This window comes from Paenibacillus sp. GCM10027626 (genome assembly GCF_042676285.1).
GTDB lineage: Bacteria > Bacillota > Bacilli > Paenibacillales > Paenibacillaceae > Paenibacillus_Z.
In genome coordinates this window covers 57,672-173,014 of the sequence record NZ_JBHTHC010000016.1, presented here as the reverse complement: position 1 = coordinate 173,014, position 115,343 = coordinate 57,672, and the positions used below count along the sequence as shown (strand labels likewise).

Annotated in this window: 65 protein-coding genes and 1 riboswitch (2 of these 66 cut by a window edge); of the genes, 49 read left to right on the top strand and 16 right to left on the bottom strand. The window is 49.1% G+C overall.

Annotated elements, in window-relative coordinates; genetic code table 11:
- Nucleotides 1-1,771, top strand: the 3' portion of a protein-coding gene (locus ACFQ0N_RS26565; RefSeq protein WP_379332047.1) for a fibronectin type III domain-containing protein. 197 nt of this gene lie to the left of the window's left edge; 1,771 of the gene's 1,968 nt are visible here — the last part of the coding sequence; the start codon falls outside the window, past its left edge; the stop codon is at nucleotides 1,769-1,771.
- 626 nt (nucleotides 1,772-2,397) lie between these two features.
- Nucleotides 2,398-6,147 (top strand): leucine-rich repeat domain-containing protein, encoded by a 3,750-nt coding sequence (locus tag ACFQ0N_RS26560; RefSeq protein ID WP_379332045.1) that lies wholly within the window; start codon nucleotides 2,398-2,400, stop codon nucleotides 6,145-6,147.
- Between the two features lie 1,989 nt (nucleotides 6,148-8,136).
- Here ACFQ0N_RS26560 and ACFQ0N_RS26555 read toward each other — a convergent pair.
- From ACFQ0N_RS26555 to ACFQ0N_RS26545, 3 genes are all read right to left on the bottom strand, one after another.
- Entirely contained in the window at nucleotides 8,137-8,667 is a 531-nt protein-coding gene (locus ACFQ0N_RS26555) for a toxin-antitoxin system TumE family protein (RefSeq protein WP_379332043.1), read from the bottom strand.
- 1 nt (nucleotide 8,668) lies between these two features.
- A complete protein-coding gene (locus ACFQ0N_RS26550; RefSeq protein ID WP_379332041.1) occupies nucleotides 8,669-9,421 on the bottom strand; it encodes a MerR family transcriptional regulator in 753 nt (250 codons plus the stop codon).
- Nucleotides 9,422-9,887: 466 nt separating this feature from the next.
- The gene (locus ACFQ0N_RS26545; protein ID WP_379332039.1) at nucleotides 9,888-11,312 is read right to left on the bottom strand and encodes an extracellular solute-binding protein; all 1,425 of its coding nucleotides are present in this window, start codon (nucleotides 11,310-11,312) and stop codon (nucleotides 9,888-9,890) included.
- 357 nt (nucleotides 11,313-11,669) lie between these two features.
- On the opposite strand from ACFQ0N_RS26545, the gene ACFQ0N_RS26540 reads away from it, so the two are divergent.
- The 13 genes from ACFQ0N_RS26540 to ACFQ0N_RS26480 all read left to right on the top strand — a co-directional run bounded on the left by ACFQ0N_RS26540 (nucleotide 11,670) and on the right by ACFQ0N_RS26480 (nucleotide 31,903).
- On the top strand, nucleotides 11,670-13,286 hold the full coding sequence (locus ACFQ0N_RS26540) for a type 2 periplasmic-binding domain-containing protein (RefSeq protein WP_379332037.1): 1,617 nt from the start codon (nucleotides 11,670-11,672) through the stop codon (nucleotides 13,284-13,286).
- Nucleotides 13,287-13,314: 28 nt separating this feature from the next.
- Entirely contained in the window at nucleotides 13,315-14,265 is a 951-nt protein-coding gene (locus tag ACFQ0N_RS26535) for an ABC transporter permease (RefSeq protein ID WP_379332035.1), read from the top strand.
- Between the two features lie 11 nt (nucleotides 14,266-14,276).
- Nucleotides 14,277-15,173 carry a carbohydrate ABC transporter permease gene (locus tag ACFQ0N_RS26530; RefSeq protein ID WP_379332033.1) on the top strand — a complete coding sequence of 299 codons (897 nt, stop codon included), beginning with the start codon at nucleotides 14,277-14,279 and terminating at the stop codon, nucleotides 15,171-15,173.
- Between the two features lie 12 nt (nucleotides 15,174-15,185).
- A complete protein-coding gene (locus ACFQ0N_RS26525; RefSeq protein WP_379332031.1) occupies nucleotides 15,186-18,242 on the top strand; it encodes a heparinase II/III domain-containing protein in 3,057 nt (1,018 codons plus the stop codon).
- 41 nt (nucleotides 18,243-18,283) lie between these two features.
- Nucleotides 18,284-21,019: a DUF4855 domain-containing protein gene (locus ACFQ0N_RS26520; RefSeq protein ID WP_379332029.1), complete on the top strand. Its 2,736-nt coding sequence runs from the start codon at nucleotides 18,284-18,286 to the stop codon at nucleotides 21,017-21,019.
- A 21-nt stretch (nucleotides 21,020-21,040) separates the two neighbouring features.
- Entirely contained in the window at nucleotides 21,041-22,567 is a 1,527-nt protein-coding gene (locus ACFQ0N_RS26515) for an S-layer homology domain-containing protein (RefSeq protein WP_379332086.1), read from the top strand.
- A gap of 49 nt (nucleotides 22,568-22,616) precedes the next feature.
- Nucleotides 22,617-23,630 (top strand): zinc-dependent alcohol dehydrogenase, encoded by a 1,014-nt coding sequence (locus ACFQ0N_RS26510; RefSeq protein WP_379332027.1) that lies wholly within the window; start codon nucleotides 22,617-22,619, stop codon nucleotides 23,628-23,630.
- A gap of 861 nt (nucleotides 23,631-24,491) precedes the next feature.
- Nucleotides 24,492-25,814: an ABC transporter substrate-binding protein gene (locus tag ACFQ0N_RS26505; protein WP_379332025.1), complete on the top strand. Its 1,323-nt coding sequence runs from the start codon at nucleotides 24,492-24,494 to the stop codon at nucleotides 25,812-25,814.
- Between the two features lie 26 nt (nucleotides 25,815-25,840).
- Nucleotides 25,841-26,893: a serine hydrolase domain-containing protein gene (locus ACFQ0N_RS26500; protein WP_379332023.1), complete on the top strand. Its 1,053-nt coding sequence runs from the start codon at nucleotides 25,841-25,843 to the stop codon at nucleotides 26,891-26,893.
- A gap of 37 nt (nucleotides 26,894-26,930) precedes the next feature.
- Nucleotides 26,931-27,866 (top strand): carbohydrate ABC transporter permease, encoded by a 936-nt coding sequence (locus tag ACFQ0N_RS26495; protein ID WP_379332021.1) that lies wholly within the window; start codon nucleotides 26,931-26,933, stop codon nucleotides 27,864-27,866.
- Nucleotides 27,867-27,874: 8 nt separating this feature from the next.
- Nucleotides 27,875-28,705, top strand: a complete 831-nt coding sequence (locus ACFQ0N_RS26490; RefSeq protein ID WP_379332019.1) for a carbohydrate ABC transporter permease — start codon at nucleotides 27,875-27,877, stop codon at nucleotides 28,703-28,705.
- A gap of 67 nt (nucleotides 28,706-28,772) precedes the next feature.
- Complete coding sequence (locus tag ACFQ0N_RS26485; RefSeq protein ID WP_379332017.1) at nucleotides 28,773-29,921, top strand: hypothetical protein; 1,149 nt, start codon at nucleotides 28,773-28,775, stop codon at nucleotides 29,919-29,921.
- Between the two features lie 35 nt (nucleotides 29,922-29,956).
- Entirely contained in the window at nucleotides 29,957-31,903 is a 1,947-nt protein-coding gene (locus ACFQ0N_RS26480; protein ID WP_379332015.1) for a lamin tail domain-containing protein, read from the top strand.
- A gap of 528 nt (nucleotides 31,904-32,431) precedes the next feature.
- On the opposite strand, the gene ACFQ0N_RS26475 is transcribed toward ACFQ0N_RS26480, so the two are convergent.
- Nucleotides 32,432-33,817 (bottom strand): extracellular solute-binding protein, encoded by a 1,386-nt coding sequence (locus ACFQ0N_RS26475; protein ID WP_379332013.1) that lies wholly within the window; start codon nucleotides 33,815-33,817, stop codon nucleotides 32,432-32,434.
- A 205-nt stretch (nucleotides 33,818-34,022) separates the two neighbouring features.
- On the opposite strand from ACFQ0N_RS26475, the gene ACFQ0N_RS26470 reads away from it, so the two are divergent.
- From ACFQ0N_RS26470 to ACFQ0N_RS26410, 13 genes are all read left to right on the top strand, one after another.
- A complete protein-coding gene (locus ACFQ0N_RS26470; RefSeq protein WP_379332011.1) occupies nucleotides 34,023-35,996 on the top strand; it encodes a hypothetical protein in 1,974 nt (657 codons plus the stop codon).
- Between the two features lie 511 nt (nucleotides 35,997-36,507).
- Nucleotides 36,508-37,497, top strand: a complete 990-nt coding sequence (locus ACFQ0N_RS26465; RefSeq protein ID WP_379332009.1) for a hydroxyacid dehydrogenase — start codon at nucleotides 36,508-36,510, stop codon at nucleotides 37,495-37,497.
- A gap of 189 nt (nucleotides 37,498-37,686) precedes the next feature.
- Complete coding sequence (locus ACFQ0N_RS26460) at nucleotides 37,687-41,322, top strand: glycosyl hydrolase family 18 protein (RefSeq protein ID WP_379332007.1); 3,636 nt, start codon at nucleotides 37,687-37,689, stop codon at nucleotides 41,320-41,322.
- A gap of 333 nt (nucleotides 41,323-41,655) precedes the next feature.
- Nucleotides 41,656-44,490, top strand: a complete 2,835-nt coding sequence (locus ACFQ0N_RS26455; protein ID WP_379332084.1) for an alpha-galactosidase — start codon at nucleotides 41,656-41,658, stop codon at nucleotides 44,488-44,490.
- A 129-nt stretch (nucleotides 44,491-44,619) separates the two neighbouring features.
- Nucleotides 44,620-46,350, top strand: a complete 1,731-nt coding sequence (locus ACFQ0N_RS26450; protein ID WP_379332005.1) for a sensor histidine kinase — start codon at nucleotides 44,620-44,622, stop codon at nucleotides 46,348-46,350.
- 14 nt (nucleotides 46,351-46,364) lie between these two features.
- A complete protein-coding gene (locus ACFQ0N_RS26445; RefSeq protein ID WP_379332082.1) occupies nucleotides 46,365-48,005 on the top strand; it encodes a response regulator in 1,641 nt (546 codons plus the stop codon).
- A 95-nt stretch (nucleotides 48,006-48,100) separates the two neighbouring features.
- Nucleotides 48,101-49,816, top strand: a complete 1,716-nt coding sequence (locus tag ACFQ0N_RS26440; RefSeq protein ID WP_379332003.1) for an extracellular solute-binding protein — start codon at nucleotides 48,101-48,103, stop codon at nucleotides 49,814-49,816.
- Between the two features lie 29 nt (nucleotides 49,817-49,845).
- The gene (locus tag ACFQ0N_RS26435; RefSeq protein WP_379332001.1) at nucleotides 49,846-50,745 is read left to right on the top strand and encodes an ABC transporter permease; all 900 of its coding nucleotides are present in this window, start codon (nucleotides 49,846-49,848) and stop codon (nucleotides 50,743-50,745) included.
- Nucleotides 50,746-50,759: 14 nt separating this feature from the next.
- Nucleotides 50,760-51,644, top strand: a complete 885-nt coding sequence (locus tag ACFQ0N_RS26430; protein ID WP_379331999.1) for a carbohydrate ABC transporter permease — start codon at nucleotides 50,760-50,762, stop codon at nucleotides 51,642-51,644.
- 119 nt (nucleotides 51,645-51,763) lie between these two features.
- Nucleotides 51,764-52,630 carry an AraC family transcriptional regulator gene (locus ACFQ0N_RS26425; protein WP_379331997.1) on the top strand — a complete coding sequence of 289 codons (867 nt, stop codon included), beginning with the start codon at nucleotides 51,764-51,766 and terminating at the stop codon, nucleotides 52,628-52,630.
- Between the two features lie 165 nt (nucleotides 52,631-52,795).
- The gene (locus tag ACFQ0N_RS26420; RefSeq protein WP_379331995.1) at nucleotides 52,796-54,706 is read left to right on the top strand and encodes an ADP-ribosylglycohydrolase family protein; all 1,911 of its coding nucleotides are present in this window, start codon (nucleotides 52,796-52,798) and stop codon (nucleotides 54,704-54,706) included.
- An 886-nt stretch (nucleotides 54,707-55,592) separates the two neighbouring features.
- Nucleotides 55,593-58,466: a hypothetical protein gene (locus ACFQ0N_RS26415; RefSeq protein ID WP_379331993.1), complete on the top strand. Its 2,874-nt coding sequence runs from the start codon at nucleotides 55,593-55,595 to the stop codon at nucleotides 58,464-58,466.
- 38 nt (nucleotides 58,467-58,504) lie between these two features.
- Nucleotides 58,505-58,801, top strand: a complete 297-nt coding sequence (locus tag ACFQ0N_RS26410) for a HesB/YadR/YfhF family protein (protein ID WP_379331991.1) — start codon at nucleotides 58,505-58,507, stop codon at nucleotides 58,799-58,801.
- Here ACFQ0N_RS26410 and ACFQ0N_RS26405 read toward each other — a convergent pair.
- Nucleotides 58,759-59,691, bottom strand: a complete 933-nt coding sequence (locus ACFQ0N_RS26405) for an AraC family transcriptional regulator (RefSeq protein ID WP_379331989.1) — start codon at nucleotides 59,689-59,691, stop codon at nucleotides 58,759-58,761. The genes ACFQ0N_RS26410 and ACFQ0N_RS26405 overlap by 43 nt on opposite strands.
- A 136-nt stretch (nucleotides 59,692-59,827) precedes the next feature.
- Between ACFQ0N_RS26405 and ACFQ0N_RS26400 the strand changes: the two genes are divergently transcribed.
- The 4 genes from ACFQ0N_RS26400 (at nucleotide 59,828) to ACFQ0N_RS26385 (ending at nucleotide 66,822) form a co-directional block, all read left to right on the top strand.
- On the top strand, nucleotides 59,828-63,115 hold the full coding sequence (locus ACFQ0N_RS26400; RefSeq protein ID WP_379331987.1) for a glycosyl hydrolase: 3,288 nt from the start codon (nucleotides 59,828-59,830) through the stop codon (nucleotides 63,113-63,115).
- Between the two features lie 98 nt (nucleotides 63,116-63,213).
- Nucleotides 63,214-64,695, top strand: a complete 1,482-nt coding sequence (locus ACFQ0N_RS26395) for an aminotransferase-like domain-containing protein (RefSeq protein WP_379331984.1) — start codon at nucleotides 63,214-63,216, stop codon at nucleotides 64,693-64,695.
- Nucleotides 64,696-64,709: 14 nt separating this feature from the next.
- Complete coding sequence (locus tag ACFQ0N_RS26390) at nucleotides 64,710-65,663, top strand: D-alanine--D-alanine ligase (RefSeq protein WP_379332080.1); 954 nt, start codon at nucleotides 64,710-64,712, stop codon at nucleotides 65,661-65,663.
- Nucleotides 65,647-66,822: an aminotransferase class I/II-fold pyridoxal phosphate-dependent enzyme gene (locus ACFQ0N_RS26385; protein WP_379332078.1), complete on the top strand. Its 1,176-nt coding sequence runs from the start codon at nucleotides 65,647-65,649 to the stop codon at nucleotides 66,820-66,822. Before ACFQ0N_RS26390 ends, ACFQ0N_RS26385 begins: the two co-directional genes overlap by 17 nt.
- A 459-nt stretch (nucleotides 66,823-67,281) precedes the next feature.
- Here ACFQ0N_RS26385 and ACFQ0N_RS26380 read toward each other — a convergent pair whose 3' ends face one another.
- Together ACFQ0N_RS26380 and ACFQ0N_RS26375 are read right to left on the bottom strand one after the other, a co-directional pair.
- On the bottom strand, nucleotides 67,282-68,043 hold the full coding sequence (locus ACFQ0N_RS26380; protein WP_379331982.1) for a ThiF family adenylyltransferase: 762 nt from the start codon (nucleotides 68,041-68,043) through the stop codon (nucleotides 67,282-67,284).
- Nucleotides 68,037-68,645: an N-acyl amino acid synthase FeeM domain-containing protein gene (locus ACFQ0N_RS26375; RefSeq protein WP_379331980.1), complete on the bottom strand. Its 609-nt coding sequence runs from the start codon at nucleotides 68,643-68,645 to the stop codon at nucleotides 68,037-68,039. Before ACFQ0N_RS26375 ends, ACFQ0N_RS26380 begins: the two co-directional genes overlap by 7 nt.
- A 203-nt stretch (nucleotides 68,646-68,848) precedes the next feature.
- Here ACFQ0N_RS26375 and ACFQ0N_RS26370 point away from each other — a divergent pair, with 203 nt between their 5' ends.
- Nucleotides 68,849-70,051 carry an HD-GYP domain-containing protein gene (locus tag ACFQ0N_RS26370; RefSeq protein ID WP_379331978.1) on the top strand — a complete coding sequence of 401 codons (1,203 nt, stop codon included), beginning with the start codon at nucleotides 68,849-68,851 and terminating at the stop codon, nucleotides 70,049-70,051.
- A gap of 74 nt (nucleotides 70,052-70,125) precedes the next feature.
- On the opposite strand, the gene ACFQ0N_RS26365 is transcribed toward ACFQ0N_RS26370, so the two are convergent.
- Genes ACFQ0N_RS26365 through ACFQ0N_RS26335 form a run of 7 tightly spaced genes read right to left on the bottom strand, consistent with a single transcriptional unit; the run spans nucleotide 70,126 to nucleotide 81,042 of the window.
- Nucleotides 70,126-70,812 carry a DUF4956 domain-containing protein gene (locus tag ACFQ0N_RS26365; protein WP_379331976.1) on the bottom strand — a complete coding sequence of 229 codons (687 nt, stop codon included), beginning with the start codon at nucleotides 70,810-70,812 and terminating at the stop codon, nucleotides 70,126-70,128.
- A gap of 29 nt (nucleotides 70,813-70,841) precedes the next feature.
- Entirely contained in the window at nucleotides 70,842-71,552 is a 711-nt protein-coding gene (locus ACFQ0N_RS26360) for a polyphosphate polymerase domain-containing protein (protein ID WP_379331974.1), read from the bottom strand.
- Between the two features lie 2 nt (nucleotides 71,553-71,554).
- Complete coding sequence (gene pelG, locus ACFQ0N_RS26355; RefSeq protein ID WP_379331972.1) at nucleotides 71,555-74,698, bottom strand: exopolysaccharide Pel transporter PelG; 3,144 nt, start codon at nucleotides 74,696-74,698, stop codon at nucleotides 71,555-71,557.
- Entirely contained in the window at nucleotides 74,674-76,122 is a 1,449-nt protein-coding gene (pelF, locus tag ACFQ0N_RS26350) for a GT4 family glycosyltransferase PelF (protein ID WP_379331970.1), read from the bottom strand. The genes pelG and pelF overlap by 25 nt, the downstream gene beginning before the upstream one ends.
- Before the next feature lie 7 nt (nucleotides 76,123-76,129).
- Nucleotides 76,130-77,962 carry a DUF2194 domain-containing protein gene (locus ACFQ0N_RS26345; RefSeq protein ID WP_379331968.1) on the bottom strand — a complete coding sequence of 611 codons (1,833 nt, stop codon included), beginning with the start codon at nucleotides 77,960-77,962 and terminating at the stop codon, nucleotides 76,130-76,132.
- 1 nt (nucleotide 77,963) lies between these two features.
- Complete coding sequence (locus tag ACFQ0N_RS26340; RefSeq protein ID WP_379331966.1) at nucleotides 77,964-78,857, bottom strand: hypothetical protein; 894 nt, start codon at nucleotides 78,855-78,857, stop codon at nucleotides 77,964-77,966.
- On the bottom strand, nucleotides 78,850-81,042 hold the full coding sequence (locus ACFQ0N_RS26335) for an NAD-dependent epimerase/dehydratase family protein (RefSeq protein WP_379331964.1): 2,193 nt from the start codon (nucleotides 81,040-81,042) through the stop codon (nucleotides 78,850-78,852). The genes ACFQ0N_RS26340 and ACFQ0N_RS26335 overlap by 8 nt, the downstream gene beginning before the upstream one ends.
- A gap of 156 nt (nucleotides 81,043-81,198) precedes the next feature.
- Between ACFQ0N_RS26335 and ACFQ0N_RS26330 the strand changes: the two genes are divergently transcribed.
- The 3 genes from ACFQ0N_RS26330 to ACFQ0N_RS26320 all read left to right on the top strand — a co-directional run bounded on the left by ACFQ0N_RS26330 (nucleotide 81,199) and on the right by ACFQ0N_RS26320 (nucleotide 85,758).
- The gene (locus tag ACFQ0N_RS26330) at nucleotides 81,199-82,614 is read left to right on the top strand and encodes a DUF4832 domain-containing protein (protein ID WP_379331962.1); all 1,416 of its coding nucleotides are present in this window, start codon (nucleotides 81,199-81,201) and stop codon (nucleotides 82,612-82,614) included.
- Nucleotides 82,615-82,748: 134 nt separating this feature from the next.
- A riboswitch (cyclic di-GMP riboswitch) is annotated at nucleotides 82,749-82,836 on the top strand.
- A gap of 137 nt (nucleotides 82,837-82,973) precedes the next feature.
- Nucleotides 82,974-85,031 (top strand): SpaA isopeptide-forming pilin-related protein, encoded by a 2,058-nt coding sequence (locus ACFQ0N_RS26325; protein ID WP_379331960.1) that lies wholly within the window; start codon nucleotides 82,974-82,976, stop codon nucleotides 85,029-85,031.
- A gap of 70 nt (nucleotides 85,032-85,101) precedes the next feature.
- Entirely contained in the window at nucleotides 85,102-85,758 is a 657-nt protein-coding gene (locus ACFQ0N_RS26320) for a class D sortase (protein WP_379331958.1), read from the top strand.
- A 138-nt stretch (nucleotides 85,759-85,896) separates the two neighbouring features.
- Here the strand turns inward: ACFQ0N_RS26320 and ACFQ0N_RS26315 are convergent, their stop codons facing one another.
- Nucleotides 85,897-86,622, bottom strand: a complete 726-nt coding sequence (locus ACFQ0N_RS26315; RefSeq protein ID WP_379331956.1) for an SMI1/KNR4 family protein — start codon at nucleotides 86,620-86,622, stop codon at nucleotides 85,897-85,899.
- Nucleotides 86,623-86,870: 248 nt separating this feature from the next.
- On the opposite strand from ACFQ0N_RS26315, the gene ACFQ0N_RS26310 reads away from it, so the two are divergent.
- The 12 genes from ACFQ0N_RS26310 to ACFQ0N_RS26255 all read left to right on the top strand — a co-directional run bounded on the left by ACFQ0N_RS26310 (nucleotide 86,871) and on the right by ACFQ0N_RS26255 (nucleotide 112,425).
- Entirely contained in the window at nucleotides 86,871-88,226 is a 1,356-nt protein-coding gene (locus ACFQ0N_RS26310) for a dipeptidase (protein WP_379331954.1), read from the top strand.
- Nucleotides 88,227-88,565: 339 nt separating this feature from the next.
- Nucleotides 88,566-94,154, top strand: coding sequence for a SpaA isopeptide-forming pilin-related protein (locus tag ACFQ0N_RS26305; RefSeq protein WP_379331952.1), 5,589 nt, complete (start codon nucleotides 88,566-88,568; stop codon nucleotides 94,152-94,154).
- Nucleotides 94,155-94,448: 294 nt separating this feature from the next.
- Entirely contained in the window at nucleotides 94,449-99,176 is a 4,728-nt protein-coding gene (locus tag ACFQ0N_RS26300; protein WP_379331950.1) for a SpaA isopeptide-forming pilin-related protein, read from the top strand.
- 268 nt (nucleotides 99,177-99,444) lie between these two features.
- Complete coding sequence (locus ACFQ0N_RS26295) at nucleotides 99,445-100,674, top strand: hypothetical protein (protein WP_379331948.1); 1,230 nt, start codon at nucleotides 99,445-99,447, stop codon at nucleotides 100,672-100,674.
- Between the two features lie 374 nt (nucleotides 100,675-101,048).
- Nucleotides 101,049-101,759, top strand: coding sequence for a GntR family transcriptional regulator (locus tag ACFQ0N_RS26290; RefSeq protein WP_379331946.1), 711 nt, complete (start codon nucleotides 101,049-101,051; stop codon nucleotides 101,757-101,759).
- 15 nt (nucleotides 101,760-101,774) lie between these two features.
- Nucleotides 101,775-102,860, top strand: a complete 1,086-nt coding sequence (gene uxuA / locus ACFQ0N_RS26285; protein ID WP_379331944.1) for a mannonate dehydratase — start codon at nucleotides 101,775-101,777, stop codon at nucleotides 102,858-102,860.
- Nucleotides 102,857-103,705: an SDR family oxidoreductase gene (locus ACFQ0N_RS26280; RefSeq protein ID WP_379331942.1), complete on the top strand. Its 849-nt coding sequence runs from the start codon at nucleotides 102,857-102,859 to the stop codon at nucleotides 103,703-103,705. The genes uxuA and ACFQ0N_RS26280 overlap by 4 nt, the downstream gene beginning before the upstream one ends.
- 135 nt (nucleotides 103,706-103,840) lie before the next feature.
- Nucleotides 103,841-106,168 carry a helix-turn-helix domain-containing protein gene (locus ACFQ0N_RS26275; protein ID WP_379331940.1) on the top strand — a complete coding sequence of 776 codons (2,328 nt, stop codon included), beginning with the start codon at nucleotides 103,841-103,843 and terminating at the stop codon, nucleotides 106,166-106,168.
- Nucleotides 106,169-106,385: 217 nt separating this feature from the next.
- A complete protein-coding gene (locus ACFQ0N_RS26270; RefSeq protein WP_379331938.1) occupies nucleotides 106,386-107,300 on the top strand; it encodes an ABC transporter permease in 915 nt (304 codons plus the stop codon).
- A gap of 13 nt (nucleotides 107,301-107,313) precedes the next feature.
- Nucleotides 107,314-108,195, top strand: coding sequence for a carbohydrate ABC transporter permease (locus ACFQ0N_RS26265; protein ID WP_379331936.1), 882 nt, complete (start codon nucleotides 107,314-107,316; stop codon nucleotides 108,193-108,195).
- 24 nt (nucleotides 108,196-108,219) lie between these two features.
- Entirely contained in the window at nucleotides 108,220-109,875 is a 1,656-nt protein-coding gene (locus tag ACFQ0N_RS26260; protein WP_379331934.1) for a type 2 periplasmic-binding domain-containing protein, read from the top strand.
- Nucleotides 109,876-109,950: 75 nt separating this feature from the next.
- Nucleotides 109,951-112,425 carry a glycoside hydrolase family 95 protein gene (locus ACFQ0N_RS26255; protein WP_379331932.1) on the top strand — a complete coding sequence of 825 codons (2,475 nt, stop codon included), beginning with the start codon at nucleotides 109,951-109,953 and terminating at the stop codon, nucleotides 112,423-112,425.
- Nucleotides 112,426-112,754: 329 nt separating this feature from the next.
- Here ACFQ0N_RS26255 and ACFQ0N_RS26250 read toward each other — a convergent pair whose 3' ends face one another.
- Nucleotides 112,755-113,648, bottom strand: coding sequence for a helix-turn-helix transcriptional regulator (locus ACFQ0N_RS26250; protein WP_379331930.1), 894 nt, complete (start codon nucleotides 113,646-113,648; stop codon nucleotides 112,755-112,757).
- A gap of 176 nt (nucleotides 113,649-113,824) precedes the next feature.
- On the opposite strand from ACFQ0N_RS26250, the gene ACFQ0N_RS26245 reads away from it, so the two are divergent.
- A protein-coding gene (locus tag ACFQ0N_RS26245; protein ID WP_379331928.1) for a glycoside hydrolase family 38 N-terminal domain-containing protein crosses the window boundary here: on the top strand, nucleotides 113,825-115,343 show its 5' portion. 953 nt of this gene lie beyond the right edge of the window; the window shows 1,519 of its 2,472 coding nt (coding positions 1-1,519); it begins with the start codon at nucleotides 113,825-113,827; the stop codon falls past the right edge of the window.

The following is a 115,343-nucleotide window of genomic DNA, read 5'->3' as shown; positions in this document are numbered from 1 at the left end:
TATTCAAATGGAGGGCGGCTATTACCCGCCTACAGCACGCGGCTCACAAATCGTAGCGGATGGGGATATGCTGCGGTTTGACTTGCATAATGATGATACAAATAATACCGATCGCGTTAGATTGCAAGCGGTTTCACCCTCCATAATAAATGATGGCGATGAGGTGTGGATCGTAAATGAGATTATGATCGGGGACAATTTTCCAACGGTTGATCCGCCGAACTGGCTGACGGTTTCGGGGATGTACGGTCCTCCTTATAATGGTACCGGGCCGCTCGGATTATCGATCCGGAATATGGGGGCGGGCAATGTTCTGGCCTGGGGCAGCAATACGCATATGAATCATGGCGATGCAGGGCGGGTTATGTGGCATTCACCGGTTCTGGAAGCCAACAAGCGTTACACGATTGCCAGAAGGATTAAAGCGTCGCATGATGCTTCCGAAGGATTTCTGGAAATATGGTTTGCGGAACGCGGACATGAGCTGGAGCAGCAGTTGCTGTTGCAAAATGGAGTAGAGGAAGCAGTCGGCAGAAGATACTTTGCCACATTGGATGCCAGCAATGGCGGTTATTTGAATGATTCGCGCATTAATTTTTACCATAACCCGGATGCTCCCGGCTTCGAAGGAAAGATTACATCGATTTACCACGCCGAGCACAGAATTTGGGATGCCACCAAGGTTGAAATCGAAGATATAGATCCGGCCAAAAGGGAGGATCCCGAGCCGCCGACAGTGCCGGCCAATTTGCTTGTTCTATCCAAAACAGATACGGCAGTGACGCTGCAGTGGACCGCTTCGACGGATAACGTCGGCGTAGCGAAATACGACATTTTTGTTAATGGCAGCTATGCTGCCAGTACGACTGCCACGACGGCCACCGTTACTGGGCTGACGCCAGAAACAGCTTATAAGTTTTATGTGCAGGCAAGAGATATCGCCGGCAATCGTTCGGAGGCAAGCTTGTCTGTCGAAGTTACAACGCTGGAGCAGGAAAACGATTTGGAGCAAGAGAAGGAGAAGCGTCCCGATAAGCCCAAAAAACTGAAGGCGGCAGCAAAAACGGATACGAGCGTAGACGTTGTCTGGGAAGTGCCCAAAAAGAACTCTGATATATTGGAATACGCGCTTTATATCGATGGCCGTTTCTACGGCGTGACGACAAGTTCCAGGTACACCATATCGGATTTATCTCCTTCTACCCATTATCGTTTTACAGTAAAGGCGAGAAATGCCGAAGGAAAGGAATCCAAGGCGAGCAACACTTTAAATGTAAAAACCTCACCGCAATCCACGCCGTTTGGCGAAATTCAACAGTTAAGCGGCAGCAGCTGGAACGATGTCAACGGCTGGCTGGGGATGAAAATTACGATTGGAAGCTCGCCGCTCGTCATTGAACAGCTGGGACGTTGGGTAGTTACCGGTAATTCTGGCGCGCATACCGTTAAAATTGTCGAAGCTGCGACCGGAGCTGATGTTGCCGGTGCAGCCGTGTCGGTCGACACATCGTCTGTAGCTCCCAATCAATTCAAATATGTAGAGCTAACGTCTCCAATTATACTCCAAGCTAATACTTCATATTATGTGGTGAGCGATGAACAAGTTGGAGGCGATCGTTGGCGCGGCTACGGTACCGTCATCAATCCGGCTCCGGACTTCGGCATAGATCATGCTGCCAAGCTACTGGATGGCGGGACATGGGTATTGGATGGCAGCAGCAACAATAGCTACGTACCTGTAGGATTCAAGTACAAGCTCGTTGCGGAATAATGTGGCTGCTGGGCCAATAGATAAAAGAAAGAGGGCGGTCCAAGTCGCATGTTGACAAGGGCCGCCTTCGCTTTTTCACTTATAATTCTGGCCGGAAACCACTAGCTATTTCAGTTCAAATGTAACCGGCGTTCCCTAGAAAGACAAGATAGCCTTCATAATTTGGGTTTCCGGGTACGCACTCATTCGGATCAATGCCACGTAACATAATGAGATCGTTCGTAAGCTGGGTGCATAAGTGAAATGTTTAAAACGGTCGTAGAGTGTGGTTTCCATCATTACTCCTAACTATAGTTTTTTTAGCATGCTTGCTTCTTACCAGCTCTATTGCAACAACAATGTAAATTTGACTTCCGGCCGGTTATTGTTTCAATGGCTTCTCCAAATGTTCTTCCAGCCAGTAGTCGTATATGCGACTATTTTCTGATTTTTGGAGGTTGAATTATCGAAAAGGAGTTGTGCTTATACTAAAATCTCCTGAAATTCAACAAATAATCTATCCGCATTGTTGACGATGCATATTTTTCCATGTAAGGTGAATCTAGTGCTTCCTCTCTATATCTTTCAGCAGCCATGAATCGGGCGGCACATATAGACACCATATATTACTCAACAGGAGGAGAACAATGAAGGGGCTAACAAAGTATGTGGCGGTCATACTCAGTCTATCGCTAGTATTTTGCTATTCCAGTACGACTGCTGTATTTGCAGCCGATGCAGAAGAACATTTGCTTGACCAGGCAGGGGAAGAGCCTGCAGGAGAAAGTCCGCTTGAACAGCAGGAAGCTGATCAAGAAGTTGTGCCAAGCGCAGCCACCGCGGCAGCAGGTGCGATTCAAATTGCTGACGAGAGCTTGACCGGGAAAGATATTGCTGTGCCTATAAGTAATGATGATCAGGTGATTAGTTTCCCGGATCTCTATTTTGAACAAGAGGTGCGGAAGGCAATCCATAAACCAACAGGAGACATCTTAGTTCGTGATGTAAGTGGGTTGACGGATTTACATTTATTTAGTAAGGAAACGAGAAATATAGAAGGGATTGAGCATTTTACAAGCCTCAAGGATCTGGGAATATATGCAGGAAACCTTGAGGATATTACTCCAATAAAAGAACTAAAGCAACTAAACAATCTAATAATCACATACACTCCAGTTAAGAACATCCAAGCGCTAAGTCACTTGGAGAACTTGTGGTCCTTGTCTCTGAATAATAATAAAATCGAGGATCTATCTCCAATATCACAATTAAGAAATCTCACATCTTTAAACATAAAAGGGAATAATATTAGAGATATCACTCCATTGAGTGATCTAACAAAGCTTTCCTTTCTTTATTTAGCAGGCAATCAAATAACGGATTTTACACCAACAGCAGCCTATTACAATGATATAACGTATAAAGACTTCTCATTGGATAAAAGGAGCGATAAGGTAATTTTCCCGGATCCGTATTTTGAACAAGAGGTGCGGAAGGCAATCTATAAACCAACAGGAGACATCTTAGTTCGTGATGTAAGTGGGTTGACGGATTTACATTTATTTAGTAAGGAAACGAGAAATATAGAAGGGATTGAGCATTTTATAAGCCTCAAGGATCTGGGAATATATGCAGGAAATCTTGAGGATATCACTCCAATAAAAGAACTAAAGCAACTAGACAATCTAATAATCACATACACTTCAGTTAAGAACATCCAAGCGCTAAGTCACTTGGAGAACTTGAGGTCCTTGTCCCTGAATAATAATAAAATCAAGGATCTATCTCCAATATCACAATTAAGAAATCTCACATCTTTAAACTTAAAAGGGAATAATATTAGTGACATCACTCCGTTGAGTGACCTAACAAAGCTTTCCTATCTTTATTTAGCAGGCAATCAAATAACGGATTTTACACCAACAGCAGCCTATTACAATGATATAACGTATAAAGACTTCTCATTGGATAAAAGGAGCGATAAGGTAATTTTCCCGGATCCGTATTTTGAACAAGAGGTGCGGAAGGCAATCTATAAACCAACAGGAGACATCTTAGTTCGTGATGTAAGTGGGTTGACGGAGTTACATTTATTTAGCAAGGAAACAAGAAATATAGAAGGGATTGAGCATTTTACAAGCCTCAAGGATCTGGGAATATATGTAGGAAATCTTGAGGATATTACTCCAATAAAAGAACTAAAGCAACTAGACAATCTAATAATCACATACACTCCAGTTAAGGATATCCAAGCGCTAAGTCACTTGGAGAACTTGAGGTCCTTGTCCCTGAATAATAATAAAATCAAGGATCTATCTCCAATATCACAATTAAGAAATCTCACATCTTTAAACTTAAAAGGGAATAATATTAGTGACATCACTCCATTGAGTGACCTAACAAAGCTCTCCTATCTTTATTTAGCAGGCAATCTAATTACTGATTTCAAACCAACAGCAGCCTATTACAACAATTTATCAAACAAGGACTTCTTGCTTTCAAAAACCGATCTCATCCCAATCACCTCCGTGACTGTTAACCCGGAACAGCTCGTTCTTACCGTTGGCGATCAGCCGGCCAAGCTGCGAGCAACGATTGTGCCGACGAACGCTACCTTCAATACGTTGCTCTGGTCAAGCAGCAATGAGAAAGTGGCAGAGGTTAGCCGGGAAGGCGAGGTCAGAGCGGTAGGGGCAGGAACGGCGACAATTACCGTCCGTTCGCTCGATCAAAAAGAGTGGGCCAAGATACCGGTCACTGTGTACGATAAAAAAGTAGAGGTTAATAATCCAAACCAAACGATACCGGTTGGGGAGAATGGATTTACCGTAGCGGTGGCTGCACAAGCGGACAATGCCAAGCTTCAATATAACGCTCTACAAGTAAATGAAAGCCTGAAAGTCGCAACATCGCCGTTAATTAAGGCGGAAATGCAGACATCTGTCGGTCTAGTAGAGCTGCTGATTCCGCAAGGGACGTTAATTAGAGGGGCGGCGAAATGGGATGGAAGCTTGCCGCTGCCTGTAGTCAAACCGAACAATAGTGTGTCGGTCGATGGTGCAACATCCATTCTTACTGTCATCGAGGTTGGGTTCAACGATCAGGAGCTTCTCTTTGATCAGCCGGTAAGACTTGTCATCCCGGGGCAAGCTGGCCGAAAAGCAGGATATATCAAACAGGGGCAATTCCACCCGATTGAAAAGGCACTTTCCGCTGATACTTTAGAAGCAGCCAAAAAAGAAATTGCCGCATTTGGAGAAGCAAAAATCGATGTCGGCAAAGACCTTGTTATTTGGACGAAGCATTTTACCACCTTTGTCGCTTATGATGACCAAAAAGGAAATCCGCCAGGCCCAGGCCCAGGATCGGGTGGTCCGGTGATAGGTGGCGGAGGAGGAGTTCCTGTACCTCCGACGACTACAGACAAAGCAACCGCTGAGCAAAAAATAACAAAAGCGGATGGCGGAACAGTGACGGTGGGAACGATAACGGTTAAAGTGCAGCCAGATACAGTCTCTGAAGAAGTGACGCTAACGATAGAAAAAATAACCGGCACTGACTTGCCGACCTATCCTTCCAGTTTGCAATTTTTGAAGGAAGCGTACAAGCTGAGCGCGGATAAAAACATTACATGGAACAAAGCGCAGCAGATTACGATGAAGGTTGGCTCCACGCTGTTAGCCAAAGAATGGTCGCAGCTTGTCCTTTACCAGTGGTCTTCGAAGGAAGGCAAGTGGAAAGAACTGAGCAACCAGGCCGTCAATCAAGCCGAAAAAACAATTTCGGGCGAGCTTGCTGAACCGGCGATTGTGGCGCTTTTCCTGGATACAAGCCGCACTGCTCCTGAACAGGGAGGGGAAGTTGCAGAAATCAAGCTGCCGACCGACATTAAAGGACATTGGGCGGAGAGCGCTATAACTCAACTGGTGAAGCAGGGAATCGTTCAAGGCTTGCCGGATGGCACATTTGCTCCAAATCAAAAAGTGACCCGAGCAGAGTTTACAACCTTCCTCGTACGCGCGCTCGGACTGGAGCCGCTTGAGGGCGGGAAAGTATTTGCCGATACAGCTAACCATTGGGCCCGTAAAAACATTGCCGCGGCGCATGCCAAAGGGATCGCAAGCGGCTATACCGATAAGCAGTTCGGAGCAAACGATCGCATTTCGCGCGAGCAGATGGCCGTAATGCTTGTAAAGGCATTGGAGTTAAAGCCTGCGACGGCAAAAATGACGTTCAAAGATGCAGCATCCATTTCGAAATGGGCACAAAAAGAAATGAATACGGCCATTGCCAATGGAATTTTGACAGGCGTAACGGCCGATAAGATTCAACCGCAGGGAGAAGCAACACGGGCAGAAGCTGCCGCGATGATTGTAAGAGCATTAGCAAAGCGTTAGCAGCATGTAGGTGTGACAAGACGGAGGGCCGGAGGGCATCTCCGTCTTGTCATAGGTTGATAAAAAAACTGGGGGGATTGTTAACTTGCCAATTCGGCGGAAATCTATTTTTATAGGAGGTGCTGCCGCAGGCAAAAATCACTGCTTCTATTTCAAATGGCAAAAAAAGCTGAGTCAATATGGTAAGATCATCATGGAAAGGCGCCGCGGCGAATGCATAAGGCCTTTGTATTTGGAGTATACAAAATGAGGGAAACCTTGATTAGATTCAAATGTTAATGGGCTGTGGAAGGTGATAGGTGGAGATATGGGAATCCTTACACTACTTTCAGCATTACTTTTTATTCATGGACTAATTCAAATCTTTTATTTGTACCAAGCGCCGCTGACCAATATAACCGCTAAAAGAACGTTGCCAACCGCGCGGCGGACCGCTCCTCTTTTACCCGACACCTAAAATTGCATCCTCGAGTAAGAGTTCAAAGGAGGTTATTTTTAATGAACAGTATGGACTGTTTGAGTTTAAAGAACATTTCATTCAACTGCAGGCCCACCATGTTTAACTTTAGCTCTCATAATGAGGAGCTTAAAAAGTTTTCATATGATTTTATGCCGGTAAATTTATGCTGTTGTAAGCAAGTTGTCTCCCACTCGACTTGATAGGCAGATGAGGTATATTAGCAATGAACGCTGGAATCTCTCTGCCGCGATTAGACAAGCGCATGATAGAAAAATCTTCTGTTTTCCTTGGGTAGATAACATGTGGAAGGACGCAATCAAAGGAAGATTGGGGCCTTGTTCGGAGATTTTAAAACAACATAGCTGCATCGTAATCATTCCTTCAGTGGATGCTAAATTAATGGATACTTTTGTCGATGAAGTGATTTATTTGAGCGGGTAGGATATATAACCAAGCGTGAAGGATATGAAAATATAGACTTATGGATTATTTGCTATGTTTATAGAAAGGATATGTTAATGTGAATCTATGCCCAGTATGTGGTTATGATTGTTTAGAGGAAGTCCCATATCTAGGTAATGATTTCTTGTCTGGAAGTTTTGAGATCTGTAGTTGTTGCGGCTATCAATTTGGAGTAGATGATTTAGATAGAGGGATTACTCATGAAGCACACCGAAGGCAGTGGCTGAGAGAAGGAGCCCCATGGTTTAGCAGATATGTTAGAAAACCGCCTGGCTGGAATCCGAAGACTCAACTTCTAAGGATCGGTATAGAATTAATTTAAAAATGGTCTTGCTAGGGTTAAATTTGAAATAGATAAATACTGTTTTATTAATACTTTAGTGAAGTTGTAATTAATCTTCAACCTGGCTAGGGTGACTGACAATTATATTCTTGGTTTACCGGATGTAGGAGAGGTAAGGACGATGGCTTATAGAGAATAAAATACTGGTGAGATAGAGCACATGGTAATGGAGACAAATAGCCATAACGTACTGAAGTGGAAGCGTACATGGAAATGGAAGTTATCTAAATGAGAAAAATAAATCATAAACATGCTAAGTATGTTGTTTACACGACTATTTTCATATTTATTGCATTTTTCTTTTTTGTAAACAACAATTGGATGAAACGAATATATTTAATGGCTTTAGCAGGCGTGCTTCTCATAATTATGAAATTTGTACCAAAAAAATATGCTGGTTTTGCCTTAATAAGTACCTTTATTGTATTTAAGGTTATAGATGAGTTCATCATCACACAAGAATAATTGCTGCAAACCACACCATGAGAGATTACTCCATGTGGTTTTCTTGTCACAAGCACCCAAACAGCAAAGAGACCGCCTATTTATTTTAAACATCCTTCAAATCAATAACCCTCAATTTCTAAAGCCTTAGATATGCGGCTTACAATTGGCCAATTCACTAAGCGCTGCATGAGGCGTATACAATTGGAAATGATTGTAGCCGCGCCTGTACGTCATGAAGATGACAAGAGGAGCGGCTTCGCTTGGTTAAGAAAGTTTTTCATAACTGCTTTTTAAGAGGACTTAAATCTCTTTTGAACTCTTCACCTGTGTACTCTCTTCCTTCTAGTATATAGGGTTCAATGAACTTAAAGGCATCTCGGAGGGTTCTGACGTCATAATTGTTGGTACGATTCTTTCTATTATTTGGGTCATAATGATGGTGATGAGGTTCTGTTTCGACTTTGTACCTCTCAGGTGTGTCAGGAGAATCGTGAGGATCATTACCCCAAGATGTAATGTGACTGAATTGAATTCCTGCTTTAGGGACAATTTGTTTCCATTGATAATCATATCTGACGACATAACCCGCATCGTCATATTTTTCATACACCCGCAGGCCTGTAATTCCATGAATCGGATGCTCCCGTAAGGGGAAAACGACTTCTAATCTTTTTACGTTCTGTATATAGCTAGAGAATATAGACTCGCGATCTTTAAATTTATCGTAGGTTGCTAACAAATGTCCAAACTCGTCGAGGATATCCTGAATGTCAGCAGGGTATAGAGGGGGATTATTATTTTCACTCAAATTATTTGATCCCCCCGGCTATTCTCAAAATTTCTTCCATTTCTTTTTCTAAATCTGTCCACCGATAATAATCGGTTGGATCGTCCATCTCATCCCCATTAAACTCAGAAAAAGCCTCTTTACTGGTTCTCTTTTGATATTTTAATTGCAACTCCGCGATCTCTTGATAAATTTCAGCTAGTCGCTCTGAAGGAGTTTGACGAAGACGTTTTTTCTTTTGCGCGATCATTTGCATCAGTATGCCATAGATAGGATCACGCAGCAATTCAACAGCGTGCTTAGGGATTTTGTGTTGGGATCCGTTTTCTAAGCATTCGAGTCCTTGTTTAACATATTTATTTAATGTTACAGTTGAAATCCCTAGGGCATCGGCTGCTTCACTTGGCTTAAGTAAATAAGATTTGGGATAATTGAATTCTATATGCTCGCCGCCAAGCTCGTAGTACCAAATCTCAAAGTCAGTTTTTAATTTACCGAAGTCAATATCACTGGCGGGAAGCTCCATTGAACGTAGGCGTTCAAGCCATTTAAATAGATTTTTTTTGTGTTTAGGCGAGAAAAGATAATCAGTAGTGAACGTAAATTCATCATTTGAAATCGTGATGCCCGTTAGTTTATCAGGAAACAAGGTTGAAATAGCGGCGAGAAGTTTATTAAAAATATAATCTGTTTCTTTTTCGATAACGATTTGATTGCGATGCTCGAAAGCACGTTCGATTTGTTCATGTGAGTAATCATAAATTGCTTTACTCATTTTTATCATCTCCTTCATTACCCCCATTCTATATAAAAGTTAACGTTTTTTCAATATCGATAATTAATATTATATGAAAATCGTTAACGTAATATACGTGAAAAATTGGGTTAACATCTTTAATGTGGGCATTGCGGCGTGGCGAAGAGGACCTGAGCGGACCCTAGATCCGTTATCTGTGAACAAAAGTGCCAAAACGGAGGGTCGCGGACCTTAGTTCCGTTATTGGCCTTAAATCGCCGCGAAAACCCGGCAAAACCTGCATATAACGGATCGTGTGTCCGCGAAGCTCCGAATGAGCCGGCTTTCGACAAAATAGTGGATCGTATGTCCGCATGCCTCAAATCAGCCGCTTGATGCAAGCAGAATCGCGCGCGGCGGAGCGGGCTGAACATATGCCAAAAAAAAGGAGCAGAACCATGAGTTCCGCTCCATTTTTGTACCTCGATAAGCTTGCCGCAAACAATTACTGCAAAACATAGCCGTGCAATTGTTGGCGAACTTCCCGGCAGAGTGTTTCTTCGTCGATCATGTCGGACCAATATTTTTTGAGCAGGCTGCGCAGCGTGTAGAAATGCACATCGGATAGCCCGAGATCCCGCTGTACCCGGGAGGGCCGGAGATGCTCCCGGAACATGGCAAAATGCGGCGGACGGTTGAGAGATTTGTTGTCCTGTCCGGCCTGCTCGGCGATCGGCTTGCAGGCCGGAATGCTCAGCGTAAGCTCCCGGATTTTCTGCTGCGCCCTGCGGGATGCGAAATAGCGCAGCAGCAAATTTGCCGCGTGCTTGTTTTGGGAATTGGCGTTCACAGCCAAGCCTACGATAATCATAAGCGTTGCCGGGCAATCCGAGTAGGGGATCGGAGCGACGTCAAATTGAATATTCGTATGCTTGAATTCGCTCATGTTCATATAGCTTGAAAAAATAATAGAGACGCGGTCCTCGAGAAACAATTGATTGACATCGTCATTGCTTTCCACCAAATAGCCGGGAAAAATTCGCCGGTTGTTCACCAACTGCTTGACCCGTCTTATATTATCCAGCAGCTTGGTTCCCTCCAGCTCGCACTCCTCACCCTCGCCGTCGTTTGCGGCCCGAAAAGACATGCCGCTCTGCAGCATGAACAGGGGCCAGCGGTTCTCGGACAACAGGTGGAAATAAAGCCCGTGGCGGCGGCCAGGGATGGCTAGCTCCTCCGCCGAGCGGACGACGTCATCCCATTCCCAGCTGCTGTCGGGCTCCGGAAGTCCCGTTTTCCGGAAATGCTCCTTGTTGTAGCAAAGCACCAACGGCGAGAAGACAATCGGCTGCACATACAGGTTGTCCTGATAAGTGAAAGCCCTGTTCAAGAACGGATAAAATTCCGGCTGCGGACTTAGCGGATCGAGCAGCTCCAGGCAATTGCTATCGACAAATTCCCCGAAATACATCGGGTTTAGCGTCAATACGTCTACAATCCCGTTCTCCAGATAGTTTTTGAAGGTATTAATAAAATGTTTCCCGGCTGTCGGATGTCCAGGCGACAAGGTGACGGTATTGACTTGAATCGTCGGAAACTGGGCATGAAAGTCGGCGAGCAGCTGTTGAAGCGCAAAATCGCGTTCGATAGACGGGCTGCAGCCCAACGTCAGCACGATTTTTTCTTTCGAGCCGGTACCCGTTACTTTATTCCCGACGCGGTTAATTTTGACAATCAGCCCTTCGTCTACAAGCGTATCAAGGCCTTTTCGCACGGACTTGTTGCTTAATTGATGCTGCTCGGCGAGCTTGATTTCCGGCGGTAAGAAAGAGCCCGGCGGATACAGGCCGTTCAGGATGTCTTCACGCAGCTTGTGGACGAAGATATCCAACCGTTCCTGGAACGACTTCCTTTGAGGAGTTGTTGACATCGTATATTTCCCCTCTTCTTCGTACATCAATTTAAAATTGTGATGCACGAGCAGTATAAATTAAATGACTTGAAAGTGCCATATCTGATGTATTTTAACTGAGTGTACGTAGTGTACATTAAAAGATTGACACCCAAACGAACTTGTTTGTATGATGGAATTGTTTGACGGTACATCAATTAACATTTGTGATGTACAATCTGATTTCTATTGTACACTACCAATGTATGGATTAACAAGGGGGGGTGTCCACTTCGAAACAGAGAACATTTTCGCAAAGCATACTTAGCTTTACAAATCTATCTTTTGGCGAAGTATTGTCAACGCTTACATTGAAACCAACGGGGAGGTTATGGAATGAGAAGGAATAAAGGTGTTGTTTACACGGGACTGCTGGCTGCCGTAGTGGCGGCGTCAAGTTTGGCGGGGTGCTCGGGCAAAGGGGAGGAAAAGGGTCAAAATACACCGCCTCCCGCTCCGAAAGATACTTCACAATCGACTTCATCGGAAACGCCGGAAACGAAACCGATTACATTGAATTGGCTCACCTATCAGTATGGGCCGGTTGATGAGAATGCAGAAAGCAAAAAGCTGCTCGAGGAAAAATTCAACGTAAAGTTTAACATCTGGTACCTGGACGTTACGAAACGGGAAGAGTTGCTCGGAACGAAGATGGCCGGCGGTGAATTCCCCGATTTTATGACCGTATACAACGGAGCCGATCTGGCCAAGTTTATCGATCAGGAGATCGCCGTCACGTATACCGAAGAGGAACTGAACCAATATATGCCCAATTACAAAGCGCTTGTAGACAAGTACAATCCGGAATCCTGGACCTATGCAAAACGAAACGGGGAGTATATGGGCATTCCGAGCTTGAATACGGACGGGGTATACGGTTGGGCCGTTGCATGGAGAAAGGATTGGCTCGATAAAGTCGGCATAACGAAAGTTCCGGAAACGTTGGATGAACTGATCGAGGCCATGAGGAAGTTCCGCAACGACGATCCGGACGGCAATGGCAAGAAGGATACTTATGGCATGTCCAAAACAGGCATGCAGCAAGTGTACGGCGCATTTGGAATTTATCCGGAATACTGGACGGAGCGCGACGGCCAGATCGTATGGAGCGGCATTACGCCGGAGGCGAAAAAAGCGCTCGAGGTGCTGCGCCAGATGAAGAAGGACGATCTGATCAGTCCGGAGTGGGTGCTCCCGGACGGCGAGAATCAAGGCGGATATTGGGCGATTTCTCATGACTTTGTGAACGGCAAAATCGGTCTTTCCAGCCACGGCGCTTATTACCACTGGGCTCCTGCAGATCAGGCCAAAAATTTCCCGGGCGGCGATAACACGAAGATGCTTGCGGAGACGAATCCGAATGCGGTTATCGCTTATGGCAAGCCGGTGAAAGGCCCCGACGGCAAAGCCGGCGTTCCGGCTCCCGGTATGACCGGATCCACTTACATGGCATTCGGCCAGGGGGCGAAGGATCCGGAAGTGAAGCACCGCATCATGCAAATCTGGGACACGGTTTATAGCGATTACGATCTGTTTATGAAGGTGAAATTCGGTACGCTCGACCAAACCTATGTCATGAACGGCCTGATGCCGAAGATGAAGGACGAATACAGCAAAAATGAGGATCAGGCAAAGCTTGGCTTGCATATCACCTTCTCGCCTTTCGCCAACCCGGATTTTATAGCCAAGTGGCAGGATCCCGAAGAGCAGGCCAAAACAAAAGAGCTGTTCCTGTATCCGGAGGGGTCGATTTCGAACGCGGTCAAAGCCCCGCTTCCATCCGAGTCCAAATACTACAACAATTTGGTCAAGTTCCAGCAAGATACGTTTACGGCAATTATTAATGGCGATAAACCGCTTGATGAATTCGACAAGTTCGTTGAGCAGTGGAAGCAAGACGGCGGCGATCAGTTGACGAAGGAAGCGAACGAGTGGCTGCAATCCTTGAAATAAGCCGAGGTTGAGGAGGAGATGTGGGAGCATGTACGCAACAGAGATAAAGAGAACGCCTCCGCAGACGTCAAGAATGAAAAATTGGTTAAAGTCCTACTGGAGAAACCGTTACCTTTTTTATATGTTGTTTCCCTGTTTACTGTTCTTTTTTATCTTTAAATATTTGCCTATGTATGGGATCGTGCTGGCCTTCAAGGATTACAAGATCGTCCATGGCATTTTCGGCAGTCCCTGGAACGGAACCGATAATTTCCATGAGTTGTTCGCGGGCCGGGACTTTCCCAGGGCGTTCCGCAATACGCTCATCATTGGCTTCTATAAGCTGATTTTCGGTTTCCCGGCACCGATTCTGCTGGCGATTTTGTTGAACGAGCTGCGGCTGTTATTTTTCAAAAGAATCGTTCAGACTTTAAGTTATTTGCCGTATTTTTTATCATGGGTTGTGCTGGCCGGCGTATTTATGGAAATTTTCTCTCCCACTCGCGGGGTAGTGAACTATTTGATTTCCAGTTTGGGGGCCGATCCGATCTTTTTCTTCGGCGACAGGGACTGGTTCCGGACGCTGCTCGTCAGCACCGAAGTATGGAAAAACGTAGGCTGGGGCTCGATTATATATTTGGCCGCCCTCACGGGCATCGATCCGTCGATGTACGAGGCAGCCGTTGTGGACGGCGCGAGCCGGTGGAAGCAGATGATCCATGTGACGCTGCCGTCCCTTCTCCCAGTCATTACGATCATGTTTATCCTTGCGGTAGGCGGCATCATAACGGACGATTTCGACCAAATATTCAACTTCTACAACTCATCTGTGTACGAAGTCGGCGACGTTCTCAGCACCTACACTTACCGGATCGGCATCGGCGAGATGGAATATGGATTGGCGACAGCTGCAGGATTGTTCACTACAGTTATTGCCTTGACTTTAATTCTCGTGACCAACTTCATAGTCAAGCGGTTCAATGATTACGGAATCTGGTAAGGAGTAAAATTATGTCCACGACAATCGGAAGAAAATCGGCCGGAGAGAGAATATTTGACATCTGTAATGTTGTATTTCTTTCTGTATTCGCATTTACGGCGCTATACCCGTTCATTAACATTATCGTCGTTTCGTTCAGTACGCCGGCTGCCGCCAACCAGTACGGACTGAAGCTGTGGCCGCAGGAAACGACGCTGGAGGCTTATAAGATTGTTTTCTCGAACAAACTGATCTGGACCGGCTATTACAATACGATCTTTCGGGCGGTAGTCGGGACGGCTCTGAACGTTCTGTTCAGCGTGCTTTGCGCTTACCCGCTGTCGAAAAAATATTTGCCGAACCGGAATTTTTATACGTCCATTATCGTTTTTACGATGTTTTTCAGCGGCGGTCTCATTCCGAACTACTTGCTGATCAAGGAGCTGGGGCTGCTCGATAATCGCTTCGCCCTCATATTGCCGGGCCTGATCGCCGGGTTCACGATGATTATCGTGCGGAACTTCTTCATGGCTTTGCCGGAAGAGATTGAGGAATCGGCCAAATTGGATGGCGCTACGGATATCCGCATCTTGTTCAGCATCGTTCTTCCGGTTTCAATGCCCATTATCGCTACGATTTCCCTGTGGTATGCGGTCGCCCATTGGAATGCCTGGTTCGATTCGCTGCTGTATATCAGCAGTCCGGAGAAGACGGTACTTGGCAACGTGCTGCGAAAAATAATTATCGAAGGCTCGCCGCAGTTTCAGCAGTATGATACGTACGATCCGTCAAAAGCAACTACGCTGGTCACTCCGGATATTATCCGGGCGGCAACGATTATGGTGGCGACGACGCCGATTCTGCTTGTGTATCCTTTCATCCAGAAATATTTTGTCAAAGGCGTCATGATCGGCTCCCTAAAGGGATAGGAGGATTGTTGAATGGAAGTAAAACCGCAGCGTGGCCTGTATTTCACGGAAAGCCATATTCGTCTTGCGCGAAGGAATATGGAGCTGTTCCCTTGGGCGCTCCGAACGTATGAGACGTGGAAGGAACAGTGCGACCGGTTTCTGGAAGAGCTGAGCGAGCAGCAGGTGCGCGAATGCGTGCTGGGGATGAAGGGAGAGGCGTTCGCTTACGGCATCTCCGGATGCCCGGCCTGCGGCACCGCGTTCCCGCTGGACCCGGAAAAGCAGCGCGGCATGTTCTCGGCCATCGGGGAGCTCCCCGCCAAGAAGCTGACATGCCCGGCCTGCAGCATGACGATGCCGAACGAGTTATTTCCCGATGCCGGCCAAGGGCTGGAAATCGGCCCGAAAGCTTATTATTTGATCGGGATGTGGAACTTCTATTACGGGGGCGAGCTGCTCGGCGGCGTAAGAAATCATGAGGGGCTTGTGACGAAACTTACCTACCTTTATATGCTGGACGGCGATATTCGCTATGCTCGAAGGGCGATCGTCATTCTTGACGCCTTTGCCGCCGTTAATCCGGGTTCGATCGGGCCGAGGGATTTTACGGCATTCGGCAGCGGCTTCGAAATCGGCCGTTTGCATTTGCTGACCAGCATCGTTCACCGGATCAAAGTGTTTCTGGCTCACGACTACGATTGGCTGGGCGGGCTGAATGAGCTTCTGGACGTTCCTTCACCGGCGCTCGCGCGTTTGGGGGCGCCCGGGACGGTTCGGGAAAATCTCGAAGCGATGCTGAACGACTACATGCTGACCGAGCCGGGAGGCCCGTATTACGATTTGCGGGACGGCAACCTGACCAATCTGCAAAATCACGAATCCGACGGCGTGCGCGCGATGCTGGCGGTCGGGCTGGCGCTCGGCAACGAAGATTACTGCAAATGGGGGCGCGAAGCGGTAGAAGCTTATTTCTACAATGCGATCGGCCGGGACGGCAAGTATTATGAAGGCTCGTACGGCTATTCCCTGTTTACCGGAACGGTGTTTCTCGATGTTGCCCTGCTGGCGATGCGGGCCTCGACGAAGGAGCAGCTGGAAGCTTTTCACCCATTCGGATGCGACCGGTTTTTCCGGTTTGCGGTGGAAAATCCGCTGGAAATGTTGTGTCATGGGCATTTGCCCTCTTATGGCGATTGGGGAAGGGACAGCGCGGTTGGAACGTCCGCCGATCCCGGACTGTTGTCGGAGGCGTACAGAGCGGCGCTCTATTTCTATCAATTTGCCCCGTCGGAGCAATTGCGCGAGAAGGCACGTGCCAGCATGGTCAAGCTTTATCCGGCGGTGAAGGATCGTCTCGGAAACCGGGGAGTCGATTTGTTCTTCCGGCATCCGGAAGAAGCCGCCGGCTTGGAAGCTGGCGCTTACGATCTCCCGAAGCACAACACGGTCATGGGGCAAGCCGGTATCGGCATTCTCCGCGGAACGGATGATGCGACGGTGCTCATGCGTCTGGGAGCCAATCTGACCCATGCCCACGACGATGTGCTCGCCTGCCAGTTTTACGATTGCGGCAAGGAGATTTCAGCGGATATCGGCTATGGAATATACGGTACGAATTCACACTACGGCTGGGGCACCAAAGCGATCGCCCATAATACGGTGACGGTCAATTTCGATTCCGGCCTGAAAGCGGGGCAGCTCTTCAAGCCGTTTGCCGGCGGCGAGTTCACCTTCATCCGTCAGGAGGCTCTTGTCAGAGCGATGGAAGGCCGCACGCCCAAGCTTTACGGCATTGAAGATTACCGGCGCATGCTGGCCATTGCTTCATTAAACAGCGGCCGGTCATACACGGTCGATTTCTTCCATGTGCAGGGAGCGGAAACGGCGGATTATGCGTTTCATGCTTTTCATGAGCCGAGTGAGCTTCGGCTTACGGGAGCGGAAGCGGCAGACGCAAACCATTGGACGCTGGCGGGAGTCGATTCGCAGCAGAAGCTTTACTACGACGAGCCGGGTCTAAGCTTCGGCGAGCGGCTGACAACGGGAGAGACGTTCTCCGAGCTTCTTGAAGATGAAGAACCGAGGCTGTGGACGCCGGAATGCAACAACGGATACGGCTATGTGTACGGCGTAAAGGAGTTCGCGCCCAGCGGGCGATTCGTGGAAGCGCGATGGACGGCGGAAAGCGGAACCGAACTGACCTGGTTCGGGCTCAGCGCCGAGGGCGACCGCTTTTTTACAGGGCTTTGCCCGAGTCTAGACGGGGCGGAGAAGCATCCGATGCTCGTGCAGCGAAGCAGGCAAGGGACGAAGACGTATGCCGCCGTGTGGTATGCCGCGGAAGCCGGCGCTGCAGAAGACGCGCGACGCGTTATCCGGGTCAGTGAAATTGCGGCAGCAGGAGAGGCAGTCATTGCACTCGCAGTAGAGCTGGCCGACGGCTGCACGGATTATTGGGTGTACAGCCCGATCCAACAAACGATCACCGCCAGCGTGCGCGGCCAGGAATGGAAGATCCGCGGCCGGTGCGCGTGGATGCGGCTGGATGCCGGCGGCAATGTCGCGGAAAGCTCCTGTTTATGCGCCGAGACGATGCAGTACGGGCAGACGGAAATCATCGGGAACTCCAAGTGTTGGGAGAATATTGTTGCAGTCGACGAAAGCGCCCCTGCGGTCTGGGTTCGGGACGGCGGGGAAACTCCGGATGCCGGGAGCGGGTACGCGAGAGTGCGGTGCCCCGGCGGGGACAATTCTTCCTTGTATCCGGTTCAGCAAGTTTCGCGGGAGGGCAGCTTGCTGAAGGTTGTATTGCGGGACTCCATCGTTCTCTCCAAAGGGGTTGTCTGTGATATTGCCGGTGATCTCATTCATACATCGTATCCGCTGCCGCTTGGAGCCGAGGCGATGGATGGCGCCGAATCGCCGTTTTGCGGGAAATGGATCAAGGGGGAGCGGGGCGGACGGGCTGAAATCATCGCTATTCCGGAACTGAAGCGGATTCGGGCGAAAATAACGGCGCCTTTTGCGAAGGGAGAGCCGTTTGACATTCTGGACATTCAGCCGGGGTGCGAGCTTGCATTCGTGTAAAAAGTGATCCCAATCTTTTTTATCGAAGGAGGATGATAGAAATGAAAGCAATGGATCGACGGCTCAAGGTGCTTGTTCTTTGTCTGCTCACCGCTATTTTCAGCAGCATTCTCTCGGCTGGCGCTTACGCGAACGAGGATGAAGGGGGGCGCGCGGTGAGCGGAGATTTGGACGGTTTGGTGAATTTGGCGCTAAATAAGCCGGTAACGATTGCCCAGCCAGATGAAGTGTTCGACAAAATCGCAGGGATCGGTGCATATGCAAAAGAAACGACCGATTTAACGAAAGGATGGATGCTGACGGACGGCAAATACGGCAACCTGGACAATTGGGAAGATACGGCCGATTGGTTTGTCTTCTACCGTAAATTGCAGCGCGAGGTTGTTGTGGATCTTGAAGAGATCGATACGGTCAACAGCGTGCAAATCGGTTTCGGTCAAACGAACGGCGTCGGGATCGTGCCGCCGCTCAATGTCAGATATTATGTATCGAACGACGGAACGGATTACCGGTATATCGGTGTGGCCGAGCCGGATACACCGCTGTTTTTTGCCGATACGGCCGGCAACTCCATGCATCGTAAAGTCTATAAGCTGGATAAGTATTTGGACGGTTCAAGCCTGAATGTGCAAGCGAGATTCGTCAAGCTTGTTTTTGTCATCAATACGTTCGGTTGGGCGGATGAAATTGAAGTAATGGGGCAAAAAGGAATTGCCGAAGGAGCGGTTATTCCGCCGGCCGTTCATGACGGCCTCCATTACGACGGGCTGCCGGCCCCGGGAACGCCCGAATCGGCTAATATCGAAGACCAGTTCCTCTGGTATTCAGGGCCGATGAGCGAAGCCAACAAAGCGTTCACGGACTGGACGAAAGAAAAAGCGCTGGCCATGTTGGGTTATCTTGACGTGCAAGGCAATATTAAGGACTGGTTTTTTGACGATCTGCTGGCCCTTCCGGTCATGGCAATGATCACGCCTTCCGGCCTGGACGGCAACGGCGCTGCAAAATTCGTAACCAAGCAGGATTTGCTTGCTTATCTCGATTTTATTTTCCAGGATGAGACGCAGTTCGGAGCGATCGACTGGGCTGCCGGGGAGATCAATGCCAAGCTTGGCACGAATAAAAAAGTCAGAATCAACATGTCGATTCCATGGATCATCAGCAGTTCCGATTTTGGCGATATTGTTGGCGACGGGAGCAAGCTGAGCACCAACTTCGCCGATTTTGCCGATCAGGTGGCCGATCCTCAATCGAGAGAAGGCAAATTCGAGATGCATCGCCTCGCGCTTGAGAACAAGAAACTCGCCTTCAAATGGTATATCGATGAAGTCATTAAGCGCTTTGAGCAAGCGGGCTATAAAAATTTAACCTTGGACAGCTTCTACTGGATGCATGAGCGAATTCTTGAAGCAGAAGGGGAAGTCGATGCGATTAGGTCCACGGCCGAATACTTGAAGAGCAAGAACTACTTTTTCACCTGGATTCCTTATATCGGACCAAGCTCGCCTTACGTATGGAGGGATCTTGGATTTACCGCGGCTTCGATTCAGCCCAGTTTCGCTTTCAACGCGAGTAAAAAGGCTATTTTCCCCGAAATGGCCAAGCTGGCGAAAAAAGTCGGGGCGTCTATTGAAATTGAATACGACGACTACCGGACGTTGGCGCAATATTTGAATTACGGTTTATCTTTGGGCTATATGAATACTTCCAATACTTATTATATGGCCGCGATGCCAATCGTCGATGGCGCCTATGCATACAGCCCGCTCGACCCGAAGAAGGTTCCGGATTCGGTGGCGGCAATTCGGCGCAACGTGTACGATCGGGTGTACGAGTACAAGAAAGGCGAATACCAGCGCAGGTTTACGGCCAGTCTCGTTATGGATATTGCAGATAAGAGCAAAATCGCCGCGACTGTGAAGCTGCCTTTGGCCGATCGCTATGTCGATGGCGCGCTTGAAGTCGTCTACGACGCCGCCAAGGTGGACTATTCAGGTTTTACGGTGCCGTCCGCTTCCAAAGCGGCAGTAACCGTAGATACGGCAACGCCGGGGGTTGCCAAAATCCGGTTCTCGGTTGCCGATCCGAAGGATGCATTTTTTGCCGATCTTATGGAGAAACGCAACCCGCTGTTGGGCGCTCCCGAGCTGGTTACGCTCAATTTTGCGAAAAAGACCGGCATCGAGGACAGCGCGGTCACAGGCAGAGATTTTGTCATTAACGCAAACGGCTCGATGACGGATGCAGACGGGAATGTCTACCTGAACTTTACCTCCAGCGATATCGTACCGGGTACGGAAGCGGAGCGGTACGCATCGGCAAGCGCCGCCGTCGTGAAGGCGGAAGCGACCTTCTTGCCTGCCGATGTGCAAGCGGCAAGGGCTTTGGTGAACGCCCTCCCGGACGGCATGAATAAGGCGCTGCTCCTGAAAAGGCTCGGGGCGCTTGCTTTGCCGATCGAACTGGTGAAAACGAGCCCGGAAACGTCGTTCAACTTGGGCGAAGAGGCGAAAGTGACGGTCAAAGCGACGGCGAAAAGCGCTTCCTCGGCCCAGATGACGCTCATTATGGGGCTATACGACAAAGCAGCCGATAAGCTGGTTTCTTTCAATGCGATTACCCAAGCGATAGAGAGCGGGAAATCCGTTGAGGTTACCGGCATGATCAAGCTGCCCGAATCCGGCCAATATGAAGTGAGATGTTTCGTTTGGGACAGTATGGAGGGAATGAACCCGCTTGCGGAGCCGATTCTAATCGCAGTAAAAGATAAAAAATAACAAGGAGGCAAAGGCAAAGTGATGAGAAAACTCATTCCGATCCTGATTTGCTGCTTGTTATTCGGGATGGCGGCCGCTCCAGCTTACGGGGAGGAGCAGCGGCCGACGATTCGCGTCGAAGTATCCGGCCAACAAGTAAAGGTAGCGGGCTCGGTCTTAGCGCCTGGCAAGCAAGTGACGCTATTGGTGAAAAATGCCGAGGGCAGAGTCGAGCATATCGATCAGAAGGCAAGCGATGCCGAAGCGGCCTACAGCTTCCAATTCAAAATTGCCGACCCGCTGGCGGGAAACTACACCGCCTATGTAGGGGGCGATGGGTTTGCGGCTCCGATCAGCTCGACATTTACAGTATCCAGGGAAGAAGGACCGCCGACACCGTCGACGCCAACGCCAATACCAATACCAATACCGGTGCCATCGCCGCAGCTTGATCCGGATTTAATGATCGTTAACGAGATCGCGCTGGGTACAGGGAAGGACGGCATCGTCACGATCGAAGTTCAAAAGGGCAAGAAAGGCGTGCTGCTGATGGCGAAAGCCGCTGCGGCGGTCGGCAGCAATCGGCTGGACGTTGTGTTCGGCCACGCGACGATCAGCATCACGCCGGAAGCTCTGCAAGCGGTATTGCTGCAGCTTCCAGAGGGGAATGCGGCGAATATGGGGATTGCCATAACTGCGGCCCCCTTACCCGCTAGCGAGACGCCTGCTCTTTTGGAAAAAGTCTCGAAATCGGCGTTTGCCGCTATTACGCCTGCCGGAGAAGTGATCCGGCTTGAGCTTGCCCTTGTCGATGTGAGTACAGGTAAGGAAACGAAGGTCGCCTCGTTCGAGAAGCCGCTGCAAGTTACGTTCAAGCTTGATCCGAATGCGGACTTGGCGCTGGTTGGCATTTATTATATTTCCGATAGCGGGGAACTAGAGTACCTGCAAGGTACGATAAGCGAAGACGGGCATACGATATCGGTCAACGTTTACCGCCCCGGCAAGTATGCGGTACTGGAATACAACAAATCTTATGTTGACCTTCCTGTATCCCATTGGGCGCACCGGGCGGTAAAGGAGCTCTCTGCCAAGCATATCGTCAACGGTGTCAGCAGCACTAAATTCGCTCCGGAGCTGAAGGTCACGCGCGCCGAATTCGCTGCGTTATTGACGCGGCTGCTCGGTCTTGCCGCCCAGCACAAAGCCGGCTTTGCCGACGTCGAACCGGCCGCCTGGTATGCTGAGGCGATTGCAGCGGCGGCGGAAGCGGGTATTATCCGGGGCGTCTCGGACTCGGCTTTCGCACCTGACAGGCCGGTAACCCGCGAGGAAATGGCGACGATGCTGGTTAGAGCTTATTCTGTTAAACACGGCGAAACCGGTGTTGATGCAGCGGAACCCGCCTTTAAAGATCAAAAGCTCATTTCGGCATGGGCGGCCGAATCCGTTTCTGCCGCTTACCGGCTCGGCCTGGTGAAAGGCAACGAAGCGAAGCTGTTTCATCCGCAAAACTTCGCTACACGCGCCGAAGCGGACCAAATGATTTACAATTTGCTAAAAAAATAAGGATGCGCATGAATGAGATAAAAGTGGAATGGGAGATGGAGACAGCATCATGAAAAAAATAGTAGTTAGTGACGGCAGCCCGTTAATCGCTTACGGGGATGAACCGGATTGCGATCGGGCAAACCGCGTTCTGATCCGGGTGCGTTATTCGGCTATCAGTCCTGGGACCGAGCTCAAGCTGTTAAGCAATCCTTCGGTGCCTAACGGCTTTGAGCTGGGGTACAGCGCTTCCGGGCAAGTGATGGAGGTCGGCAGCGAAGTCACCACACTGAAGAAAGGTGACTGGGTAGCTTGCTATGGCGGTCCCTACGTCTATCATGCAGAAAGGCTCTCCGTTCCTGAAACGTTGTGCGTACGTCTGTCATCGGAAAACTTGTTAAGGCCGGCGGCTTTCATCGGGCCGGGAGCCGTTGCGATCCACAGCTTGCGGCGGCTTGCGCTGCAATTTGGGGAGACCGTCTGGGTTATCGGGCAGGGAGTGCTGGGACAATTGATTGCCCGGCTGGCTCTGAACGCCAATTATCGGGTGTTCGCAACGGACCAAAACCCCGGGCGGTGCGAGCTGGCGAGATCGATTGGCATCGACTGCGTTTACAACGCGGGGGAGACATTACCCGTCGCTGCAAAAATTGAACAGCTGACCGAAGGGCACGGGTTTGACGCGATCTTGCTGTGCGCACATTCCGAAAATCCGGGAATTGTCGACTATGCTTTGGAAAGATCGGCATTCCGCGGCAAAATCGCCGTCGTGGGCAATATCCCCATGGCGTTTTCCCGCGAGTTGTTTTTCCAGAAGGAGGCCGACCTGGTCATCGCCCGAGCAGCCGGGCCGGGGAGGTACGATAAGCAATACGAGGATGAGGGCATCGATTATCCGAAGTCGTATGTCCGGTGGACGGAAGGGAGAAATATGCGGGAGTTCGTTCGCCAACTGGAAGCCGGACTGCTGCCGCTGAATGCGCTCATCACCCACGAATACTCGCTTGCGGAAGCGCATTACGGTTATACGAAGCTGGTGGCGGAGCAGGGCACTTCTCTCGGTGTCCTTATCCGCTACGATTAGGAGCAGCGCACCTGCCTGCCGATACACTAGCCGCATGGATGATAACTCCATGCGGTTTTTTGTATTATTGAACGCTAACGGAAGTCACGGCCGCTATTTTCGAAAATTCGACCGATTTGAAATTGTAACGGAACTGTGCGCCGCTATTTGATGTTCAGGAGCGCGATTTCGCAAGAAAACGTCCTATTAAGGTCGCTCTCATCCGTTAGATTTCAAAAAGGAAGCTAATTGGCGAATTAACGTCTGTAGCTTCCGTTAGAAAAAAGATGCATGCACCGCTTCTATGGACCGACAAGGACAACATACCCGATTCCGTCATGTCCTATATCATGTCGGTGGAACCAAAGTACCAGACAGAACCGACAGAAGGGCCGTATAATCATGCTTGGCTGACCGGCGGGGAGGATGCATCATGAAGCATTAATAGGTGTCATTTTGCTTAAAAGGGGGAGCAGAGAACTAGTTCTGCTTACCCTTTTTATGATCCTTTATTGCAAAATTATACCACATATATTTGGAGTTTTTTGTATAATATATTAGCAATCCAATGGCCGTACGGATAAATAATTATGCATTTTGGATTTATTTTCTTGACAACTTTATTACAGTATGATTAACTTGATTTGAAAGCGTTTCATGAATTTCTGGATTGAATAGTGGTTTGGGTGGAGATGACGAGAACCCGAGAATGCCGCTTATGCTATACAGAACTATGTTCTATAGTTCCGTTAGCTTTGCGTGTTCTGGGTTTTTTTATTGCCTTTTTCGGAAAAAAGGCGGAGTTATTGTTCCAAACGCTATCATTCAGAACAGCTCGCAATATCTCGATCACTATTTTTCAATATGAGGGGAGTTAACAAAATGGGATTTAAAAAATGGATGACGACAATGACAGCGCTAACAGCAATCCTGACTCTAGCTGCAGGCTGCGGATCGAATTCAGGCACAAACAATAAGCCTGCCGGGGAAACGGGCAACCAGGGAGGCGCCGACGAGAAGAAGCCGGTTAAAATTCAATACTGGCATTCCCATTCCGATTCACAGGTTGAAGGCTTGAACTACATGATTGAAGAGTTTAAAAAAGTAGCGCCGCATATTACAGTAGAGCCAGTATTTCAGGGCGGTTACGATGATCTTCATCAGAAGCTGCTTGCTGCGGTATCTGCTAATGACGTGCCGGCAGTAACGAATGTTGAGGTTTCGTCGTTGCCAACATTTGCTAATGATGGTATATTTAAGGATTTAACGGAATACATTGAGCGCGACAAAGTGGATCTTACAGACTTCTCGGGAGGTATGCTGCAAGCGTATGCATATCAAGGAAAGCAATTCGGTTTCCCGTTAATCGTAAGTACAAGCGTGATGATTTATAACAAGACCTTGTTTGATTCTTTGGGCGCGACAGCCCCGCAAACGTGGAACGACATGGATGAGTTTATTAAAAAAGTGGCTGTTGTCAATAACGGCAAAACAGAGCGTTATGCGTTTGCTGTTCCTGGCTGGGACGTATGGTATTACGATCCTTGGCTGATTAATGGCGGCGGTTCCATTTTGAACGAGGATATGACCAAGGCGGCAATTGATACGGAAGACAGCCTGCGTTACATCAAAAACTTTGAAAAATGGTTCAAAGACGGCGCTATGCAGATCGGTTATGGCAAAGGCGCTTCCGATACGATGCGTCAAATGTTCCTGGAAGGCAGCATCGGCATGGTTCAGCACTCTTCGGCCATTATTAAAACTTATGTTGAAAATGCAGATTTTGAAGTCGGCGTTTCATTCGTTCCGGGAGACAAAACCCGCATATCCAATATTGGCGGCGCAGGCATCGTTATGATGGAGAAAGCAAAACCGGAAGAAAAAGACGCTGCTTGGGAGTTTATCAAGTTTATGACGAGCGCGGAGCAAAACCTGCAGTGGGCTGAAAAGGTTGGCTATCTGCCGACGCATAAGTCTGTAATTGACACCGAAGAAGGCCGTGCTTATCAGGAAAGATGGCCGCAATATAAAGCTGTGCTTGAAAACTTTGACAACGTTACACCGCGTTTGCAGCACCCGACATATCCGGAATTCAGAAACCGTTACAAAGAAGCTGTGGGTGAAATGGTGCTGAACGGCCAGGATGCTGTGGCAATGATGCAAAAGGCCGCCAAAGAAATCAACGAAATTCTTGATGACTTGTAAGCATCAAGGGAACGGGAGCGAGGCAAATGGACAATACAGGGCAATTCAAATATCCTTTTGATAGTCTGATCGAAAATTGGGTCGAAGAGAAGAAAATTCCGGCGGCTGTTCTTGATGTGAGTGTCGGGAATCGCTTCCGTTTTCAAAAGGCCTACGGTTCATGGGGAAATTCGCAGGGCAAGCATGCAGCATCCCTTGATACTTTATTCGATCTCGCATCGCTCACCAAGGTTGCTGTAACGCTTCCGGCAGCGCTTGTTCTCATCAGTGAGGGCAAGCTGCAGCTCGAAGACAAGGTGACGATGCACTTGCCCCGTTTCCGCCATCGCGAGGTGACGATCCGCCATTTGCTTATGCATGCTTCCGGCTTGCCTGACGATCTGGGGCCTCGCCCCTGGTCGGCAGTCGGCCGTGATGTGATCGGGGAAGCTTACGGGGAAGAGCTGCTGTTTACGCCGGGCAGCCGGACGCTGTACAGCGATCTGGGCATGATTTTGCTGGCGGAAATTATAAGCCGGCTGTCTGGGGAACCGCTCGATCGCTTGGCGCGCCGTCTCGTCTTTGATCCGCTCGGCATGGAAACGGCCCGTTTTCGGCCGGAGGGAGCTTGGAAGGAACGGGCGGCGGCGACAGAAATGGTGGAGGGACAATTCATCAGCGGCGAGGTTCACGATGAGAAAACGCATCAAATGGGCGGCGTATCCGGCAGTGCAGGCTTGTTCTCTGCAGCAGAGGACATGTACAAGTACGCGAAATACTGGCTGAATCCTGAGCAAGGACGGCTGGCAATCGCTCCCGAGCTGCTAAAGGAATGCGTGGCACATCCTTTGCAGACGCGCGGCATAGGCTGGGAAATGTGGAACGGCACAGATCCTGTCAGCTGCGGGCAATACTTTTCTCCCGGAAGTTTCGGGCATAATGGCAGCACCGGGACTAGTTTATGGATCGATCCCGAGCGCGAGCTGACGGTCGTTTTTCTGACCAATATTGTTCATAACGGGCAAAGCGGCCTGCTGCGAACGGTGCGGCCGATGCTGCATGATGCGGTCTATACCTCGCTCTTCGGGGGTAAATGTTAAATAAAGTTCTATGTTTAAAAGAAACGAGGTTTTTCTCATGAATACGCAGAGCAGCTCTCAGCAAGCTTCGCCTGGCAAAAAGACCAAACGCTCCCGTTTGATTTTACTGGAGAAATGGAAGGACTTCGGTTTTGCGGCACCGGCTCTTGTCTTGCTGTCAACGTTTGTGTTTTATCCGCTCCTGTATTCTGTATACTTGAGCTTGACGAACTGGAACATGATCAAGCCGAACAAAGAGTATATAGGTTTTGAAAATTATTCGAAGATTTTTACCGGCGACATGTTCGCTAAAGTGATGAAGGTAACCTTAACATTTACCTTTATTGATGTGTTTTTTACGCTCTTTTTTGGATTATGCTTAGCTTTACTATTCAATGTGTCTTCACGTCTGTTCAACTTTTTGCGGATGATTGTGTTCATGCCATACTACATTTCGATGGTTATCGCGGCGATGATCTTTCTATGGATCTACAATGACCGGTACGGCCTGGCTAACAGCATCGTGAATTGGCTCGGCTTTGATTCCATCAACTGGCTGACCAATACGGGTACGGCGCTCGGCGCTGTTGTAACCGTTTCGTTATGGAAAAGCGTCGGTTTTGCCATGATTATTTTCATCGGAGGCTTGCGCGGTATTCCCCAGGAATACTATGAAGCGTCCAATATTGACGGCGCGAGCAAGTTCAAACAATTCCGGCACATTACATTGCCGCTGCTTTCGCCCATTACGCTGTTCCTGGTAGTAACAAACTTTATTTCTTCCATGCAGGTCTTCCAATCGATCAAGATTATGACCGCGGGCGGACCGCTCAACTCTACGAAGGCAATCGTCTACTGGATTTACGAGATGGCTTTCGAAGATTATAGAACGGGCAGAGCATCAGCGCTTGTTGTCGTTTTCTTTATCATCATCATCTTGTTGACGATTTTGCAATTTGTCGTCTCCAAGAAAAAGGTTCATTACGAAGGGTAGGGTAATAAATGGGGAAAACGATATTTAAGAGCACCCGCATTGCAGGTGCTATTGTAGTAACAGCGATTATGTTTTTCCCGGTGTATTGGCTTTTAATCACATCGTTCAAATCACCATACGAGCTGAGAATGGCGACGCCGTCCTTTTGGCCTGACAAGTTTCTATGGAAAAACTATATCGAAGCATGGAACTCGGCGCCATTCGGCCGTTATTTGCTCAATACGATTACGAAGACATCGGGTATTTTGATTCTCCAAATGAATGTGACGCTATGGGCGGCATTTGCCTTTGCTAAGGGAAAGTTTTGGGGCAGAGATAAGTTGTTCCTGCTTGTTTTGGCAGCGCTGATCGTTCCGACTCAAGTCACATTTGTACCGATTTATGTTATGCTTTCCAAGGTTGGCTGGATCAACACCTTCTATGCGCTAATCATTCCTCACGGTGCGTCGGCGTATGCGATTTTCTTGTTGAGACAGGCGTTCAAATCGATTAACGACAATGTGCTGGAAGCTGCGCGAGTGGATGGTGCAGGCCGCTTTACAATCTTGTACCGCATTTTGTCTCCGATGGCGTATCCTACAATTGCAACGCTGATCGTGCTTACCTTTATTAGCAGCTGGAACGAATATTTCTGGCCGCTTGTCATGACGAACTCCGATCAAATGCGCGTATTGACCGTAGGCATTGCCTCGATGCGGGAAGCGATTGCGGGAAATGAGGCTCTATCTTTCCATTTGTTGAGCGCTGCAAGTATTATGGTCATTATTCCAATTGTACTGGTGTTCTTCTTTGCACAGAAGCATATTGTATCGGCGATGTCTAATTCCACCTTTAAATAGGATTATTACTGATTTTCCTGCCGTATTGAAAAGATTGCTGGATCAAATTCAATAGGAGGGACAGCAATTGCTACGTAAATTGATGACGGTTGCCGGCTCTGCGCTGCTGATCTCAAGCTTGGTTGCTTGCGGTTCAGCGGCTCTGGATAAGGAGACGGGCTCTTTGCCTGAAGTGGAAGTAAAGCCGGTAGCTGATGAGGTGAATCAGCAGCAGCAGCAGAGCGATAAAGCCGGCGATGTGATTACGCAGGAAGAGGCAAAAATTAAATTTCAGCTGGAGAAGCCGGAATTTAAGCAGCTTCTGGAGATGATGAAGCCTGGCCCAATCGTGCCCGGTCTTGCCCAAGACTTGATTCCGCAGGGGCTGGACTACATTGCGGAAAAGGACTGGTTTATCATTTCGCATTATCGTGCGGGAGGCGGGCCTTCCGTCCTTTCCTTTGTCGACGCCAAGACGGGCGAGATGGTGGAATATTTTCATCTTTATGATGAAAAGGGAGAGGCTTACAAAGGGCATGCCGGCGGCGTAGCGGTGAGCAAGAAGCATGCCTGGATTTCTTCTGAAAGCTGTCTCTATCAAATCAAGCTAGATGACATCTATGCAGGCGATTCCGGTTCAAAGCTTCGTTTTAGCGGCCGAATTGAAACGGATACGCGCGCTTCCTTCGATGCTTTTGCGGACGGGGTGCTATGGGTAGGGGAGTTCGCTCATGGTATGGATTATCCGGTTAGCAAGGAGCATCGTATGACGAATCGGGACGGTGTGGAACATAACGCTTGGATTGCAGGTTACAAGCTGGAAGAAGAGACGGATATGCTTGTCGGAGAGCGCCAGAAGAAAAAGCCGGCAAGACCTGACTATATATTGTCTGTAACGGATCGCATCCAGGGGATTGAACTGCTGGAGGATCGGATCATATTAAGCCAATCCTTTGGACGCAACAATGGCAGCGAAATCTATTTGCATAAAAACATCCTTCGGGATAAGCCGCATGCGCAAGTCGTGATTGATGGCGCGGAGGTGCCTGTCTGGTTTTTGGATGAGCAAAATTTGATAAGCAAGCTGGAAGGGCCGCCGATGTCAGAAAGCGCTATTGTCGTAGATAATGCGATGTACATTCTATTTGAGTCTGCTGCTGATAAATATCGCGATTCCGGAAGCTATCCGCTGGACCGGATTCAAATCGTGGAGCTGGACAAACTGCCTGCCAAATAAAAAAACGGATCGTTTGGTGAAAGGAGAGGCATGCGATGTTGAAGTTGAAAAAGGCATTTCGCGTTGCGCTTATCGTTTGTTTGTGCACCATTTATTTACAGGGTATGGCGGCGATGAAAGTGGAGGCTAACGCTTCCGCCGGCGAAAACGGCAATCTGCCAGTTATGGGGGCGGATGCTGTGCCGGCTGCAGCGCCGGAGCTGCTAATTACGGAGCTTGTACAGGACACAGACAACTATGCCGGCTATGATGCGTTTGAGTTTGTGGAGCTTTATAACACTACTGATCAGCCTATCTCCTTGCAGGGGTACAAGCTTAGCCTGATCGCCGGTGCGGCAACAAACAAATGGGAGCAGGCGATTGACCGCAAGGCAGTAATTGAGCCCTTCAGCACTTTTGTTATTTGGACGCATCTGACGGAGATTGATCCGGTCGTTACAGAAGGATTTAATAGTTATTATTACGATTCTTATCAGCTTAAATGGCTGTCTGATAAGCAGCTTTACCGTATGCGCGGAGTAGGCGGTTTAGTGAACAGCAACAAGCATACAGTTGTTGTTTCTGACCCACAAGGCGAGGAGATTGTACGCGCCTCCTATAACGACACGGCGAAGGACGTTTCGCTGGGGACCTCAACTGTATACAGCTATCCGCTTGACGGTTCGAAGCTAATGAGAAAAACAGCGATTCAACAAACGCCAACGCCGGGCTGGGTTTATGATGAACAAGTTCCTGCGAGAGAGAAGCGGCATACAACGCCGCCGGCAGCTCCGCAAGGCCTGCAAGCTAAGGCAGGAGATGGATTTGTTAAGCTGACTTGGCTGGCAAATGGCGAGACAGATATAGACAGCTATCGCATCTATAAAAATGGCGTACTCGAATGGAGCGTGGCAGCGGATAAGCACAAAGCTGTCATTTCGCAGCTTTGGGGAAATGTGACTGTAAACCTTGCGGTAACTGCAGTAGATACGTCAGGGAATGAATCGCAGCAGGCTATTGTATCCGCAACTCCCGGCCATCAAATCTTAAAGCAAAAGAAAGTGGGTTCGAGTGCGCCCAATCCAGCTTTTGACGCATTTTGGCGCGTAAGTGAAAAGGGCGCGAAAATTCCGGGCTTGCATCAGGACGTTGTGCCGCAGGGCATAGCCTATGATGCGGAGAATGACTGGCTGATTATGTCGGCTTATATGAGAGATAAACGGCCAAGCAGCTTGTCTGTTATTGATGCAAACAGTGGAAAGCTGATTAAATCAGTTGTGCTTAAAAATGACGATGGAACGCCATATGTAGGCCACGCTGGAGGTGTAACGGTTTCCAAGGCGAATATCTGGGTGTCGTCAGGTGAATATTTGCATCGTCTTCCTAAAGAAGCGTTGGAGCTTGCGGCCGATAATGACGAGCTGCAATTTGCCGACAAGTTTTTAACGCCGACGCGCGGTTCCTCTGCAGCCTATCATAACGGCGTTTTGTGGGCAGGGGACTATTATGACAGCGGCAGCCCGACCGATCCGAGCCATGCTATGGTCAACCGGGACGGTGATACGTTCCATGCCTGGCTGGCAGGCTATGAGCTTGATCCGGTAACGGACCTTCCGGTCGATGCGTCTGTTCCAAGTTATATTTTATCGATTGCAGATAGTGTACAGGGCGCAACGTTTACCGATGATTACGTCATTACCAGCCAATCCTACAATCGTTATGCGGACAGCCATTTGACACGTTTTATGAATCCATTGCAGGATACGCCACATGCAACGGTTACATACAATGGCGCTTCTGTTCCAGTGTGGTTTCTTGACAATCAAGCTAAGAAGACAGATAACAATTTGCTGACATTGCCGGCTATGTCGGAGGGGCTAATTGCGGTTGGCAATGAATTGTTTGTATTGTTTGAGTCAGGTGCAACGCGCTATCGATACACAACTACTTTTGTATCTGACCATATCCGCAAAGTGAAGTTTGATTTGTGGGATGCGGAATAGCGCGGGTAAATCCAAATTATAGGGAAATATGGATCGAAATATATGTAAAATTATTCCTTATTTGGCGCGTTGTTTTTCGCGGTGCAAGGGAAGCGGCTTGAGGGGACTGAGATCGATCACAATGAAAAAGGGCGGGCAGAGGCTAAATTCTGCTCACCCTTTTTTTGATTTTTCATAGCGGAGCGAATAACATGGCGCGGTCGAAGTGGGCCTAAGCGGACCTAAGCGGACTGTAGACCCGTTATCTGTGAACAAAACGGCTCAAACGGCAGGCTCGCGGACCGTGGTTCCGTTATTGGCCTCAAATCGCCGAAAAAACCCGACAAATGGCGTAAATAATGGATCGTATGTCCGCGAAACCACGAATGAGCCGGGTTTCGACAAAATAACGGATCCTATGTCCGCGTGACTCACAGTTGCCCGCTTCTGCGACAAACAATCGTTGTCCTCATTAGCTCGGCAGCAGCTCAGGAGCCGCCGAGGCCCGCCCCCGCCGTGCCGCACCATCAAGCGGCGCAAATGCATGTCTCATTCCTTAAACAAGGAGCGGGACAACTCGCATAGCTCTGTCTCGCCGATCAGCCCTGACCAGTATTTTTTCAGCAGCTGCCGGAACGTGGCGAAGGCATGGCGGGAAAGATTAAGCTCTTTGTGCAGCCGGTAGGAGAACATCGTTTCCCGAAACAGGAAGAAGCGGGAAGGCCGATTCAAGCTCTCATTTGACGAAAGGGGTGCTTCGGCGGCTTCCTTCACTGCAGGCAGGCTGAGGCTATGTCGCCGAATGAGCTGCTGTGCCCGCAGTGAGCCAAAATATTCCGCTACGCGCAGCGCGCCTTCCTTTTCTTTCCCGCTGCGGTTGACGGCTACACCGATTACATTGATCAGGGAGCGCGGCTCAAACAGGTAAGGCAGAGGCGAGATGTCGTAGCGAATATCGGAGTGCTTCAATTCGTTGAGCATCATGTAGTTGCTAATGATCATCGATACTTTTCCTTGCAAAAACAGTTCGTTGACATCCTTGTTGTTTTCCGACATGTAGTTAGGGAATACGTCCGTTGTTGTAATAATCTCCTTACACAGCCTAATGCAATCGAGCAGCCGGGTTCCGGCCAGCTGGAATTCGCCGCCCACATCCGGCTCGAAGCGCATGCCGCTTTGCAGCAAAAAAGCCGGCCAGCGATTGTCTGACAAGAGGTGGAAATAAAGTCCGTACCGCTTGCCGGGCACTGTCAGCGCTGCCGCATGCTGAATCGCTTCGCGCCAAGTCCAGCTGCCATCCGGTTCCGGCACGCCGGCCTCGGCAAAGTGGTCGCGATTGTACGCTAACAGAATAGGCGAATAGATGAGAGGCTTGGCAAACTGCACTCCTTCATACATAAATGCTTCGTTAGTGAAGGAATACGCACCGGGATCGGGCGCCAGCGGCTCGAGAAGATGGGTTGTATTCATGTCGATGCTGTCGGTAAAGTGTTTGTTATTGATGGTGAAGATGTCGACGAGTCCATTTTCCAAATAGTCCCGCACCGTATCATGCTCGGACGAGCGCAGCATGGAGGTTTTGATGCGGATTTTCGGATTGAGGGAGTGAAAATCATCGATTAACGCACTCAAGATGAAATCTCGCTCAACAGAAGGATGATAGCCTAGCGATACGAGTACCTCTGCCCCGGCACCTTCGGCCACTCTGCTCCCTATCCGATTTTCTTTGACAATCAAGCCCTCGGCGACAAGCTGCTCCAGTCCTTTGCGTACAGATTTATTGCTCAATTGGAACTGCTTGACCAATTCCGCTTCGGCGGGGAGATATTCCCCTGCTTTATAATTGCCGCCGCGTATTTCCTCGCGCAGCGTTGCTACCATATGATCGAGCCGCTCGCGAAAGGTTTTGCGGCTTACCGGTTTGGGCGGATACACTGCAGGCGGCCTCCTTTATATTTTTAAACCCATCATAGCGAATATAGCTCTGATTGTACAGCAGATGAACTGTACAATGTTAAGATCCGATGGCCTGCATAGGCAATTAGACTCTTGTATTTTTTTGTATGGTACTTATGGAGGGAATATTATACAATAATAAAGAACTATGCAATTTATAATTAACAAACCGGGGGAATGATTTTTGAAACCAGCAAGAAAAGTAGTTGTGTTCGCACTATTAGTCTTGTCGTTGATTGTCGGTGCCACAAGCATGGACATGCCGGTAAACGCGGCGTCATCGTCCTGGCAGTGGAAGCAGCAAAGCGGGAAGGAGAGCTCCGAGCTCAAGGATATCGCCGTGCTCAACAATGGGACACGCCTGGCGGTCGGGGATGACTCGACCGTGTTAAGAAGCGTGAAGGGCGGAAGATGGAGTCCGGCGGTTATTCCGGGCAAAGGGAATTTGACTGCGATGGCGACGGACGGAAAAGCGGCAGTCGTTGTTGGCGAAGGCGGCATCGCTGTACGTTCTACAGACGGAATCAAGTGGACGAAAGGTACTGTAAAGAATACGATCAGGCTGGATCAATTCAACGCCTATTATAAAAACAAACCCGAAGGCAAGCTGGAGCTGAAACAAGACGGCATTCGCTGGATGGACATCATTTGGGACGGCAAGCAGTATGTGGCGGTCGGCGAGGGAGAAATACCGGGTGACGGCTACAGCTACTCCAATCTGTTAGTTGGCGTATCTGCAAATGGAGCAGAGTGGAAGCTGACGCCTCTCGTTTCAAAGGAAAGTATAAGGCTGTATAACCGGTCGCTGCAGCTTGTCAAGTTCAAAAGCAATTGGATTGCGATCGCAAGCGAAGGCGTATTTTATTCGCGTGATTTGAAAACATGGAGCTTCAAAAAAGTGGACATCGGCGCAGATATTCACGCAGTTGCTGCCAGTGGCGACGTTCTGGTAGCTGTCGGTTGGGACGGTCGTGCTGGTACGGGCAGAGCGCTGGGCGGCGCCGTATTTACTTCCGAAGATGGCTTGTCCTTCAAACGGCAGCCTGGCGGCTCTTTTTACAACATATCGCTGAATGCAATCATTTGGGCGGATGGCCGGTTCGTGGCAGCCGGTCATTACGGGACGTTGTTTGAGTCTGCGGACGGCAAGAAGTGGAAGGAGAAAACAAAGGAGCACGGCGAGCTGATGCATGCGCTCTACTATGTGAAATATAGCGGATTGAAAGGCAATATTTATGGAATTGCCAAAACGGAAGATGGATTTACAGCTGTTGGGGCGGTGGGGGCTATACGCTCTACTAAAGGGCTCGACGAGGAATGGACACTGGAGGCGTCGGGCGATAAGGGCGATCTTTACGGTATCGCCTATTCCGGGGGACGATATGCGATCGCCGGCACAGGAACGTTCAAAATTTCGCAAGACGGAAGCAAGTGGGAGGATGCGGACGCCGGGCAGGTGAACGATATGACGTCGCTTTATAATCTTTATGGCGTATCAGGCGCATTTTTTGCTGCCGGCTTCCAGTTGACGACAGAGAAGCTGAGCAAAGCGGATCTGCTTTATTCGGCTGGCGCCGTTAAGAACATTCAATCTGCATTGGCCGAGCCGATCGATGACGTGTCCATGGCAGGCGGCGAGCTGCGGGTATTCGGCGAGAAACTGGCCGCGTCCAGCAAGGATGGCACTAAGTGGACTCCGTTAAAGGGTGTGCAGGCCATACCGATTGCGACGAGCGGCAAGCTGTGGCTGGGCTACCAGGAACACGATCTTTACCTGTCAAAAGACGGGAAAACCTGGTCGAAGAATAAGGCGACGCTGGATGGCTATACGATTGATTACCCGATGAAGCAGGCGGTCTGGACAGGCTCAAAATTTGTTGCCAATAATGGAGAAGAGTTAATCGAGTCGGTGAACGGCAAGGAATGGAAGAGGGCGTTGAAGCTTCGTTTCGAGTACTTTAACGGGCTTGCAGTGAACGGCGCGGGAACGGTTGTCGCGGTCGGAGATAAAGGGATGATCTATATGTCGGAGAAAGGAAAAGCCTGGATCAAGGTGCCTTCTCCAACAGTGAAAACGCTGCGGAGTGTTGTTTGGGACGGCAAACGATTCATGGCGGTCGGCGACGGCGGTGTCGTGGTTGTGGGCGAGCAAAAATAAAGGATTTTCCAGCAAGATAAAGAGAGCTGCGCTTTTTGCGCCGCTCTTTTTTTAATATAAGTATAAGTTTTACCTTATAGAAACTTGGTAAAAGCGTCAAGGACGGCGCAGCCGATTCTTCTCAGCCTATGACAAGGTCAAATTGTTGCACAAAACGCAACATTTGAAGCGCATATCACTGGATCTCTCGAAAATGCTGCACGTTCTGCAACAATCACCCCTCTTCGCCCGCCATGAGGAGTAGATTATTGCATTTCATACAACAATTTGACTCATTGATAGTCGCTGCTCCTTGATTTATTGTATTTTGTGCAACATTAGAGGGTGAGGCATTTGCTGCAAACCTATTGACAGGAACAAGAGCGAGACGTAAACTAAACCCATCGATGTACATTAAAATATACATTAATAATTCGTTTTTCTAAGAATCATTCACTAATTGTACAGTAAAATTTCTGTCCCAATTCACAGAAAGCATGTTTCTCAAACCTACGAAAGGCAGGAAAAACAAATGAAAATCGCTATTTTACAGGGCAAGGATGGGATTGACCGCTGCTTTACATCCCGGCATTTGCAACAGCTGGAGCAATACGGGGAGATCGTGTTGAATCTGGTACCGGGGTCTCCGTCTGTTGAGCGGGTGAAGGAGCTGATCGCCAGAGCTGATGTGGCCATCACCTCATGGGGATGCCCGCCTTTGTCGGCAGAGATACTGGAGCAGGCTCCGAATTTGCAGCTTGTTCTTCACGCCGCAGGTACAGTGAAGCCGATTGTTACGCCGGAGCTGTGGGAGCGCGGCATTCGGGTGACGAACGGTACGGAGCCGCTGGGTAAAGGCGTGGCGGAGACAGCATTAGGCTTTTTAATTAGCGCGCTTAAAGATATGTGGCGTCTGGCGGCGCGCACTCGGTCGGGGGAATGGGGCGGCATTACCGGGCAAGTGAGAGAGCTGTATGATCTTAAAGTCGGTGTCGTCAGCGCAGGACGGGCAGGCAGACATTTGGTGTCCCTGCTGCAAGCCTTTGATGTTGAAGTGCTCGTCTACGACCCGATGCTGTCAGCGGAGGAGGTTAGCAAGCTGGGGGCGACAAAGGTTGCACTGGAGCAGCTGCTGCAGGAGGCTGATGCGATTTCGATCCACGCGCCAATGCTGCCAGAGACGGAGCGTATGTTCAATAAGGAGCGTTTTGCGCTGATGAAGGACGATTGTATTTTGATTAATACCGCCCGCGGGACGCTTATTGATGAGGATGATTTGGCGGCGGAGCTGCGCAAGGGGAGATTTTTCGCATGTGTTGATGTGACAAATCCGGAACCGCCTGCAGCCGATCATCCCTTACGCCAATTGCCTAATGTGGTGTTGACGCCGCATATTGCCGGAGCGGTCAACAACGGGCTGCAGCGGATCGGGCAATATATGGTTGAGGAACTGAAGCTTTACTTGGAAGGAAAGCCGATGCGCGGAGAAGTGCGTGCAGAGCAGATGGGGATTTTGGCATAGAATCGTATGCGGAGAAGAGCTTGCTGAGCACCAGCAGGTTCTTTTTTTCATGCAGGCTGCGGATAGGGCGAAAGTCATCATTTTTATCCCTTTTCGCGGAAATCTATCCCTTCCCAAATGTCCCCTTTCACTTCATGATGGAAGAGTATGGAACTCTTGCAAATCATGATTAGAGAGGTGGGACATGGAATGCGTACAAGTTTACGCAGAAAAGCTTCCAGCATGATGATGTGGATGTGCTGCGCAATGCTAGTCATCGGATTGGCATTGCCGGCAGCAGCCAGTGCCGCGCAAACGGCAGAAGAGCCCGATGCGGGGGCGGCGGCAGCTGCTGGCCCGCGGAATTTGAAAGTAACCGAAGTGACGCACAATACGGTGTCATTGGAGTGGGAGCCGGCACCGGGAATTAATGATTACTGGATCTGGGATACCGATAACAAGTACATTTTTTGGGCAAATGGCAACAAACAGAAGGTAGGCGGTCTGCAACCGGATACGTCATATTCCTTCTACATGGGACCAGACGGTGTTCAAGTAGCTGATCTGAAGCCGGAACAAAAAAGCAATGTCGTCACTTTTACAACGCTGCCGGATACGAGTGAATATCCTGATCCGCCGCTAACGCCGCCGAGCTTTTTGAAGGCGACGGGGATGACGGACAACTCCGTCACCTTGAGCTGGGGAGCCAGCCCGGGGGCAACGGGCTATGATCTGTATGTCAACGGAGAGTGGAAGGGCGGAACATGGAGCAATGATGCGACGACGATAACCTTTGCACCCGAAAAGGGGCTGGTCAAAGGGAAGACCTACATATTCGAGGTAGGGGCGCAAAATCCGCCAAACCCTGTATCGGCCAACAGCAACAAGGTTGAGCTGGTGTGGGGAGAGCTGGCTGTTCCGAAGGACTTGCAAGCGGTTACGACTACTCGCACGACAGCAGTGCTTGGATGGGCGCCCGTCCCGGGAGCGACGGGCTATGACATTTATCAGGACGGGAAGCAGGTTGCGACCAGCGATAGTAATCATTATGTAGCGGAAGGGCTGACGGAAGGACAGAGCTATTCCTTTGCTGTGGCCGCTGTCAATCCGCTCGCAAAGTCCGCGCTAAGCGAAGCTGCCAAGACAACACCCGGCAGCGATTATACGCTGGTCACTTATTACATCTCCTGGGCTGCCGGCGAGGGAGGGCGCAATTATAAACCGGAGGATATGGATGTATCGCAGGTGACTCATATCAACTATGCTTTTGCCGATCTCTGTTGGAAAGGCTATGGCACCGGGGCGGCGGAATGCCGCAATGAGGATATCCCGCTGCAAAAGGATTATGTGTTCGATGGCGAAATTATCGTTGGCGATCAGGAGGTGGATCTTGACCATTTCCGCCGGCTGGCCAAAATTAGAGAGCAAAATCCGCATTTGAAAATTTTAGCTTCGGTCGGCGGCTGGTCATGGTCGAAAAATTTCTCCAATATGGCCGCGACAGAGGAAACCCGGCGGGCTTTTGCCAACTCGGTCGTCAAGTTTCTGCGCGAATATGAATTGGACGGCATCGATCTCGACTGGGAGTATCCGGTTGAGGGCGGAGAGGAGCACAATTCAAGAAGTCCGGAGGACAGGGAGAACTTCCCGCTCATGACGAAGGCAGTCCGCGACGCTTTGGACGCTGCGGGCTCCGAGGATGGCAAATACTATTTGCAGACGATTGCTTCCGGACAGGGCGACAATTTTGTCATTAATGCCGATCTGGCCAAAGCTTCAGCCGATTTGGACTTTATCAACATTATGACGTACGACTACAGCGGCAGCTGGGAGACGCTCGCTCATCACAATGCGCCGCTTTATTACGATCCGGCCCATCCCCGCGACAATGCTCCGCGCAACAATGTGTTAGGCGGCCTTATCGGTCATCTGAAAGGCGGGGTTCCAACGTATAAGCTAGTTGCTGGCGTGCCGTTTTACGGCAAAGGGTGGCAAAATTGCCCGTCCGAAGGAGACGGACAGTATCAGACCTGCAGCGGCGGAACCAGCTTCGGCTCATGGGAAAGCGGTATTTTCGATTTTTCTGAGCTGGAGAAAGACTATATTAACAAAAACGGGTACGTCCGCCATTGGAATGAAGCGGCGAAGGTAGCCTACTTGTACAATAGCGATAAAAAGATATTTATTACTTACAACGATAAGCAAACGATGATGTACACCGCTTCTATGGTGAGAACATTAGATTTGGCCGGCGCGATGAACTGGGAAATATCCGGCGACCGCAATAAGACGTTGATGACGCAGCTGCTGCATGATCTGCCGATCAACGGCAAGCCGGCTGCCGATGCGCTGGCGGCGCCAAAGCAGCTGGAGCTGGCGGCCAGCGGGGAAGATTCCCTTCAAGTGAAATGGCAGGCTGTGCCAAAGGCAAGCGGCTATGAGCTGTTCCTGAACAATCAATGGAAAGGCTATACGGCGAATACGGAGTTTACGTTTACCGGATTGAATTCCAGCACGAACTATACGATTCAAGTATTGGCCGTAGATCGCACAGATCAAGAGATCCGGGCGGTATCCGCAGCAAGCAATGCCTTAGAAGCTGCGACTCGTGCACCGGCGGTCTATTATCCGCCATTCATCGGCGTCCCTTCGAATAAGCCGGCGCTGGCAGAAGGGCAGCTTGAGACGGAACCAGTGAAAACAGGCGACGAATCTGCAGTAATGATTAAAGAAGCGTCTGCCATCGCGGCAATCGAAAAAGCTAAGCTCAACACATTCACGGTTATTCTGCCTGACGATGCACAGCAGGCCAAGGTGATCATACCGCAAAAGGTGCTTGCGGCGATCGGCGCCAAGGGAGAACAGGCAGCCTTGAAGGTGAGGCTGCATCAAGTCGATTACCTCTTGCCGATTGGGGCATGGCTGTTTACGACAGATGTAAGATTGTCGATTGCAGCACCTTCGCAAACCGCGCTTGATGAGATTCAGCAGGCTGCCCAGCGCCAGAAGCTTGATCTGGTGTCGGCTCCGCTGGCATTCAAGCTGGAAACGGCTAATGTCGACGGAAGCTGGAAGGCGTTTCAGGCGGAAGCGAGTAAATACGTAAGCCGCTACATGACATTCGCCAAGGGCAAGCTTGATGTAAGCCGGGCGGCCGGAGTCGTGTACGATCCGCTGACAAAGCAGCTTCGCTCAGTGCCTGCGATTTTCCGTGAGGGCAAGGATGGAGAAGTGACGGCAGAGCTGAAAAGGAAGGGCAACGGCATCTATGCCGTTGTAGAATCCGATCAATCGTTCAATGATCGGCAGAAAGCTTGGGCGCGGGAGGATGTCGCGCAAGCAGCGGCCAAACTGCTGCTCGATCGCGATGAAGCCGGCAATTTCGGCGGCGGCAGCGTTGTTACACGCGCGGAGCTCGCAGCAATACTGGTTAAAGCGTTGGGAATTGTGCCGCCAGCAGATTCAGCGTCCTTCATGGATGTAACTTCGCAGGTGAAGTATGCAGGAGAGATTGAGGCGGCAAAGCAGGCGGGGCTCATCAAAGGGAAAAGCGATCATCGCTTTGACCCGAATGGCTCAGTTACCCGTCAGGATATGGCAGTTATGATCAGCAATGCGCTGGCATATGCCGGTAAGCATCCGACAGCCGGCGATCAAGGCTTGGCGGTTTATGCCGACCGGAACGAGATTGCCGCTTATGCGCGGACGGCAATGGGGCAGATGGTTGACTCGCGGATTATGCTTGGCGTTTCCAGCACGAAGCTGGGGCCTCGTGCCGAGGTGACGCGGGCAGAGGCGGCCGTCACTGTCATGCGCATGCTGCGTGCGGCGGAATTGGCCAATTAAGAAGTCCTGGAGCAAGGGTGGCGGCGGCAGCGCCGCCATTCTTGTGCCAGGGCTTTTCGCGCTGTACGGCACCTCATGCTGTGTGGAAATCAACAAGTAAACGAAGGTACAAAAAAGTAAACGGTTTCATATATTGCAGCTTACGATCAACATTTACAATGGGAAGCAAGGGGGCACGACGCTCCAAGCCAGTTATAGGGGAGGTGGAGAATAATTCAGTCTTGGCTTACGACAACGCGATATTACATCTTCTGAAAGAAGGGCTGAACAATGCATGTAGCGGCAAACGGGCGAATGATCATAAAAACGGGAGTGTTGATCCTATTGGCAGCAGTGTTATTTGGTTTCTCGGGCGGGCCGTCCGCCCGTGCGGAAACGTCGGGTGACGGCTATATCGATTACGATGCAGGAACAAGGACGTGGACGCTGGGAACGGCGGCTGTGGAGAAAAAAATTCAGCTCAACAGCAGCGGGCAGTTCCAGATGACGAGCTTTCGAAACAAGCTGACGAACCGGGAATATGTGCAGGGCGCACAGTATGCCGACGAATTTCAGGTGAAAGCTGGAACGGTGACATACAGCGGCTCGTCCGCAGGCTGGGTATACGATTCGCATGCAGTAACCGGACTCGCGCAGGGCGAGCTGGAACTGGCCGTTACGTTCCGTAACAGCGCGCTCAAAGTAACGCGGCATTACATCGTTTTTCCATATACAGGCGCCATTCAGGAATGGTCGGTCTTTCAAAATGTGTCGGGCGGCGGGCTCAGCTTCTCCTCCCCTTCGATCTTCAACCATCGCCTTATGCAAAATGATTTGGACAACGTCGATTTTCAATATATGACGGGCGGGGGCAATTTTAGCGGCTCGGGCATTTTGAAGACGGTTCCGCTAACCGCCGACTACGCCCGTACATTTGATTCTTACGATTCGCCGGAAGTCATCGCGGTCGATGGACAAAACCACAACGGCATCGGCACGTACGAGCAGGGGACATCGGTGTATGACGCCTTTTTCGTCCTACGCAACCGCGCGCTGTCGGAAGGCATCTGGCTATCGTTTGACTATAACGGCCACTGGCGGGCCAACGTCGGAAACTTCGGGACCCGCATCAATTTGAGCGGCTATGTAAGCATGACGGATTATCAGGTGGAGCATAACGGAACGATTACGGGTCCGCGAAGCATTATGGGCGTCTATCAGGGCGATCTGGACGATATGGGCAATACGATTCTGGACTATACGTACCGCTATCTGTGGGATTACACCCGCGGGGGCGGCGGGGGTACATGGCAGTGGCGGGTAAGTCCGCAGGCGCCGTTTGCGTTCGAATCGGTCAATTACAACCGCTATACTGGCGGAGACATCATTCATATTGACGACAATTGGTATGACCGGAAAGGCGACTGGAACGAGGCTGTGGCCAGCGACAATTTTGCCGATCTCAACGCTTACGTCAAGAAAAACGGCATGACGCTGAAAGTATGGTCCCCGTTCTGGCAAGCCGATTACGGCTCCGAGGTTGTAACGAACCACCCGGATTGGCTGGTTGGCGGCGCACAATCGCAATTTTACGGGCTGAACCTCAATATGGCGAATGAGGCCGCTTATGCATGGATGCTGAACAAGGCCAATGCCAAGCAGGCGGAATGGGGGACTTACCAGTGGCGGTATGACGGGATGCCGGCATCCAAATCGGATGGCAGCGACAATGATATGCTGGCGCAGTCGAACAACTTTTTCCGGCTGCTGAAGGCGTTCAAAGATGCGAACCCCGAGGCCTTGATCGACGGCTGTTCCTCCGGCGGCGAGACGCTGTTCATGGGCTCGGTGCGCTTTAGCGATACACATCAGCTCACTGACGGGCTGGCGGGACACTATGCGGGCTACTACCAGTCGTTGAAGCTGCCGCTTGATAAAGTTGGCCATTCCTTCTATTCTGAGCCGAATACTCATTCCAATTTCAATTCATTGGAGCCTCCTTCTCCTGAAGTGAAGGAAAACACCCGCAAATTCGTCGATCTGAACCGTTATTTGGGTGCACAGGGCTTGGCAGGCCGCTGGATCAAGGTGTATCGCCCGACGATGGATCATGGCGATCAGACGTATATGATACAAAAAATGAATGCCGATCAAACAAAAGGGATCATCATGTTCAGCGCCTATACGCCATTTTTCAATACGAATGTGACCGTATATCCCAAGGGGCTGCTGGATGATACCTCTTACACGGTCCGCTGTCCCAAAGGAAGCTGTGCGCCGCAAACGGAAAGCGGCGCCTACTGGAAAGCGAACGGGATCAGCCTGACAAGCCTGAAGGCGGGAGAACTGGTGCTGTTCAACGTAACGGGTTATCCGGGTTCCGGCACAGACCATATCGCACCGGCGGCGCCACCCTCAGCCGTGAAAAAGACAGCGGTCTATATGGATCGCTTTGGCGTGGAGTTAACCTGGAACGAAGGAACGGACAACAACTGGGTTTCCTACTACGAAATTGAACGCAACGGCGTTGCCATTGACAAAGTATCCAAAGGCACATTTTATTTTTTACCGGATGGCGACATCGGCGATTCGTACCGGATCCGCACGGTTGACGGAGACGGGAACGTCTCCTCCTACGTGGGGGCCTCGCTTGTACCCGGCGGACCGGCTGCTCCGCCAGCGGTGGAAATCCCGAACTACTATCAGGCTTCCCATGATTTTGGCAGTGTGCAAGGGGAGAAAGGCTGGTCTTATCTTCAGCAATATGCGCCTTCTGCCAGCTGGACAAACATGAAGTGGGATGGGGCGAACGGATTATGGCAGGGCAATGAGACATATGCGCGCATTAGCGGCAACTGGATGCACCCGGGAAATGATTATCATGCTGTGCGCAAATGGGCTGCACCGAAGGACGGCAAAATTCTCGTCAAAGGATCGGTATCGCTGGCCCAGGCGAATCAAGGCGGCGACGGCGTCGTCGTCCGCATCAGGAAGGGCGGGGAATATCCTTATCTGAGCAGCGACATTTGGGGGCCCTTTACGATTCCCGGTACAGATACAGCAGGCTTAAGCCATCATCTTACGCTCGACGTCAAGCAAGGAGATGTGCTTTATTTTACGGTTGAGAAAAACGGGAACAACTACTTCGATTCCACGCTATGGGACCCGCAAATCTTTTTCTATTTATAATAGAGAAGTCTCCGGTTGCAATGCGCGATCCGGAGGCTTCTTTCTATGCTTCTCAGGCGGTCTGGAGGAGTCGGGGTTCGGTCTGTTGAATAAACAAAGAAAAACATCAGTGCGATTGGAGACCTGCAGATGAAAGCCAGCCTCAATCCTGTGCATATGCCGATTGTCGTCAAGCTGCTGGCGACATTGCTGTTTGTCATTCTGTCGTTGTTTGTGATCAGCCTGCTCGTAAACCGTTCGGGGGAAAATCTTGTGAAAGCGGAAATTGTCAAGTCCATGGAATCCAAGGTTGACTTCTACCTGGACTTGCTGGAATCGGATTTGTCCCGGACCGTTGGCCTGCAGCAGGCGCTTACGAATGACGACGATTTGAACCGCCTTAGTCTTATGAGCCAAATTATGACGGTGAACCAGAAGCGGGAAGCGATGATCCGGGTGCAAAAATATTTGTCGATCCTGCGGAACTCCAGTAAATTTGTGCAAAGCGCTACCGCCTTTATTCCGGTGCTGGAGCGCTCGATCTCGTCGGCCGATTTTGTCGCGCCGATCCGCGGAGGCGAATACGAGGCGATGAAAGCGATGCGCAATCCTTATGAATACCCGTTTATTTATTGGGACGGCCGCCTGTTCATCAGCCAGGCTTCAGCCCCGATCCGGCAAAACGGTGATCCCCCGTATTTGCTCAGCGTCGAAATTTCCAAGGCGCAATTGCACAATATGCTGCAGGAGCTATCGGGGCTTTATGGGGGCGGCGCGCTGCTGGTCAGCAATTACGAAGAGTGGGTGCTCGAGCAGGGAGAAGGCGGTATGGCGGCTTACGCCAGGCAATGGCTGGTCGACTCGACGCACAGAACCGGGGCCTCCGGGCCGGTATCCATCTCCGGACAACAGTATTTGGCCACTTATGCAAAATCGCAAGCGCTTGGCGTGTCACTGCTTGTCTATGCGCCGCAATCCGCGGTGATGGGGTCGCTCACTCGTTTCAATACGTGGCTGTGGATACTGCTGGGTTTCTTTATTGTTATTGCCGCCGCCGTCTCCTTTTTAATTATTAAAATGATTCATCGGCCGCTGATCGGGCTTATTCGCGCATTCCGCCAGCTGGAAATGGGGAATTTGCAGGTGGCCGTATCTTACCGGCCGCAGGATGAATTCGGCTATTTCTACAACCAATTCAATCGGATGGTAAACCGGCTCAACGGCTTGATTGACGAAGTATTTGAGCAGCGCTACCGCACGGAGCGGGCCGAGCTGAAGCAGCTCCAGTCGCAGATTGACCCGCATTTTCTGTACAACGGCCTATTCATTTTGCATCGGCTTGCCAAGGTGCACGATACAGACAATATCGTCCGGTTTACCGGGCATCTGCGCGACTATTTCCAGTACATTACGCGGAATGCGAATAATGATGTTTCCTTGCAAGAAGAAGTGCGGCACGCGTGGAATTATGCGGAGGTGCAGGGGATGCGCTTCGGCAGCAAGGTTGAAATCTCTTTCGGTGAATTGCCTGAAGAGGCGTACGGTATAAAGGTACCGCGGCTGTTTCTCCAGCCGCTCATAGAGAACAGCTTCCGGCATGCATTGGAGAGGCGTTTGACCGGCGGCATTTTGCAAGTTGCATTCGAGCTGAGAGACACGGAGCTGATTATCGTCATCGAGGACAACGGAGGCATAACGGATGAGGAGGCCGGCTCGCTGCGAAAGTGGCTGGAAAGCGAGCAGTCCGAAGGCGAGACGACAGGAATGATCAACGTTCATAAGCGCCTTATTTTGCATTTCGGGAAAGAAGCGGGGCTGCGGCTGACAGTCGGCCAATTTGAAGGTTTGCGGATTGAAATTCATCTTCCAGTCAGGAGGTAGCAGCAGTGTATCGCATGATGATCGTGGACGACGAGCCTTTCATTGTGGACAGTCTGAAGGAACTGGTTGAAGAGGAGAGCGGGCTTGATATCGAGGTTCACAAGGCTTACTCGGGCGTAGAGGCGCTGGCGGTGATGGAACAATTGAAAATGGACATTGTGCTGACAGATATCCGCATGCCGGTATTGGACGGTCTGGAGCTGCAGATGAAAATATTAGCCCGCTGGCCGCGCTGCAAAATCATTTTTTTGACCGGTCATGAGCATTTTGACTATGTGCAGACCGTGATCCGCAGGGGAGGCTTCGATTATATTCTGAAAACCGAAGCAGACAGCCGCATTATCGAAGCCTTGTCGAAAGCGGTCGCCGTTTTGCAGGAGGAATTCGAATATCACAGCGTACTCGAACAGGCGAAGCGGAAATACCGGGAGGCTATGCCGCTTATGCAGCATCAGTTTTTTCGCGATTTGCTGGAGGGAGAATTGCATCACCATGCAACGTTTCGGCAGCGCTGCGGCGAGCTTGGCATTTTGCTCGATCCGGATAAGCCCGTATGGTTTGTGACCGGCAGGGTGGATGCATGGCAGCCGGAGCATACGCCGCATGATAAATTGCTGTTTCTGTATAGTATTCAAAACGTGGCAGCAGAGTATTTTGCACCGCAGGCCGTGTTTTACGCTTATGAGGACCGCCATTATTTTTATTGGCTGCTTGTGCTGTGCGAAGGAGGAGAGACCAAGCAAGAGCAGGCGATTATCCAGGGGCTGCTGGAGTCGATCCAGCACACTTGCGGCAAGCTTTTGCCGCTCACGCTGTCGTTTGCAATCAGCGCCGAGCCGGCAAGCTTTGACAAGCTGGCGGAGGCTAAGGAAAGGGGCGCGCAATTGCTTCGCCAAGGGCTTGGGCGCCAACGGGAAACGATGCTGTGGGAAGAGGCGCCGGTCATCCGGCAGCGCATAAAAGCGGGCGGTATCCATCATCCGGCCTTCGGCCAGCGTTCCGGATTTGTACGCGAATTGCGCATGTGCCTCGATGCGGGAGATCTGGCGTCCATTCGCACGATGTGCGAGCAATGGGCGCAGGCCATGTCCGACTACGGGGATGAATTTGCTGTCCATATGGAGCATTATTATTCGGTTGCGCTCGTTTTTCTTGCGTATATAAACGACACCAGGCTGCAGCAAGTTCCTGAGCTGCGCCATTTGCCCCACGAACTGATGCAAATCGATAATCACGGGACATGGGAGGAAGTGTGCCGCTATTTTATTTCCTGCAGCGAGCTGCTCATACAATTCCGGGAGGAGGAGCAGTCCGAGCTGACAAACGAATGGATCGCGAACATTCATCGGCATATCGACAACCGGCTGGGAGAAGATTTGACGTTAAGCGGCATTGCGGACCTTGTCTACTTGAATCCCTCTTACTTGTCCCGCCTGTATAAGCAAATGACGGGACGCGGTTTATTTGAATATATCAAAGAGAGGCGGCTTCAGGAAGCCAAATATTTATTGCGGGAAACGCCAATCAAAATCCATGAAATCGGCAAAAAAATCGGGATGGCGGCTCCAGCGTATTTCTCCCGTTTTTTCCGTAAAGAGACCGGTCTGACCCCTCAGGAGTACAGAGACGGCAAAGAGGTAAACCGAAGTAAATAAACGTAAACCGTTTCATATATAACCGTCCCTGCGCTTCCGATATAATTGTAATTAAGAGCACGTCATTCATAATTACAAGGAGGCTCACAACGCGTATGAATCAACGAAAGACACGGCATTTGATGACGGCAGCACTAGCCTTTATAGTTGTTGCGATGACAGCCTGCTCATCCTCAGAAACCGGCAATGGGAAGGGAGATGGCACCTCGCCGCCTGAACCGTCCACAGGATCTTCGACGCAGCCAACTTCCGATAACGCTTCTTCGGATCCGTTTGCCAAATATGATCCGCCGATCGCACTGACGACGGTAAGAATATTCGATGAAGTCGACAAGTTTGCTCCAGGCTCGACCGAGAAAAATATTTGGCTGGACGGCTATTTGAATGAACTAGGCATCAAGGTGACCTACGACTGGACGGTTATCGGCTCCCAGCCGGGCGGCCCGGGAGAGCAGAAAATGAATGTATCGATCGCTTCCGGCAGCTTGCCTGATATTATTCCGGTAAATGCCAAGCAGCTGAAGCAGCTCGTCGATTCTGATCTCGTAGAAGATCTGAGCGATTATTATCCGAGGCTCGCTTCACCGCAGTTGAAGCAATTTCTTGGCGAAGACAGCATTGCGCTCAAATCGGGGACATTCGGCGGCAAGCTGATGGGGCTGCCGACCGTTACTGGTAGCATTGACAGCGCTTCCATGATCTGGGTGCGCAAAGATTGGCTGGACAAATTGGGTCTGCCGGAGCCGAAGACGATGAAGGATGTACTGGCGATTTCCAAAGCGTTTACCAACAACGATCCCGACGGGAACAATAAAAACGATACGTTTGGTATCGGTTTGACCAAAGAAGTGTACAACAACGGCGTATTTGATATCGTTGCGCTGCTTGAAGGCTATCACGGCTACCATAATCAATGGATCAAGGACGAGAGCGGAAAGCTTGTCTATGGCGGCATCCAGCCGGAAATCAAGGAAGGGCTCGCAGTTTTGCAGGAGATGTTCAAAAATAAAGAGATCGATCCCGAGTTTGGCGTCAAAGATACCGGCAAGGTGATCGAATCGCTGGTATCCGGCAAAATCGGCATGTTCTTTGGCCAGCATTGGAATGCCTTCTGGCCGCTTGGCGACGCCATGACGAAGGATCCGAAAGCGGATTGGCGGCCGTATCCGATCGTTTCGGCTGACGATAAGCCGGCGAAGCCGATTATCGGCAGCGGAGTTACGGGTTATTTTGCGGTCAAGAAGGGCTTTGCTCATCCGGAAGCGATCATCAAGCTTGCCAATATGTACATCGACAAGAAGTACGGGTATGAAACCGGCGGGTACGATGCGGAATACAATGGCACTAATGAAGATGTCCGCTGGAAGCTGGGCGCTGTCATTCAGACGGACCCGATGCAAAATATCGATATTCACCGGCTGGTGAAAAAAGCGATCGAAACCGGCGATCCGTCCGTTATGGGCAAAAATGCGGGCGCGATTGAAAATTATGAGGGCTACCAGAAGTTCAAGAAGGGCGAGATGTCACTGAAGCCGGGCGTGCTCTGGAGCGGGCCGGATAACTCGGCGCTAAGCGTACTCGACTATTACTTAACGAACAATCTGGCGATCAACGACGAGTTTTTCGGCGCGAGTACCGAAACGATGGTGCAGAAGCAGTCCACGCTCGATAAGCTCAAGCAGGAAGTGTACACCCGAATTATTCTCGGCGATTTGCCGATCGATGAATTTGATAAATTTGTAAGCGACTGGAAAAAGCTTGGCGGCGATGAAATTACCGCTGAAGTGAATGAATGGGCGTCATCCTTATAATTGGCTCTATTTTATGAAAGGAGAGCGCCATGCGAAAAAAACAGCTTTTGCGGCAAATTCCGCTTCACGCCATGCTGCTTCCGGCAATTATTCTGGTGGCCGTCTACAGCTACGGGCCGATGGCCGGAGCGATCATCGCCTTCGAAAAGTTCAATCCCGCCAAAGGGATCTTTGGCTCGCCCTTCGTCGGCTGGGATAACTTTACTTATTTATTTGCGCTGCCTGATACCGGGCAGGTGATATGGAATACGATTGTCATCGCGCTGCTCAAAATTATAACCGGTCTCATGGTGCCCATCATCGTCGCGCTGCTGCTCAATGAAATCCGCGCTAAGCTGATCAAGCGCGGCATTCAGACGCTGATCTATTTGCCCCATTTTTTGTCGTGGGTTATACTCGGCGGCATTTTGATAGATATTTTGTCGCCTTCGGAAGGCATCGTGAATCAAATCATTGTTTTTTTTGGCGGCGATCCGATCTTTTTTCTCGGCAATCCGGAGTGGTTCCGTTTTACGCTCATCGTCTCGGATATTTGGAAGGAGTTCGGATTCAGCACGATCGTCTTTCTCGCTGCGATATCCGGCGTCGATCTCGCCCTGTATGAGGCGGCGATCATTGATGGAGCGGGCCGCTTCAAGCAAACGCTGCACGTCACGCTTCCCGGCATGCTGCCGATTATCGTGCTCGTGGCTACCCTTAGTTTGGGCAACGTGCTCAACGCCGGCTTCGATCAAGTGTTCAATTTGTACAGCCCGCAGGTCTATAAGACCGGTGATATCCTGGATACGTTCGTCTACCGGATCGGGCTCGTGGAGACGCAATACGGAGTGGCGACTGCGGTAGGCCTGTTCAAATCTGTCGTCTCGTGCGGTTTTATCGCCGTTTCCTATTATATGGCTTACCGGCTGGCCAATTACCGGATTTTTTAAGGGAGGAGGATCAAATGCCCATGCAACAATCGGTAATGGGAAGAGGCTTTACCATACTGAATTACAGCTTTCTGATCGTACTGTCGCTCGTGTGCGTCCTTCCTCTTATCCATGTATTTGCCATTTCGCTAAGCAGCAGCGAATTGGCGGCCGCCGGCGCTGTAAAGCTTTGGCCGCAAGGCTTCAACTGGCATTCGTATGAATTTGTTTTGCAAAAAGGGGAGTTTTTCAGCGCTTTTTTCGTTTCGGTTCAGCGCGTGCTGCTCGGCACGTTCGTTAATATGCTGTTGACCATACTTGTTGCCTATCCGTTGTCGAAGGAGAGCAGCGCTTTTTTCGGCCGGACGGCGTATGCCTGGTTTTTCGTGTTTACCATTCTGTTTTCCGGCGGTCTGATTCCGTGGTATATGACGATTAAAGGCACAGGCATTATGGACTCGCTGTGGGCGCTTGTTTTGCCCGGAGCGCTGCCGGTGTTTAATGCGATTTTGCTGCTTAACTTTTTCCGAGGCATTCCGAAGGCGCTGGAGGAGGCGGCATTTGTCGACGGGGCCGGCCACCAGACGACGCTGTGGCGCATCTTTATCCCGCTGTCCAAGCCGGCGCTGGCCACGATTACGTTGTTTGCAGTCGTCGGCCACTGGAACGCCTGGTTCGACGGTCTTATTCTGATGAATTCACCGCGGCATTATCCGCTGCAAAGCTATCTGCAAACGGTTATGGTCACCTTTAATCCGATGAATATGAATATTGAGGATATTAAAAAGCTGTCGCAAATTTCCAATCGGACGCTCAAGGCGGCGCAAATTTTTCTTGCCGCATTGCCCATCCTGCTGGTCTATCCGTTTTTGCAAAAATATTTTGTGAAGGGGATTGTGCTTGGCAGCGTCAAAGGCTGAACGCAGGAGATGTAAATGCAGTCTGGAGATTTCTTTTTTGAACCGCTACAATGAGAATAGAACATCGGTGAGAGGAAGCAGCAATATGCCGATCATATTTGAGGAGCGGTGAGTGTGTATTGATAGCTGAAAACATTTGGGTGCCCGATATTGTACACGCTGGTTGGGAGATGCAGGACTGGCCCTGGACTTTTCCGACCGTTAAGCATCTGCGTACAGTTCCAGCCGTTACGTTTGATCCGGGTGAGAACAAATATATGCGATCCCTGCCTTTTCATTGGATGATCCTTGTTGTGAAAGGAGCCGTTGATATTTCGGCATTCGGAAAGCAAATAAAAGCGGAACAAGGGGCATGTGCATACATCGGTCCCCATGTGCCGCATCATCTTAGCATATCCCGGTCAGCCCAATATCTTTGGGTTCACTTTCACCTCTACGGTATAGACCCGGCCCGGCAGGAGGCGCATCCGGTAAATCCGGGTATCCCCAATTTGTGGGTCCCATCGGATGTACTTTCCGTACGTAAGCATCTGCTTGCTATATTGGAAGAGCTTTCGCTTCAGCAGGCCGGTTATCAGATGTCGGCAAGAGCGCGGTTCATGATGGTGTTGACCGGACTGCTCAGAGATATTCATGACAAAGATAATGTGCACCATTCCTGGCAGGTAACAGATGAGCTGATCGCCGGCGCGATTGAATATATCCACAAGAATTACCTGAAGAAATTGTCCGTTGAGCAGGTGGCGCAGTTTGCGAGTTTAAGCCCAAACCATTTTATTACCCGGTTCGGACAAGTTACGGGGCTTTCTCCCGGAAAGTATATTGTGCTGGTACGGATTGGGCATGCGAGACATTTGCTTCGTTCAACGGACAAATCACTTACAGAGGTGGCGGAACAAAGCGGGTTTGAGAGTCTGCCTCATTTCAGCCGTACGTTCAAACAATATGAAGGGGTTACGCCCAGCCAGTTCCGTCTTCAGTCGTAGATGTCAACAAACACCGATCCGCCCGGAGCCGGCGACGGGTCATCCACTGCAGTCGGCTATGGACGGGTGAATCATAGGATTGTGCAAAAAAACCGGAGAAAATCCGGTTTTTTTCATGGTTTTGTACTTTTATACTGAGGGTACAATCCGCAAAGGGGGATGAGCATGAGAACAATCAGCTATGAAATGTACTTGAACAAAGTTTACGGGGCCTGGATCGGTAAAAGCATTGCCGGGACGATCGGGGCTCCCTATGAGGGACGTAAGGAATTATTTGAATACGAATATGACCCAAAGGCGATTCAGGAAATGTTCCCGAATGATGATTTGGATCTTCAAGTATTATGGCTTGACGTGATGGAGAGAAAGGGGATCTATATCGATTCGGAAGATTTGGCTGAGGCATTTTACGAAAAGGTACCGTATGCGCCGGGCGAGTATGCAGTTTTTAAGAAAAATTATGCCAGGGGCATTCATCCCCCGTTGTCTGGGGCGTTTAACAATCGCTATTACGTCAACGGTATGGGATGTCCGATTCGCTCGGAGTTTTGGGCCTGCGTCTCCCCGGGAAATCCGGCACTTGCCGCCGAGTATGCTGCAAAAGACGGCATTCTCGATCATGAAGGCGATTCGGTATATATGGAGCAATTCTGGTCGGCAGTCGAGGCCGAAGCGTTTTTTGAAACCGATCTGAATCGGCTCTTTGGATTGGGGCTTAAGTGGCTGCCGGAAGGTACAAAGATCCGCCGACTTGTGGAAGATACAATCCGTTGGTCGAAAGGCGAATCGGACTGGATACGCGTGCGGGAGTGGATTATCCGTGATTATGGGCATCCGGACTGTACAAATTTGTATCAAAACACCGGATTCACACTGCTTTCCCTCATTCATGGCGAGAAAGAATTCATTCGCTCCACGATGATTGCCCTCAATTGCGGCTACGATACCGATTGCACTTGCGCAACAGCCGGAGCCCTGCTGGGCATTATTCATGGGGCGGAATATCTTATTGAGACGTACCAATTTTGCGACACCAGTTACAAATTAAGCATTGATCTGACCCGGCCTTCTCTCGACCTGTACAGCCTTGCTGTGGACACGTGCAGGGCAGGTTTAACCGTCGCTGCGGAGTTAAACAAAGAAGTCATCATTACAGCCGCTCCTGAATGGGAGCCGCTTCCTACCAATCTGCCCCGGATGCTTCATGTTGACGTGGATTACGGCGGAGTGCCGGCTATTGGGCTTGGCGAGAAGCGCCGGCTGACGCTCCGGGTAAGCAAATATGCACCGCAAGTACCAGATATGGAATGGCAATTGACGCTGAAAGGACCGAAAGGCTGGATAATCGCTTTAGATGCGAGAAGGATCGAGCTGGGAGCGGGTTCGGCTGAACTGGAAATATCCGTCGAGGTGCCGCCATCCCTTCCGATTTTAATGGAACAGAATTTATTTGAGTTGACGTTATCCAGCGGGAGAAAGTCTCAAGTCTATACATTTGGATTGGCAGGAGCCGCGATTTGGAGTGTGCATGGCCCGTTCTGGGAAAATGTCCGGACGCCGATCCCGACTGAGCTGGGGGAATGGTACTTTAAAGAACTGGAGGAAGCCATTCCGGATCCGGATGAGCGAACGGACATTACCCGGCAATTTCACCTGAATGCCGTAGTAGACATGGAGAAAGCGTATCTGGTAGGAGCCGCGGATGAACCGGTCATCCGGCAAACGTATGAGGATCTGATCTCGGTGTCCGATTTCGTCGGCTATCAAGGCCCATGTGTGGTTTATGCCGAGAGACAGCTCTATTGCCCGGAAGAGCGTGTCCTTCATGTCATGATCGGGCATACAGATGCTTATGAGTTATGGTTAAACGGGACTTGCATCAGCAAATCTGAACAAATGGACTGGTGGACAGCCGAAAATAAGCACTGCTCAAACATAAAGTTAAATGCGGGCCGCAATGTGCTTCTTTTAAAATGCATTCGTCGCGGGGCACACGCCGAGTACAGCCTCAACTTCTCGGAAAAAGGCTCATGCCAGCCTTTGACGTTCGATCTTGGCTCGTACAATGTTCAATAATACAGCCAGTTAACGCTGCGGCATGCTTGGCTCAAAGGGCAGGCGTATTTGAAAAGGAGATGGAGGGGACTGCGGTCTCCTCCTTTTTTGATTTTATAGAATTTATAAGTTTCACTCGGCAAATTCTATAAAATTTCAGGGGAAGAAACTTGCCTCGCGCCAAGGACGGCGTCAGCCGTTTCTTCTTATGACATAGAGCTCGGCCTTAAAAAGCTGCGCTTGACTTCCATTACCCCAAAACTAACTGGATTTTATGTAGGTATATACGCCAAAAACAGACGATTTTGCAGTCTAACTGGAAATCATCCAGCTAGTTTGGGCCAAATCGAGTCTATCCATCGCTAACTCCCATTCTAACTGTAGGTTTTCCATCTAGTCCGGCTATCGAACGAACAAAACAAAAAACGAACTGTAGAAAATCCATTTAGTCGGCCAATAGAAATAAATTCCCAGTAAAATAGAGCTACAAAGCACAACCCATATTGTGGTAAATCGACAGCCTTGCAAAAACTGCAACATCTGGGCGTTTTTCGCTCGCCGGGCGTGGCACACGACATTTACGTGTAGCGCACCAAATCTGCTTTTGGTATAATAAATTTACAAACATACGTTCCTGTGATCGCTGTTTTGCAGCAAAGGGAGATGATTGCAATGCGGCAATCCGCTATACTATAGGAAGATCTCCAGCCTTAGGGCATAGCATTCCCCGGGAAATTAAGCGGATCTGAGAGCAATTTTTGCTTTCAGGCAACAACCCGAATAATTTCTTCTTGACGCCCTGTTGCAAATCTGCCATGGCGGCCCTGGACAAGGCAGGGAAAATGGCGCTTTATAGCGAATATTTGGGAGACAAAGATAAATTTTTTGGATGAAGGGAAGCCGGTTCATGAGTAACGTATCGCTGAAGGAGCTGCAGCTGGCGATTGCATCGGAGCAAAGCTTTGTAGACATTGTCAAGCAATCTCCGCCTGAGAAGACTTGGGAGATGGCGCTCTTGCTGCTCAGCGGCTATCAATGGCGGATTTTGACTGAAGGCGGGGAGGCGGCTTACGGCGACACGGCATTGTTTCATTACTTGAAGCAGGAAACAAAGCTGAAGAATGAAATCAGGATCGAGCAGGAAAAGCCTGCTCCTATGCAGCGCCTGCAGTATCTGTCTGGCTTGAATCGTTTTTTGGGCGAAGTGCGGTTTTATTTGGGCGAAATCTATTTGCGGAATGGCAAGCTGACTGAGTGCGAGATGTATTGGCGTGTTGTACCGCCCAAGTATGCAGGCTGGAAAGCACTTCATCTTAGCGATGCTGCGCTGCGCGAAGGAGATCGCAATGAAGCCCGGACTAGATGCTTAAGCATTCAATGCGCGGAAGATTCGCTGCTCTTTTTGGAGAAGCACTGGCAGCTGTACCAAATTTACCGCGCTATGCACTGGAGCAGAGATGCGGCAGCAGCGCTTCAAGTTATTTTGAATAAAGAGCCTGAGTACCGGATGGTGCAGGAGGAAGCATATAAATATTTTAAGGAGCATCACAAGCAGGCTGCGTATGAGCTATGCTGCAGCCGCTATGCGGAAACCGGGGAGGAAGTATGGGCTGCGCGGGCAGTCGAGATGATCGGCGAGCAGAAGGCGGACTCCCCGCTGCTGGAACCCAGCCGGCTGCTGTTTGAAATGCTGGCAAGCAAACAAGAGTGGGAGCAGTGGGACCGGTTAGCGGACATATTGTATGAACGTGAGGAGCATCGGGATGATGGCGCGTTTATAACATTCTGGCTTGAATCATTGCTGGACATTATCCCCAATCGGCAAATTATCGAACAGCTCCGAAGCACCGGCTCGCTGCTTGTTCATTTTGCACAGCGGTGTGATGCCGATCCTTCGCTAAGAGAAAGGCACGGACAAGTCGGGGCTTGGGTATTAATGCACTTTGGTGTATATGGCGACAATGTCAGATATATTTACGAAGGGGCCGTGCGCCTGCTTGCGATGGGGAGGCTGAATGGAGAGGAGCGGCAGGCAGTTATAGACGTGCTGCAGCAGACCGCTTACCACAAGCTCGAGCAGCGTCCGGAGAAGCCTTATCCATGGCTTACCTTGGCAGAAGCAGTTGTCAGGCAGATTGAGTCCGCCGGTTTTGCGGCAGATGAGTTTCATGCGGCACTGGCGGGAGCAGCCGGTTTTGAGCGCAGATTGCTGATCGCAGGCAGCGACAGCAGCGGCCGGACTGCAGTCGTATCGGCCTTGCTTGGAGAGCCGGCCGGCCTGGAGCGAAGCGGACAGAACGTTGCTGCAGCCCGTATATTTGTACATACAGCCGAAGACAGAGCGAATGACCCCTGCCCATGCATCCAAGTGGATAGCGTCTGGCTGTCCGACAATCATCTGGCGCTGCTCGAACTCCCTGTGTTGGAAGAATGGGCGCAGCTGAAAGCTGCAGCGGAACAATTAGTGCGCTTTGCAGATTCGATTGTGCTGGTGCTTGATGCGACCCGCCCGCTGACACGGCTCGACAGAGAGTTTGTGAAAGGCGTTCTGGCAATGGGGGGCACAGCGAGGCAGCTCGCTTTTGTATTCAATCGTACGGAATTGCTTGGCAAGAAGCAGCTCGAGAAGGCTGAAAGACAAGTAGCTGCCTGGCTTACCGAGATGTTGGGTTTGGCGCCGCGGCTGTTTATTCCTGCTAACAAACGCCAGGCGGAGGCGGCCGGGCTGCAATCGTTTTTACTGACAGTAACTCCTCGCAGCGCGATGGCATCTCGTTTCGAGAGCTTTGATCGCAAGTATGAGCTGGCATTCATCCTCTATGATCGGCGGTTAACTGAGCAGGCTGTGCGCGAGACGCAGGCTGGAGAGCGTTATGAGCAGCTGCAAGCCCAATTGAAGCCGCTGGCCGAGCTGCTAAATCGCGAAATTGCCCTTCATACTGAAAAGATCAGCATAGCCTTCGATGAACTGAAGGAAGCGGCGAAGACCTTTCTTCTTGCACATGTGCCGGGTTTGTTGCGAAAAGAAACAAGCCAGGTTTATATGGGCTTTGATTATAAGACGCTTCCTGCCCAAGTTGAGGAAAAGCTGCAGCTCGTGCTGGAGCAGTGGGCCCGCCAGCAGCTGCCCGATTTCTTCACAAAGGAGTTGGATGGATTAAGCTGGCAAATGGAAGTATCGTTCGAGGCGGTGTCGAAGCTGCTCGCCAGAGTGCGGCACGAGCGCGAGCAATTGCTCGCCTGCGATGAAGCCCTGACGAAGCGGCTGGAGCCTTATGAGGAAGAGCGGTGGGACGAGCTTGAGACGCGTCTTGCGGCAGCGATCAAACGATTTGTCCAAGGCCAGACCTACCGGACGGCCATCTTAGTGGATAACGGGGCGCTAACCGGGATGCTTCGCGGCTTGAGCTCATTTTTTAGCGGCGCGGATAAAGTGCTGGAGACGGTGCGGCAGGATTTGATTCATCAGCTGGAGATGAATGGCCCGCTCGTAGTGGAACGTTATCACGAGTCTATATTTGCTGCATTCGAAGAGACTGTTGTGCAGGTCTGTCATACGATGCTTGATACAAGTCGCAGCTTGCTGGAGAGCTTGCAGGCCGACATTGCGCTGGCGGCGGAGCGGCAAGCAGAGTGCGGTACAATGAAGCAGCGCAGCGAACAGCTGCAGCAGCAGCTGCGCCTGAGGCAGCAGCAGCAGCGCTATGCATTATCCTTGTGGAGGATACAGGTTCAGCAGGGCGTGTTGCTGGAGAACGGCAAGCTATTTCGGCTGACCTAGCTGATGCATGCGCAAGTAAAGTATGAAGGGGTGGAAGTATGAAGCTGGTCGTAGAGCCGGAAGCGGCAAGCTGGTATAAGCGGGCAATGGATCTCGCAGACGGTGCCTGCCTGCGCATCTATGTTCGTCTTGGCGGATGCGGGAGCGTACATCCGGGGCTTTCGCTCGGCATTATGGAAGATGTGCCGAGAAGCCCGGGACTGCGTACGAATGTTGAAGGCATTGAATTTTATATAGAAGAAGAGAATTTGTGGTATCTGGAGCAAAAGGATCTGCGCATTGCCTTTGATGCTCAAGATGAAGAAATCCGAATGACGGTTGATGAGCCGTCATGACGATCGATGGAACCGGCATAGCTGCCAGCTGAGAAGCGCTTGCGAAACTCACTGGGGGTCGTGCCGGTTTTTCGTTTAAAGATATTCTGAAAGAAACGGAGATCCTGATAACCCACCATTTCGGCGATTTGGGCAATTTTCATGGTCGTCGTGCATAGCAGGCTGCAGCTTTTGTCGATGCGCATATTTTGGATGTATTCGACAAGGGTGCGCCCAGTTGCCGCCCGGAAAATCTGGGAGAAATGCCCCGGGCTGAGGCAGGCGAGGTCCGCGGCTTTTTTTAACGGGATCGTCTCGCAATAGTGGCGCTGAATATATTGAAATACATCGTCGAGCTTGGAGGCTGTCCGCAGCTGCTCGAGCTCGATCTTCATCTCTAACCGCAGCAGCCGGATGAGAATGGCAATGGCGCTGGACATTAACAATGAGGTGTAGCCAAGCGGTTTTTGCACAAACTCCTGATACATTTGGTCAAAGAGCTGGCCAATGCTGCCATCGGGGTCCGCGTATTGGCGGTAATGCTGCTTCCCGCTCATCAGGAAAGCTTCCAGCTGCGGCGGAACCGGCATGGAACGGCTCCACATGGGAACAAGCTCAAACGGGAAAACTGCATTATATACGATAAGCGGCTCTTGATGATTCGCCGAGTAGGGACGGTACATATGGGAGGTGCCTACAGGCAAAATAAAGATATCGCCGCGTCTGACCGCAAGCGGATCGCTGCCGTTAATATAATGATAGCCGCGGCCCTCCGCGACATAATTAATTTCAATAAAGTCATGGGTGTGCGGCGGGGTGAGAAAGCTTTCATGAACCCGGTTAATAAAAACTTCGTAACGGGTCTCAATATCGCCCCGGTGAATGTAGCTGTCAAAATATTTTTGCTCCATCGCTGTGCTTCACCTCGGTTTCAAACAAAGTTATCTTTATTTTACCCCCTAATAATCAATAGATCACCCCCTTAATTATGCCATACGATCAGCTACACTGGTCACAAACAGGCATGATGACAGGAGTGTAATGCAAATGGATGATAGACAGTTTGCCAACCCGCCGGCCAGCTGCCGGCTGCTGCCGTTCTGGTTCTGGAATGGAGATATGCAGGAGGAGGAAATTTGCTCGCAAATTGCCGAGATGGCGGCGCAAGGTCTGGGAGGATTTTTTCTCTGTGCGCGGCAAGGACTGACCGTACCGTATTTGTCCGGCAGGTGGTTCAGGCTGGTCAAGCTGGCCGTTGCCGAGGCGAAGAAGCATGGCATGAAGGCTTGGCTGTATGACGAGTATCCGTATCCGAGCGGCATCGCGGGCGGGGAGGTGACACTGCTGCATCCTGACGCGAAGCAGCGCATATGGAGGAAGTACCAGCAAACCTGTGAAGGCGGTCAGGAGGCCAGAATTGAATTGCCGCTAGGATTTGTACAGCTTGCTTGCGCCGTACCATATAAAGCTGGCGGCGATGGAGGGGAGCAGCTTGATTGGTCGCGGAGGATCGACCTTGCTTCCGAGATCGGCATCGTGCAGCCGGAAGAGCTGTTTCAGCAAGGCGGACTGACGCCATATAACAAAAAGCGATATTTTAGTGCCAATCCAGGCAAGCGGTTATGCTGGACTGCGCCGCAGGGCAAATGGGAAGTGATCGTCATTGCCGATGAGGAGCTTTGCAGTTTCAAATATTACGGCACCTATGTCGATCCCTGCCACCCGGAGGCAATGTCTTCTTTTATAGCGTTGACGCATGAGCGGTATGCGCAGCATTTGGGAGACGAGCTCGGGCAGACCGTGCCGGGCATTTTCACGGATGAAGTGGGGCTGGAAGGTCTATTCCCATGGACGCCGCAGCTTCCGGAAGCTTTTTTTAAGGCCAAAGGCTATCGGTTGCTGGAAGCGGAAACGCTGCTTGATTTATGGTTTGAGCGCGGGGAGCGTACGGCGGTCGTCCGCTACGACTATATGGACTGCATGGAGAAGCAGCTGCGGGAAAATTATCATCGGCGCATGCACGACTGGTGCGAGCAGCATGGCATTGCTTATGTTACGGAAGTAAACAGCATGCGCGGCGCGACGCAACTATACAGCCATATTCCAAGTGCGGATAGCGGGCACGAAAAGCTTGGCATCCCGCTCGCCCAATTGCTGCGAAAAAATGCTTTTCATATTCGCTACAATCCCAAAATGGCCTCCTCGATCGCGCGGCAGGCCGGCAGAGAGCAGGCGCTAGTGGAATGCTTTCATAGTATAGGCTGGTCGATGACGCTGCTTGACGCCAAGTGGATGATCGACCGCTTCGCCGCACTTGGCATTAACACGTTTACACCGCATGCCTATTTCTACTCGACGAATGGCATCCGCAAGCATGATGCACCGCCTTCCCAATTCGTGCAAAATCCTTACTGGAAGTGGATGCATCAATTAACTGACTATGCCGGCAGAATGAGCTATTTGCTGCGGCAGGGAACAGCGGATATTCGCATAGCTGTCCTTGATCCGATGGCTTCGCTCTGGTCGCTTGGCGGCAATTCGATCCATGGCTTTCATCCCGTAACGGGGGAAGACCATGGCGGTAAACTTGAACGGTTAAAAACGGATTGGGCCGCTATTTGCGAGCAGTTGCTAATGCATCAAATTGATTTTGATCATTTGGATGCAGAACTGCTCGACACTCGCGCCATAATAGCGAACGGCAAGCTGCAAATCGGGGATGCCGGCTATGAAATGGTTATTTTGCCGCCGCTGCGCTGTCTGGAGCCGGCAGCCTGGCATAAGCTGGAGCAGTTTTTGCAGCAGGGAGGGACAGTGCTGTCTCTCGGATCCCTGCCGGAGTTGGAGCTGACAGCTGACGGCAATGTGTGTGCCGGCATGCGAGCGGCATTCGGCTGTAAAGGCGGTCAGCAGCAAGCTAATGAGCAAGGCCGGTGGTATAAGGGTGAGCATCGCGCTTATTTTTACAATGTCCCGGGAATGCTGACTGACAACGAGACGGTGCAGCAGTATTTGACAATGATCCGAACGCAGATCGCGCCTGCGGCATGGCTTACGGTTGACCAAGGGGATAGCGGCGCTGCGCTTATGCAGGTGCGCCAGCTGGCATCAGGGGAGCGTCTTGTATTTGTCACGAATCAGGAGAAGCATCCGATCAAGGGGCAATTGTGGGTTAGACATGAGCCGGGTGGGGCGCCCAATATTCATGTCGGCAAGCTCAATTTGTTCACAGGCACGCATGAGGCGGCAGCGTATGTACAGACCGATGAAGGCATTCGCATTCCATTGCAGCTGGGCGGCTATGAGTCATGCTGGATGCAGGTCAAAAGGACGGCACAGCCGCAGCGGCTGGAGCCTGCTGCACCGGCACAGCAAGATGCTGTATTCAAGTTTGAGCACAATACAGGCGAGCTGTGGAAGGTGCGGCCGGAAGCGGCGAATCTGCTTCGCCTGTCTCGATTCCGCTGCAGACTTGATGAACAGGATGAGGGGCGGCGCGAACGGTGGCATTTGGCGAAGCTGCCGGGCGCCTCGGACCCATTTGAACCGCAAAGCTATGTCGAGCTGCTCGCTGGCGGCGGAAAACAGCTGCAGCCGGCGAGCGATTGGACAACGGGCTTCGGCGTTGCCCGCAGGATGGAGCTGCATTATCCTGTTATTATGTGGTATGAAACGGAATTTAATGCTGCTTATGTACCGGCAGAGGCTTGGTTTGCGATGGAGTCGGCAGCGATAAGCGGACGGTATGAAATCTATGTTAACGGCCAGTTGCTGCCGCCGGCAGCTTTTGGGCCCATGCCGGAGCTGGGCGCGCACCGGATCGGCTGCCCTGCTGCCGCTCATCTGCGAACAGGCGGCAACAGAATAACGATTCGGGCAGAGCTGGAGCGCGACTGGCATGGCGTCGTTGAGCCGATTTTTCTGGCCGGCGCCTTTGGGGTTCATTTCGATCAGGAGGGCGCGGCTTGTATCGTCCAGCCGGCGGAGGAGCTTCCGCTGCGGCGCGGGCCATGGAGCAGCTACCCGTTCTACTGCGGGACGATGGTATTCAGCCAAACATACTGGCTGGAGGAACGGCCGCAGCAGTCCTATTTCGAATGGTCGATGGCGGATTGGGATGATTACTTTGATGAAGCGGCGGAAGTAGCCGTTAACGGGCAGTCTTTAGGTGTACACTGCCTGGGCGATTATCGCTGGACAGGTTCATGCGAATGGCTGCGGCAAGGAGCGAACAGCATAGAAGTAAAAGTAACGAATACGCTGATCGGCAGCCTGGATGGCATGTACTTTGATCCGGTGCAGCACAAGCTGCGCGATGTGCGCGAAATCGTATAAGAAATGAGAGAAGAACCACCGCAGGAGGAAAAATCCAGCGCGGTGGTTCTTTTTTTATGCGGCATAGTATGCCATCATAATGATGGGGGCGATGAATAATGTTCCACGATTTCAAGCTCATCGACGACCGTCCGGTCGCGATACAAGTGAAAGAATACGTCAAACGTTTAATTATAAAAGGGGCGCTGCAGCCTGGCCAGAAGCTGCCCTCGACGCGCGAAATGAGCAGTTTGCTGCATGTAAGCCGCAATACAGTGATCGCTGCCTACGAAGGGCTAGAGGATGACGGTTTTACTTATGCGGTAAGGGGCAAAGGCAGCTATGTTGCGGCAATGGTGGGCCATGCCGGATCAGGGGAAAGCACGTTCGGAACAGCTGAGCTATGGCGGGTCGACTGGAAAGCCAAAATGAACGCATATGCCCAGGAGGCGGCCCGGCTCGATATTATGAAGCATGGCATACAGGCAAGGAAAGGAACGATTTCCTTTACGAGCATTGCTCCGGATGAACAGCTCTTCGATTTGGGCAATGTGAAGCGGGCCTTCATGGACCGGATGTCGATCGAGGGCCAGGTGCTGCTTAACTATGGCTACGCCAAGGGCTATAAGCCGTTAATCGACTATTTGCTGCGTTACATGGAGCATAAAGGAGTAGATATTCGCGGCAAAGATATGCTGATTACGAACGGCTTCACGGAAGGGTTCGATATCGTCCTGTCGGCGCTGCGCGATCCGGCCCGCCGCGGCGCCGCCCTTTGCGAAAATCCGACGCACAATACGGCAATTAAAAACTTGAAGCTGCACGGCTATGACATTACAGGCATTCCGATGGAGCGCGACGGCATTCATCTCGGGCAGCTGGAGCAGGCACTGGAAGCGGGCTCCTTCGATGTCGCCTACTTTGTGCCGTCCTACCACAATCCGACAGGGATCGTGATGTCCCCGGCGAAGCGGAATGCGGTGATGAAATTGATGATGCGTTATCAGATTCCGGTCATCGAGGACGGCTTTAATGAAGAGCTGCGCTATTCCGGCGCTCATGTTGCGCCGCTGATTGCGACTGCCGGACAAAGCAATGGCGTTATCTATCTCGGCAGCTTTTCCAAGGTGCTGTTTCCAGGCTTGCGCGTCGGCTGGGTGCTGGGCGACCGGGAGCTGATTGATAGTCTGGAGAGCATCAAGCGCGCGCGCACGATTCATACGTCGACGATGGATCAGTCGATCTTGTATCAATATTTGCTAAACGGCAATTTCGATAAATATTTGAAAAAAGCGCGCACGGAATATAAACGCAAATATGAATGGACGAAGGCCTGCTGTGAAGCGCATATTCCTTGGGCGCAGCTGTCCGGGGACGGCGGACTGCATCTGTTTTTGACATTTGCAGAGGGCTTCAATACGCGGGAACTGCTCACGGCATGCGCCGGGCAAGGCGTCATTTTTACACCGGGGGATATGTTTTTTACAGGGGCCGGCGAAGGCGGGAATACGATGCGTATCGGCTTTTCGCGGGTAGCGGATGACGATATTGAACGAGGGATTCGCTTGATCGGCCAGACGGCCGGACAACTAATGGGATGAAAGAGGTGCCGCAAGTGAAGGTTGGCGTCATAATGGGTGGGGTGTCGGCAGAACGTGAAGTGTCCTTGTTGACAGGACAGGAGATGATGGCTCATTTGGATCGGAGCCGGTACGAAGTGATTCCCATCGTCATTGAGCAACGGGCGGATTTAATCCGGAAAGTGCAAGCGGCAGGCATAGACATTGCCCTGCTTGCGCTGCATGGCCAGTACGGCGAGGACGGGACTGTCCAGGGGGCGCTGGAAACATTAGGGGTGCCGTATACGGGAAGCGGCGTCTTGGCCAGCAGTTTATGCATGAATAAGGAATTGGCCAAAATGCTGCTGCAGGCGGCGGGAATCCGCACACCGTCAGGACTGTGCTGGCAAGGTATGGGGGACTATGATCCGCAGGCTGTGCAGCGTCTCGGTTATCCGGTTATTGTGAAGCCGAATACCGGCGGCTCAAGCATCGGGACACAGCTCGTTATGAATGAAGCGGAACTTTTGGATGCCGTGCAGGAGGCATGCAAATGGGATCAATCGATCTTGGTCGAGCCGTATATCCAGGGCGACGAGCTGACCTGTTCGATTCTCGATGGAGAAGCGCTGCCGATTATCGGCATTCGCTCCGCTCATTCGGAATGGTTTGATTATAAAGCGAAATATGAGGACGGCGGCGCGGAAGAGAAGGTGATCAAGTTGCCGCCGGTCGTTGAGGAACGCGTGCTGGCGGCCGCGCTGGCGAGCTACCGGCTGCTGCAATGCAGCGTTTATGCTCGCGTCGATATGATCCTGCAGGGTGATGTGCCTTATGTGCTGGAAGTGAACACATTGCCGGGGATGACAGCGAACAGCTTGCTGCCGAAGAGCGCGGCTGCGGCCGGCATGTCGTTTAGCGATTTACTGGATCGGATTATTGCTTGCTCATTACGTGAGCGCAAGCGGGAATGGGAGATGAGTGGTTATGTCAATGGAAGGATCGGGTAATTTTTTGTCAGCATGTGTACGCAATATACGGCCGTCAGGCATTCGCGCTTTTTTTGACCTGAACGATGCAGGCGGCGATACGATCGCGCTTGGGGTTGGCGAGCCGGATTTTGTAACGCCGGAGCCGGTGCGGGAAGCTTGCGTTCGCGCCCTGCGCGAGGGAAGGACGAAGTATACGTCCAATGCCGGGCTGATCGAATTGCGGGAGCAAATTGCCGCATACTTTGCGGGCACCTTCGCTCTCTCATACGAACCGGAGAGTGAAATTATGGTCACTGTAGGGAGCAGCGAGGCCGTCGATCTGGCGCTCCGGGCAGTGATTGATCCGGGAGATGAAGTGCTTGTTCCGGCGCCAAGCTACATTGCTTATGAACCGATCACTCATCTGCACGGCGGCAAGGTGGTGGAGATTGCCACCAGTGCGCAGGAGCAGTTCAAGCTGACCCCACAAGCGCTACAAGCTGTCATAACGCCAAAATCAAAAGTGCTGATGATCAATTATCCGAGTAATCCTACCGGATCAGTGATGACTGAGCAGGACTGGCTGCCGATTGTGGAGCTGATTCAGAAACATAATTTAATGGTCATCTCGGATGAAGTGTACGCCGAGCTGACCTACGGCCGCCGGCATGTCAGCATTGCCTCCTTGCCGGGAATGAAGGAGAGGACCATCGTTGTCAGCGGCTTTTCCAAAGCTTTTGCGATGACCGGCTGGAGGGTGGGCTACGCTTGCGGCAATCGCGAGCTGATCGCCGGCATGCTTAAGATTCACCAGTATACCGCGATGTGCGCGCCGACAATCGCCCAAATCGCCGCCGTCGAATCGCTGCGCCACGGCATGGACGCCAAGGATGAGATGAAGGCCGTCTACAATAACCGCCGCAAAATGTTCGTAGCCGGGCTGAGAGCGATCGGCTTATCATGCCATGAGCCGGAGGGAGCGTTTTATACCTTTCCGTCGATCGCCTCCACCGGGATGACATCGGAAGTGTTCGCCCGCCGCTTGCTGGAGGAAGCGAAGGTGGCCGTCGTGCCTGGGCATGTTTTTGGCACAGGAGGGGAAGGGTTTATCCGCTGCTCCTATGCGGCTTCAAGCAGCGAGCTGGAGGAAGCGCTGGAGCGGATGGCGCGGTTCATGCAGGTGCTGCAGCCGGTATAATATGTATTAGCATGCTAAAAAAGAAACCGCCTCTTTTTGCTGGACGGGTGAACCTTCCATTAAATTGCGCTGCGGTTTCTTTTTGAGTTTATGAAATTTCGGCTGGTGTGGTCTAAACTGGAGCGTAGAAGGACGAGAAGTGTTTTTTTAAGCCAAGTGGACAGCCGATCAGCTATTTTCGCTAATTCCCTCTAACGAACCTGAGACACGCTATTGGCCAAAAAATCGGCTTGCTCAGCGTGTAACGAACCAGACACACGTTATTGGAGGAAAAAAGGCGGGAAAGCGGCCGATTTTCGGTAAATAACGATCTGTAGATTCGTTACACCGCAGAAGGCCCCATTTTGAGCCGAATAAGGTTTGTCAGGTTCGTTAGCGGGAGCTATAAGGGAAGAAAAACTTGCCTCGTGCTAAGGATGCCGTCAGTCGTTTCTTCTCACTGGTCGTCGGATATCCTGCTTAGTCTTCAAATTGCAGCTGGAAGCTTTCCGGCACGAATGCTGGCTGCTTGCGATTCAGCAGGTGCAGTACAAGCTGCGAAACGAGCACGCCCGGCCCGAGTGCTTGTCCAACGCTAATCGTAGGAATCGTCTGTGAAGCGATCCAGCCTTTAATTCGTTCTGGCGTAGCATAGGCCGGCAGCTTCTGGCTGTAGGAGGCGGCAGGGAACACCATCGATTCGGCCTCTTCGATCGTAGTTGTCTCCGGAATGCCGATGTACCGTTCAAGGTTCATACCATCAGGCGCAAAGGTCAGGACAGAGGTGCCGAAGCCTAGAGCGACAGCTGTCGTCACATATTGGCCCTGTGCGCGCGCGGCGCGATGAAGAGCGAGTGAAGCCGGAAAAGCAAAATAGTCGATCGCATCAATGACGTAATCGGCTCCTTCGACAAAGGCGGCGGCATTGTGCTCATTAATTTCTTCGGCAAGCGTCACTGTGCTTAATTCGGGATTAATATCGAGCAGATGCGCCCGCAATGCTTCGACCTTCAATTGTCCGACAGTCGAATGCGTAGCCGCGCATTGCCGGTTGATATTGCTTATATCGAAAGTATCGGGATCGGCGAGCAGCAATTTACCCACTCCCATCCGCGCCAGCAGTTCGGCGGCAAATCCGCCGATGCATCCGCATCCGGCAATCGCAATCGTAGCCTGCTGCAATTTGTCGACCTCATCTTCAGTCATAACGCCTAAATTTCGCACAAATTGTTCTTTTACCACAGTGACACCTGCTTTCTGTCGCTGTCGCGACGTGTTAAAAAGTCGTATAAAGAATGGCGGTACTTTTTCAAATTTTCCAGGCATTCGGATAACTGCAGCGCACAAGGTACGGTGAGCGAGCCCAGATAGACTTGCTTTTCTCCGATGACCTTGAACGGAAATTTAAACATGCGGTGCATATATTTATACACCCGTTCGTCAATACAGCATACCCAATGGGTAATGCCCTTGTCCAGCGAGTGCTGCAGCGCCGTACGAATGAGCCCCATTCCTACATCATGCGCCGGCATTTTAGTAAAAGCACTAATTTCTGCACAACGACTGCGGTCGTAAGCCGTTAATTTGACCCGTTCAATGTCATAAATTTGAAAATGCTTCATTGTCGGCAGGTCATCCAGTCTGGAATTAATAAGCCGCGTTACTCCGACAACGGTCTGATCCTGACTTTGTACGGCAAAATAAATCGAAAATGGCTCATACGGATCGACCTCATCTTTTTTGAAAAAACCTATTTCCTCATATCTGTGATGATGAAGCTGAATCGCTTTTTCTCTGAGCTGTCCCTGTGCAATACTGAAAACATAGTGGCCGTGATCACTCATCCAGCAGCCCACTCCTTTCAAAAATGGAATACTTACCCTTTTAATCATAGCAGCAGCTAGGTAAAAAGACAGAGAAATTGTCGGACAAAAGTAGTTTTATCGCTTTGAAGTGCATGATCATATAGTTGGAATTAGAAAATAGTGTTACAATGATTGGTATATCGGTGATCAGAATTTGTCGAAAAGGCTGGATGAGAAAACGCATGTTAATGACGGATAAATCCAAATTGCTGGTAAGCTACTACCAAAAGCATCGCGAGCAGGTCAATAACTCTTTATTAAAGCTAGCTGCCGTCTACTTGCTGCTAAGCATTTGCTGGAATGCATTTTTCTCGCTGTTCCAACTTCCGTATTCGCGGGCCAATCTACCCCTTTTAATTATTTGCATTGTCATATGGGGGGGGCTGGAGTGGGGCAGACGACAATTTAAACTATCGGCAACTGTTGTTGAACATCTTGTTATTCTGTTTATCTGTTTTGTCGTTTGTTGTCTCTATTTCGGATCGGGATATCGTGAAGCTTGGGGATATTTACTGCTTATACCGATCGCGGCGGCGTTTTACGGTGATCGTCCTGTACTGATCACTTATTCCACACTGGGACTGCTCTTAATGATTATACTAGGAACGAGCTTTCCGCTGGTGCCTGGCTATGATCAGATTGATCTTTCCAATCGCCTTCTCCTTTATGCCATTATTGCTACATTCAGTTATTTGGTGCTGCAACAATTAAACAAGCTTTATGAGTCGCAAGTCAATACGATCCTGGATTCTGCCAATGCTTCGATAGAACAAGTAGTAAAAACCTTTATTGTCGCCGTAGAGGCCAAAGATTTTTACACATTCGGACATAGTGAGCGGGTGAGCAAGTATGCGGTCGAGCTGGCCAGGCTGCTGCCGGAATACAATGACCAAAAACGATTGAAGCAGCTTCGCTTAACAGGCCTGCTGCATGATATCGGGAAAATTAATATTCCTGAGCAGGTGCTGGGCAAGGAAGGGGCATTAACGCCGCAAGAATATGCGCTTGTCAAAACACATCCCGTCGTTGGCAGCCGCATGGTTGAAAAAATAGAGATGCTTGAATCGCTCAAGCCCGGGGTTCTCTATCATCACGAAAAATGGGATGGAAGCGGTTACCCCGCGGGATTAAAAGGGGAAAATATTCCGCTGGAAGCGCGTATTTTGGCGATTGCCGATGTATTTGATGCCTTGACTTCCAATCGTGCCTATCGCGATGCAATCCCGCTTGATGAAGCCTTTGCGATCTTGGAAGCGGGGGACGGCACACATTTTGACCCCAACCTGATGAAGCTGCTGCCGGCGATTAAGGGAAAGTGGATTGAAATTTATATTGCAACGAATGATGATGTGGAAGAGTTAGAGATTATTACAGATTTTTTGTAAGCATTTGACTGCTATGAATAAGGCTTCCGCCGCCGCGGAAGCCTTATTTGGATTTTTATGAAGTTCTCAGCAGCTTATTGGGCATAATCGCCAGTGTAATTAATTAATGCAACATCGACTACGCCATTGATCGAAGACAGTTCGTTGACAAAGGCGGTATTATCGTCCCGCAAACGGATTTCAAGCGTCATCTCAATAAAGTCTTTCCGCACTGTTTTGGACTTCAAATGATAGGAAAGCTTAGTCAGGTACGACCGCAGCTCATCCGTTGCAGTATCGGCATGGCGGATGACGAGCAAGTAAGGCTGTTCGCGAATTTTGCGGCGAGACATCCAGATGATTGCCAATCCTACCCCGAGGGAGCCGATGATCGCGACAGGATAGAGCTTGGCTCCTACCGCAATACCGGCAGCTACTGCCCAGAACATATAAATCGTATCCAGCGGATCCTTAACTGCTGTACGGAAGCGGACAATACTAAGCGCGCCCACCATACCAAGTGACAATACAATATTGGTGCTGATTGTCATAATAACGATCGTTGTAATCATCGTCATGAGTACGAAGGTGAGGTTATAGTTGTAGCTGTATACGACACCCCGAAACGTTTTGCGATAGATATAGTAGATAAACAATCCGATTAAAAAAGATGAAATAAGTCCAATAATGACGTCAATATAGGATACGTTGCGAAAAGCATCCAGATGCAGCACGCTTTTTTTAATGATATCCTGAAAGCTAAAGCCGTTTGAATCCCCCATTGCACTCTTCTCCTCGCTTTATAAGTCCACTAATATTTGAAATGCTTTATGCCGACTTCCCGGCAGAGTACATATTTGGAAATGGCTGACCGATTATGGGCTTGCGGCTGGGCCAGCAGTCGAATGGCCTCAGGCAGGAAGGAGTTAAATTTAATCTCCATAATTGTTCTTCCCGGTTCGAGCACTTCTACCGAAGCGAGCCCTGGATCAAACAGGTCAAGCGTGTTAATACCGGCCGATAATTTCTTGTCGAACGTAATTCGCACATCGCTAGTTTCGTAGACGTAAGCTTCCCGCACATAGTCCACGATTACAGCGGGACGAAAGCCCCGCTGCGTGATAGCTAAGTAAAAATCGCGAAGTAAAGGAATAGTGGCGTCTTGCAGCACAGATCCATCTGCGACCAATAACCGGTCATATTGCTCGCGGGTGAGAGAAGCAGACTCCTTGCTGACGTAGTCGCCAAATTTACTTTTTCGCTCTAATTTAATGACCTTATCGCTGCCGTTGTATACGCGGATGCGATATTTTTCCCTTGAGAAGACACCATTGACCTTGTCATACAAAGCATGATTATGCGGCCCGTCGAAGTAGAGACTGCGAATGCCGTACCCGTCCTTGCCCAGCGAGTTACCATCCATCTCAAGTACAGCGGAGACACGCTGCCGAAGGGCAAGATACTCGTTCGGATGCAAGTAGTACTTCAACTCATGCCGCAGTTTGCGCCCAAGAAATTGCAATTCTATTCCACCTTTATTTGCCTGATGCCGAAGAACTTGTTGTCTTCATCATCTTCATATTGATCGAAAGCGACTTGCTTGTGCCCTTCCTTATCACGGATAATTACTTTCCAGTAATAGGTTCCCGGTGCAAGTGATTTCACTTTCATCTCTGTAACGGTCAGATCCTTTTGCTCCTCAACAATTTGCGTAAAGGCAGGGTCTTTGGCAAGCGACCAATCATAGAAAAGATCGTCACCTTGCAGATCGAACGATTGGTCCCAGAAGAACGTATAGGATCCATCCGCGTTTTTCGACAAATCCCCCAAAAAGACTGGTTTAGGCCGCTGAAGGTCATCCTCAAAACGCTTCATCGAGCGAGCAGGTGTTTCAATAATCCGCCTTAGCTCCTCATCCAGAGCAAAGTTTTTAATCGTCCAAAAGTTTTTATCTGGAGAACGTGAAGTGAAAAATTCGACGATCGGCCGATAGAGCTCAATTCGTTTTGCAACAGAGTCATTGTTAATGAGCTGATACAGCTCATCCATTTTCGCCTTCAATAAGTTAACATTTTCTTGGCTGCGGAAAAAGCGGTTATGCAGTACGACGTTCCAGTAGTTGCTCAGTCCGCTTTCGAAGTCGCTGGAACCGTTATGGCTGCGTTGAAGCTCAAACCCGCCGTCATAGTCCCACGGAACAAAATACCATTTGTCCGAATTGAGCGGCGAATAGAGTAAATAGTTTTGCGTGTTGGTGTCCATATTATCCATTAGCAAGTTGGATGCCAACCAAGTTAAATAGTTGTCCAGGTCAAAATGTTTTTCGATCACTTCATTAATTGGAATGGCGTCATTGTTGACATCATCCAGCATTTTTAGCAGCTTGTCGTGATCTTCGCGGCCTTCAATCTGCAGCACCTGTTCAAAAGCTTCCCGGTCATAAGTAGGATCCGACTGTGATTTCAGTACATCAGGGTAACGGAAAAACTCGAACATATTGGCCTTGTAGAATTGGCCATTCGGATCAAGCCAATGGTTTTTCAGATACATTTTGTTTGGATTTTCAACATGGGTGAATAACCCGTAATCAACGAATTCGTCGCCATCGTCACTGGTCGGTGACAAATCTTTTACAAAGAGATGGACATACTGCGTCCGCAAGCTGGAAATATCCTTCATTTCTTCGAAGAAATCGTAACTCAATTTTTGACGCAAGCGGGACGGATCATAGTAATGTTTGTTGAGATTAACAATTCTTTGATCATGCCATAATCCGGCCTCGCTGTTTAATTTGATTTTGTAAGACCGCTGCGCGGCGTATCTTGCAGAATTGCCGCGAATACCAATCTTCGCATTAGGTTCTGTTGCCCCATATCCGAAACTGCCCTCAACCGGTCCGCTGCCGTCAGCAGCGCCCTCTTGAACAATAACGTCAAGTTTGCCTTCTTCCATTCGGCTGCGAATACGATTAAGCGAGTACCAATCAACGCCGTCTTCTTTTGAACTATCCGGTAAAATCGTGACGTAAAGAGGAATAACATCGGTATCGACATCTCTTTCATAGATCCGTTTATCATCATGGAATCCATCCAACGAAGCAAAAGGCTTAACCACAGGCTCCGCAAGCCCGTAGTTGGGGTTCTTTTCAACTTCAGTTCCATCGGCATTGCTTGTACACCCGGCTAGTAAGACCGTTGCTGCAATTAACATGAAGGCTGAGGTCGTTGTCGTAATGCTGGGCTTTTTCCACAGCGGCGCACCAGGGCGGCGCTGCGAATTCTTTCCTTTGGCTAGTGTAGGCGCAGTACAGAATGTGTGATAATCGACATTACGGACATAGCTGACCAGCCTCGCCAAAGCGACGGCCAGTGTCAGAAACGATGCAAGGAACATGCCCAGACCATGATTTTCGGCCTGCATCGTCCAGAAGGTGAGACCGGCATTCAGAACAACGAACAGACTGCTTGTCACTAGCGCGCCTTTGCGATCATCAAAATAAAGCATCAGCAGCATCACAATAAAGGCGGTAATAAATAAGTAATAGGCCAGTACGAGCAAATTAAACGTCTCAAGTTGTTCCATTGTAAATCCAATAGCCGGGAGCAGCTTAATGCCTAGTGCGATCGATATAACTGTAAACAACAATTGTACCTCCATTATAAAGCTGATCTCCTGCATTAAAGTCCGCTGCATATCCCGTTTTGCCCGTGTGACCTCAGCATAATTGCCGCCATTTAATATTTTTGTATAGTAGTCACGATATTTTTCATAGAAGTTCGTTTCCAGGGATACAACAAAAGTGACCAATGTAGGGATAATGGTTAAATAAGCATAAAATACCGGCAAATCATATAAGGGTGAAATGACAAATGAATCGGCGACTGTCGCATGAAACGGTCCTAACCAGTATACAAGGCTATGAATATAAACCCCGGCATAGAAGAAAGTGCCGATGAAAAATAAAGCCGGATACTTGCGAATATAGCTTAGAAATTGGAAATAAAGCTTGCTGGATCTCGGCGGAAATACATGCTCAAAATGGCGGGCAGACAGCAGAGCGATAACAAGAAAGCCGATATCAATCATCACAAGTACCGCTGTCGCGCTTTTGAATGCTGTAAATGTCAGGACAATCCAAGAACCGAGAACTGCAATTGCTATCCCATACAAAAAGTTGCGGACGATTCGCTTGTAATCTTTTAAGGCCGAAAGATGAACAGCCTGCAGCCACACAACGATTAGCTCGGTAAAAAAGAGGAAAGCTGCCGCTTTGTAGCCAAAGCTTGCTGATATACCACGTAAAAAGAGCCAGGCGCTTATTGCCCCTACAGGCAGGCAAACAGCAATTGCGCCATATAATGACGAAAGCAGGTGATCGTACTGCTTATTAAACATGGCATCGGAAATAAACCGGGTAAGCAGCATGGAAATGCCGCCTGTAATTAATATTGAGAAAATGAAACAATAGACAACTGTGGCAAGCAGCAGCTCTCGTTCCAGAAAGGGAGCGCCGCTGAATGTCATCATTTGCTGCATGGCGATAATCATGGAAATACAAAGAACAGTAGGGCCGGCAGTAGTAAGTGAGGAATAGCCGTAAGCGCGGATACTGCTCAGCAACCCCTGCTCATGGAACAGCTTTCTTAGTTCGAAGCCGATGCCCGCCATTGTTCCACCCCTCCCATTGATGAATAAAGCTCACGATAACTTGCGATAAATTTGTCATGCATGTAATGCTTGCGTATGCGCTCTAACCCGTTTTTTCCCATTTGCTCGCGAAGCTTGCGATTAGCGCAAAGCTGAATGATGGCATTGGCCATTTGTTCGTAATGCATGACGGGTACAATCTCGCCAGCTTGCCCTATGCCATCGTCACGGCCATGCAGCAGCTCCCGGCAGCTCCCTACATCGGTTGCAACGACCGGTTTGGAGGAAGCCATTGCCTCCATAACGGCGAGCGGCATGCCTTCACTGACGCTTGACAGCAGCATCAGATCCATATGAGGCAAATATTCGGCAACGCGCACCTCGCCTGTAAAGGTAATGCCCTCGACTTGAAGGGAATCTACCAGCTGTAAACATTCCTCATGATATTCATCATTTTCATCGGCAGGACCCATGATATACAATTCCGCATCCGGCACCTGCTGCTTAACAAGCGCAAAGCTGTGAATCATCGTTTTTATATCTTTGATCGGTACAATTCGGACAATTGCCCCGAGCCGGACTACATTAGGAGCCGCCGCGGGAAGCACAGCGGCGGGCTCGGCTTGATTATTTTGCAGGTGAACGCCGTTCGGAATGATTGCAATTTTATCCGGCCGGCAGCCAAGCTCAATCTCAATTTCGCGATTGCGATTGAACAGGGTGATGACTTGATCAGCACTATCATAGGCGGAGCCGGATAACCGGTAAAAGTAGTCGATCCACAGATCCTTAAAATAACCTTTGACCCAGTCAGCCTTAATAATTTCTTCTTCTCGCTCCCTTGAATAAATGCCATGCTCTGTCAGGAGAAAGGGCTTATTGTATAAATATTTGGCCAGCGCGCCGATAACGCCGGCGTAGCCGGTTGAGACGCTATGATAAAGGTCTGCTTGCGGGATCTCCTCGCGTACAGATGAGAACAAAGGCAGAACCATGGAGCGGACGGTCCAGACCATTTCTGTAAATGGTATTTGCGAATATTTTTCTTCGCATAGTCGGGTCAGGACATCAAAATAATCCCGACTCATTAAAAAGTCGGAGGCTCTTTGGAACTGCTCGTTGCGCAGCAATGAAAATATTCCGGCCCAGTCGACATGTTCGTTCCCGCTCAGCAGTGAAAGAAAGGCTTCCTTCTGATTGGCGTCAAGCCGGACCCGGCTACTTGTTCCTGCTTCATCCAGCATTTCATCCAGGAATGTTTCCTTTACATCAATGACATTTGGCGGCAGCGTATATTTGAACTGACCCTGCTGCTGCCGGTGAGCGCCGATCGAGTGGATGACAAACTCGAATTCCGGCAAATTCGTCATTAAGGAGTGGATCCAGCTGGAAACGCCGCCGGTAATGTACGGATAGGATCCTTCAGCAATGATGCATATTCGCATATAAGGTTCAATCTCCTAATTTGATTTCGAAATCCGCTTTATGTGCAGTAATTAAATAAACGCCATCGTCTATTTTTTTTGTTTCGCAGCCTGAAAGCTCCGTCATTTTTCGCGAAGTTCGCAATATAAAATATTGTTTGCTTTGAAAGGACTCGATTTTACCGTGAATGACGTGTTCGTCTTGTGTAAAATCGACGCGGCTATTGAGCATTTTTTCCATATCAACTGCGGCCTCGGCACCCGTCATTTGACGCAGCCAAGGGTAGGTGTCATCAAGCCGTTTCAACATAGCTGAAAATTGGGAATAGAGATGCTCCCAATCCAGCGATTGTCCCCTTTCGGCATCAAGCAAATCATCCGGATGAATAAAGTGCGAGAAAAAGCCGTGCGTGGTGATCGCATTTGCCATCATCCAGCGATCAAAAGGCCTCTCATAATAACCCGACGTCAGCCGCGGCATCTCCAGAATGCCATCATTAGCAATTTCGAATTCTTGTACATATGCAACGCCGGAAGCATCCTCACCATAGAGAGAAGAAATAACAGCCAGGTTTGGCCAGCCCTTTTTGAGCGCTTCTCGTCCTTCAGGATCCATTACGTTTGACGGCGGCACGTAGGAGACCATCGAATAGTTTGGAAAAGCCTCTGCCGCAAAGCGTATGGCTTCTTCCACGGATTCCGCCATATCTTCGGTGCTTACCCAAGGAACATAATCGAATTCATCAGCGACTTTCTTACTCAGTGTGAATGATTGGTGATTATAGCCATGCAGTCCGATTTCGCCGCCATTTTTCAGCACTTCTCGCCCGAAGGCGATGAGGCCGCGCAAATCGGCATCAATAGGCGCTCTGAATGGGGGCTGTACATTATCGTGATACGATTCAATTAGTACAGCGGTAAATTTTACATCAAACCGTTTGGCTGCCCGCAGCATATCCGGCCACCAGATCTCTTTATAGAAATTGGGAATGGTGCGGTGGTATTGAGCATAAATTTGCTTATCTATGCCTGGAGGCAGCGGCGCCGGGAAATCATCAATATAGAAGAGCTTCGAGTTGAAGACCGGATAGATGAAGTCTGGCTCCAACATACTAATCGCTCCGGCGAAAAATCCCCGATTGTATTTCTCGATCAGCATCGTCCCGTTCAATACCATAAACTTTCCTTTACCGTATGTGTAATCCCATAATAAAGGGACGCCCTCATTCGACACGGCATGAACACGACTGTTATCATCCAGCTCTACTAGAAGAGAGGAGTTCCCGACAAAAGAATCAGTAGTTGTCAAGCCTTTCTCTCTGATTAATACATTGGAGACCAGTTTGATTCCGGTAGTTTGATCGAGCAATTCTGCACCGATAATCCCCATCTTGCGATAGATGCGATAGAAGGCGTCACTCACATCCGGGCGAATAGCCACGAAAACATAGCCGCCTTGCTCGACATACTGGGACAGCTCATCCATATCACCGATCAGATCCAGCCGTTCCGTAGCGATAACAACCGTTGAACAAGCTGATGGTGTGTAGCGGTTCTTATTCACATCAAACGACTCGACCGGCTTCTTCATATAAGCAAGCGTACGCGCGGTTTGCTTTTGAACTAACACACTTTCGTCGTTGCTGCTGTCATAAAGGATGCAATACGGGACCCCTGTGGGCTTCAGCGCTGCAGCATCGGCCGCGGCGGGCTTCCATATCTGCTTCTGTCCGGGCAATGCTTCATTTCGGCTTGATTGCAGGACATATTTGGAGCTTGTTAATTGAATGGCAACAGCGAGTAATAAAATACCGGCAAGAATAATGTATACATTTCGTTTGAGTTGCACTTTATGTTCCATCTTAGGCTCCTTCCGTCCAGAATCGGACGCTCATAAGCGCCTGGTTCGATAAACGCAATGGAGAATTTTTCAAGTCCTCAAGCGTCTCTTTTAGCTTGTCGATCGAACGGGTAGTAAAGTATACTTTCATTAGTTTCAAATAGGCATCTTCACTATGAGGACATTGCCGCAGATAAGCCACGGCAGTATGTTCTGCAAGAACATATTCGCCCAGCAGCAAGTCAGTATCGATTTTCTCGCAATAATTATTTTCATGATCAGGTATGAGCTCAAGCAGGCGGCCAAGTAAGCCGGAATATGTATATCGATGCTTGGTTAAGGTCCGCTCATCAAGAAAGCCGCTCTGCATGTAGCTTCTCAAAACATCTGCATAAGCTTGCAATAAGAAAGGATCATCCTTGTTTTCCTCATATTGTACGGCAAACTGCTGCAATTGCAGTGTCAGCTTCCGTTTGATTTCCATTATGGCACTGACGGCATAGTGGGAGGTTTCCGTATCGTCGTTGCTGACTGCCATCTGCAACACTTCCAAATACTCCAAGGAATCTTGCTTCAACAGGTCAATCATAACCCGGCGGCGAGTAGGGTAATCGTTAATAAGCAGCGCTTCTTCCAAAGGTACAAGATTCATCTCTTCTTCTGTATCAGGCTTGCTGAGAGGCTTTATGTTAGCGGCGCCAGACAAGTCGAAATGATCGAAGATCCGCTGGTTTTTTTCCAACTCTTCTGCCGAGCGGTTGCGCTGCGGCCAAAAAGCAGGCAGCAAAAAACCGACAACAGGCAGCCCTATGGCGAGGGCCATTCGCATGGCCCATTCCCGTCTGTCGCCTCTGGAGAGCAGTCCAATTAAAACTCCGCATACAATAACATAGAGTATATAGATCCACTCAAACATATTGTTCATCCTCTTTTGTCAGGTGAAGATATATGCCGTTGCTCTTCAATCGTTCCAGCACATGGGCAGCTTCTTCATTAGTAGAATTGCTAAGCAGCACCATTATTTCACCATGCTCTCCGGCTCCAATATAATCTGTCTCGCGGAGCACGCGCGAAATTTCATTTGACCAGTCGAGCAGGTTTCGCTTACCGGGGGAAGCAGAGAGCAAGACGTAGTCAATACCATGCTTGGACTTGGCCTGTTCTTTGCTGTTAACAATTTCGAGAAATACCTCCGGTTTCAGAATGGAAGTGCCCGGAAGGTAACGCTGTTCTTCTGTAGCCTGTACGTAGGCAAGGGCCCGAGCCAGTGCTGAAGAAACCAGTTCGACTGTGACGCTAAACAAGTTCTGGCTGGACAAGGTGAAATTTTCGAACGGCATATTGTAAATCGCAATCACAATGACCGGTATGCCATTATTGAAGACCGGAGCGGCAAGCATCGGAGCATGGCCATCCAAGTCTTTATTCACAAATAACGTACGTTCCTGCAGCACATGCCGGGCGAATGGCTCTTCGTCTACCTTGAGCGATTTGGCAGAATTAAAGGAGCCGCCACTTGAGTGGGAGACCAGCCGCAAATAAGTGCCATTTTTATTCGTCGTATAAATACAAATACCTTGTCCTTTCATCGTCGATTCTAGTACGCTTATAGTAGAAGTAAATATTTTTTCCGGCTCGAGACTCTCCAGTTCCTTCGTTACAGAGTAGATCTTGCCGAAGCTGTCATTGTTGTTCAGCACTTGCATCTGCAAGCCATCTTTTACAAGGCGTGTCTCGTTATAAACATCGTTAAGAAAGGTATATTTCTCTTCCAACGTCGCTTTGCTTTCTTCGAGTGTATGTATCTTGAGATTTTTACGCTCGATTGCGTAGCCGACGATCAGACCGATGAATAAATAGACGGCTGTATGGAAGAAGAAATTCGTATCATTCAATAGGGAAACCATCTCTCGTCCGTTAAATAATTGTTGGTAAATGAACAAGAAGATGGAGAGCGCAACTGCAATTAGTGATTGACGATTGCCGTACAAAATACCTAAAAAGATAATATAAACCAGACGGAAGTCGATCAAGTCATACATAGTGTCTTGCAGCGATAAGGTTGCCCATGCAGTAATAGCAAATGCGAGCAAATTTTCCGCGTAGGGAAGCGATGCCCTGAAGAACTTGGAAAAGGAAGAAGTCTCGGTTGTTGTCTCTTCTTTGTTGGCAACAGCCTCTTTACTCTTCTGATCTCCAGCAAACCATTCGTATGTTTTTTTAAGACCTTCTGAAAAGGAATACTTTGGCGTCCAATCCAGTGCATTCTTGATCCGTGTATTATCCAGTGTTGAACGATAGATATCTCCGGGGCGGCTTTCTTTATATTTAACTTCTATTGGCCCGTGAAGAGCGCGCAGCGTTTCCACAAGCTCGTTCACACTTGTTTCAGTATTGGTAGACAGGTTGTAGACACCGGTCAAAGTAGAATAGGAAGCGCGATAGATTGCATCGGCGACATCTTCTACATAAATAAAATCGCGTGTTTGTCCGCCGTCTCCAAAAACAGTGAGATCTTTGCCTGTGATTGTACGTTCATTGAAAATAGAAATAACGCCACCTTCCCCAACGCTGCCTTGGCGAGGGCCGTATACATTAGAAAAGCGGAAACATATAGTTTCCAAATTATATATTTCTTTCCATTTTTGGCAATAAGTTTCTCCTAGCCATTTGTTCAAGCCATAAGGCGAAATTGGGTTTCCGGGCTCGCTTTCGGGCAGCGGCAGACGATCGTTTTGACCGTAAATTGCAGCAGATGAAGCAAAAATGAATTTTTTCACACCATATTTATGTGATAATGAAAGCATATTGGACAAGCCTAAAATATTGGATTTTGTATCAAGTCGGGGATTACTCATGGAAGTGGTGACATCGACTTGTGCTGCAAGGTGGACAACTGCATCGAATTGTGTGCTGCGAAAAATCTCCTCGCATTTGCGGTCTTCGACTGGTAAAATATAGCCCGTATGCTTAAAATCAATATTTTTTTTATTGCCTGTGGACATGTCATCCACTAAAAAAACTTCATAGCCTTCCTTGTGGAATCGCTCTGCTACGAAAGAGCCGATAAAGCCGTAGCCGCCTGTTACGAGTACTTTCATCGTTAGGTTCACCGCTTTTATATGAATTTTCCATTAGAAAGTTGTAATAATTATCAGTATACAACAACGAAATATACAATACACCAAGAATCTATACAAATACTGAACAAATTGTAAAAAAGGACTATTTCGCATTTTTTGAGAGGTGGGAAAACCATGAAAAAACAGTTATTTCGTCGAATTATGGCACTTTTTTTGTTTGCGCTCATTGCTGGTGTGTCTAGTGTCCTAATCTTTAATAATTCGGATGCAGCCAAAGAGGTGAAACGTACTTTGTTCAAACCGGTTGAATCAGAGGAAGTGCTGGCAAACCCCTATATAGGCTTTGTTGCAGATGCAAGAACTACCAGCGACATCGAACAGCCTGTACGTCTGGCGCATGCAAATATGACTTGGCGGGAGCTTGAGCCGGAAAAAGGAAAGTACGCTTTTGAAGAAGTGGAAAAAAAGTTCAACATGGCTTATTGGAAGGAGCAGGGAGTGCATCTGGTCATTCGGGTCATCCTGGATTACCCGCGCAGCGAATCTCATATGGACATACCGGACTGGCTTTATGAAGAAATAGGCCATAAAGGGAAATGGTACAGCATGGATTATGGTGAAGGTTTTAGTCCAGATTATACGCATCCCGCTTTAATTAAAAATCATGAGCTGCTTTTAAAAGCATTAGGGAAAAGGTATAACAACAATCCGCAGATCGCTTTTGTGCAATTAGGGAGCGTGGGTCATTGGGGAGAATGGCATACAAAAAATGATGGCGATACAGCGATCGTTTTTCCTAAGCGCAGCATTACCGATCAGTACGCCACTCATTATGCGAAGTCGTTTCCAGACAAGCATCTGCTGATGCGGCGCCCGCATGAGATCGCTGTGGCTTATGGCATGGGACTGTATAATGATGCATTTGGCGATAAGCGCTCTACGATCGATGAATTCTACAAATGGTCTACGAAAGGTTATACTTCATGGCTGACAAAGGAAAAGGAGCCTGCCATGTTGAATTATTGGACGAAAGCGCCGAGCGGTGGCGAGTTCATGCCCGATTCCAATTTTATGAAGGACAGCAGAATTGAAGAAACGTTGCGTCAAGCGCGCATGACACATGTTTCGTGGCTGGGGCCAAGTGCGCCCTATCGTGAGGAAGATACAAAGTACCAGAGCAATATTGACCGGTTTTTGAAAACGATTGGTTATCGCTTTGTCATCACCGAAGAATCACATGAGGAGACTGTCAAGGCCGGGCAGAGTTTGAATATTGAATTGCAGGTGAAAAACCGGGGTGTGGCGCCGTTTTACTATGAATGGCCGTTCGAGCTCTCACTCTCAGACCAGAACGGAACAATTGCAGTAAAAATGAACACGGATCAGGATATTCGCAAATGGCTTCCCGGAACAAGCAAAGCAGTCTTTTCTCTACCGCTGCCTAAAACATTAGCCGCTGGCACATATACGGTTAACGCAGCAATCATTGACCCGAGCAATGGCAAGCCGGGGGTCGATTTTGCTATTGAGGAACGCCGCGAGGATGGTCGGTTTGCCTTAGGGACAGTGAAAATTATGGCTATAAAGTAATATCGGCACAACTAATCCATCTTACCTATAAAATTAGTAAAAAAGTGTTTAACAAATGTGTGGAAGATTGTGATAAAATGGAATCAAGTCTAGCTTCTGCCGGAATTTATAGCTGTATCGTTAAATAACATATAACATGAAAATCGCAAACCATTCGAAAGGGTGGGACGCAAAGTCTGAGTCTAACGCATTGTATAATGCTATGACCGTTCGACTGCCATGATTATTTTATCGTGGCAGTCTTTTTTATTGACCTACAGCATAAAACTGAGCAGAGACTTATAATATGTAAATGAGGTGAGAAATTGGCTCATTTAGTGCGAGTTTTGAAGAGTAAGAGTTATGGAGTATTAGCTTTTATGTTGCTCTGGGGACTGTTCGGCAGCTTGATCCTAGCGCCGTCATCTGCTATTGCAACGGGGGATCCTGGATTTAATTATACAGTAACCTCCAATGTGTACGAGCTCAATCGCGGCGAGTATATTGCATTAAAGGTAGAATATGAAGCGAAACAGGTGGGGGCCATAAATGAAGGCGATCAGTTAACGTTTACGTTGCCTTCTATATTAAAGGATGTAACGCCAAAGTATCCGCCCGAGCATATTCGCGATTGCTCAATAACGGAAAATGAAGAAACTTCGCAAACTGAGGTAACTTGCACTTTCGGTGCTAATATGCAGTCAGGCCTTAAAGGGTATATGCTGCTAGAGGCGACGCTAAGCTGGAAGGCTGAGCCGGGGACATTGCCGATTGTGGTAACAATCAAAAATATGGTTACGACGCTCGATGTTACGATTGTTGATCCCGGTAACGGCGGTCCTAAAGAAAATCTGATAGAAAAGTGGAACGGCAATCTAGGATTTGATGAAAATCACAACGGTGTCGTAACAGATCCGGGAAAACCTATCGAATATTATATTCGTGTAAACGGTGCACTGAAGGATTTGAAAAATGTAAAGGTCGTGGACTATATCCCGCCCGGTCTTGAATTAGTAGAGGATAGTATGAAGTTCTATGTTGATTCCCCGTATGAGGAGGAAAATCTACTAAAGAAGCCGCCACATTGGAGCGTTAACAATAATGAAATTCATTTTGATTTTGGCGATATCGAACGGGCTTACTTCATTAGATATGAAATGAAAATCGTTGATCTAAAACCAGAGTATAACAATAGCGCGAAAATCACCGCTGACGGTGAAAAAGAGTATACAGCGGAAATCGTAAAGCTCGGTAAAACTGCGGGAGCGATCAATGTTCTTAAAAAGGCAGACAAAGAACTGCTGTCCAGCGATCAAGGATCGGATCAAATTGTTAATTATACGATTCAGTTCTACAGCTTTGGCGAGTTCAAGCAGAACTCCATTGTTGTAACGGATTTGATTGACAGCCGCGTTGATTTAATCGAAGATTCAATTGTAGTTACAGATCAGTTCTCCTATACGTATGACCCGGTTGAGCACAAGCTGACAGTTACTAATGATAACCGAAGCATTAAAGCTGGCGAACAACCTAAAATTGAGTACAAAGTCGATTTCAGCAGACTGGAACCGGGAGCGAAAGTAAGTAATATTGCCAATGTGGGCAATGTGCCTACGAATGAAGTGATCGTGGAGAAGAAAGGAAAAGATCCGGAGATCCCGAATCCGAAGCCAGATCCAGACCCGGAAGGCAAAATCGAAATCGTTAAAGTCGATGCCGACGATCAAAATAGGAAACTGGAAGGCGCTGCTTTCACCTTGAGCCGCAAGAATACTGAAGGGGAACTGGTTGTTATCGCCTCGAAAACAACAGATGCAGACGGCACTGCAGTATTCGAAGGTTTGAAGTATGATGATTATGTTATTCAAGAAACCGCCGCACCAAAGGGCTACCAATTGGATGGAACGAAACATTCGGTTTCACTCCAATCACCAAAGGTTTCGCTTACTTTCACAAACCAAAAAGAAAGCACGCCTAATCCGAAGCCAGACCCGGATCCGGATCCTGATCCAGAGACTCCCTACCCTTGGAATCCTTACCCAGGTACCGAGAGTCCGAAGCCGGATCCTAATCATCCAATAGATCCTGTAGAACCGGTGACGCCGCAAAACCCGAATGTGCCTGTCGAACCGACAGATGAAGGGGAATTAGTGACTATCGTTGATGAAGAGGTGCCGCGCGGCCAAGCAGATGGAGCTGAAAAGCCGGATCTGACTGATGAACTTTTGGAAGAACCCGCTATAATAGAAGAAACTGTTTCTGTTGAGACAGAGGCCGTCCCGCTAGCGGGCTTGGGAGATAAAGTAGCCGCAGTAGATAAGCTCCCTCAAACCGGAGAAACTAGCCCGACTCCTTATTATTGGAGCGGCCTTGGATTGTCTGCGCTTGGATTATTGTTGCTAAGAGGCAGGAAGCTGAAGAAGAACAGCCAGCAATAGGTGGAATCAAAGAAAGAAGTAAAGGGACTCTGCTCCCTTTACTTCTTTCGGTTTGAAAAGAGGCATAAAGATGCGAAAAATTGCGGCTTTACTCATTATTGCGGGTATTATTGTTATGCTCTATCCGTCTATCACGAATTGGATTGATGAGCGGCGGGAAGCCAGGCTGCTGGATGAAATGGAAGATGTTATGGCTGCCTATGATACAGAGGCTGCGCCTCAGGTTCAGACCCATTACAGGGGACTGGACGATATTTTTGATGAAGAGCAGACGGAGCCGGAGGCTGAGATGGTGCCGGAGCCCGTAGCGGTGAACGATGACGATGAAGAGGCGGTGCCAATCGCTACCTTAGAAATCGCCAAGATTGATTTGAAGGTCCCGGTGCTTGAAGGAGCGACTAAAGAGAATATGCGGCATGCGACTGCACACATGAAAGAAACGACACCGCTTGGTGAAGTAGGCAATGCTGCCATCGCCGGCCACCGCATGCGCAAAAAAGGAAGGCTCTTTAATCGGCTGAATGAAGTAGCTGTAGGCGATCAGGTTGTCGTCAAAAAGCAAGGCCACGAATATGTCTATACCGTGTTCAACACAACAAGGGTAAAACCGGAGGATGTATCGGTACTTAATCGTAATGATAAGGATAAGGTTCTTACGCTTATTACCTGCGACCCGCTTGTTAATCCCACTCATCGTTTGATCGTCCACGCCAAAATAGAAGAATAATGTTATAGAAGCGAATCAGCATACGGATGCAGATTCGCTTTTTTCGATCTTATGGCATTTATAAGTTTCACCCTATACACATTTCTAAGGGAAGAAACTTGTCTCGCACCAAGGACCGCGTCAGCCGTTTCTTCTCAGTCAAGTCAGTATCCGGCAATGATTCCGCTTGAGAAATTGCATCATCTCATCGAATAGCGTCCCGCTATCAGGTTCGTAAAAAACCGCGATTTCCCGCTCGTACGCATAATTAAACCGTACGTAGCCCCCCATGGATTGGAAAAACAATATTCCAGTATATTCGTTCTCGATCACAAGATCCGGCCCGAACCGTTCCTTGCACCGCTGCCCCAGATCGTGCATTGCAAGACGGCGATCCCCCTCGGCCGTGAAATGAAAAAAAGCATGCTGCCGCGTAGCGTTCCACGGCTCGAAATAAGCTGGAACATGCTCGGCATCCCCATAGGCTTCGTAATAGATCCGATCCAGGAAGGCCGTATAATCGGGCTCCGCGGCAGGTTTGGCGGCAATGCGCTCCGAATGTCTGGGCAGCCAGAGCACGCCATCGACATCCGGATGGACGGCAAGAAAATCCCCGTCTATGGTCGTTCCGATCGAGATGCATTGGCCGATTTGTTCCTCTGTAATCGGGCATGTCTCGTCGTGTTCCCAAAAGCCGTATTCGACGAACGGCGGCAGCACGTCGGGGTCGGGCGCCTGCACATTCAACCAGCCCTTGTAGGTGCCTTCCCCGTATTGGGCGAGAAACCGGATATAGTCATCCGGAAATTTGACCTTCCATTCCCGTTCCATCCGTTCTGTCTCCTCGGAAGCAACCGGGTTCGATTTATTGGATACAAGGTACATCGCTTTATCATCCTCTCCTTAAGCGGCAATAAGCCGATAATCGATATGAGGGGCAGCCCCGCGGACGGCAAGTCTGACCGCTCCGGTTAAACACTACCATTCTACCAAAAATAGGCGTCTGGTTCATGCTTTCGGCTAGCGAGCCCATCATTCGACTACGCCGCGGCCACGCATAAGGCGATTTGGAGGTCTGCTCGTCTTCATGGTAAGATTTGAATAGGTTTATTATTTTGTCAAGGAGGGGTTATGTGAATTACGCTGCATATTTTGCCGGGAACCGGGAGAAGCATCTCGCAGAATTGAAGGAGTGGCTGGCGATCCCCAGCATTTCGGCCTTATCGGAGCATAAGGAGGATGTCAATCGAGCTGCCGAGTGGCTAGTACAAACATTGGAGCGGGCGGGATTGGAAAATATTAAAATTCATCCGACAGCTGGCCATCCTATCGTATATGCCGATTACTTGCACGCTCCCGGCAAGCCGACAATTCTGGTCTACGGCCACTATGATGTACAGCCGGTCGATCCGCTTCATTTGTGGCAATCTCCGCCATTTGAACCGGAAATACGCGATAACAAGCTGTATGCCCGCGGGGCGACGGACGATAAAGGGCAGCTGTTTTTGCACCTGAAAGCCATTGAAGCGATTTTATCGCAGGAGCAGTCGCTGCCGGTTAATATTAAAGTATGTATTGAAGGCGAGGAAGAAATTTCGAGCGCCAACCTGCATCATTTCCTGGGAGCCAATCGGGAGCTGCTGGCTGCAGATGCAGTGCTCATTTCCGATACGGAGCTGCTGGGGCCTGGCCGTCCGTCTATTTGCACAGGGTTGCGCGGTCTTTGCTCGTTGGATATTTCGCTGCGCACGGCCAATACAGATTTGCATTCCGGCACTTATGGCGGCGGCGTTCCCAATGCCCTCCATGCGATGGCCGAGCTGCTGGCCAGCTTGCATGATAAGCAAGGCCGGGTTACGGTAGCCGGATTTTATGATGACGTCCCGGACTTGACGGCGGAAATGCGCGCTGAACTGGCCCGCAAAGGGACTGATGAGGAAGCTTTGAGGCAGAGGCTTGGCCTGTCGGCATTGTTCGGTGAGGACGGCTATACATATGTGGAGCAGACCGGAGCGCGCCCGACTTTGGAGATTAACGGGATGTATGGCGGCTTTCAAGGAGAGGGAACGAAGACGGTCATTCCTTGCGAAGCGCATGCCAAAATTACTTGCCGGTTGGTCGGCAAGCAAGATCCGCAGGATATATTGGACAAAATTACACGCCACATCGAAAATCATGCGCCTGTGGGGGCGCAAGTATCGGTCGTACAGCGCGAGAAGGGAAATCCGTTCACAATCGATACCTCGCTGCCAATCCTGCAAAAGGCTGCTAATGCGTATGAGCGTATTTATGGCGTCCGTCCCGTATTTACGAAAGATGGCGGATCAATTCCGATCGTTGAAGCATTGTCGCGCGAGCTATCTGCCGACGTTGTCTTAATGGGCTTTGGCCTGCCTACTGAGAATTTGCATGCGCCTAATGAGCATTTCCATCTGGAAAACTTCGATAAAGGGCTGTTGACAATTGTGGAGTTTTTGCAAACAATTTGAACAAACCCATCATAGAATGGCAAGTTTGTATAAAGTGAATCCGCTGCCATGCAGTAAAATCAAGGAAACTGTCGAACCCGGCAGTTTTTTTGTTTGTGCTTGTTCATAAATGCTTAATAGAATGTTCAGTAATTGTTCAGCCGCCGTGTCTATAATTGTCAGTTAGAAAATGATGTAAAAAACGTGGTGGTCTGTTCCCCTTCTTACTTATAAAAGGACAGGCCTGGTTGGTAGTGAATAGGGAGGGAGAATCTACCGAAATTGACGAAAAAGAGAGAATGAGAGAAGCATGTGTAGGACACAAACATGTAAAAACAAGAGAGGTGAAAGGCAAAGGTCATGAAAGAAATGAAAAAGATATTTTCATTTGTCTTAGCACTAGTATTGATCATCAACCTGCTTCATCCCGGTTCGATCATTAGTGCTGAGGGAACAGCTGCTGGGAATGTGACTAGTGTTGTTGACAGTACTTATGGCACAAATGAACAGACTGCGGCAATGGCAGCCCCTGCTGTAACCAACTCGGTATATGAGGGCAAGGAAATCATAACTTCGATCCAAATCAAAACGCAGACGGGCCCTAACACATGGGAGAGTATTGAGAGTATCAGACCTGATCTGAACTCGCTTGTACAGGTGAACCTGATCTGGAAATTTAAAGCAGACCATCCTTACCAGCCAGGTGATGCTTTCGAATTTTATCTGCCAGAGAACTTTAAGCCGGAATACAATACGGAAAAATTGAAGGGTCCCATATTGTTGAAAGACGAAGATGGCGTAACCGACATCGAGATTGGCACCTATGACATCACGCCTGAGGGTAAAGTGACATGGATCTTCAACGAGTACATTGCCGATGGAGCAGAGCTATCCGGTGACTTCTACGTCTATCGTTATTTCGACGAGAGCAAGCTTGGTGAAGGCACGAAGCATAAGGTGGAGTTCAAAAACTCCGGCAAGCAATCGATAGAGGTTCATTTCAAAAGCGAGCTTAAGGATGAAATGACGAAGCAAGGTAAACCTAATAAAAAGGTGAACGCTAGTACAATCGATTGGGTTGTAGACTTTAACTTGGGCGAGCAGCGCATTGAGGGCGCTAAGTTTACCGACAAGCTTGGAACGACAGTAACAACGGCAGGAATGGTCTTTGATACAGATTCAGTGGAAATTGTTCCGTTAATCGTCAATATTAAAGGTGATCCTAAAGAAGATGAGTCTGCAACGACAGCGTACAAGCCTGAATTTTCTGACAATGATACGAAGCTCGACATCGATTTCGGAGACATTGAAGGCGCATTTCGGGTTAAATATACGACTAAAATTACAGGCCCTGTAGATAGTAATTACGAAAATACAGCGACAGTTACAGGTACCAATCTTCCAAAGGTGCTTGAAGTTGCGAAAGGCGTCTATGTCAGCTACAGCAAGTCGCTGAACAAATCAGGAAGTGCTGAGCTCGGCCCTGATGAGAAGGGGAAACATACTGCGAATTGGATAATTGAATATAATTACAATGAGCAAAAAATTGCTAAGGACAACGCTAAAATTACGGATACCTTCTCTAGCAATCAAGAACTGGATGTTAACACGATTGAAGTGGTTAGAGTAGAGATCGATGATAACGGCAATGCGGAAGAAATAGAAACATTGGACAAGAGTGATGGAAATGTTCAAGGTGACTATACTGTCGTAGAAAATGGAAACACGTTCACCTTGCAATTTACGAACGATATTTCTTCAGGCTATAAAATTACATACGAAACCCATAATAAGGAACGCGTAATTATAGATGACCTGAAGCTGACTAACGAGGTAGAAATGCCTGACGAGGGTAAGAAGGAAGCTAGTGTTACCATTGGTCAGGTGGTTTTCCATAAATATGCAGGTAAGCCCAACTTTAAAGACAAAACAATCAATTGGACGATTGACTTAAACAAAGACAATCAGCCGATGAACACGGTTGTGATCAAAGACGACTTTGCGGGTCAAAGTATGGTTCTGCACGGTGATATCGAAGTTTATGACGCCAATGGTATAAAGGTAGAGTCTGGCTTCACTGTGACTAAGGCATCTGATCTGCCCGGCTTTACGTTAAGCTTTGACTCTCAGATTACTGAGAGATATACGATCAAGTATGCGACCCAATTCGATCCTAAAAAGCCGATACCGAATAACGGCAGCGGTTATAAGAATAATGCGACATTGACTTGGAAAGATGCGAACAATATTAGTCAGTCCATTAAAAAATACGTTTTGGTTGAAGTGGACAACTACACAAAAGAAAATGGAAACAAATGGGGCGAGTATGATGCGACGACCAAGCGGTTTACTTGGACGGTCGACATCAACTATAACTTACATCCAATTGGCAATGCCGTGGTAACTGATACATTCACTTCTAATCAAAAATTTGATCCGGATTCAATGAAGGTGTTTGAGCTGGAGTTGCAAGGTGGACCGGATAAGGTAATTGAAGAGAGAGAGTTGGACAACAAAACTGAGTATACGCTGATTGAGACGGCTAACGGCTTCGAGCTGACACTTGGCAAAACTGAATCTGCGTACCGTTTGGTCTACGACACGACGCTTGAGGGTGAAGTTGTAGAAGGCTCCTACAGCAATGAAGCTGTACTCACAGATGGATCAGATCCAGGCGCAACTACTCTGTTCAAAAAGGGCTTTACTGTTACACCTCCGCATAGCGGTGAGTATCTTGACAAGACTGGCGGTCAAGGAACAGGCGCTCAGTCGGATCTTGCTTTCTGGACAATTAATATTAACAGGAACAAATCCAAAATTGAAGAGGGTTCTGTGCTGACGGACAAGCTGTCCGATAATCAGTTTCTGTTGAAGGATTCCTTTAAGCTATATAAGACAACTGTAGCGGCAAACGGAACGGTTACAAAGATTGAACCTGCAGTGCTTCCAGAGGACGGAATTTATACACTCGATGTAACGGGCAACCGCTTTGAGCTGACATTTATTAACCTGATTGAAGAGCCTTATGTACTGGAATATTCATCGCTTATCAATGCCGACAGTGGCGAGAGAATTAAGAATGAAGCTTCTTATGAAGGCAAGACATCCGCGGCAACAGGCTCCGATAGTCAAACAGGCATTCAAGTCGTGTTTGTCGGTGCTGGCGGCAGCGGAAGCATCGGCAAGAAAGTAGAGCTGAAAGTAGAAAAAGTAGGCTCTGATGGTAAGAAGCTACCAGGCGCAGTATTCGAGTTATATGACAAATCCGGAAAAAATCTGCTGGATACGGCAATAACGGATCAAGATGGAAAAGCGAGCTTTAAAGGAGTTTTTGAGAAAAAGCAATATGTGCTAAAAGAGGCAAAGGCTCCTGAAGGTTATTTAGTTGATGCAGACTATGCAAATGGGAAACTGTTTCAAGATGGCGTACCTAGCGATCATGTAGTCGTCGTGAACCAAAAGATTATTCGCGGCTTTGAAGCGACAAAGCGCTCTGATCAGGATGGTGTGCTTCCAGGCGCCAAGTTTAAGCTGCAAATCGAAGATAACGGTACTTATGTGGATGTTCTGGACAAGAGTCAAAATCCGGCTGTTCCACTCACGCTCACTTCAGATGAGCATGGCAAGTTCGGATTGAGCGAAATGCCTCCAGGCGATTATCAGCTTGTAGAAATTGCTGCTCCGGCAGGTTATGAGCTGAATCCACAGCCTGTGAAGTTCGTTATTGATGAGAAGCAAACTGCCAAGAAAACATTTGATATTACTAACAATGTGATCGTTGGCTCGGTTGAGCTGCTGAAGGTAGACAGCGCAGACCAATCTCCGATTGCAGGCGTAGAATTTGAGATCCAAGATAAACAGGGAGCAACTGTAAAGACAGGCCTGAAGACAGACCAATCCGGGAAAATTACAGTTACAGGATTGGTATACGGCGACTATCAGTTTGTTGAAGTGAAGGCTGCGCAAGACTATCAGTTATCCCTTGATCCTTTGAAATTCTCAATTACAGAGAAAAATGTACTGCTGCTTAAGATGGAAAATACGCTCATCACCGGTTCAGTCAAGCTGGTGAAGGAAGCTTTGGACAATTCGGACGAGAAGCTTCCGGGTGCAAGATTTACGCTGATGGATATTGAGGGCAATGTCGTAACAGATGCGAACGGCAACAAGATGGAAGACTTAGTGACAGATGCCAACGGCGAACTGGTCGTTGAAGATCTGGCGCCAGGTAAATATCAATTTGTGGAGACTGAGGCTCCAGCGGGATATGTCCTGGATAGTGTGCCGGTTGGCTTTGATATTGTCAAAGGTCAAAATCCGGGTGAGCATACGCCTGTGACATTCAAAAACACCAAAAATCCGTTCGGTTTAGTTCAACTGACCAAGGTTGAAAAAGGCAATACAGCGAATAAGCTTGAATATGCAGTATTTACGATTTTGGATGAGAACGGCAAGATTGCAGTCAATAAAGCAGGTCAAAAGCTTGAAGGACTGACCACCGGCCAAGGCGGTATCTTGAGTGCAGTAGATCTCCCTGCAGGCAAGTATCAGTTTGTCGAAACGAAAGCGCCAGACGGTTATGAACTGGATGCTACACCGATCTCATTCACGATTGCCCCAGGTCAGAAGCCAGGTGAAGCTGTGCTGGTAACAGCAGAGAACGAGCGTCTGCAAACCGGTAAAGTGAAGCTGACCAAGGTAGAAAAGGGCGATACTGACAAGAAGCTTGCCGGCGCGAAGTTCACGCTTCAGGATGAGCATGGCAAGACGGTTGTCACCGCGGCGGGCAACCAGCTTGAAGGTTTGACGACTGATGCAGATGGTGAGCTCATCGTTACTGATCTTCCTGTCGGCAAGTATCAATTTGTCGAGACGGAAGCTCCGGATGGGTACATTGTAAATCAGACAGCAGCCACTTTCGAAATTAAGCCAGGACAAAAAACGGCAGAGTATGTCACTGTCACTGTAGAAAATGAGCTGAATCCGTTTGGCTCTGTGAAGCTGATTAAGGTGAATGAATCGACACCGAGCAAAACGCTTGCCGATGCTGTGTTTAACCTTCTTGACGAGCAAGGCGAAATCGTAGTAGATAAGGCTGGTAAGAAGCTCGAGGGATTGGTGACGGATGAGAATGGTGAAATTAACATTTCTGATCTGGTCGCAGGCAAATATCAGTTTATCGAGATTAAAGCTCCGAATGGATATGTCAGAGAGACAAATCCGATCAAGTTTGAAATACTGCCTGGTCAGAAGCAAGGCGAATATGTGACGGTAACGGTCGTGAACCGTTACGAGCCATATTTCCCATGGTTCCCGCCGACGGATCCGGACGAGAAGGAGCCAGGCAAAGGCGACCCTGAAGAACCAGGCCAACCAGGTAAAGGCGATCCTGAAGAACCGGGTCAACCAGGTAGAGAAGAACCTGAGGTACCGGACCAACCAGATCAACCGGGGAAAGGCGATACGGGCGAGCCGGGTAAACCGGAGAAACCAGGAAAGCCGGATCAGCCGAACAAACCACAAGAACCGGGTAAACCTGCAAAACCTGGCAAGCCGACCAAGCCTGCACCAGAAGATTATTTGGTGGAAGGTGAAGTAGATGTGCCGCGCGGCGGTGTTGTTGCAATAGGCAAACAGCCGAAAAACGGCCAAGTAACGATCGATGCGGACGGCAAATGGGTCTACAAACAGACACCAGGCACCAAAGGAAAAGATGAGTTCTCTGTCCTCATCACGGACAAGGACGGCAATGTGGAAGAAGTTTTAATACAAATCAATGAGGATGTACCAACAGGCGGAATTGCGTTAAACGAGAAAAAGCCCAATGTCGGTGGCGTTCTGCCGAAGACGGGCGAAGACAGTCCTCTGCCATTCCAAGTGGCAGGTCTGGCCCTGGTCATTATGGGGCTTGTAGCTTTGCGTAGAGTGCGCGGAAAGCAAAAATCATAGTGTAATGAATAAAGAGTCTGTCGAAGCAACATTATCGACAGACTCTTTTTACATCTACCAAAAAAACTGAAAACACGAAAATGAAAGCCAAATAAATGAAAAATTCTAGATAAAGTAAATTGTTTAGTGGATGTTTAGCGGCATCTTGTATACTTGTTTAGACAGAGGTGAAAACGGAACTCATCAATGAAGAGGGGAGGGCATAAACTTTTGTGATGGGGCTAAACCTTTGGCAACGGCTTTATAAAGAGAACCTGTGAATAACTTGAGTGAGAGGAGACAAAAGTCGTTATTATGAAGGCACTTAGACGGTCATTATCCTTCTATTTGGTCATTGCTTTGGTACTTAACATGCTGTTTTCCGGTTCATTGATCAGTGCAAGCGGGCAGGCCGCGGCGCCGGATGCGCAAGAGAGCGTCGTTGACAGCACTTATGGAAGACAGGAATCGCTGTCCAGTACCGTAACCGACAATGTGTATCAAATTAAGGAAAACATTATTACAAGTATTAAGATGACAGACAAGGACGGCAACGATATTACTCAGGATGAGTTCAGGCCGGATGTGGGCTCACGAGTGAGAATCGATTTTGAATTTGCCGTGCCGGACGAAAAAGATTATAAGGCTGGTTCCTTTTTCAAGTTCAAGCTTCCGGACGGCTTTTTTAAGACAGATCGTAAGCTTGAAGGAGATCTGGATAACGGTGCGGGGACTTTTCTCGTTACCAGCGATGGTGAAGTGACGCTTACTTTCTCCGAGAAGATTGAAGATGGCGACTTCAAAGGCGAGTTTTTCGTATGGCGCGAGTTCAGTGAATCGCTGGTTGACGGCAGCACCAAGCAGACAATCGATTTCAAGGATATCGGCAAGGTGGACGTCCATTTCAAGGGCAAAAACACCTCAGATATAACAAAGACAGGCTGGACGGACAAACCGATGAACCCGAACGAAATCACTTGGCGAGTGGATTTCAATCTGGGCGAACAAGAAATAACGAATGCGGTATTTCAGGATAAGCTTCCAGCAGGATTGGAGCTGGACAAAGACTCGATTAAAGTTTATCCGCTGACTGTCAAAGTGAATGGCAGCGTCGAGCCGGGCGATGCTCGTACGAACTTGACGCCGGAGATTTCACCTGCCGATGACGGCGGAACAAATGTGACGATCAACTTCGGCGATGTCGATCGTCAGGCTTACCGGGTCGAGTACAAGACAGCCATTAAAGATGGGGCTATTAAGGAATTTAAAAACGACGCCAAAGTGACGGGTGACAATCCGTCCAAAGAAATGAAGGATTCGGTGACTGTAAAGGTTAAGTACAGTGAGCCGCTGCAGAAAGAGTTTGTTGGAATAGGCGAGCGCAATGCAGACGGCACAGAGCTGAAATGGAAAATTAAATACAATTTCAACGAGCGGAAAATTGAGAAAGAAAATGCTTGGATCAAGGATACCTTTTCTTCCAAACCGGCAGTTGCCCAGGAAGTGGACGTTAACTCTTTTGCAGTATATAAAGTGAAAATTGACATTAATGGCGATGCTGCCGAACCAAGAGAACTTTTGGAACAGGGCGAAGACTATACAGTCGAAAAAGAGCAGAACGGATTTACTTTAAAGTTTAATAACGATGTTGAAGCGGCCTATGAGATTTCTTATTCGACAATTGTGAAAGACCGTATCATCGGTTGGGTCGAAGTTCCTAATAAAGTAGAAAGCGGCAGCGGTCATCATGGTGGTGACAATGGAGGAGTCTGGCAAGCCGTCTTTAACAAATGGGACCTTGGCGTTAATTTTGCTGACAAGACGATCAAATGGGACCTGGGATTAAATGAAGACCGCAGGGAAATGAAAAATGTTAAAATTACGGACGACTTCGAACATTTTAACAACGGTCAGAATTTGCAATTTGTAGAGGGCAGCCTGAAGGTTTGGAATGCTGATAAGAAGAAGTGGCTGTCGGAAGCGGAATACACGGTTAAACCGTTTTTGGATCTCAGCGGGTTTACGCTCGAATTTATTAACCCCGTTACAGACTGTTACTATATCTCTTACGAAGTGAAATTTGATCCGACCAAGCCAATTCCTGTGTATGATGGGAAAAAGGGGTATAAAAATTTCGCTTCACTGAAATGGACAGAGCCTAATGGCGATGAGAAGGAGCTTGACGCTGAAGACTTCGTTCCTGTAGATACTTATACCAAAAACAACGGCCGAAAAACGGGCAAGTACAATGCGGAAACAAAAGAAATTACATGGACGATTGATGTCAACTACAACTTGAACAAGATTAAAGATGCTGTAGTTAGCGATTATTATACCGCTGGCCAAGACTTCGTCGACGACTCACTGGAAGTTTATGAATTAGAGCTTACTGGCGGTGAGAATGGCGTCAAGCGTGGTAAAAAAGTAGAGTATTCGCCTAATGCCTTCGAGAAGAAGACGCATGCAGACGGGCGCCAAGGCTTCGAGTTGAAGCTGGGCGACATCGAAAAGGCCTACCGGATTACGTACAAAACGTCTTTAAACGGAAAGGCTGTTGACAAAACGTACAGCAATGATGCGACATTGTTCTCCGGCTCTGATGGCAAGAAATACTTTACAGGCAAAGCTGATGTCACACCACCCCATGTTGGTGAGTATATCAACAAAAAGGGTTGGCAAGGTCAAGGAGCAGACTCCGATTATGCGTACTGGAAAATGGAGATCAACTTCAGCAAGTCCCTGATTGAAGCCGGTGCGGTCCTGAAGGATACACTGTCCGACAATCAAATTTTGCTGCCGGACTCGATCGAGCTGTATGAGACAAAAGTTGATGAAAAAGGCAATGTGACACAACTAGAGAAGCCGGTTGATTTGCAAGATCATTCCAAGTATGAACTTACTGTAAACGGCAATCATTTTGAAATCAAATTCATCAAGGAAATAGAAGCTCCTTATATACTGAAGTACAAATCCTTCATCAAGGCAGAGGATGGCGAGACCATTAACAATGACGCCGAATTTGCCGGGCAAGTCATCAAATACGGAGACGAGAAGGTCAAAGTTATTGTAGAGTTTGCCGGAGCTGGCGGTAATGGCGGCGGCAAGGGCAAAGGCAACATTAAAGTAGTGAAAGTGGAAGCCGGAACGAATCACCCACTTGAAGGCGCAGTGTTCGGCCTTTATGACAAGTCGGGCAAAGAACTGGCGCAATTGACGACAAACAAAGACGGCGTAGCAGAGTTCAAGGGCTACAGATATCAAGAGTACACGCTGAAAGAATTGAAGGCTCCAGAGGGCTACAAAATTAGCGAGGTTTACAAGGAAGGAAAAGCCATTAAACTGGAACTTCCTGAAGTAGTCGAAACTGTACACAATGATAAAATTTTGGTCGGCGGTTCGGTTACCTTACTCAAAGTGGACAGCGCGGATAAACAGCCGCTCGCCGGCGTGAAATTCAAGCTTCAGGATGCTAACGGTAATGACGTTGCGAACTACACTGAGCTTGTAACTGATGCAGAAGGCAAAATATCTGTTACTGGTCTTCCTGCTGGCGATTACCAGTTCGTCGAAGTAGCGGCACTGCAGGATTATGTGCTGAATTCCACACCGCTGAAGTTTTCGATCGCCGAAGCGCAAACTTTGGAACTGAAGATGGAAAATGAACTGGTTCCTGGTTCTGTGAAGCTGGTCAAAGTAAGCAAAAGCAATCATGATCTGAAACTTGCAGGCGCAGAATTTACACTGCAAGATGCGAACGGTGAAGTCGTAACCGACAAAGACGGTAACAAGCTTGAAGGTTTGACAACAGATGCTAATGGCGAGTTGATCGTCGAAAACCTCGCACCAGGCAAGTATCAGTTTATCGAAACAAAAGCGCCGACAGGCTACGTGAAAACGGACGATCCGATCAAGTTCGAAATTGAGCGCGGCCAGGAACATGGCAAACATGTTGAAGTGATGGTAGAAAATGCCGTGAAACCTACTGATCCGGTAGATCCGACCGACCCTATCGGTTCGGTAAAGCTGATCAAAGTAAGCAAAAACAACCATGATGTGAAGCTGGCCGGAGCGGAATTTACGCTGCAAAATGCCAGCGGTGAAGTCGTAACTGGCAAAGACGGCAACAAGCTTGAAGGCCTGACGACAGATGCCAATGGCGAGCTGATCGTAATAGATCTCGCGCCAGGACAGTATCAGTTTGTCGAAACAAAAGCGCCGGCAGGCTACGTGAAAACGGACGATCCGGTCAAGTTCGAAATCAAAGCGGATCAAAAGCAAGATGAGCATGTTGTAGTGACGGTAGAAAATGCCGTGAAGCCTACTGGCCCGGTTGACCCGGTAGATCCAACCGACCCTGTCGGTTCGGTGAAACTGATCAAAGTCAGCAAAAACAATCATGATGTGAAGCTGGCCGGAGCGGAATTTATGCTGCAAAATGCCAGCGGTGAAGTCGTAACAGGCAAAGACGGCAATAAGCTTGAAGGCCTGACGACAGATGCCAACGGCGAGCTGATCGTAAAAGATCTGGCGCCAGGACAATATCAGTTTGTCGAAACAAAAGCGCCGGCAGGCTATGTGAAGTCAGGCGATCCGATCAAGTTCGAAATCAAAGCGAATCAACAAGTTGAAGTTATCGTGGAAAATGCGCTGGAACCTGACGGGCCATATTACCCTTGGGAACCGGGCACTCCTGAAGAGCCGGGTGAACCTAACAACCCTGGCAAGCCAACTGATCCGGTTATTATCGACGAAGATCCTGAAGTGCCGCTGGGCGGTATCGACACCGATAATGGTGGTACAGACCAAGGCCAGGAAGACGGCGATGAAGTGGAAACGATTATTGACGAAACAGTGTCAAAAGGCGGTATTGATCCAGGCAAGAAACCAACTGACGATGTCGTTCTGAATGAAAAGCCATCCAGTGTCGGTGTTTTGCCTAAAACCGGAGAAGACAGCAGCTTGCCATTCACATTGGCAGGGTTTAGCCTTGTTCTTGCCGGAGCGTTAATATTCAGAAGGGCACGGATAAAGCGCAAATCGTAGTCGAATGAGGCGGAGGCGCTGAGACTGTCTGATTGATGAAAAAGGTACAGTCACTCCCGAATGGCGAGTGAACTGTACCTTTTATATTTTAAAGAATTTATTAAAAGTAAGGGGAAAGTAGGAAATGATGTGTTGATGGATTATATCTTGTATATATTTCCTAAATGTAATATTTTCATTTAAAAAGAGGAAAATATTACATATTTGTCGAAATGTAGAAATATAGCTGTAGGAACTAATATAATTGTGAATGGGAGGATAAAAATTAATGTTGGTATCTGAGTGTCATAATAATGGTCTTTATGGAGTGGAAGGTAACAGATTGAACAGTCTACCCGAAGGAACTTTAGTATCACCGACAAGAACTATAAAAGATGCATTAATTTACTACGGCTACCCATCGTCTGTAAATGGCTCAGGCGGTGATGTTTCAAAAGCAATCGATGCGTTTAAGAAGTTTGATCTTATTGTTTTTGGTGATGATCTCAAGGAGCCTAATCATTCGGATAACGCGAAGACGCGGCAAATCATCGCAGGACTGAAAGACTACAATCCTAAGATTGAGATTTTCGGGTATGTCCAGATCGGTATGGATGGGTCAGCTGGTTCTGATCTGCCTTTTGTAGAGATACAAAGACAAATCGGGTTATGGGAGCAAGCCGGGGTAACGGGTATCTTCCTAGATGAATTCGGATACGACTACAAGGTAACTCGTGAACGACAAAATCAATGCGTTGATTACTGTCATTCTAAAGGTTTTAACATTATTGCAAACTATTGGAAAGTATCTTACGTATTTTCGTCTAGCAATATTTATATTGATTGGATTAACTTTAATGGTAATCCTAATAATATACCGCCAACAATAAATGAAAATGATTACTATATGTATGAAAGCTTGTTTTTCTCAAAGGGTTCTGCGGGAGAGCAGCGTGTGTCTAAAACTTCGAGATTGCGAGATATTACGGACTATTACGCCGATAAGCGTCCTGAACTCGGAAATAAGACATACAGAGAGTATTTTGGGACAAAAACGATCGGACTTGATGTCATGGTAGAGCGCAATCAAGACTACTTTAATACAGCTTATATAGGAGCTTTGATGTGTGGTATCGACTCCTACGCTTGTAACATTGGCGGTTACACTAATCGCAATTTACCTGATTATACTAAACCTCAACTACCAGCAGTGCTTTTCGATTCCCAGTTGGGTGTTGTAGTATCGGCCACGTTTGACGGCCAAGAACATGCCCAGTTTACAAATCGCTACGGAGATGAGATTGAGTTCAAGCTCCTTTGGCGGCAAGATGACGCAAGCGAGCGTAATCCGGTAACAGGAATCAGGGGAGTTTATGTCAACGGAACGCCATTAAAACCTATCAACGCTGGACTTCCATACGAAGCTAACGTTGGCGACATGTATTTCAATATGTTAACAGGAAGACCAGTATGGTGGTCAGGTGCAAAATGGATCAACTCTGATGGTACCGATGCTTAGTGAAATTTGTATGAAAAAACGCCTAGCTGCAAATAAAAGCGGCAGGCGTTTCCTATTTATCAGAGAGAATCGCTGAAACGATATTTGGTCCAACTGATGACGTATGAACGAACGCTAACGGATATCACGGCCGCTATTTTCGAAAATTCGACCGATTCGAAATTGTAACGGAAGTGTGTGCCGCTATTTGATGATTATTAGCATGATTTCGCAAGAAAACGTCCAATTAAGATTGCTCACTTCCGATTAGATTTCAAAAACAGGGGTTATTGGCGAAATAACGTCTGTGGCTTCCGTCAGACAAAACCCCTTGACTTGTATACAAGTACACAAGTATAGTAGTGGTAGTGCTAATATGCGAGGAGTGGAACGAAATGGCCGACCTGACTCCATTGCCGCCACAGGTACAGCGGAAGTCTTTGGGGGATCAAGTCTATGATTCGATTCGTGAAAGCATCGTCTCCTTGCGTCTTGCGCCAGGCAGTATGATCTATGAGAATGTACTGGCGGAGACATTGCAGGTAAGCCGCACGCCGATCCGCGAAGCAATCCGGCTGCTCGTCAATGAACAGCTGCTGGAAGTGATGCCGCAGCGGGGGACGAGAATTGCCCTTATATCCGAGCGGAAGGTTGGCGAGGCCAGATTCATCCGGGAGCATTTGGAGCTGGGCGCGTTTCGGCTGGCAGCCCGGCTGTGGAACGAGCCGGCTCACCAGCATCAGGCGGTAGCGGAGCAGATTGAACGGCTTATGCAGGAGCAGCGGCTGGCCGCTGAACAGGGCGATGTTGCGCTCTTTTTGCAGCTGGATGAATCGTTTCACCAAGCGATCATTCATGTGACGAGCAATGAGACGCTGCTGCAGGTGATTTGCCATATGCGCGGTCATCTCAATCGCGTCCGTTTTTTGGCGATGAAGGAATTGCGGCAGATGGATCGCGTAATGGAGGAGCATCAAGCGCTGTTTGCGGCGATTCGTCAGGGGAATGAGGCTTTAACAGCCGAGCTGCTGCAGCAGCATGTCGGCAAGCTGGATCACGAGCTGCCGGAGCTGCGGGAGCTCTATCCAAATTATTTTACGGTGTAGTGGAGGGGAACCGCTATGAGAATGGTATTTCGTTGGTATGGGGAAGGCAATGATTCGGTAACGCTGCGGCAGATCAAGCAAATTCCCGGCGTAGAAGGGTTAGTATGGGCGTTGCATGATGTTCCGGCCGGGGAAGAATGGCCGATGGACAAAATTTTGGCATACAAAAAGCTGGCGGACGAGTACGGTTTTCATCTTGAAGTTGTAGAAAGCGTTAACGTTCATGAGGATATTAAGCTGGGACGTCCGACGCGCGACCGCTATATTGAAAATTATATGAAGACGATAGAGAAGCTGGCCACAGTCGGCGTTAAGACGATATGCTACAACTTTATGCCGATTTTTGATTGGACGCGGACAGAGCTGTTCAAGGAGATGGAGGACGGATCGACTGCGCTTTTCTATGAGAAGGCGAAGGTGGACGGCATGGATCCGCGCGAGCTGTTCGAGACGGTCATTGCCAATCCGGATTTTACGATGCCAGGCTGGGAACCGGAGCGGATCGGCCGCCTGTCGGAGTTATTTGATGCCTATAAGGATGTCTCGGAAGAGGCGCTATTCGACAATTTGCAATATTTCCTTGAACGGGTAGTGCCTGTTGCGGCACGGCACGATATACGAATGGCCATCCACCCGGATGATCCGCCATGGCCGATCTTCGGTTTGCCGCGGATTGTGACCGGGCAAGCGAACATTCGCCGCATTTTGCAGCTGGTCGATCATCCGAGCAACGGGGTAACACTGTGCAGCGGCTCATTGGGCGCAAATCCGGCTAACGATATTCCGGCGATGATTCGCGAGTTCGGGGAGCGGATTCCATTTGCACATATTCGCAACGTCAAAGTATATGAGAACGGGGATTTCATTGAAACTTCACACCGTTCCTGCGACGGCAGCGTCGATATCGCCGAAGTGGTGCGCGCTTACTATGATATCGGCTATACCGGCTATGCGCGTCCGGATCACGGGCGGCACATCTGGGACGAGAAATGCCGTCCTGGCTATGGTCTGTACGACCGCGCGCTCGGCATTATGTATTTGTGGGGAGCCTGGGATGCTTATGCGCGCGAGCGCGGCGGGAAGAAGGTGGCGCAAGGATGATTCAATTGCATCACAATTTGCAGGGTAAGGTAGCTGTCATTACCGGCGGCAGCGGGGTGCTGTGCTCGGCTATGGCCAAGGAGCTTGGCCGGCACGGCGCGAAGGTTGCCATTCTGAACCGGACGGCTGACAAGGGCGAAGCAGTGGCCGCGGCTATACGTGAAGCCGGCGGTACCGCGATTGCGGTTGCCTGCAATGTGCTGGACGCAGACAATGTAAGGAAGGCATCTGAGATTATTACGGCCGAGCTCGGTGAGTGCGATATTCTGATTAATGGTGCAGGAGGCAACCATCCGGACGGCGCTACCTCGAATGAGACGCTACGTCCGGAAGATATCGACAACAAGGAGATTAAGACATTTTTCGATTTGACGGACGAAGGTTTTGGCTATGTTTTCAATCTGAATTTCCTTGGCACACTTATACCGACGCAAGTATTCGCTAAGCAAATGATCAATAAGCCCGGGGCAACGATCATTAATTTATCGTCGATGAGCGCGCCAAGCCCGCTCACCAAAGTTCCGGCCTATAGCGCAGCGAAGGCGGCGATTAACAATTTCACGCAGTGGCTTGCCGTGCATATGGCCGATGTGGGCATTCGCGTCAATGCGATCGCGCCAGGCTTTTTCCTCACCGAGCAAAATCGCCGGCTGCTGACGAATGAAGACGGCTCGCTTACTGCGCGTTCTCATAAAATTATTTCCCATACCCCGATGCGCCGTTTCGGCAAGCCGGAGGATTTGCTCGGAACATTGATTTGGCTGGCGGATGACAGCATGTCCGGCTTTGTGACCGGGATTACGATTCCGGTGGACGGCGGGTTTATGGCTTATTCAGGCGTATAGCCGCGCAAAGAAAAAGATCGCCGACTGTTAAGGGCTCACAGCCTGACAGTTCGAGCGATCTTTTTGTTATTGCCGATCGGGCAAAAAATCGCTATATTAATACGAGTACCAACGTTATTAGAGGGGAGTGAGCAGATGAAGAGACTATTTATAAAACGCAGCTTTTTTCGCATCATTTTATATTCTAATCTTATCATGCTCGTCGTGCCACTTACTGCTGCGCTGTATTTATATTCCGGTTATTCAGATGCTCTGACCGAACAGGCCAGTATTTATCATTCCAATGCGCTTAAACAAGCAGAGCAGATTATTGAGGAAAGGCTCGGCGGCATTGAGCAAAGCATCTTGCGTCTAACATTAGAACCGCAGGTTAGACGATTTATGAATGATACGGCGATAAATGCGGAAAGACGTTATTACTTGGTAAAGCTGAGCGAACAACTTAATTCCATCCGCAACAGCAACAGCTACATATATGATATTTTCATTCATTATCCAAAGTCAGAATTAATCGTTACGACGACCAATACGGCCGACCAGGCATTTTTCTATCATCAGTTTTATTTGAAATCTTCCCTGTCCTTTGAGGATTGGCTGAAGTCGTTAACGGTTAAAAATACGCTGAAATACGCTCAGTTAGATACATTTATGTTTGAATCCTTAGGCAACAAAGAAGTGTTAACGCTTACACAATCAGTCGGCTATACTGGCAATAATGATTCATACGCGACAATTGTTTTTCTTATCAATGCGGATAAAATCAGACAACTGCTAACGAATATTGCTGCTGTAGACAGCGGCGCGGTTTATTTGCTGGATGACCAAAATAAGCCGCTGCTGGCTTTAGGACAAACGGACATGCTGGCGTATCTTCCTCCGGGAAATGCCTTAGCAGACAAGAGCGGCAAAGTAACTGCGGCTGGCAACGAGTACAGTGTTTTTACGGAAAGACCGCAAAAAGCAAGATGGAAGCTAATGTCGATGATTCAAACCGATCAAATTATGCGGGAAGTCAAGCAAAATAAATTAAAATTTATGCTGATTTCGGCATTGGCGGTGCTAATAAGCTTATTAATTGCCTACCGCGCAGCGCGGATGAGCTATAAACCAGTCAAAAAATTAGTGATGGGTTTAAAAGCGAAGGCTGGCTTTGAACAGGATAAACTGGAAAAACAATTAGCGAATGAGCTCGATTTTATCGAAAATTTTACAGATGAAGTCATCCGTGATCGCGATCAGGTGAATCTTGTGCTCAAGGAGCAGGTTCCAACGCTGCGATCCAATTTGCTGACACAATTAATGAAGGGCAATATGCTGGCTAGCGAACTTAGTAAATATTCTCCGCAATCGTTAGGAGTGGAACTGCCCTATGCGTTGTTTGCGGTGCTGTTGATTCGGATTGACGAGTATCATTCCGACAGCTGGGAGGAGCAGCGCTATGCCAAGTTTGTCTCAGGCAATGTAATAGAACATTTATGCGCGGCCTTTGGCAAGGCCTATGTAGCCGATCTGGACCCCGACCGGCTAGGGCTGCTGTTAAATGTGCCGGGCGACTACAAGCTGGATGACCTGAAGCAGAGTTTGGCGGAGGCTGCCAATCAAACGACAGAATTTATCGGGCAGCGCTTCTCGATTCATACGAGCATTGGAATCGGGAATTTTCACCCGGAGTTGGTCGGGATTCACCTTTCCTTCCGTGAAGCTTTACAAGCGATCGATTATCAGCTCATTCAAGGACGCAATGCCGTCGTGCATACGCAGGAGCTGCCGCCAAGATCGGCAGAGTTAAATTACAGCTACTCTTTTGAAATGGAAATGGCCCTATTCCAGGCGATCAAGCTTGGCGACAGCCAGAAGACGCAGCAGCTGCTGGAGGATATTTTTCGCAGTAATCCGAATTCAGATGCGATGAGCTTGCAAATGTCCAAATGCTTGTTTTTTGATGTCATGAGTACCGCAATTAAAGTGTTAAACCAGCTGTCGCTCCCGCTTGAACAGATTTTCGGAGATCATAATCCGTATGATGAATTATATGCGTGCAGATCGATTGCCCAAATGCAGACCGTCACTGTTCATATTTTCACCTCGATTTGCGGGCATGTGCAAATGAATCAGACAAGCAGAAGCGACGGCTTGCGCCGTTCGATTATCGAATATATGGAGAAAAATTACGCCGATCCGGATATGAGCCTGTCAAAACTGGCAGAGGCGTTTCAGTTAAATGCTTCGTATCTATCCAATTTATTTAAGGAGCAGGTTGGCGATAATTTTATCGTGATGCTAAGTCAATTACGGGTTGAAGCGGCTAAAGCATTGTTAATGGATCAAGCTTTAACGATTCAGAATATTGCCAAGCGAGTCGGTTACTCCAACAGCAATACATTTATCCGTAATTTCAGGAAAGTAACAGGCGCAACACCGGGCGAATTTCGGGAGCAGAACAGAGTGGATTTCAATCATTAATAGGGGAATAGAAGGGCGCGGAGCTTGATTCTGCGCTCTTTTTTCATTTATAGCGATGCTAAAAAAATGAAGATAAAAAAATGATGACCGCTGTTCCAAAGGTTTGATGATGGATGAAAAGAAACGCCGATTTCTCCCGGCAAGGCGCTGTGTTACTTTACAACTAGCCGGCAAGCGGCGCCGAAAAATGGAAAATAAACGAGAGGGAGGGATGCGGATGTTGGGGACGTTGTGGACGTTATGGAAGGATCTCAAGAAGTACAAATTTATTTATTTCATCGCTTTGCCGGGATTGTTGTACTATGCCATCTATGAATACTGGCCTATGTATGGTGCATCGATAGCGTTCAAGCAATTTATTCCGATCAAAGGGATATCCGGCAGTCCGTGGGTCGGTTTTGATCATTTTATCGATTTTTTTAACAGCTACTATTTTTACAGAATTTTAACGAATACGCTGTTAATCAGTTTTTACTCGATCGTCTTCGGGTTTCCTATGCCGATCATTTTGGCCCTGTTGCTGAATGAGCTGCGCAACAAATATTTTAAGGGTACAGTGCAAACGATCACCTATTTGCCTCACTTTATTTCAGTCGTCATCATAAGCGGTCTATTAATCGAATTTACAGCAAAAAGCGGTTTGTTCAACGATGTGATCGCTCTATTTGGCGGCAATAGAGAAAATCTGCTGCTGCAGCCCGGTTTGTTCCGAACGATCTTTGTCGGTTCGGGCATCTGGCAAGAGCTTGGCTGGAGCTCGATTATTTATTTGGCCGCGTTGTCGGGCATATCGCCTGAATTGTATGAGGCGGCCAAAATAGACGGCGCAGGCAGATGGAAGCAGATGCTCCATGTCACGTTGCCGGGCATTAAGACGACCATTGTCATTCTGCTTATTTTGCGGTTGGGGCAGGTGATGAATGTCGGGTTTGAAAAAATTATTTTGCTGTACAATCCGGCAACCTTCGAAACGGCCGATGTGATTTCCTCGTTTGTATACCGGAAAGGATTGCTGGAGACGAATTATAGTTATAGCGCTGCTGTAGGGCTATTTAATTCTGTTATTAATCTCATTATCTTACTTGGAGCCAACCGTTTTAGCAGAAAAATGTCCGGCTCCGGCCTGTTTTAGAAGGGAGAAGCCTATGAAAGAGCTGCGGTCGCCGGGCAGTATTATTTTTGACGCGCTAAACATCCTATTCATGATCTTTTTGATGGGAATTACGCTATACCCGTTTCTTTATGTCGCGATGGCTTCGGTCAGCGAGCCGGACTTGTTAAGAAGCTTCGAGGGATTGCTATATAAGCCGTTGGGCCTACAATTCGACGCTTATAAAGCGGTCTTGTCGAACGCATTGATGATTACAGGTTATAGAAATACGATTATGTATGCCGTGGGCGGAACAGCACTGAATGTGATGCTGACCTCGATGCTGGGCTACGCGTTATCGCGCCGCGGCCCGCGTTTAATGCCATTTTTTATGATGGCGATCGTCTTTACCATGTTCTTTAACGGTGGCTTGATTCCTACGTATTTCGTGATGAAACAGCTTGGACTGGTAAACTCATGGTTTGCGGTCATTGTTCCCGGGCTTGTCGGCACTTATAATTTAATCATTATGCGGACGCATTTTCAGGGGATGCCGGTGGAGCTGGAGGAGTCTGCGAAGATGGACGGGGCAAATGATATGACCGTATTTTTTAAAATTATGATGCCATTGTCGATGCCGATTATCGCCGTTATGATTTTGTATTACGGGGTTGGCCATTGGAACTCGTGGTTTAATGCGGCCATTTATTTAAATGATGCGGAGAAATTTCCGCTTCAGCTGGTGCTGCGCAATATTTTGACGATGAATGCTACAGATGACAGCTTGATCGGGCTGGGCTCCCGCAAGGGACAGGATATGAATGAAATCGTGAAGTATGCTTGCATTATGGTTTCGATTATTCCGATTATTACGGTTTATCCTTTTTTGCAAAAGTATTTTGCAAAGGGCGTCATGATTGGCGCGATCAAAGGTTAATAACAATGACGGAGGGGTTAATCTATGAATAGAAAAATGAAAACAGTTCAAGGCGCTATGAGTGCTGTGTTATTCGCCAGTTTGCTTGCGGGCTGCGGCGGCAGCAACGGCGGCGGAGCCAATAGTTCGGGGAACGGGGATAGCAAACCGGCAAACGCCGATTCAGGCAATACAGGCAAAGAGAATGTGAAAATTACGTGGTATCAAACGAATTTTGCCGGGGCAGAGCTGAAAACGATGGGAGAAGCCCGCGGCTTCCAAGAGATTGCCAAGAAGACGGGGGTCGATGTTGAATGGCTTCACCCTGCAACCAATGATCAAGTAAATATTATGCTGGCTTCCGGCGAGTTCCCGGATGTACTGTTCTGGAGCCTTTCTTCGATTCCGCGCGGCTTGCGGGGCCTGGTCGATGACGGGATTGCGATCAAATTGAACGATTTGATTGACGAATATGCGCCAAACTATAAAAAACAACTGGAGAAATATCCGGAAATTAAAAAATATACGATGCTGGACGATGGTACAATCGGCGCCTTTTATCAGCTTGATCCGGATCCGCGGCGGCTGTCCTACAACGGATTCATGTTAAGAAAAGATTGGCTGGATAAATTGGGGCTTCAGCCGCCGACAACGATAGATGAATGGTATACCGTATTGAAAGCGTTTAAAGAGAAAGACCCGAACGGCAATGGCAAGGCCGATGAAATTCCATATATTCTGGCGAAGGCGCCGGGTGGAAGCCCGTTAGGCGGCGAAGCGCAAGGATTGACTGAGTTTGCTGCGGCATGGGGGGTGCTGGACGGTTTCTATAATGATCCGGCAACCGGCAAATTGCAGTATGGAGCGCTGCAGCCGCAGTTTAAAGATTTCCTGACAACGATGAACCAATGGTACAAAGAAGGTCTTATTGATTCAGAGTACGCTTCCACGGATGGAAAAGGGAGAGATACCAAGCTGCAAAGCAATCTGGGAGGAGCGACTTTTGGCTACATCGGAAGCGGCATGGGCAATAACATTAAAGCTGCACGTGTCAGCAATCCGGAATTTTCCCTGATTGGCGTAGCGCCGCCGGTTGGTCCGGCAGGCAAGCCTTATAGCTTCCCGCCGGAAATGCTGCAAAAAACAGGTTGGGCGGCCATCATTACCAAAAATAACAAAAACCCGATTGAAACGGTGAAGATGATTGATTACTTTTATTCCGAAGAGGGACAAACGTATTTGAACTGGGGCGTAGAAGGGGAAAGCTATGAAGTTGTCGACGGGCAAAAGCGGTTTTTGCCTGAAATTACGGATAACAAGGAAGGCAAGTCTCCAAGCCAGGCAATTGCCCACTATGCGTTTCCAATCAACGGCTTTACCAAAGTAATGGATTTTGAACCGTTTAAACAAATTAACTTGTCGCTTCCGGAACAGCAGGAAACAGCCGAGAAATGGGCAAGCGGCGATACGAGCTTGAATACGCCGACAGATCTTTCTTATACCACGGAAGAAGCGTCGCAGTTGATGGCCATTATGAATGATATTAACACGTATAAAAATGAAATGATCTTGAAATTTATTATGGGCGTTGAGCCGCTGAGCAAGTATGACGATTTTACAAAACGCCTGTCCGATATGGGGATTGAAAAAGCGCAAAAGATCTACCAGGACGCCTTGGATCGTTTTAATTCCCGCAGTTAGTGCCATGACCGGACCTCACCGGACCGGACCTGATCGGGTCCGGTCCGTGTCCGTTATATCGATGGGGGTGAACACATGAATGATAAGCTATGGTACAGCAAGCCGGCAAGCAATTGGCTGGAAGCGCTGCCGGTTGGCAATGGCAAGCTTGGCGCGATGGTCTTTGGCTATGCAATGGAGGAACGCCTTCAATTAAATGAGGATTCAGTCTGGCACGGCGGTGTGCAGAAACGTGAAAACCCTGATGCCAGCGCACATTTAGCCGAAATTAGACGGTTGTTATTTGCCGGAGAACCGAATCGGGCAGAACGTTTAGCCAAGCTTTCCCTAACTTCAACACCGCATTTTTTTGGAACCTATCAGCCTCTGGGAGAAATGAAGCTGCAGTTCGGCGGTTTGCAGCAGCCAATTGAGCATTACACAAGAGAGCTGGATTTACAGCAGGCAATCGCTTCTGTCAGCTTCCAAAGCGGCGGCATTGCATACAGCAGAGAAATATTTGCGAGCGCTCCCGATCAGGCGATTATTATTCGGCTGACTGCGGACCGGCCAGGAGCGTTAACTGTCGATACAAGTGTGAACCGCAGGCCGTTTGAGGGAAGATGGCGCAAAGCCGGCAATGCGACAATCATTCAAGAAGGGCAATGCGGCGCAGAGGGCATCTCTTATTGCTTGGCGGTAAAAGCTGTTGCCGAGGGAGGAACCGTACAAACGATAGGAGGTTATATATCGGTTAATGAGGCGGACGCGTTGACACTTGTCGTAACGGCGCAAACCTCATTCCGGCACTCCGATCCCGAAGCTGAGGCGCTTAAGCTTGTGCATGAGGCTGCGGCCCGGGAATACAGCGATCTTCGCGAGCGCCATGTGAAAGAGCACCGTTCCTGGTATGACCGCGTTCATCTGCAGCTGGAAGACAGAGTGCCGGCGGCAGTTGATTTGACTACAGATGCTAAGCTTCAAGCTGTACGCGGGGGCGCTGAAAATCATGGGTTAGTCGAACTGTTTTTTAACTACGGCAGATATTTGTTAATCGCCAGCTCCCGTCCGGGCAGCTTGCCCGCTAATTTGCAAGGGATTTGGAATGAAAGCTATACGCCGCCGTGGGAAGCTGACTTCCATTTGAATATCAATTTGCAGATGAACTATTGGCCTGCCGAAGTATGTAATCTGGCAGCTTGCCACGAGCCGGTCTTGGATTTGTTAGAACGTCTGCAAATAAACGGCCGGCATACGGCAAAAGCTCTATACGGCGCGAGAGGCTTTGTCGCGCATCACGCCACAGATATTTGGGCAGATACGGCGATCCAAAGCAATTATAAATCAGCTGTATTTTGGCCTATGGGCGGCGCCTGGCTTGCCCTTCATGCTTGGGAGCATTTTCGGTTCGGACAAAATATAACTTTTTTGGCGGAGCGCGCCTTTCCGGTGATGAAGGAAGCGGCCGAATTCTTTTTTGATTTTCTGGTGGAGGATGATCGGGGGAGACTTGTCACTGCCCCTTCGCTTTCGCCGGAAAACAGCTACCGGCTGCCGAATGGAAATATCGGACATCTTTGCATAGGACCTTCAATGGATGCCCAAATCATCCATGCGCTAATAAGTGCTTGTGTTGAAGCATTTGAGCTATTGCGTCAGGAAGATAAGCGTATTGCCAGTGAACGGGATGAGGCATTTCTTGATCAAGCCAAAAAGGTGCTTGGCAAGCTTCCGCCTCCGCAGATTGGCAAACATGGCCAATTGCTGGAATGGTCAGAGGAGTATGAGGAGCCGGAACCGGGACACCGTCATACTTCGCACTTATTTGCTCTTTTTCCTGGGGAACAGATTTCGCCGCTGGCAACGCCTGAACTCGCTGCTGCAGCGCGCAAAACTTTAGACCGCAGATTGGAGCATGGCGGCGGGCATACGGGCTGGAGCCGTGCTTGGATGATTAACTTCTGGGCCAGATTGTATGACCATGAACGGGCATATGCAGATTTGCTTACTTTAATCCGCAAATCAACGCATCCCAACCTGCTTGGCGATCATCCGCCGTTTCAGATTGACGGCAATTTCGGCGGCACTGCGGCCATTGCCGAAATGCTGCTGCAATCCCATCAGCGGGAGCTTCATCTCCTGCCTGCCTTGCCCCAGGCTTGGGAAAATGGGCAAGTATCCGGCCTGCGGGGAAGGGGCGGCTTCGAAGTCGGGATGAGATGGCGGAACGGCGAGCTGCGCGAAGCTGTGATTATCGCTTCTAAGGGAGGCAGCTGTACGGTGCGAAGCTCGAGCAAGCTGAACGTATATCAAATAAAAGCATCAACGAAGCTTGAAACAGAAACCTCCCGCATTGCAAGTGTTCTAGCAGCTATGCAGGAACAAGCCGAATTTGCTGATTCTATAGTGGAAGCGTCTGAGGGAATTGCAGTAGATATTGCAGCACCAGTTGCTTCTTCTGACAGCGGTGGCCGAGTGTACAGTGACCAATCAATAGCGCTCACGTTTGAAGCAAAACCAAACTATATCTATTTATTGAAGAAAGCCTCTTGGCAGATGAACAAACGCTAACGGATGTCACGGCCGCTAATTTCGAAAATTTGGCCGATTTGAAATTGTAACGGAACTGTGCGCCGCTAATTGATGTTTAGGAGCACGATTTCGCCCAAAAACGTCCAATTAAGATCGCCCACATCCGTTAGATTTCAAAAAGGAAGATAATTGGCGAAATAATGTCTGTCGCTTCCGTAAGGTGAAACCGCTTGGCAGCTCTTACCCTCCTTCAGGGCTTAGCCCCTGATCTCCGGCAATGCATGGCATGCTATTAGAGCAAGAAACTTGGCGATAGTACGAAGGACGGCGTTGGCCGTTTTTTTGTCTATGAGACTAGGGGCCGCACCTTATGGATTCAGCCGCTTCCGGTATTCTCGCGGACTGCAGCCATAATAGCCCTTGAAGCGCTTGCTAAAATAATAAGCATCGGGAAAACCGGCCTGCTCCGCGGCTTCGCGAATCGATAATCCCGGCTGCTGCAGCAGGACCGCTGCCCGTTGCAAACGAAAATTGTTCATTCGCTCCACGATCGTCATGCCTGTCGATTGCTTGAACAGCCGCGACAAATGCCCATAGCTCATATGCAGGCTGGCAGCCAGCGATTTGACATCGAGCCGGTTGCCTTGCAAATCCTGCAGATGAACTTCGATTTTGCGCAGGAGCCGGTCCGCCCCTTCATGCTCAGTAGCGATGACGGCTTGATCGGGCTTTTGCACAAGAGTCAAAGCATCGAGTATGCGCAGCAGCATGAGACGGAGGGAGAAGACGGAAGCGCCTGCCTCGGCTTCGCGGAAAAGCTGGAGCAGCATATCGCCAATCCGGTAACGGTCACTATAGCTGCCGGGCGACCAGTTTGCCAAGCTGTCTAACCGTGCAAATAATGAACCGTCTTCAGGAAGGTTGTCTCCATGAGCCTGCCGGATCCGCCAGCGGATACAGATCCCTTCATGCGGAGCGGCGGGATTATAGGTATGGGCATGTACGGTTCCTGGCGGAATAAGAAAAAACTGATTGGTGCCGACACAGACGGTCTGATCGCCGAATATCGTTCTCATCTCGCCGGCGAGAACGTAGTTGAACTCATACCAGGCGTGGAGATGAGGGGGGCATTTTGTAGCATTGCCGATTTGTTCGAAAATGATATCGATCCATTCAATAATAACATCATCGACTTGGATGACACCGCATATTTTGTTGAAGAAAGGCGGTAAAGTTGTTTTCCAATACGGAATATCCGTCATCTGTCCTCACCTTTGCTTTCAGAAGGTAATATTCATCATCATATCATAATTGGACAAAAAGTGGTGAGAATCAGCAATTTACTTCCATCCCGTATTTTTGGACAATACAGCTAAGAGGAGTCAAGTTTCACAATACCTTGACGGTTGTAAATCGATGATGAAAGGATGGCATGGTGATGAAAAGATTGCATTTGTTGAGCAATGCTCATCTTGATCCTGTGTGGCAGTGGGAGTGGGAAGAAGGGGCGGCGGCGGCTGTGTCTACCTTCCGGGCGGCGGCGGATTTTTGCGAGGAATATGACGGTTATATATTTAACCATAATGAAGCGATTTTGTACAAATGGATTGAGGAATACGAACCGGCGTTGTTTACCCGGATTCAGGGGCTGGTACGCGCAGGCAAGTGGCACATCATGGGCGGCTGGTATTTGCAGCCGGATTGCAACATGCCTTCCGGTGAATCCTTCGTACGGCAAATTGCTGCCGGCCGGAACTATTTTCGCGAGAAGTTCGGCGCTGAGCCGCGTACGGCTATTAATTTCGATTCCTTCGGACATACGCGAGGGCTTGTGCAAATTATGCGGCTCGCCGGCTATGATTCTTATATTTTTATGCGTCCGGAATCACTTGAAGGGCTGCCGGCGGACGATTTTTTGTGGCAGGGTTTTAATGGAACGGAAATTGCCGTCCATAAAATCAGCGGCGGCTACAACTCTCAGCTCGGCAAATCGCATGAAAAAATCCGGGCCTGGATTGAAGAGCATCCTGCTGAAGAGGTTGGCCTGATTCTATGGGGTGTAGGCAATCATGGCGGCGGCCCGTCCCGCTATGATCTTGATCGTATTGCCGAGTTGATGCAGGAGCCGCATGGCTGGGAGATCGTGCACGCTACACCGGAGCAATATTTTGACGATTTGCAGCAGCGGAAGAAGCTGCCTAGTTATGAGCGGGATTTGCAGCCGCGCTTTGTCGGCTGCTATACCTCGATGATCCGCATTAAGCAGAAGCACCGCCGGCTGGAAAATGAACTGTTTATGACGGAAAAAATGCTGAGTGCTGCAGCGCTGCAGAGCGGGCTAGCTTATCCGCGCGCCGAGCTGCAGGAAGCGCAGCAGGATTTGCTGACAGGCCAGTTCCATGATATTTTGCCCGGCTCATCTGTACAAGCCGCCGAGGAAGCATCCTTGCGCTTATTCGACCATGGTCTGGAGATTTTGTCGCGCCTAAAGGCCCGTGCTTTCTTTGCGCTCGCTGCCGGACAGCCGAAGGCGCCGCTTGGCGAATACCCGGTGTTAGTTTACAATCCGCACCCTTATCCGGTTAAAACAACGGTTGAATGCGAATTTATGCTGGAGGATCAGAACTGGGCAGAGCAGTTTTCTATGCCTGCAGCTTATCAGGAAGGACGGCGTTTGCCATCTCAGCCAGAAAAAGAAGCGAGCAATTTGAATCTGGACTGGCGAAAGCGAATTATCTTTGAGGCGGAGCTGGCGCCGATGGCGATGAATCGTTTTGATTGCCGGATCGAGATGCTGGAGGCTAAACCTGCTCCAGCGTTGCAAAGTGAAGCGGGCAGCTTTTTGTTTGAGACGGAAGAATTGCGTGTGCGCATTAATGCCCTCACTGGCCGAATGGATGAGTATACGGTTCATGGTATATCCTACTTAAAGCCTGATTCTTTCGCATCATTAATCA

Bases quoted from the DNA above. Each gene is read 5' to 3' on its own strand.
- ACFQ0N_RS26525 (WP_379332031.1), top strand. From the start codon at position 15,186: ATGGAAGTAAAACCGCAGCGTGGCCTGTATTTCACGGAAAGCCATATT.
- ACFQ0N_RS26265 (WP_379331936.1), top strand. From the start codon at position 107,314: ATGAAAGAGCTGCGGTCGCCGGGCAGTATTATTTTTGACGCGCTAAAC.
- ACFQ0N_RS26340 (WP_379331966.1), bottom strand. From the start codon at position 78,857: ATGTTTGAGTGGATCTATATACTCTATGTTATTGTATGCGGAGTTTTA.
- ACFQ0N_RS26530 (WP_379332033.1), top strand. From the start codon at position 14,277: ATGTCCACGACAATCGGAAGAAAATCGGCCGGAGAGAGAATATTTGAC.
- ACFQ0N_RS26300 (WP_379331950.1), top strand. From the start codon at position 94,449: ATGAAGGCACTTAGACGGTCATTATCCTTCTATTTGGTCATTGCTTTG.
- ACFQ0N_RS26275 (WP_379331940.1), top strand. From the start codon at position 103,841: ATGAAGAGACTATTTATAAAACGCAGCTTTTTTCGCATCATTTTATAT.
- pelF (WP_379331970.1), bottom strand. From the start codon at position 76,122: ATGCGAATATGCATCATTGCTGAAGGATCCTATCCGTACATTACCGGC.
- ACFQ0N_RS26290 (WP_379331946.1), top strand. From the start codon at position 101,049: ATGGCCGACCTGACTCCATTGCCGCCACAGGTACAGCGGAAGTCTTTG.
- ACFQ0N_RS26400 (WP_379331987.1), top strand. From the start codon at position 59,828: ATGGATGATAGACAGTTTGCCAACCCGCCGGCCAGCTGCCGGCTGCTG.
- ACFQ0N_RS26410 (WP_379331991.1), top strand. From the start codon at position 58,505: ATGAAGCTGGTCGTAGAGCCGGAAGCGGCAAGCTGGTATAAGCGGGCA.
- ACFQ0N_RS26560 (WP_379332045.1), top strand. From the start codon at position 2,398: ATGAAGGGGCTAACAAAGTATGTGGCGGTCATACTCAGTCTATCGCTA.
- ACFQ0N_RS26325 (WP_379331960.1), top strand. From the start codon at position 82,974: ATGTTGCTCTGGGGACTGTTCGGCAGCTTGATCCTAGCGCCGTCATCT.
- ACFQ0N_RS26315 (WP_379331956.1), bottom strand. From the start codon at position 86,622: ATGTACCTTGTATCCAATAAATCGAACCCGGTTGCTTCCGAGGAGACA.
- ACFQ0N_RS26460 (WP_379332007.1), top strand. From the start codon at position 37,687: ATGCGTACAAGTTTACGCAGAAAAGCTTCCAGCATGATGATGTGGATG.
- ACFQ0N_RS26550 (WP_379332041.1), bottom strand. From the start codon at position 9,421: ATGAGTAAAGCAATTTATGATTACTCACATGAACAAATCGAACGTGCT.
- ACFQ0N_RS26515 (WP_379332086.1), top strand. From the start codon at position 21,041: ATGAGAAAACTCATTCCGATCCTGATTTGCTGCTTGTTATTCGGGATG.
- ACFQ0N_RS26510 (WP_379332027.1), top strand. From the start codon at position 22,617: ATGAAAAAAATAGTAGTTAGTGACGGCAGCCCGTTAATCGCTTACGGG.
- ACFQ0N_RS26385 (WP_379332078.1), top strand. From the start codon at position 65,647: ATGGAAGGATCGGGTAATTTTTTGTCAGCATGTGTACGCAATATACGG.
- ACFQ0N_RS26335 (WP_379331964.1), bottom strand. From the start codon at position 81,042: ATGAAAGTACTCGTAACAGGCGGCTACGGCTTTATCGGCTCTTTCGTA.
- ACFQ0N_RS26295 (WP_379331948.1), top strand. From the start codon at position 99,445: ATGTTGGTATCTGAGTGTCATAATAATGGTCTTTATGGAGTGGAAGGT.
- ACFQ0N_RS26415 (WP_379331993.1), top strand. From the start codon at position 55,593: ATGAGTAACGTATCGCTGAAGGAGCTGCAGCTGGCGATTGCATCGGAG.
- ACFQ0N_RS26395 (WP_379331984.1), top strand. From the start codon at position 63,214: ATGTTCCACGATTTCAAGCTCATCGACGACCGTCCGGTCGCGATACAA.
- ACFQ0N_RS26405 (WP_379331989.1), bottom strand. From the start codon at position 59,691: ATGGAGCAAAAATATTTTGACAGCTACATTCACCGGGGCGATATTGAG.
- ACFQ0N_RS26435 (WP_379332001.1), top strand. From the start codon at position 49,846: ATGCGAAAAAAACAGCTTTTGCGGCAAATTCCGCTTCACGCCATGCTG.
- ACFQ0N_RS26370 (WP_379331978.1), top strand. From the start codon at position 68,849: ATGTTAATGACGGATAAATCCAAATTGCTGGTAAGCTACTACCAAAAG.
- ACFQ0N_RS26305 (WP_379331952.1), top strand. From the start codon at position 88,566: ATGAAAGAAATGAAAAAGATATTTTCATTTGTCTTAGCACTAGTATTG.
- ACFQ0N_RS26420 (WP_379331995.1), top strand. From the start codon at position 52,796: ATGAGAACAATCAGCTATGAAATGTACTTGAACAAAGTTTACGGGGCC.
- uxuA (WP_379331944.1), top strand. From the start codon at position 101,775: ATGAGAATGGTATTTCGTTGGTATGGGGAAGGCAATGATTCGGTAACG.
- pelG (WP_379331972.1), bottom strand. From the start codon at position 74,698: ATGGCGGGCATCGGCTTCGAACTAAGAAAGCTGTTCCATGAGCAGGGG.
- ACFQ0N_RS26330 (WP_379331962.1), top strand. From the start codon at position 81,199: ATGAAAAAACAGTTATTTCGTCGAATTATGGCACTTTTTTTGTTTGCG.
- ACFQ0N_RS26255 (WP_379331932.1), top strand. From the start codon at position 109,951: ATGAATGATAAGCTATGGTACAGCAAGCCGGCAAGCAATTGGCTGGAA.
- ACFQ0N_RS26490 (WP_379332019.1), top strand. From the start codon at position 27,875: ATGGGGAAAACGATATTTAAGAGCACCCGCATTGCAGGTGCTATTGTA.
- ACFQ0N_RS26345 (WP_379331968.1), bottom strand. From the start codon at position 77,962: ATGGAACATAAAGTGCAACTCAAACGAAATGTATACATTATTCTTGCC.
- ACFQ0N_RS26260 (WP_379331934.1), top strand. From the start codon at position 108,220: ATGAATAGAAAAATGAAAACAGTTCAAGGCGCTATGAGTGCTGTGTTA.
- ACFQ0N_RS26500 (WP_379332023.1), top strand. From the start codon at position 25,841: ATGGACAATACAGGGCAATTCAAATATCCTTTTGATAGTCTGATCGAA.
- ACFQ0N_RS26280 (WP_379331942.1), top strand. From the start codon at position 102,857: ATGATTCAATTGCATCACAATTTGCAGGGTAAGGTAGCTGTCATTACC.
- ACFQ0N_RS26545 (WP_379332039.1), bottom strand. From the start codon at position 11,312: ATGTCAACAACTCCTCAAAGGAAGTCGTTCCAGGAACGGTTGGATATC.
- ACFQ0N_RS26320 (WP_379331958.1), top strand. From the start codon at position 85,102: ATGCGAAAAATTGCGGCTTTACTCATTATTGCGGGTATTATTGTTATG.
- ACFQ0N_RS26505 (WP_379332025.1), top strand. From the start codon at position 24,492: ATGGGATTTAAAAAATGGATGACGACAATGACAGCGCTAACAGCAATC.
- ACFQ0N_RS26445 (WP_379332082.1), top strand. From the start codon at position 46,365: ATGATGATCGTGGACGACGAGCCTTTCATTGTGGACAGTCTGAAGGAA.
- ACFQ0N_RS26450 (WP_379332005.1), top strand. From the start codon at position 44,620: ATGAAAGCCAGCCTCAATCCTGTGCATATGCCGATTGTCGTCAAGCTG.
- ACFQ0N_RS26495 (WP_379332021.1), top strand. From the start codon at position 26,931: ATGAATACGCAGAGCAGCTCTCAGCAAGCTTCGCCTGGCAAAAAGACC.
- ACFQ0N_RS26250 (WP_379331930.1), bottom strand. From the start codon at position 113,648: ATGACGGATATTCCGTATTGGAAAACAACTTTACCGCCTTTCTTCAAC.
- ACFQ0N_RS26465 (WP_379332009.1), top strand. From the start codon at position 36,508: ATGAAAATCGCTATTTTACAGGGCAAGGATGGGATTGACCGCTGCTTT.
- ACFQ0N_RS26270 (WP_379331938.1), top strand. From the start codon at position 106,386: ATGTTGGGGACGTTGTGGACGTTATGGAAGGATCTCAAGAAGTACAAA.
- ACFQ0N_RS26440 (WP_379332003.1), top strand. From the start codon at position 48,101: ATGAATCAACGAAAGACACGGCATTTGATGACGGCAGCACTAGCCTTT.
- ACFQ0N_RS26480 (WP_379332015.1), top strand. From the start codon at position 29,957: ATGTTGAAGTTGAAAAAGGCATTTCGCGTTGCGCTTATCGTTTGTTTG.
- ACFQ0N_RS26365 (WP_379331976.1), bottom strand. From the start codon at position 70,812: ATGGGGGATTCAAACGGCTTTAGCTTTCAGGATATCATTAAAAAAAGC.
- ACFQ0N_RS26520 (WP_379332029.1), top strand. From the start codon at position 18,284: ATGAAAGCAATGGATCGACGGCTCAAGGTGCTTGTTCTTTGTCTGCTC.
- ACFQ0N_RS26430 (WP_379331999.1), top strand. From the start codon at position 50,760: ATGCCCATGCAACAATCGGTAATGGGAAGAGGCTTTACCATACTGAAT.
- ACFQ0N_RS26535 (WP_379332035.1), top strand. From the start codon at position 13,315: ATGTACGCAACAGAGATAAAGAGAACGCCTCCGCAGACGTCAAGAATG.
- ACFQ0N_RS26375 (WP_379331980.1), bottom strand. From the start codon at position 68,645: ATGAGTGATCACGGCCACTATGTTTTCAGTATTGCACAGGGACAGCTC.
- ACFQ0N_RS26540 (WP_379332037.1), top strand. From the start codon at position 11,670: ATGAGAAGGAATAAAGGTGTTGTTTACACGGGACTGCTGGCTGCCGTA.